At 58.9% G+C, this 113,321-nt stretch carries 108 protein-coding genes and 2 tRNA genes (2 of these 110 cut by a window edge); 68 read left to right on the top strand and 42 right to left on the bottom strand.

Annotated features, from left to right (window positions below):
* From CHC01_RS27655 to CHC01_RS32785, 7 genes are all read left to right on the top strand, one after another.
* A protein-coding gene (locus CHC01_RS27655) for a sensor histidine kinase (protein ID WP_089267549.1) crosses the window boundary here: on the top strand, positions 1-1,211 show its 3' portion. Its footprint begins 235 nt before the window's first position; 1,211 of the gene's 1,446 nt are visible here — the last part of the coding sequence; its start codon lies off the left edge, out of view; the stop codon is at positions 1,209-1,211.
* A 91-nt stretch (positions 1,212-1,302) separates the two neighbouring features.
* Entirely contained in the window at positions 1,303-1,647 is a 345-nt protein-coding gene (locus CHC01_RS27650) for a hypothetical protein (protein ID WP_141137184.1), read from the top strand.
* A 72-nt stretch (positions 1,648-1,719) separates the two neighbouring features.
* A complete protein-coding gene (locus CHC01_RS27645) occupies positions 1,720-4,902 on the top strand; it encodes an efflux RND transporter permease subunit (protein WP_089267547.1) in 3,183 nt (1,060 codons plus the stop codon).
* Positions 4,899-6,152 (top strand): efflux RND transporter periplasmic adaptor subunit, encoded by a 1,254-nt coding sequence (locus CHC01_RS27640; RefSeq protein ID WP_089267546.1) that lies wholly within the window; start codon positions 4,899-4,901, stop codon positions 6,150-6,152. Before CHC01_RS27645 ends, CHC01_RS27640 begins: the two co-directional genes overlap by 4 nt.
* Positions 6,153-6,172: 20 nt before the next feature.
* Positions 6,173-6,820: a hypothetical protein gene (locus tag CHC01_RS27635; protein ID WP_089267545.1), complete on the top strand. Its 648-nt coding sequence runs from the start codon at positions 6,173-6,175 to the stop codon at positions 6,818-6,820.
* Positions 6,821-7,331: 511 nt separating this feature from the next.
* Positions 7,332-8,072: a Crp/Fnr family transcriptional regulator gene (locus CHC01_RS27630; protein WP_089267544.1), complete on the top strand. Its 741-nt coding sequence runs from the start codon at positions 7,332-7,334 to the stop codon at positions 8,070-8,072.
* Positions 8,073-8,136: 64 nt separating this feature from the next.
* Positions 8,137-8,274 carry a hypothetical protein gene (locus tag CHC01_RS32785; protein WP_176454725.1) on the top strand — a complete coding sequence of 46 codons (138 nt, stop codon included), beginning with the start codon at positions 8,137-8,139 and terminating at the stop codon, positions 8,272-8,274.
* Positions 8,275-8,391: 117 nt separating this feature from the next.
* Here CHC01_RS32785 and CHC01_RS27620 read toward each other — a convergent pair whose 3' ends face one another.
* Complete coding sequence (locus CHC01_RS27620) at positions 8,392-8,664, bottom strand: hypothetical protein (RefSeq protein WP_141137183.1); 273 nt, start codon at positions 8,662-8,664, stop codon at positions 8,392-8,394.
* Between the two features lie 458 nt (positions 8,665-9,122).
* On the opposite strand from CHC01_RS27620, the gene CHC01_RS27615 reads away from it, so the two are divergent.
* The 3 genes from CHC01_RS27615 (at position 9,123) to CHC01_RS27605 (ending at position 14,110) form a co-directional block, all read left to right on the top strand.
* The gene (locus CHC01_RS27615; protein ID WP_176454724.1) at positions 9,123-10,457 is read left to right on the top strand and encodes a cytochrome P450; all 1,335 of its coding nucleotides are present in this window, start codon (positions 9,123-9,125) and stop codon (positions 10,455-10,457) included.
* A gap of 317 nt (positions 10,458-10,774) precedes the next feature.
* Complete coding sequence (locus CHC01_RS27610; RefSeq protein ID WP_210421717.1) at positions 10,775-12,520, top strand: hypothetical protein; 1,746 nt, start codon at positions 10,775-10,777, stop codon at positions 12,518-12,520.
* Between the two features lie 6 nt (positions 12,521-12,526).
* Complete coding sequence (locus CHC01_RS27605) at positions 12,527-14,110, top strand: Dyp-type peroxidase (protein WP_089267539.1); 1,584 nt, start codon at positions 12,527-12,529, stop codon at positions 14,108-14,110.
* A gap of 20 nt (positions 14,111-14,130) precedes the next feature.
* On the opposite strand, the gene CHC01_RS27600 is transcribed toward CHC01_RS27605, so the two are convergent.
* Positions 14,131-17,325 carry an ATP-binding protein gene (locus CHC01_RS27600; RefSeq protein WP_244558539.1) on the bottom strand — a complete coding sequence of 1,065 codons (3,195 nt, stop codon included), beginning with the start codon at positions 17,323-17,325 and terminating at the stop codon, positions 14,131-14,133.
* Positions 17,326-18,011: 686 nt separating this feature from the next.
* Positions 18,012-18,836 carry an enoyl-CoA hydratase-related protein gene (locus CHC01_RS27595; protein WP_089267537.1) on the bottom strand — a complete coding sequence of 275 codons (825 nt, stop codon included), beginning with the start codon at positions 18,834-18,836 and terminating at the stop codon, positions 18,012-18,014.
* Positions 18,837-19,129: 293 nt separating this feature from the next.
* Here CHC01_RS27595 and CHC01_RS27590 point away from each other — a divergent pair, with 293 nt between their 5' ends.
* The 6 genes from CHC01_RS27590 to CHC01_RS27565 all read left to right on the top strand — a co-directional run bounded on the left by CHC01_RS27590 (position 19,130) and on the right by CHC01_RS27565 (position 25,574).
* Positions 19,130-19,996, top strand: a complete 867-nt coding sequence (locus CHC01_RS27590) for a helix-turn-helix domain-containing protein (RefSeq protein WP_176454723.1) — start codon at positions 19,130-19,132, stop codon at positions 19,994-19,996.
* A 126-nt stretch (positions 19,997-20,122) separates the two neighbouring features.
* On the top strand, positions 20,123-21,331 hold the full coding sequence (locus CHC01_RS27585; RefSeq protein ID WP_089267593.1) for a CaiB/BaiF CoA transferase family protein: 1,209 nt from the start codon (positions 20,123-20,125) through the stop codon (positions 21,329-21,331).
* Position 21,332: 1 nt separating this feature from the next.
* On the top strand, positions 21,333-22,073 hold the full coding sequence (locus CHC01_RS27580) for an SDR family NAD(P)-dependent oxidoreductase (protein ID WP_089267535.1): 741 nt from the start codon (positions 21,333-21,335) through the stop codon (positions 22,071-22,073).
* Positions 22,073-22,717: a glutathione S-transferase family protein gene (locus tag CHC01_RS27575; protein ID WP_176454722.1), complete on the top strand. Its 645-nt coding sequence runs from the start codon at positions 22,073-22,075 to the stop codon at positions 22,715-22,717. The genes CHC01_RS27580 and CHC01_RS27575 overlap by 1 nt, the downstream gene beginning before the upstream one ends.
* Before the next feature lie 159 nt (positions 22,718-22,876).
* Positions 22,877-23,860 (top strand): Bug family tripartite tricarboxylate transporter substrate binding protein, encoded by a 984-nt coding sequence (locus tag CHC01_RS27570; RefSeq protein WP_089267534.1) that lies wholly within the window; start codon positions 22,877-22,879, stop codon positions 23,858-23,860.
* A gap of 514 nt (positions 23,861-24,374) precedes the next feature.
* Positions 24,375-25,574, top strand: a complete 1,200-nt coding sequence (locus tag CHC01_RS27565; protein ID WP_089267533.1) for an ABC transporter substrate-binding protein — start codon at positions 24,375-24,377, stop codon at positions 25,572-25,574.
* A 45-nt stretch (positions 25,575-25,619) separates the two neighbouring features.
* Here the strand turns inward: CHC01_RS27565 and CHC01_RS27560 are convergent, their stop codons facing one another.
* Positions 25,620-26,159: a winged helix-turn-helix transcriptional regulator gene (locus CHC01_RS27560; protein ID WP_089267532.1), complete on the bottom strand. Its 540-nt coding sequence runs from the start codon at positions 26,157-26,159 to the stop codon at positions 25,620-25,622.
* 181 nt (positions 26,160-26,340) lie between these two features.
* Here CHC01_RS27560 and CHC01_RS27555 point away from each other — a divergent pair, with 181 nt between their 5' ends.
* The 8 genes from CHC01_RS27555 to CHC01_RS27520 are packed head-to-tail and all read left to right on the top strand — an operon-like array spanning position 26,341 to position 34,780.
* On the top strand, positions 26,341-26,979 hold the full coding sequence (locus CHC01_RS27555; protein ID WP_089267591.1) for a 2-hydroxychromene-2-carboxylate isomerase: 639 nt from the start codon (positions 26,341-26,343) through the stop codon (positions 26,977-26,979).
* Positions 26,980-27,039: 60 nt separating this feature from the next.
* Complete coding sequence (locus CHC01_RS27550) at positions 27,040-28,593, top strand: class I adenylate-forming enzyme family protein (protein ID WP_089267590.1); 1,554 nt, start codon at positions 27,040-27,042, stop codon at positions 28,591-28,593.
* Between the two features lie 51 nt (positions 28,594-28,644).
* Entirely contained in the window at positions 28,645-29,388 is a 744-nt protein-coding gene (locus CHC01_RS27545) for an SDR family NAD(P)-dependent oxidoreductase (protein ID WP_089267531.1), read from the top strand.
* A gap of 6 nt (positions 29,389-29,394) precedes the next feature.
* The gene (locus CHC01_RS27540; protein WP_089267530.1) at positions 29,395-30,576 is read left to right on the top strand and encodes an acyl-CoA dehydrogenase family protein; all 1,182 of its coding nucleotides are present in this window, start codon (positions 29,395-29,397) and stop codon (positions 30,574-30,576) included.
* Positions 30,577-30,597: 21 nt separating this feature from the next.
* On the top strand, positions 30,598-31,728 hold the full coding sequence (locus CHC01_RS27535) for an acyl-CoA dehydrogenase family protein (RefSeq protein WP_089267529.1): 1,131 nt from the start codon (positions 30,598-30,600) through the stop codon (positions 31,726-31,728).
* A 41-nt stretch (positions 31,729-31,769) separates the two neighbouring features.
* Positions 31,770-32,957, top strand: coding sequence for an acetyl-CoA C-acyltransferase (locus CHC01_RS27530; protein ID WP_089267528.1), 1,188 nt, complete (start codon positions 31,770-31,772; stop codon positions 32,955-32,957).
* A gap of 37 nt (positions 32,958-32,994) precedes the next feature.
* Entirely contained in the window at positions 32,995-34,002 is a 1,008-nt protein-coding gene (locus CHC01_RS27525) for an NAD(P)H-dependent flavin oxidoreductase (RefSeq protein WP_089267527.1), read from the top strand.
* Between the two features lie 10 nt (positions 34,003-34,012).
* Positions 34,013-34,780 carry an enoyl-CoA hydratase gene (locus CHC01_RS27520; RefSeq protein WP_089267526.1) on the top strand — a complete coding sequence of 256 codons (768 nt, stop codon included), beginning with the start codon at positions 34,013-34,015 and terminating at the stop codon, positions 34,778-34,780.
* Between the two features lie 140 nt (positions 34,781-34,920).
* Here CHC01_RS27520 and CHC01_RS27515 read toward each other — a convergent pair.
* From CHC01_RS27515 to CHC01_RS27505, 3 genes are all read right to left on the bottom strand, one after another.
* A tRNA-Val gene (locus tag CHC01_RS27515) sits at positions 34,921-34,995 on the bottom strand.
* A 170-nt stretch (positions 34,996-35,165) separates the two neighbouring features.
* Complete coding sequence (locus CHC01_RS27510; protein WP_089267525.1) at positions 35,166-36,428, bottom strand: coiled-coil domain-containing protein; 1,263 nt, start codon at positions 36,426-36,428, stop codon at positions 35,166-35,168.
* 134 nt (positions 36,429-36,562) lie between these two features.
* On the bottom strand, positions 36,563-37,147 hold the full coding sequence (locus CHC01_RS27505; RefSeq protein WP_089267524.1) for a DUF1134 domain-containing protein: 585 nt from the start codon (positions 37,145-37,147) through the stop codon (positions 36,563-36,565).
* A 113-nt stretch (positions 37,148-37,260) separates the two neighbouring features.
* Here CHC01_RS27505 and CHC01_RS27500 point away from each other — a divergent pair, with 113 nt between their 5' ends.
* Positions 37,261-37,755, top strand: coding sequence for a YHS domain-containing (seleno)protein (locus CHC01_RS27500; RefSeq protein WP_176454721.1), 495 nt, complete (start codon positions 37,261-37,263; stop codon positions 37,753-37,755).
* 7 nt (positions 37,756-37,762) lie between these two features.
* Here the strand turns inward: CHC01_RS27500 and cysQ are convergent, their stop codons facing one another.
* The gene (gene cysQ, locus CHC01_RS27495) at positions 37,763-38,599 is read right to left on the bottom strand and encodes a 3'(2'),5'-bisphosphate nucleotidase CysQ (RefSeq protein WP_089267523.1); all 837 of its coding nucleotides are present in this window, start codon (positions 38,597-38,599) and stop codon (positions 37,763-37,765) included.
* Positions 38,600-38,769: 170 nt separating this feature from the next.
* Between cysQ and chpT the strand changes: the two genes are divergently transcribed.
* From chpT to CHC01_RS27465, 6 genes are all read left to right on the top strand, one after another.
* Positions 38,770-39,417 carry a histidine phosphotransferase ChpT gene (gene chpT, locus CHC01_RS27490; RefSeq protein ID WP_068737134.1) on the top strand — a complete coding sequence of 216 codons (648 nt, stop codon included), beginning with the start codon at positions 38,770-38,772 and terminating at the stop codon, positions 39,415-39,417.
* A gap of 200 nt (positions 39,418-39,617) precedes the next feature.
* Positions 39,618-42,350 (top strand): hybrid sensor histidine kinase/response regulator, encoded by a 2,733-nt coding sequence (locus CHC01_RS27485; RefSeq protein WP_089267522.1) that lies wholly within the window; start codon positions 39,618-39,620, stop codon positions 42,348-42,350.
* A gap of 11 nt (positions 42,351-42,361) precedes the next feature.
* Complete coding sequence (locus CHC01_RS27480) at positions 42,362-42,859, top strand: chemotaxis protein CheW (protein WP_089267521.1); 498 nt, start codon at positions 42,362-42,364, stop codon at positions 42,857-42,859.
* 45 nt (positions 42,860-42,904) lie between these two features.
* Positions 42,905-43,270, top strand: a complete 366-nt coding sequence (locus CHC01_RS27475) for a response regulator (protein ID WP_068737128.1) — start codon at positions 42,905-42,907, stop codon at positions 43,268-43,270.
* A 103-nt stretch (positions 43,271-43,373) separates the two neighbouring features.
* The gene (locus CHC01_RS27470) at positions 43,374-44,540 is read left to right on the top strand and encodes a protein-glutamate methylesterase/protein-glutamine glutaminase (RefSeq protein ID WP_089267520.1); all 1,167 of its coding nucleotides are present in this window, start codon (positions 43,374-43,376) and stop codon (positions 44,538-44,540) included.
* Entirely contained in the window at positions 44,537-45,418 is an 882-nt protein-coding gene (locus CHC01_RS27465; RefSeq protein ID WP_089267519.1) for a CheR family methyltransferase, read from the top strand. Before CHC01_RS27470 ends, CHC01_RS27465 begins: the two co-directional genes overlap by 4 nt.
* Positions 45,419-45,424: 6 nt before the next feature.
* On the opposite strand, the gene CHC01_RS27460 is transcribed toward CHC01_RS27465, so the two are convergent.
* The 4 genes from CHC01_RS27460 to ctrA all read right to left on the bottom strand — a co-directional run bounded on the left by CHC01_RS27460 (position 45,425) and on the right by ctrA (position 48,256).
* The gene (locus tag CHC01_RS27460) at positions 45,425-46,582 is read right to left on the bottom strand and encodes a glutathionylspermidine synthase family protein (RefSeq protein WP_089267518.1); all 1,158 of its coding nucleotides are present in this window, start codon (positions 46,580-46,582) and stop codon (positions 45,425-45,427) included.
* Between the two features lie 6 nt (positions 46,583-46,588).
* Entirely contained in the window at positions 46,589-46,987 is a 399-nt protein-coding gene (locus CHC01_RS27455) for a hypothetical protein (RefSeq protein WP_089267517.1), read from the bottom strand.
* On the bottom strand, positions 46,984-47,394 hold the full coding sequence (locus CHC01_RS27450; RefSeq protein ID WP_089267516.1) for a DUF350 domain-containing protein: 411 nt from the start codon (positions 47,392-47,394) through the stop codon (positions 46,984-46,986). The genes CHC01_RS27455 and CHC01_RS27450 overlap by 4 nt, the downstream gene beginning before the upstream one ends.
* A gap of 160 nt (positions 47,395-47,554) precedes the next feature.
* Positions 47,555-48,256, bottom strand: coding sequence for a response regulator transcription factor CtrA (gene ctrA, locus CHC01_RS27445; RefSeq protein ID WP_068737116.1), 702 nt, complete (start codon positions 48,254-48,256; stop codon positions 47,555-47,557).
* Positions 48,257-48,628: 372 nt separating this feature from the next.
* On the opposite strand from ctrA, the gene fliI reads away from it, so the two are divergent.
* From fliI to CHC01_RS27425, 4 genes are all read left to right on the top strand, one after another.
* The gene (gene fliI, locus CHC01_RS27440; protein ID WP_089267515.1) at positions 48,629-49,954 is read left to right on the top strand and encodes a flagellar protein export ATPase FliI; all 1,326 of its coding nucleotides are present in this window, start codon (positions 48,629-48,631) and stop codon (positions 49,952-49,954) included.
* Positions 49,955-50,063: 109 nt separating this feature from the next.
* On the top strand, positions 50,064-50,483 hold the full coding sequence (fliJ, locus tag CHC01_RS27435) for a flagellar export protein FliJ (RefSeq protein ID WP_068737112.1): 420 nt from the start codon (positions 50,064-50,066) through the stop codon (positions 50,481-50,483).
* Positions 50,484-50,682: 199 nt separating this feature from the next.
* Positions 50,683-51,231 (top strand): sigma-70 family RNA polymerase sigma factor, encoded by a 549-nt coding sequence (locus CHC01_RS27430; RefSeq protein ID WP_089267514.1) that lies wholly within the window; start codon positions 50,683-50,685, stop codon positions 51,229-51,231.
* On the top strand, positions 51,231-52,112 hold the full coding sequence (locus tag CHC01_RS27425; RefSeq protein WP_089267588.1) for an anti-sigma factor: 882 nt from the start codon (positions 51,231-51,233) through the stop codon (positions 52,110-52,112). Before CHC01_RS27430 ends, CHC01_RS27425 begins: the two co-directional genes overlap by 1 nt.
* Positions 52,113-52,257: 145 nt before the next feature.
* Here the strand turns inward: CHC01_RS27425 and CHC01_RS27420 are convergent, their stop codons facing one another.
* From CHC01_RS27420 to flhA, 3 genes are all read right to left on the bottom strand, one after another.
* Complete coding sequence (locus tag CHC01_RS27420; protein WP_089267513.1) at positions 52,258-52,545, bottom strand: GIY-YIG nuclease family protein; 288 nt, start codon at positions 52,543-52,545, stop codon at positions 52,258-52,260.
* A gap of 925 nt (positions 52,546-53,470) precedes the next feature.
* Positions 53,471-53,677, bottom strand: a complete 207-nt coding sequence (locus tag CHC01_RS27415) for a hypothetical protein (RefSeq protein WP_068737106.1) — start codon at positions 53,675-53,677, stop codon at positions 53,471-53,473.
* A 329-nt stretch (positions 53,678-54,006) separates the two neighbouring features.
* The gene (flhA, locus tag CHC01_RS27410; RefSeq protein WP_089267512.1) at positions 54,007-56,244 is read right to left on the bottom strand and encodes a flagellar biosynthesis protein FlhA; all 2,238 of its coding nucleotides are present in this window, start codon (positions 56,242-56,244) and stop codon (positions 54,007-54,009) included.
* Positions 56,245-56,486: 242 nt separating this feature from the next.
* Between flhA and CHC01_RS27405 the strand changes: the two genes are divergently transcribed.
* Positions 56,487-57,707, top strand: a complete 1,221-nt coding sequence (locus tag CHC01_RS27405) for an MFS transporter (protein WP_089267511.1) — start codon at positions 56,487-56,489, stop codon at positions 57,705-57,707.
* Here the strand turns inward: CHC01_RS27405 and CHC01_RS27400 are convergent.
* The 4 genes from CHC01_RS27400 to CHC01_RS27385 all read right to left on the bottom strand — a co-directional run bounded on the left by CHC01_RS27400 (position 57,704) and on the right by CHC01_RS27385 (position 60,390).
* On the bottom strand, positions 57,704-58,081 hold the full coding sequence (locus CHC01_RS27400) for a hypothetical protein (RefSeq protein WP_141137182.1): 378 nt from the start codon (positions 58,079-58,081) through the stop codon (positions 57,704-57,706). The two genes, CHC01_RS27405 and CHC01_RS27400, sit on opposite strands and share 4 nt — an antisense overlap.
* Positions 58,082-58,251: 170 nt before the next feature.
* Positions 58,252-58,659 carry a DUF4864 domain-containing protein gene (locus CHC01_RS27395; RefSeq protein ID WP_089267509.1) on the bottom strand — a complete coding sequence of 136 codons (408 nt, stop codon included), beginning with the start codon at positions 58,657-58,659 and terminating at the stop codon, positions 58,252-58,254.
* A 4-nt stretch (positions 58,660-58,663) separates the two neighbouring features.
* Positions 58,664-59,992, bottom strand: a complete 1,329-nt coding sequence (locus CHC01_RS27390; RefSeq protein WP_089267508.1) for a metal-dependent hydrolase family protein — start codon at positions 59,990-59,992, stop codon at positions 58,664-58,666.
* A 95-nt stretch (positions 59,993-60,087) separates the two neighbouring features.
* Positions 60,088-60,390, bottom strand: a complete 303-nt coding sequence (locus CHC01_RS27385) for a hypothetical protein (RefSeq protein ID WP_089267507.1) — start codon at positions 60,388-60,390, stop codon at positions 60,088-60,090.
* 900 nt (positions 60,391-61,290) lie between these two features.
* Here CHC01_RS27385 and CHC01_RS27380 point away from each other — a divergent pair.
* From CHC01_RS27380 to CHC01_RS27360, 5 genes are all read left to right on the top strand, one after another.
* Positions 61,291-62,322 (top strand): SIR2 family protein, encoded by a 1,032-nt coding sequence (locus CHC01_RS27380; RefSeq protein ID WP_089267506.1) that lies wholly within the window; start codon positions 61,291-61,293, stop codon positions 62,320-62,322.
* Between the two features lie 10 nt (positions 62,323-62,332).
* The gene (locus CHC01_RS27375) at positions 62,333-64,084 is read left to right on the top strand and encodes an ATP-binding protein (RefSeq protein WP_089267505.1); all 1,752 of its coding nucleotides are present in this window, start codon (positions 62,333-62,335) and stop codon (positions 64,082-64,084) included.
* Positions 64,085-64,189: 105 nt separating this feature from the next.
* The gene (locus tag CHC01_RS27370; RefSeq protein WP_089267504.1) at positions 64,190-65,761 is read left to right on the top strand and encodes an AAA family ATPase; all 1,572 of its coding nucleotides are present in this window, start codon (positions 64,190-64,192) and stop codon (positions 65,759-65,761) included.
* Positions 65,762-66,604: an HNH endonuclease gene (locus tag CHC01_RS27365; RefSeq protein ID WP_089267503.1), complete on the top strand. Its 843-nt coding sequence runs from the start codon at positions 65,762-65,764 to the stop codon at positions 66,602-66,604. It begins immediately after the preceding gene.
* A 34-nt stretch (positions 66,605-66,638) separates the two neighbouring features.
* The gene (locus tag CHC01_RS27360) at positions 66,639-67,256 is read left to right on the top strand and encodes a hypothetical protein (RefSeq protein WP_141137181.1); all 618 of its coding nucleotides are present in this window, start codon (positions 66,639-66,641) and stop codon (positions 67,254-67,256) included.
* 147 nt (positions 67,257-67,403) lie between these two features.
* Here the strand turns inward: CHC01_RS27360 and CHC01_RS27355 are convergent, their stop codons facing one another.
* Together CHC01_RS27355 and CHC01_RS27350 are read right to left on the bottom strand one after the other, a co-directional pair.
* The gene (locus tag CHC01_RS27355) at positions 67,404-68,627 is read right to left on the bottom strand and encodes a hypothetical protein (RefSeq protein WP_089267501.1); all 1,224 of its coding nucleotides are present in this window, start codon (positions 68,625-68,627) and stop codon (positions 67,404-67,406) included.
* 258 nt (positions 68,628-68,885) lie between these two features.
* The gene (locus CHC01_RS27350; protein ID WP_141137180.1) at positions 68,886-69,440 is read right to left on the bottom strand and encodes a hypothetical protein; all 555 of its coding nucleotides are present in this window, start codon (positions 69,438-69,440) and stop codon (positions 68,886-68,888) included.
* Positions 69,441-69,867: 427 nt separating this feature from the next.
* Between CHC01_RS27350 and CHC01_RS27345 the strand changes: the two genes are divergently transcribed.
* Entirely contained in the window at positions 69,868-70,467 is a 600-nt protein-coding gene (locus CHC01_RS27345) for a recombinase family protein (RefSeq protein WP_089267499.1), read from the top strand.
* Positions 70,468-70,749: 282 nt separating this feature from the next.
* On the opposite strand, the gene CHC01_RS27340 is transcribed toward CHC01_RS27345, so the two are convergent.
* Both CHC01_RS27340 and CHC01_RS27335 read right to left on the bottom strand, forming a co-directional pair.
* Complete coding sequence (locus tag CHC01_RS27340; RefSeq protein WP_089267498.1) at positions 70,750-71,019, bottom strand: hypothetical protein; 270 nt, start codon at positions 71,017-71,019, stop codon at positions 70,750-70,752.
* A 167-nt stretch (positions 71,020-71,186) separates the two neighbouring features.
* On the bottom strand, positions 71,187-74,369 hold the full coding sequence (locus CHC01_RS27335) for a tetratricopeptide repeat protein (protein WP_141137179.1): 3,183 nt from the start codon (positions 74,367-74,369) through the stop codon (positions 71,187-71,189).
* A gap of 541 nt (positions 74,370-74,910) precedes the next feature.
* Between CHC01_RS27335 and CHC01_RS27330 the strand changes: the two genes are divergently transcribed.
* From CHC01_RS27330 to CHC01_RS27310, 4 genes are all read left to right on the top strand, one after another.
* Positions 74,911-76,341, top strand: coding sequence for an SNIPE associated domain-containing protein (locus CHC01_RS27330; RefSeq protein WP_089267496.1), 1,431 nt, complete (start codon positions 74,911-74,913; stop codon positions 76,339-76,341).
* 389 nt (positions 76,342-76,730) lie between these two features.
* On the top strand, positions 76,731-77,165 hold the full coding sequence (locus CHC01_RS27320; RefSeq protein ID WP_141137178.1) for a hypothetical protein: 435 nt from the start codon (positions 76,731-76,733) through the stop codon (positions 77,163-77,165).
* 131 nt (positions 77,166-77,296) lie between these two features.
* On the top strand, positions 77,297-78,256 hold the full coding sequence (locus tag CHC01_RS27315; protein WP_089267493.1) for a tetratricopeptide repeat protein: 960 nt from the start codon (positions 77,297-77,299) through the stop codon (positions 78,254-78,256).
* Between the two features lie 197 nt (positions 78,257-78,453).
* A complete protein-coding gene (locus tag CHC01_RS27310) occupies positions 78,454-78,750 on the top strand; it encodes a hypothetical protein (protein ID WP_089267492.1) in 297 nt (98 codons plus the stop codon).
* Between the two features lie 77 nt (positions 78,751-78,827).
* Here the strand turns inward: CHC01_RS27310 and CHC01_RS32070 are convergent, their stop codons facing one another.
* On the bottom strand, positions 78,828-79,094 hold the full coding sequence (locus CHC01_RS32070; RefSeq protein WP_141137177.1) for a hypothetical protein: 267 nt from the start codon (positions 79,092-79,094) through the stop codon (positions 78,828-78,830).
* A 220-nt stretch (positions 79,095-79,314) separates the two neighbouring features.
* Between CHC01_RS32070 and CHC01_RS27305 the strand changes: the two genes are divergently transcribed.
* The 3 genes from CHC01_RS27305 (at position 79,315) to CHC01_RS27300 (ending at position 80,109) form a co-directional block, all read left to right on the top strand.
* Positions 79,315-79,548, top strand: a complete 234-nt coding sequence (locus tag CHC01_RS27305) for a ribbon-helix-helix domain-containing protein (protein ID WP_349636633.1) — start codon at positions 79,315-79,317, stop codon at positions 79,546-79,548.
* A 134-nt stretch (positions 79,549-79,682) separates the two neighbouring features.
* The gene (locus tag CHC01_RS32065; protein ID WP_141137176.1) at positions 79,683-79,883 is read left to right on the top strand and encodes a hypothetical protein; all 201 of its coding nucleotides are present in this window, start codon (positions 79,683-79,685) and stop codon (positions 79,881-79,883) included.
* Positions 79,884-79,908: 25 nt separating this feature from the next.
* On the top strand, positions 79,909-80,109 hold the full coding sequence (locus CHC01_RS27300; RefSeq protein WP_089267491.1) for a hypothetical protein: 201 nt from the start codon (positions 79,909-79,911) through the stop codon (positions 80,107-80,109).
* A gap of 1,225 nt (positions 80,110-81,334) precedes the next feature.
* On the opposite strand, the gene CHC01_RS27290 is transcribed toward CHC01_RS27300, so the two are convergent.
* From CHC01_RS27290 to CHC01_RS27280, 3 genes are all read right to left on the bottom strand, one after another.
* Positions 81,335-82,141 (bottom strand): hypothetical protein, encoded by an 807-nt coding sequence (locus CHC01_RS27290; RefSeq protein ID WP_141137175.1) that lies wholly within the window; start codon positions 82,139-82,141, stop codon positions 81,335-81,337.
* A 64-nt stretch (positions 82,142-82,205) separates the two neighbouring features.
* Positions 82,206-82,703 carry a hypothetical protein gene (locus CHC01_RS27285; protein WP_089267488.1) on the bottom strand — a complete coding sequence of 166 codons (498 nt, stop codon included), beginning with the start codon at positions 82,701-82,703 and terminating at the stop codon, positions 82,206-82,208.
* 9 nt (positions 82,704-82,712) lie between these two features.
* Complete coding sequence (locus CHC01_RS27280) at positions 82,713-83,093, bottom strand: hypothetical protein (protein WP_089267487.1); 381 nt, start codon at positions 83,091-83,093, stop codon at positions 82,713-82,715.
* 130 nt (positions 83,094-83,223) lie between these two features.
* Here CHC01_RS27280 and CHC01_RS27275 point away from each other — a divergent pair, with 130 nt between their 5' ends.
* A complete protein-coding gene (locus tag CHC01_RS27275; RefSeq protein WP_089267486.1) occupies positions 83,224-83,601 on the top strand; it encodes a helix-turn-helix domain-containing protein in 378 nt (125 codons plus the stop codon).
* A gap of 3 nt (positions 83,602-83,604) precedes the next feature.
* Here the strand turns inward: CHC01_RS27275 and CHC01_RS27270 are convergent, their stop codons facing one another.
* Both CHC01_RS27270 and CHC01_RS27265 read right to left on the bottom strand, forming a co-directional pair.
* Positions 83,605-83,997: a DUF3768 domain-containing protein gene (locus CHC01_RS27270; protein WP_089267485.1), complete on the bottom strand. Its 393-nt coding sequence runs from the start codon at positions 83,995-83,997 to the stop codon at positions 83,605-83,607.
* On the bottom strand, positions 83,991-84,581 hold the full coding sequence (locus CHC01_RS27265; protein WP_089267484.1) for a hypothetical protein: 591 nt from the start codon (positions 84,579-84,581) through the stop codon (positions 83,991-83,993). The genes CHC01_RS27270 and CHC01_RS27265 overlap by 7 nt, the downstream gene beginning before the upstream one ends.
* A gap of 345 nt (positions 84,582-84,926) precedes the next feature.
* Here CHC01_RS27265 and CHC01_RS33535 point away from each other — a divergent pair, with 345 nt between their 5' ends.
* The 4 genes from CHC01_RS33535 (at position 84,927) to CHC01_RS32780 (ending at position 87,171) form a co-directional block, all read left to right on the top strand.
* Positions 84,927-85,331 carry a hypothetical protein gene (locus CHC01_RS33535; RefSeq protein ID WP_089267483.1) on the top strand — a complete coding sequence of 135 codons (405 nt, stop codon included), beginning with the start codon at positions 84,927-84,929 and terminating at the stop codon, positions 85,329-85,331.
* 44 nt (positions 85,332-85,375) lie between these two features.
* Positions 85,376-85,825, top strand: a complete 450-nt coding sequence (locus tag CHC01_RS33205) for a hypothetical protein (RefSeq protein ID WP_089267482.1) — start codon at positions 85,376-85,378, stop codon at positions 85,823-85,825.
* 4 nt (positions 85,826-85,829) lie between these two features.
* On the top strand, positions 85,830-86,573 hold the full coding sequence (locus tag CHC01_RS27250; protein ID WP_089267481.1) for an SOS response-associated peptidase: 744 nt from the start codon (positions 85,830-85,832) through the stop codon (positions 86,571-86,573).
* A gap of 424 nt (positions 86,574-86,997) precedes the next feature.
* Positions 86,998-87,171, top strand: coding sequence for a hypothetical protein (locus CHC01_RS32780; protein WP_176454720.1), 174 nt, complete (start codon positions 86,998-87,000; stop codon positions 87,169-87,171).
* Between the two features lie 58 nt (positions 87,172-87,229).
* Here the strand turns inward: CHC01_RS32780 and CHC01_RS27240 are convergent, their stop codons facing one another.
* The 3 genes from CHC01_RS27240 to CHC01_RS27225 form a co-directional block, all read right to left on the bottom strand.
* The gene (locus CHC01_RS27240) at positions 87,230-87,721 is read right to left on the bottom strand and encodes a hypothetical protein (protein ID WP_089267479.1); all 492 of its coding nucleotides are present in this window, start codon (positions 87,719-87,721) and stop codon (positions 87,230-87,232) included.
* A gap of 208 nt (positions 87,722-87,929) precedes the next feature.
* A complete protein-coding gene (locus tag CHC01_RS27235) occupies positions 87,930-89,675 on the bottom strand; it encodes a DUF927 domain-containing protein (protein WP_176454719.1) in 1,746 nt (581 codons plus the stop codon).
* Positions 89,676-90,833: 1,158 nt separating this feature from the next.
* Positions 90,834-91,502 (bottom strand): hypothetical protein, encoded by a 669-nt coding sequence (locus CHC01_RS27225; RefSeq protein ID WP_141137174.1) that lies wholly within the window; start codon positions 91,500-91,502, stop codon positions 90,834-90,836.
* A 258-nt stretch (positions 91,503-91,760) separates the two neighbouring features.
* Here CHC01_RS27225 and CHC01_RS27220 point away from each other — a divergent pair, with 258 nt between their 5' ends.
* On the top strand, positions 91,761-92,669 hold the full coding sequence (locus CHC01_RS27220; protein ID WP_089267475.1) for a hypothetical protein: 909 nt from the start codon (positions 91,761-91,763) through the stop codon (positions 92,667-92,669).
* Between the two features lie 91 nt (positions 92,670-92,760).
* Complete coding sequence (locus CHC01_RS33200; protein ID WP_244558538.1) at positions 92,761-93,123, top strand: excisionase; 363 nt, start codon at positions 92,761-92,763, stop codon at positions 93,121-93,123.
* 1,060 nt (positions 93,124-94,183) lie between these two features.
* Here the strand turns inward: CHC01_RS33200 and CHC01_RS27205 are convergent.
* A tRNA-Ile gene (locus CHC01_RS27205) sits at positions 94,184-94,259 on the bottom strand.
* A gap of 151 nt (positions 94,260-94,410) precedes the next feature.
* On the opposite strand from CHC01_RS27205, the gene CHC01_RS27200 reads away from it, so the two are divergent.
* A complete protein-coding gene (locus CHC01_RS27200; RefSeq protein WP_089267474.1) occupies positions 94,411-94,623 on the top strand; it encodes a DUF1328 family protein in 213 nt (70 codons plus the stop codon).
* Positions 94,624-94,640: 17 nt separating this feature from the next.
* Here the strand turns inward: CHC01_RS27200 and CHC01_RS27195 are convergent, their stop codons facing one another.
* The gene (locus tag CHC01_RS27195; RefSeq protein ID WP_089267473.1) at positions 94,641-95,618 is read right to left on the bottom strand and encodes a Bug family tripartite tricarboxylate transporter substrate binding protein; all 978 of its coding nucleotides are present in this window, start codon (positions 95,616-95,618) and stop codon (positions 94,641-94,643) included.
* A gap of 148 nt (positions 95,619-95,766) precedes the next feature.
* Between CHC01_RS27195 and CHC01_RS27190 the strand changes: the two genes are divergently transcribed.
* Entirely contained in the window at positions 95,767-96,738 is a 972-nt protein-coding gene (locus CHC01_RS27190) for a TAXI family TRAP transporter solute-binding subunit (protein ID WP_089267472.1), read from the top strand.
* A 208-nt stretch (positions 96,739-96,946) separates the two neighbouring features.
* Here the strand turns inward: CHC01_RS27190 and CHC01_RS27185 are convergent, their stop codons facing one another.
* Entirely contained in the window at positions 96,947-98,170 is a 1,224-nt protein-coding gene (locus CHC01_RS27185; RefSeq protein ID WP_089267471.1) for an ABC transporter substrate-binding protein, read from the bottom strand.
* A gap of 404 nt (positions 98,171-98,574) precedes the next feature.
* On the opposite strand from CHC01_RS27185, the gene CHC01_RS27180 reads away from it, so the two are divergent.
* Both CHC01_RS27180 and CHC01_RS27175 read left to right on the top strand, forming a co-directional pair.
* Positions 98,575-99,534, top strand: coding sequence for an AraC family transcriptional regulator (locus CHC01_RS27180; protein ID WP_089267470.1), 960 nt, complete (start codon positions 98,575-98,577; stop codon positions 99,532-99,534).
* Positions 99,535-100,037: 503 nt separating this feature from the next.
* Entirely contained in the window at positions 100,038-102,383 is a 2,346-nt protein-coding gene (locus tag CHC01_RS27175; protein ID WP_176454718.1) for an autotransporter outer membrane beta-barrel domain-containing protein, read from the top strand.
* Between the two features lie 74 nt (positions 102,384-102,457).
* Here the strand turns inward: CHC01_RS27175 and mobA are convergent, their stop codons facing one another.
* On the bottom strand, positions 102,458-103,087 hold the full coding sequence (gene mobA / locus CHC01_RS27170; RefSeq protein ID WP_089267586.1) for a molybdenum cofactor guanylyltransferase MobA: 630 nt from the start codon (positions 103,085-103,087) through the stop codon (positions 102,458-102,460).
* Positions 103,088-103,157: 70 nt separating this feature from the next.
* On the opposite strand from mobA, the gene CHC01_RS27165 reads away from it, so the two are divergent.
* The 5 genes from CHC01_RS27165 to CHC01_RS27145 all read left to right on the top strand — a co-directional run bounded on the left by CHC01_RS27165 (position 103,158) and on the right by CHC01_RS27145 (position 106,313).
* On the top strand, positions 103,158-103,406 hold the full coding sequence (locus tag CHC01_RS27165) for a sulfurtransferase TusA family protein (RefSeq protein WP_089267468.1): 249 nt from the start codon (positions 103,158-103,160) through the stop codon (positions 103,404-103,406).
* Positions 103,407-103,606: 200 nt separating this feature from the next.
* Positions 103,607-105,265 (top strand): OFA family MFS transporter, encoded by a 1,659-nt coding sequence (locus CHC01_RS27160; RefSeq protein WP_089267467.1) that lies wholly within the window; start codon positions 103,607-103,609, stop codon positions 105,263-105,265.
* An 87-nt stretch (positions 105,266-105,352) separates the two neighbouring features.
* Positions 105,353-105,616, top strand: a complete 264-nt coding sequence (locus CHC01_RS27155; protein WP_089267466.1) for a hypothetical protein — start codon at positions 105,353-105,355, stop codon at positions 105,614-105,616.
* A 215-nt stretch (positions 105,617-105,831) separates the two neighbouring features.
* Complete coding sequence (locus CHC01_RS27150; RefSeq protein ID WP_176454717.1) at positions 105,832-106,128, top strand: hypothetical protein; 297 nt, start codon at positions 105,832-105,834, stop codon at positions 106,126-106,128.
* A complete protein-coding gene (locus CHC01_RS27145) occupies positions 106,125-106,313 on the top strand; it encodes a hypothetical protein (RefSeq protein WP_089267465.1) in 189 nt (62 codons plus the stop codon). Before CHC01_RS27150 ends, CHC01_RS27145 begins: the two co-directional genes overlap by 4 nt.
* On the opposite strand, the gene dapA is transcribed toward CHC01_RS27145, so the two are convergent.
* Together dapA and CHC01_RS27135 are read right to left on the bottom strand one after the other, a co-directional pair.
* Positions 106,310-107,284 (bottom strand): 4-hydroxy-tetrahydrodipicolinate synthase, encoded by a 975-nt coding sequence (gene dapA / locus CHC01_RS27140; protein ID WP_089267464.1) that lies wholly within the window; start codon positions 107,282-107,284, stop codon positions 106,310-106,312. The two genes, CHC01_RS27145 and dapA, sit on opposite strands and share 4 nt — an antisense overlap.
* Positions 107,285-107,294: 10 nt before the next feature.
* On the bottom strand, positions 107,295-107,564 hold the full coding sequence (locus CHC01_RS27135; RefSeq protein WP_244558537.1) for a hypothetical protein: 270 nt from the start codon (positions 107,562-107,564) through the stop codon (positions 107,295-107,297).
* A 184-nt stretch (positions 107,565-107,748) separates the two neighbouring features.
* On the opposite strand from CHC01_RS27135, the gene CHC01_RS27130 reads away from it, so the two are divergent.
* The gene (locus tag CHC01_RS27130; protein WP_089267463.1) at positions 107,749-108,000 is read left to right on the top strand and encodes a DUF6496 domain-containing protein; all 252 of its coding nucleotides are present in this window, start codon (positions 107,749-107,751) and stop codon (positions 107,998-108,000) included.
* Positions 108,001-108,148: 148 nt separating this feature from the next.
* On the opposite strand, the gene CHC01_RS27125 is transcribed toward CHC01_RS27130, so the two are convergent.
* Both CHC01_RS27125 and ku read right to left on the bottom strand, forming a co-directional pair.
* A complete protein-coding gene (locus CHC01_RS27125) occupies positions 108,149-108,400 on the bottom strand; it encodes a hypothetical protein (RefSeq protein ID WP_089267462.1) in 252 nt (83 codons plus the stop codon).
* Between the two features lie 4 nt (positions 108,401-108,404).
* On the bottom strand, positions 108,405-109,292 hold the full coding sequence (ku, locus tag CHC01_RS27120) for a non-homologous end joining protein Ku (RefSeq protein WP_089267461.1): 888 nt from the start codon (positions 109,290-109,292) through the stop codon (positions 108,405-108,407).
* Between the two features lie 143 nt (positions 109,293-109,435).
* Between ku and ligD the strand changes: the two genes are divergently transcribed.
* Positions 109,436-112,156 carry a DNA ligase D gene (gene ligD / locus CHC01_RS27115; RefSeq protein WP_089267460.1) on the top strand — a complete coding sequence of 907 codons (2,721 nt, stop codon included), beginning with the start codon at positions 109,436-109,438 and terminating at the stop codon, positions 112,154-112,156.
* Positions 112,157-112,340: 184 nt separating this feature from the next.
* Here ligD and CHC01_RS27110 read toward each other — a convergent pair whose 3' ends face one another.
* A complete protein-coding gene (locus tag CHC01_RS27110) occupies positions 112,341-112,505 on the bottom strand; it encodes a DUF3309 family protein (protein ID WP_081422059.1) in 165 nt (54 codons plus the stop codon).
* A gap of 154 nt (positions 112,506-112,659) precedes the next feature.
* Between CHC01_RS27110 and CHC01_RS27105 the strand changes: the two genes are divergently transcribed.
* Positions 112,660-112,971, top strand: a complete 312-nt coding sequence (locus tag CHC01_RS27105; RefSeq protein WP_089267459.1) for a polyhydroxyalkanoic acid system family protein — start codon at positions 112,660-112,662, stop codon at positions 112,969-112,971.
* Positions 112,972-113,292: 321 nt separating this feature from the next.
* On the opposite strand, the gene treY is transcribed toward CHC01_RS27105, so the two are convergent.
* On the bottom strand, positions 113,293-113,321 hold the 3' portion of the coding sequence (gene treY / locus CHC01_RS27100; protein WP_089267458.1) for a malto-oligosyltrehalose synthase. 2,764 nt of this gene lie beyond the right edge of the window; only the last 29 of its 2,793 coding nucleotides appear in the window; its start codon lies off the right edge, out of view; the stop codon is at positions 113,293-113,295.

Genomic DNA, 113,321 nt, shown 5'->3' with positions numbered 1-113,321 from the left:
CGGTAGCGGCATTGTCGAATGAACGCAGGCTCGACGCGCTTCATCTTCAACTCAGCGAGGATTCGCGCGACGTGCATTTCGTCGGCCTGTTCCGGGCAGATGGAAGCCGGGTCGCCGGCAATCTTGAGCGCCCGCCGGCGATGCTGCGGCTGGACGCCACGGTGCAGACCGTCGAGATCATAAGGCCGCGCCCCGCTGGCCCGGAGCAACTAACCGTTCAGGCCATCGGCCAGCAGTTGCCGGACGGCGAAATATTGGTGATCGGCCGCTATGTCGATGAAGCGATTCAGCTGTCGATGGTTGTCAGCCAGGCTCTGGCTCTCGGTCTGATCCCGGCTCTGCTGCTATGCCTCGCGCTGGGCGCACTGCTCAGTCTGCGTGCCGAACGTCGGATCGCCGGAGTTAATGAGCGCATTCAGCGCATCGTGGCGGGTAGTCTGCATGAACGGCTCCCGGTTGATCGCGGCCGCGATCCGTTCACTCAGCTCGCCGCCATGGTCAACAGCATGCTGGACGAGATCGAAACGTTGATCCACACGATTGCCGGAGTCGGCAATGACATCGCGCACGACCTGCGGACCCCGTTGACCCGGGCACGCCTGGCCCTGGAGCGCGGCCGGAACAACGCCAGGACGCTGCCCGAACTGCGATCTGTGGTCGACAAGGCCATCTTGAGCATGGACCAGTCGCTGGCGATTGCCGCAGCACTGCTAAGGCTGGCCGAGATCGAGAACAGCCGTCGCTCCACCGGATTCGGCAAGGTCGCACTGGAGGAACTGCTGCACGAGGTCCGCGATCTCTATGCGCCGATCGCCGAAGACAAGGGCATCACGCTGCGCACCGATATCGCTCATACCCCGATCGTCGAGGGAGATCGTGACCTGCTGATGGAGGCGATCGCCAATCTGGTCGATAACGCCGTCAAGTTCACGCCGCGGGGTGGGCAGGTCCAGATCACGACCGTGTCCGGCGACGGCGAGAGTATCCTGCGCATCACGGACACCGGCGCGGGGATAAGCGAAGACGAGCGCAGTGCGGTGCTGCGGCGGTTCTACCGCTCCGATGCGTTTCGCAAGACACCAGGTCTTGGGCTTGGCCTCACTCTTGTTGCCACGATTGCCAAATTGCACGGCTTTCGGTTGACGATCTTTTCGGGGGCGGGGTGCGTGATCGAAATTGGATTCCCTGACGCTTCCGAGACAAAAGTCTAGATCGCGATCACATCGCGGCGAGATCGCTGTCCGTTGTTCGGTGCGCCGTTTCCTAAATCGTTATTTAGTTGGCCCTCCGCATCGCATCATTATGTCTTCCGAAGACCCAACTGTCGCGCGCCGCTGGATTGCCAATCCGGTCGGGCGTCAAGGAAGGAATGATCCAATGCGCTCAAATCTCATGCCAGTAGTGTCGGCAGTCTTCATCGCGTTGATCGCCATCGCAGCAGCTCCGAATGCCGCGATGGCCCGTGAACCCATCGTTGCATCGAAACCCCTGCCGGCTCCGGTGGGGCATGCCCAGCCGACCCCGAATGGCTTTCTGTCAGACGAAGATGCGAACGCGGACGAACAGCAGCGACTTTCGAAGTTCGATGCGCAGCAGCATTTGCTGGACGAGCAGCTCGACAAGTCGCTGAACATCTGCCGGTGCTGATGTTCTGCCTTCACACGGCGCTTCGGGGCAGTCGCAGAATTATTCCACGTACGGACAATCTTGGAGCGAGCAATGGGCATCGTGCGGTTTGCACTGAGATTTCCGTATACCTATTACGTGGTGGCGGTGCTGATTCTGTTTCTCGGCGGCGTTGCCATCCGCTCGATGCCGACCGACATCTTTCCAGAGATCCGAATTCCCGTCGTAACGGTGATCTGGAGCTATACGGGTCTCTCGACACCTGAGATGGAAGATCGGGTCTCGACTTACAGTCAGTACTCCATCAGCGCGAACGTCAACGGCATCAAGAATATCGAAGCACAAACTCTGAACGGGCTCTCGATTCAGAAGATCTACTTCCAACCCGACGTCAATCTCGACCTCGCAATTTCGCAGATCGTTTCGGCTACAAATGCGATCCGTGCGCTGATGCCGCCTGGCATCCAGCCGCCAATCGTGGTGCAGTTCAATGCCTCCAGCGTTCCGGTGCTGCAGCTCAGCCTCAACTCCGATACGCTCAACGAACAGCAATTGTATGATTTCGGCATCTACAGAGTCCGGCAACAGCTGGCGCCGGTGCATGGCGTGACGCTACCTACCCCGGCTGGCGGCAAGTATCGCCAGATTATGGTTGATCTCGACCCTGACAAGCTACTGTCGCGCGGACTGACGCCGCTCGATGTCGTCAACGCGGTCAATACTCAGAACCTGACGCTGCCGACCGGAACCGCCAAGATCGGTGACAAGCAGTATACGATGCGTACAAACGCGACGCCCGCAAGCATCGCTGACCTCAACATGATCCCGGTCAAGTTTGTCAACGGCGCGACGATCTTTCTGAAGGACGTTGCCCAGGTTCGCGACGCGTCGGCAGTGCAGCAAAATATCGTGCGCCAGGACGGCCGGCGTTCGGTGCTGTTGAGTATCATCAAGAACGGCAACGCCTCGACGCTGACCGTGGTCAACGCAGTCAAGGACGTGCTTAAACAGGCGCGGGCAGCAGCGCCTGCCGGGTTAAAAATCAACGAATTGTTCGATCAGTCTGTATTCGTCAAGTCATCGGTGACGGGCGTGCTGCACGAAGGCGCGATCGCCGCCGGCCTGACGGCGCTGATGATCCTGCTCTTCCTGGGATCGTGGCGTTCAACACTTGTGGTGATGATCTCGATCCCGCTGGCGATCTTGTCGTCGCTCGTGGTGTTATATTTCCTCGGCGAGACGCTCAACACGATGACGCTCGGCGGCCTCGCGCTCGCGGTCGGCATTCTGGTCGATGATTCCACGGTGACGATCGAGAATACGCATCGGCTACTGACCGAGGAGCACATGACGCTGCCGGACGCGACCCTGCATGGCGCAGCCGGCATCGCGATCCCGACGCTGGTCTCGACGCTGGCTATAAGTTGCGTCTTCACCTCGGTAGTGTTCCTCGATGGCCCCGCGAAATATCTGTTCACGCCGCTTGGCCTGGCGGTCGTATTCGCCATGCTGGCATCCTACGGCCTGTCGCGGACGCTCACCCCGATTACTATCGGGCTGCTGCTGCGGTACGAAAAGCACGGCCCGGACGATGGCCATCCGAAGGGGCTGTTCGCGCGGCTGTCGGGTGCGTTCGAGCGCGGCTTCGAGCGGATGCGTACTGGCTACGTCGCGCTGCTGACCCAGTTGCTCAAGAACCGCGTCGCCGTGCCGGTGGCTGTAGTGCTGATCATCGGTCTCGGCGGCGTCATGCTGGTCTCGGTCGGCCGCGATTTCTTCCCGTTGATCGACGGCGGCGAGATCCAGCTCCACGTTCGTGCCCCCGCCGGCACGCGGATCGACGCCACCGAAAAAATCTTTCAGCAGGTAGAGGACAAGATCCGCCAGATCGTTCCGGTGAGCGAGCGCAGTCTGATCGTCGACAATATTGGCCTGCCTGCCCGACCCTATAATCTTGCCTTTACCGACGGCTCAACCATCGCTGTCAATGACGGCATTATCCAGGTGGAGCTCAAAGAAGGTCACAAGCCGACCGCTGACTACGTTCGCAAGCTGCGCGAGGTGCTGCCTGCGGCATTCCCCGACGATGTGTTCTACTTCCAGGCTGCCGATATCGTAACGCAGATTTTGAATTTCGGGCTGCCGGCGCAGATCGACGTCCGAACCGTAGGCTACGATCCTGGTGACCTTGCTATCGCGCAGAAGCTGCGGGAGCGCATCGCGGCGATCCCCGGCATTGTCGATGCGCATCTTCAGCAGGAAACTGACGCGCCGTCATTTTATACCGAGATCGACCGTACCCGCGCGGCGCAGCTGGGACTCAATGCCAGTACGATTGCGACGAATATCAATGTCAGCCTGAGTTCCTCGTCGCAGGTGTCGCCGAACTTCTGGACCGATCCGACATCTGGCATTCCCTATTATCTCGCCGTGCAGACACCCGAATACCGAGTCAATTCGCTCAACGCCTACGGGAATACGCCGGTGTCGAGCACGCTGACCGTCGGCGGCCAGCCGGTGCCGGGAATGCTCAGCAACGTCGCGACCTTCAAGCGCGAGCCGCTGCCCACCAACCTGAACCAGGCCAACGTGCAGCCGGTTTACGACGTCTATGCCAGCGCACAGGGCCGCGATCTCGGGGCGATCTCCGCCGACATCAACAAGGTAACGGCCGATTTGCAGAAGGAGATGAAGCCCGGAAACAGCATTGTCGTACTGGGGCAGATCCAGAGCATGAACGATGCCTTCGTCAACCTCGGTATCGGTTTGCTGTTCGCGGCTGTGTTCGTCTACCTCCTGATGGTGGTGAACTACCAGAACTTCAGCGATCCCTTCGTCGTAATGTTGGCGTTGCCGGCGACCCTGGCCGGCATCGTCACCATGTTGTTCATCACAGGTACCACCCTGAACGTGCCGTCGATGATGGGCGCGATCATGGCGGTCGGCGTCGCGTCGGCGAATTCGATCCTGTTGGTTACCTTCGCGCGCGAGCAGCAACTCGCAGGCCATTCTGCGTTCGAGGCCGCAATCAGCGCTGGCCACACCCGGATCCGGCCGGTGCTGATGACCGCGGCGGCGATGATCGTCGGCATGATTCCGATGGCGATCGGCAGTGCCGGGGAGGAACAGAATGCAGCGCTCGCCCGTGCGGTGATCGGCGGATTACTGTTTGCGACGCCGACCACGCTTTTGATCGTGCCGTATTTGTTTTCGCTGTTGCGCAAACGCGTCGACGGCCAGCCGCAACACGGCGTCTTTGAGGAGGCAAGTTCATGACCGGGATTCAGAGGTTGCATGAGGCGCGGACGCAAGAAGAGCCATCCGTGGTAAATCGGCAGGCGGATCCGCCGCCGGTGCGGCCTCGTTCCAAGGCCCGACTGATGCTGGTTCTGGCGGTTCTGTTGTTACTCGGCAGTGGTCTCAGCTTCGGCTTCTGGCGGCATGAGCAGGCGCAGCAGGCCGTTGCGGACGCAGCAAAGGAACTCCGCGATCTGGTCCCGGACGTTAAGGTCGCGGTTATCAGCGACAGCACCGGCAGCAACGACATCTCACTGCCGGCCACCACCACGGCGTTCGAAGCGGCGAATATCTTTGCCCGAACCAGCGGCTATGTTGAAAAACGCTATGTAGACATTGGCGATCGGGTCAAGGCTGGCGACCTTTTGGCCGAGATCACCGCGCCGGAACTCGATCACCAGATCACTCAGGCTCAGGCCACGCTGAAACAGAACCAGGCTGCGTTGCAGCAGACCCAGGCCAGCCGCGATCTGGCGGACGCCACCAACGGCCGTGACAGCAGGCTCGTGAAACAGGGCTGGCTGACGCTGCAGCAGGGCGACAACGACCGGCTGACGCTGGCAGCCCAGCAGGCGGCGGTCGGAGTCGCGCAGTCCAACATCGCCGCGCAAGAGGCGCAAATTCGAATACTCACGCAGGAGAAGGCTTATCAGCGCGTGATCGCGCCGTTTGACGGCGTCATCACCCAGCGCAATATCGATAACGGCAGCCTAGTTCAGTCCGGATCCACGTTTATGTATACGCTGATGCACAGCAATGTCATCCGCGTTCAGCTATTCGTGCCGCAGGACGCGGCGTTCGGTGTGACTCCCGGCGTGAAAGCGAGCGTCCACGTCCCGGAAATTCCCAATCAGGTGTTTGACGGCACGGTCACGCGGATCGCTTCTGCGTTGCAGCCCGGCAGCCGGACGTTGTTGACCGAAGTCGACATCCCCAACCCGGACGGGGCGCTCAGCCCGGGCGTCTATTGCACCGTGGATCTGCATGTTCCTCGCAAGACGTCTGCTTTTATCGTGCCCGCAGATGCTGTGATCTTCAACGCCGATGGCACGCAAGTGGCCGTTGTGGAGAATGGCATCGTCCATATGCACAAGATCACCATCGCGCGCGACTTCGGCACCTCCGTCGAAGTACGCAATGGCATCAAGGCCGGCGACCAGGTGGTGCTGAATCCCATGGTGAATCTGGCCGAAGGTCAGAAGGTGAAGGCCCACAAGCAGGCGGCGTGAGCAAGAAAGGAAACGTAGCCATGGTGCGACTGCTGGGCGTTTTGATCCTATCGCTGTTAGGCTGCGACGCGGTTCTGGCGCAGGTCTCGACCATGGGCTCGACGTCGATGGGGCTTCCGACCACTCCTGGTACGATGGTTTCCTCGCCGCTCAACGGCCCGAGTCCGTTCTCCGCGGCGACGCTTCCGGGGGCGGCAGATACCAGCTTGGCTCCGGTGCCGCTGGCGTCGGACCCAACAACGCCGGGCACCGTTATCAATTGCGCGCCAACCACAGCGCCAAGTGCAGCGACGCCCGCTGCCGCCCTGGGAACGATCTCGACGACGAATCTCGGTAGCGCGACCGGTACGGCCACCCCGACCACGCCGGTTGGTAGCCCGCTGGACTCCAGCAGCTGTGTTCTGAACGGGAATACCAGCCCAAGCGACCCCTCATCGTTGCCGCTCACGACTCCGCTGATTTCCAGCGTCCTACCCGGCACGCTTGAGGCGCCGACTGCCATCCTCGGCGACACCAGTATCGCCCCGTCGGCGACGATGCCTACACCGAACGCGACGGCCTGCAACGAGACCGTCTCGATGAACCTTGCCGCTCCCGGCATGATGGCGGCTGCCAATGCCACGGGTGCCACGGCGACGCCAGGGGTAACCGCGCTTTCGGGCTGCTGAGATATATTAGGATGCGATTTCGCAACGATATCGACAGTCTGGAAGCGTTGTTGGATCGCGTTTTTCGCTTTCGTGCTGTCTCGTTAGATCGAAGACGAAACGGCAGCGGCGCTCGGCCACGTGCCAAACTATGCCGATGGCTTCTCCTGCCGCAAAGCAGACATGCTTAGTGTGGTTCAAGACGCGAGATAGCGCGAAGCAGGTGAAAGTGGCCTTTTCCTAGCCTGTCCATTCGGTGGCGACCTTTGACGTAAACTGAACTGCTGCATAAGAAACAGACATTTTTTATACAGTTCGCCGGCTGACTTCGAATAGCAGCTTCTCGGCGCAAAGAAGTCATTGGCGTCAGTGCAAAAATTCTCGTCGTTTTCTTCCATCGCTCGCCATAAAATCCTGCGTTACTTCTTAAAGTCTTCATGGCAGGCTATGACTCTTGAGAGGGGGCTTCGTTTCACAATACCAGTGTGCCTAGCCTTGTTTTGAGTTTTTCTGGGATGGAGCAGCACTTGTGATGGCGCGAGGCGTTTCTCAGATCAACCCCCGATTGTCGATATTACGCAGTCATCCATTTTTCATTGATCTCGACGCTAAGGCATTGGATCAACTATGCCAGTATGTGAGCTTCCGAAAGTTCAAACGCGGCGCGACCGTCTTTGTGAGAGGAGATCCCGGCAATAGTCTCTTCGTCGTGGTGAGCGGCGCCGTCAAGATGAGCGTCGCCTCATCTGAGGGACGCAGCGCCATCCTCAATCTTGTGACGAAAGGTGAGGTATTCGGGGAGATCGCGTTGCTCGACGGGCTTGCGCGAACGGCCGATGCGATTGCTCACACCAATTGCGAGCTTATCGTGATCGACCGGCGAGATTTCTTTCCATTTATCGAATCCCAACCGATGCTGGCCATGAAGTTCATTCACTTGCTTTGCGCCCGTCTGCGCTGGACGAGTGAACAGGTCGAGCATGTCATTCTGCAGGACCTGCCTGCGCGGCTAGCGAACCTGCTGATCGGTTTGGCCTCGAAGCACGAGCCTTCCGACGTCGGCCGTCCTTTTATCGTCACTCAACAAGAGATCGGCGAGATGGTCGGAGTGACTAGAGAAAGCATCAACAAGCAACTTCGTGCCTGGTCCTTGAAAGGGTGGATCCGCCTTGAGCCCGGCAGCATCGCCATCCTCAAGCCGAAGGCGCTAGCGGCTGTTGCCGAAGCCGAGCCTGCAACCCTTGATGCGTCGGGGCGGCCGCTCAAGGTGTGATGTGGTTCACATGACTTCGTTGGTGTTTGGCCCATTAGTGGCCGGGTATCAGGAGGTATTCGGCATGGCATCCGTCGACGAATTGGAGCAAACCTATCGCCGCATTTACCGGCGCCTCACACTCGGGGTGTTTATCCTCTATGGCGTCGTTGTAGTGTTGGCTGTCACGGTGCTGCTCGGCAACCCGATAAAGAGCTTCTAGACGCCAGATCGGTGGGAGCCCCCATCCCGAATGGGCGGCTCGTCTGCGTGTGGCGACAGTGAGCTCGCTAACGCGAAGGGTTGGTTCCCCTTAAAGGTGAAAGGTGAGAGGCGTCCGCTATGGGCTCGATAGATCCGAGAAATCGTATGGGATGACGTTCACGCAGCGGACGGGCTGATTCAGCACGTGCTCGGCGGCCAAGGCAAAATCATCCGTGTGAACCGCTTCGATCTCCGCTGCGCAGGCTTCATTGGAGACAAAGACGTAGAGGACGTCCTCATCCATTCCTCCGACTTTCATACCCAGGCACAAGCGGTCGTAAACACGCGGCCCCAGCAGACTGTTGAGCATGGCTTCGATGGCAAGTTGTTGTGTTGCCGTTGGTCGCATTTGGCCTCCATAAGGCTACTATGCGAATGAATGGACGGCTGTCTGTGATCTAGTTCACTGACGCGGGGAAATGCGGCAGCTAACGTGTCGGCCATGATGGCGCTGGCCAGCGGCTGGTTATTGCGGCTTGCAAGTATGATAACAATCCTAGCTTTGGCGAGCTATCTTCGATGGAATATAGATAGTTCTACAACTACAAACGCTCTTGTTCTATTGCTGAGCACTCCAACCCAAGCCGAATAGGCGCACCGATGCATGGGATTCGCGAGACCAAGGATCTGGTGCTGTCGGCAGACGGCCAGGATCAACATTCATTGAAACTATTCCGGGATCAGGTGGCCGGCGACGATACGCCGGATCAGTCGGCAACTGGCACATCCGGCTCGAAGCTGACTGATCCCAATGGACTCGATCCAGGTGGCGCCAGCGCTGTGGATCGCTTCGGACGACGCCTGCGTATGTGGGGCGAGCTCGTCAAGTATCGGCTGTCCTGCCACGTGCTCTCCCATCTTCGGTTGTTCAAGGCGGTCTTCGCGGTGCTGCGCGTCGTGCGGCCCATCGCGATCGTCGGCAACGTCCTTGTGGCGACAAAGGCCAGCGATGTACGCGAGGTGCTCGAACGCTTCGACGACTTTGAACTGGGCGACACCATCGAGCCCGGAATGCCCTGGGGACCGTTTCTGATGACGGTCGATGGGCGAGAGCAGCATGCCCGCGAGAGGGAAATGCTGCAGAGCGTGGTCGAGAAGACTGATGCCCGGCTCATCCGGACGATCGCTTCCGAGAATTGCCAGTCCTGCATCGAGGCATTGAAGGACTCGGGCCAGATCGACGTTGTCGCCGATCTGGCGGAGCCGGTGATGGTTGCCGTCCTGGCCGAATACTTTGGCGTCCCTCCACTGAATGGAGACCGGCAGCGGATGGCAGGCGTCATGCGGAATCTGGCCGGCATCATTATGGTCAACCCGCCAGTTGGTTCGCTTCCGTGGAGCCGGTCTCGCGCCGATATCGCAGATCTGACCTGTCAACTGACGCAGCAGCTTGGATCCGGCGGCCCCACTACTGCCGCTGCATCGCACCCATCCATTCCCGCTCACAGCCTGCTGGCACGGTTGCAGCGCCGCCATGGTCAGCCGGGCAACCCGCCCTGGTTTGATGAGGAGTGGATTCGCTGCTATCTGACCGGGCTGGTCGCGACAGGTGGAGCCACTATCATCCGCGGTGTCACCCATGCCGTGGATCAACTGCTGGAGCAGACCGGGGCGCTGCCGCATGCCCAGGAGCTGTCCGCCGCACTCGAGCGTGCGATCCACCACGATCAGACATCGATCACTGCTGATGCGCCGAATGGCCAGCTCGCAGCGGCGCGGGAAGCGTTACGTGGCTGCATCTATGAAGCCATGCGGTTTCGTCCGATGCTGCCTTTGCTGGTGCGAACATGCCCGCGTGATACGATCATCGCCAACGGCACCCCGCGGGCCCGGCGGGTGCCTGCCGGGACGCTTGTCTTGGCACCGCCGCTGGCGGCCATGTTCGATTCCGAAGCATTTCCGGACCCGCTCACATTTCGCGATCGTCCCATCGAGAGTTACTTTCATTTCGGTTTCGGGCCGCGCCACTGTTTCGGCAAATACATTGCTGACGTGGTCATGCTGGAGATAGTGCGCGCGCTGATGCGCCTGCCGGGTCTGGCGCGCGCGCCCGGACAGGGCGGTCAGGTCGGCTACGACGGGCCAGCACCTTGCTCGCTGCGCGTGACGTTCAATGCGAATGGATCGGAGCCCGTCCATTGAATCCGAATTTCACAACGATCATCACGCCGATCGAACCGTCCAAAGTTGAATGGTGCAGGGGCTATCTTCGCGACAATGCCGACCCGCAGTTTGGCGGTGAGGCAGCGTTTCTTGAGTGCCGCCCATTGTTTCCATTCGACAAGATTGCAGGTCTGCATTTTTGTAGTTTTTTCATCCTGGACGCTGCCGACGGGGGCGGGCCTTGTCTCGTATTCGAGGCAACGTTCGATGGCCCGAGAGCGGGTTTTCTGGATGAGCTGTTAAAGTATGCACCAATTGGTTTCGACGAGGTCTACCGCCGGTGTGTCGGCTATCCCTTGTCAGGAACAACGACCCCAAATCTGGTCCGGGAGTATTGGGAGCGCCATGACGTCGGTGCGAATACGTTCTTTAGTGGCAGTCCCGGCCGCACGGTGGTGCAGGTCAAAGGCGAGAACAGCGTTCGGAAGGGAATCGTGTCGTTTCTTTCGGCGCGATTTCTCGTCGATGCGATCTTGCCCGGTCGCCCGGCGGGGTTGCTCGATCTCGTGACACGAGAGTGCATTCGCGGCAGTGCCGACAATCGCTGGGCAGAGCAGCCGGCGCAATTGCCATGGCAGATGACGCTTCGAACCCAGATCGCTGTTGCGGCTGGTATCGTCGTTGCGCTGCTGGCATGCGCTCTGGGCGCACTCGTGTGCTGGGCTTTGGGCTATCGACCATCAGCGCTCTACGCGGTGTTGCCGCTATGGCTTGAGACGGTCGGTCACGCAACGCAGCATCTCGATACAAAGGTATCGGCATTGCCGTGGGTCTCACAGCTCACCGAAGTCATACAGCCGGCAACGCTGACCGGCTTGATGCTATTGAGCGTGATGTGGCTGGTGGTCCGGGCGGCAGAACTTCTTCTCCGGAGTGCGAGCAAAAATACCCGCGACCAGCATCTGTTCTGGCGCTTTCCGCTACAATTGGCGGTCGTTACACGATACGCGCTGCTCGGTGTGCTCATCGGTGTTGTCACGCTCGCGGTCATCTCCGGCGTTGACAGATCACCGACATGGGCCGGGATATTGGTGGATGGTCCGAGTGGGATCCTGATGTCGCTGGGTGCGGTGCTGGTGGTTATGTTCCAGCTTGTCTGTATTGGGGGGCTGTTGCTCGTCGGCTGGTATTGCACGACATCGCTGCAGTTGATGGTCGAGCTTCAGCCTCTCAGCAAGACGCGCGAGAATCTGCGGCGTATGGCATTGGATGTCATCCAGTTCGCCATGTTCCTTCTGGTCTCGGTCGGCGTCCTGCTCGTTGCAGCGCTGCTGCCGGAAACGGTCATCAGCAACGTGGCTGGAATGGCCAGATCGCTCACTTACGGCTGGCTTCTGATGGTTCTGTTGGGATGGAGCGGCGTGATGGCCGGCTATCTCGTCGGACTGCTGGCTCTGTGCGTGGCTGGGGCACTCGAGTATCGCGACAGGACGACGTTTGAACATCCCGCAGGTCTTTTGATCCGGGCTCGCGACAACGCGCGCAAATATGCGCGCGAGGAAGCCGGAATTAACCGGTACCAGAATCATCTGGCCAGCATCACCTGTGTAAAGCCGGGTGTCCTTCGATACTGGATCCTTCGACTGGTCCTGTTCGCCGTCAATGTTCTCGCGAAATTCTGGTTCAACAAGGGTGAGCTTGGCGGCATCCCAACCATCCTCTCGGCGCGCTGGGTGCTGATCGATGGTGGCCGGCGTCTGCTATTTCTCGACAATTTCGGCGGTGCCTGGGAGAGCTACCTCAACGAGTTCATCGATCTGGCCGCCGTGAAGGGGCTGAATGCGATCTGGACCAATACGTTCGTGAACGCGGCAGGGAAACGCTACGGTTTTCCGCCCACGCGTTTTCTGTTCTGGCAAGGCGCGCAGGATGCAAGGCCGTTCAAGGCCTATGTGCGGCAGAGCCAAGTGGAAACCATCGTCTGGTACGGCGCCTATCCTATGCTCGGTGTTGTCGGCATCAATGCGAACACCGATACCAGACAAGATCTGTTCGCTCCGTTGAGTTCGCCGGCTATCGATCGATTCCTCCAACGTCTTTGAAAAACCATGAACACGGAAAAAATCGAATGGCATGATGTGCAGGGGCTGCTGTTAAGCGGCTATCCGCAATTGCCGTACTCCGCCTATGTGGCCTGGCACTTTCTTCCAGGCCAGCGGGATGCTGCCAAGCGCTGGCTGCGCGATCTGGCCGAGCGATTGATGCGCGCGGACAGGATTGAGGGGGAAGATGACGGCGCGACGGATCTGCAGTTACCGCCGACGAACATCCGGGCACTTAAGGCCATGCGTGTTGGCGATCGGACGGCGATCAATCTGGCCATCACTGCCAGCGGCCTCCAGGAGCTAGATCTCGACGAGCATCAGCTGTCGGACTTCTCCGTGGAATTTCTCGAAGGCATGGCGCCGAAGCCGACGTCTGGCAGAGGGATGCCCCGACGCTCCGGCCTTCTCGGCGACGCGGGAGAAAGCTCACCGTGCCGATGGGAGTGGGGTGGATGGGGGCCGTCCGCCGAGGTGCACGGCATGCTGTTGCTTTATGCATCCGAAGAACATGTGTTGCAGGCCCTAGTCCAGGCGGAGCAGCGCGCGATGAACGGCGTTGCTGACGTTGTTGTGACTGGTGACCAAGGCAACGGCCGGCCCGTCATCGTCCATGGCCGCCTCTATGACGATGCCAAGGAGCATTTCGGCTTCGTCGACGGCATCTCGCAGCCGATCATCGAGGGGTCGCCCCTGGCTATCCGAAGCGAGGAAAACGCCAAGAACGAGAAAAAAGCCAAGTCTTGTCACACCCCCGCGGGCAGTGGCGAAAGAGACAAGGTCCTGAGCGCAAAAGACCGCCGCATCTCCCTGGTCAAGCCAGGCGAATTTGTGCTCGGCTATCGCAATGAACGTCGGGAGCGCATCAGCAGCCAATCCGTGAAGCCCGGCTCCAATCTGCGCGATCTGCTGCGTAACGGAACCTACCTGGTGTTCCGGCAACTGGAGCAGGACGTGGACGCCTTCGAGAAATTTGTTGCCAGCATCGCTACCCGAATGCATGGCAAAGCCGATGTCGAGGCGGCAGAGGAGGTTGCGGCACGGCTGATCGGCCGGTACCGCAACGGTGCGCCGCTGGTGCGTGCCGGCGCCGATTCACCGTCGGCACCCGAACGCAATGATTTTCTTTACGCCTACGAAGACGAGTCAGGGATGGCCTGTCCGATTGGCGCGCATATTCGCCGTGCCAATCCGCGCGATGCCATTGGCTCCGACCCTGATGTCGCACTGAAGCTGTCCAAGATGCATCGCATTATCAGGCGCGGCCGGCCGTATGGAGCCAGGCGCGGCGAGCAGGACGAGACAACCGGCAAGGGTTCTCGGCGCGGGACGGCGTTCATCGCGTTGAACGCCGATATCGCTGGCCAGTTCGAGATGATCCAGCATTCGTGGCTGAACAATCCTCAGTTCGGAGGACTGCCCGTCGGGACCGATCCGATTAGCCATGTTGCCCATGACGGAGATGAACTCGTCATTCAGCAGAGACCGTTCAATCTCCATATCGAAAAACCTCGCCCCTTTGTCACGGTGCGCGGTGGGGCGTACTTTTTCTTGCCGGGCATCAATGCCATCCGCGCCCTGGCCGATTGAGCTCGCAGCCAGGATCTGATTCAGGCAACCAAGGTGGCAAGCGCATCATTGCAGAGCGTCGTGTAAGGCTGCATGGAGCACTGTTCGGCGAGACCGAGCGCTTCGCGATAGTATCGTTCTGCGGTGGTCGTGTTGCTCGTATCGAGAATATGGGCAATGTCGCCCAGAAGCTTCTTGGCGTAGACTTGCTGCGGCAATTCTCCGCGCTCTTCCGCCAGTGCTAGCGCTCTTTCAGCTACGGCTTTGGCTTCCTTGCTGCGGCCGGCGGCAAGGAAAGCACGACCTTGAGCGATGAAGAGAAAGCGCCAGCCGAATGCGTGTTCAGCGAGCGGAATATCCAGCTTTTCAGGCACTGCGAGGATGTTGAGTGCAGATTCGACATCGCCCAATGCGAGATAGGCTTCGCCCATCCGGGACGCGAAGACCGGGTACATCTGTTTCATCTCAAGATCGAGGCATGTCTGCCAGCTCTCATTCAGCAGCGCGAGCGCTTCGACAGGGCGCCCTTGCGCGATCCGGAGCCGACCAAAAACATGATTAATGTTGGCGCGTGAATACGAGTGGTTCGCCGCCACCGCCAACAGCCTTGCCTCTTTTGCAAGAGCCTCTGCGCGAGAGAAGTCACCGAGATCGATCAGTGAATCGGCCATGAAAGTCCGAAGCATCACGCTGGGAAGCGCGGCCCATCCAGCGCGCTTCTCGTCGATCTCTGGCGTTTCGATCGCGAGACATTTTTCGTGATACGCAAGCGATTGCGTGAAGTCGCCGGTTTCATGGTGGATGATGCCCACATTGTGGAGAGCGGCAAAGGTTAGGACGGGTTGGCCGATCTTCTCTGCGATCGACTGTGCCGTTTGGGCAGCGGTCATGGCTTCGACGTGATAGCCAAGTCTCCAGAGTGCGACTGTCAACTGACAATTCACCGCCGCAATCCGCCATGGTTCCCGGGATTCTTCGGCCAGCCGGCGCGCCTCACGCAAGACGTCGGCAATACGTTGATGCATGCCGATTGGTTCGAGCGCCGTAATCACCGTCAGATGCAGATCTATTTCAGAGATGGTTTTCTTCGATGACGGCGGCCAATGCGCCAGCGTTTGGCGACCACGCTCGTAAATGGCGATCGCATCCTGATTGGCGCCACGCTTGATTGCTCGACGGCAGCTCCGTAACTGATACGGAACTGCCTTTTGCCATAGCTCAGCGAGAAACGCATGGTCGGCAAGTCGGTCGATATGTTCGTCGAGACGGTCGGCGAATCGAAGCTCGATAATTTCGATCGCCTTGGCGTGGAGATAGCGACGGACGCTGAGTAGCATCATGCCGTAGGCCACTTCTCTCGTGAGCTCATGTTTGAACGAATATTCGACGGTGCCGGAGGCAGTGGCCTTTCTGAGAAAATCCCCCGACTCCAGCGCCAGAAGACGAGGAGCCAGTTCGTCGGGATCAGTTCCAACCATGCCGGACAGCAGGATCAATGAGATGTCTTTGCCGATCACGGCGGACATTTGCAAAAGCGATTTCGTCGCTTGATCGAGTAGGTCGATACGCGATGCCAGAACGGAATGAATGGTCTCGGGGATTTTGATATTAGACGATCCATCGCTGACTTTGTAGCGGCCCGGATCGCCGACTAGCACCTTCGTATCTTTGAGTGCCTGGGCCAGTTCCTCCACGAAGAGTGGATTGCCTTGCGCTTTCGCGAGGACACGTCGTCTGATGTAGCCCAGACTTCCGTCATCGCCCAACAGCGATACAAGCAGTTGATCACCGTCCGGTTCGCTGAGCGGCGCGATGTCCAGGCGTTCAACCGCTCGGCCGGACCAGATGCGTTCCGGGCGTTGCGTGACGACCACGAGGACCCGGGCGCTATCGAGCATCCCCATGATGCTGTTCAGAATGAGCTGGGTTTCGGCATCGACCCAGTGGATGTCCTCGATCAGGATGAGCAAGGGCGTCAACCGTTCCTGCGAGAAGACGAGCGTCTTCATGGCGTCGATGACCTTATTGCGTCTTTCGGATGGCTCAAGCTTTTTCCAGTCTTCGTCCTCGCTGTTGAGATCCAGGAGCGAGAGGATGGCCGGAAGATGTGGGGGCAGATTTGGATCGAGGCGGGCAACACGGGTGCTGGTCCGGCTGGCAGCTGAGGCGGGGCTATCCTCGGCGCGTACGCCGAAGAGCTCACGTATCAACGTGCTGACGGGATAGTAGCTGGAGTTCGCGCGTTGAGAAGCGCAGGTCGTCTGCAGGACGAGCCATTCTTCTGGAACGCTGGCGATGAACTCATGGACCAGACGCGATTTGCCGATCCCGGCAGGGCCGACAATGGTCACCGCGCGTCCGTGTCCCGCAGCGGCGTTATCCAGCAGTTTCTTGAGGAAATCTAATTCTGTCCGACGTCCGATCAGCGGACTGAGGCCGCCGGATGAGCGAGCCTGCCAGCGGGTGCGCGGCCGCATCGACACCAGTTCATAGGTCTCCACCGGCTCGGCGACCCCTTTGGCTTGTTCGGGCCCGAGCTGCAATGCGCTGATGAAGCCCTTCGCGAGTTGGAAGGTGTCGGACGACAACTTGATCGAGCCAGGGGAGGCAAGCGCTTCCATTCTGGCGGCGAGGTGAACCGTTTTTCCAACGGCGTCATAGTTCATCGCCAGATTGTTGCCGATCGAATGAATGATGACCTGTCCGGAATTCAGGCCAATTCTGATGCTGATCGAGCGCTGATGCAGACGATTGAATTCGATGATTGCATTTCTCGCAGCCAGTGCTGCGCGGCAGGCCTGGACGGCGTGGTCTTCGCTCGCAATGGGGGCGCCGAAGAGCGCCATAATGCCGTCACCGCGCGTCTGATTGACCAACCCATCGTGCTCATGCACGGCGTCCATCAGCCGCTTGAGCACTGGGCCAATAACTTCCAGCGCTTCTTCTGGATCCAATTGGTCGATGAGTTCGGTCGACCGCTGGATATCGGCAAACAGGACAGTGACACGTTTGCGCTCGCCCAGCATGGATGTGCCGGACCGCATGATACGCTCAGCGAGTTCTGGCGGGATTTGCGATTGCAGGAATGAGAGTGCATGAACGCCAAGCGCAGTTGGAGCAGCCCTTGGCCGCCCGCAGCCACCGCAAAAGCGTGCATCCAATTGCATCGTGAACCCGCAATACGCGCATTGGTTCGCGGAATCGTCCAATAGGTTGTGCCCTTCTTTGGATGCCACCTTTCACCCTTTCCGGCGGAGCAAGCAATCTATCCAATTGCGCGATCATGGCAATGTCGGGAGCTATGTCTCAGGCCAGGGTGAGCGTGGTGTGATCTGGAAAGCATCGGCCGGTTGCGCCTAATACCAAATCGGACGGTTCGCGCGATCCGGATGGGGACAGCGCAATAGGCGCGTCATGCTGCAAGCGTCGACGAACATATGAGTGACAGCAATCGGCGCAAAGCGGACATCGTTGACCCACGAAATCTCCCTCGTAGCATCGTTGCCGCTCGGATGGCCGCACAGCATCAACACGTTGGTTTCAACTAGCGATAGCCTGCCGTGCGATTAATTCTTGGCGATTGTAAGCTGGACCCATACTTCATTGCTCGCGACGTCGGTCGCGGCTCTGGTGTAGGTCTACATCGTCGCACATCCTCGGTATCAGTGTCGAACTCGCGGTGGTGTACAGTTAGATGTGGAAGAGCGGTGAACAGGTGAACGAAAAGTGGTCGGCGTCAAATGACGTAGTGCACGCCGTGCCAGTTATGAGCGTCGTCGAGTTTTGCGGTCTCGACGTGAATATACGTGCAGATCTTGCATAGGTAGACTCTCACCTCGACCCCGTCGTCGTATTTGCAGTGTCGATCTAAAGACATCTGGAAACGGCATCTCAGGCAACGCGTATTGTCTGCCATCTGTGCTCACCGAAACACCGCTGGACGCTTCTCGACGAACGCTCTGACGGCTTCGCGATGCTCCTCGGTCTGCGCGGAGCGGACCAGCCGCTCGGCCTCCTTGTCTAGCGATGCGGCAAAGCCGACGTTTTGCACCTCGTCCAGGTTGTCTTTCATGGCGCTGTAGGCCTTCGTGGGTCCATTCGCCAATTTCAACGCGATCATGAACGCCTCCTCGGCAAGCCTGTCGGCCGCTACGATCCGATTGAATAATCCCATAGTTTCGCAGCGTTGTGCATCGACTCTGTCGGACAACAACATCAGTTCTCTTGCGCGGGCGGCTCCCACCGTTCGCGTGAGTAGCCAGGCGATGCCGTAGTCGCCGCTCAGCCCGATTCTGGCATAGGCCGTACTGACGAATGCTTGCTCAGCTGCGATGCGGATATCGCAGGCCAATGCGAGCGAGAGGCCTGCGCCTGCAGCCGCACCGGGAAGGGCCGCGACCGTCGGCTTCCGCATCTCGAAGAGCGCGCCGGTCAAAGTGCGTTGACGTTCGATCAGACGCGTTACTTTCTGACCAAAGGTTAGTTCGTCTGTGCTGCTGCGGTCGCCCATGCCTTTCACATCGCCACCCGCGCAGAAAGCCTCGCCGGCGCCGGTGATCAGCACCGCGCGTACGCCATTGTCGGTCGAGCAGTATGCGATCATCCGGCGCAGGGCGGGTGTGAGTTTGTCCGACAGCGCATTGCGGGCCGCCGGGCGATTGAGCGTGATCACGGCGACCCGACGGTCGATATGACAAAGCAATTCGTCCGTTCCCGTTTCGACCGAAACCGGCGTCAAGGTCGTCATGAAGAGTCTCCCCGTCGTGCACTGTTTGAAAATTGACAGTTCTAAAATAGAACTATAGTCTTCGAGCAAGAGGCTGCAAGGCAGGATCGTCTCCGCTTGAGCCGATTGTCAAAGACGGTCAGCTGAATGACCGTCGGGAGGAAATAGATGCGCGGTCTGTCCGTGAAGTCCGATGGACTTCCGACGGAGCGATGTTGTGCCCGGTCGCGTGGAAACAGCATCCTCATCTCGAGCCATCCAGGCGTTGCGGTTGCCGAGCGAGTTGTGCATCGACGCGCAGGGGAGATAGTCGCATGAGCAATGTATCCGAGAATGGAGAATTCATCAGGATCGTCGGCGGTCGCGTGCTGTCTAACACCGTCGTCCGCACGCCCGTAATCCGGATTGAAAGCTTCCGCAGGGACGTGTCGAAGCAGGTTCAATGGCATTTCAAGCAGCCAGAACTAGCGCTCTTCTTCTATAGGAGGGGTGCGCGGAAGCTGCGCGGCAAGATGGATGGTAAGTCGTTCGACCAGCAACTTGCCGGCAACTTGGCCGTCTATCCGGCTGGCTTGGAGATCGATGGCGAATTCACCGTCACATCGGCAAGGTCGGATTATACAGTCGTGTTCTTCGACCAGACGTTCATATCGGAACGACTTCCGAGCTTTGCGGCAGCGCCGAGACTGGGCTTCGATAACCCGGCAATCGCCTTCGGACTGGAAGAACTGTGCAGCGAGCCGCATCATGACGACGATGTCTATGCGATGATGGCAGAGGGGTGGGCAACCCAGACACTCGCTGTTCTAAAGCGGATGAGCGGCACCAAGACGCCGCTTGGCAACCGAGGCGGTCTCACCCACTGCAATCTTAAAAGGATCTCCGAGTTCGTCGAGGAAAACCTCGGTCGGTCGATCGGATTGATGGAGATGGCTTCGCTGGTCGGATTGAGCACTCGACATTTCATTAGGGCATTTTCCGAAAGTACCGGCGATACCCCGCATCAGTATGTCATCGGTCGGCGCATTGAGCGCGCCAAATACCTTCTTATTAGTGAGAAGTGTTCGCTGACGGAAGTTGGCCTTGCAGTTGGCTTCAGCCATTCGCAACATTTCACGACGAAATTCAAACAGCACACTGGTCTTTGTCCGTCGGGCTTTCGCGCCGCGGTGCGGCATTAGCAAAGTCGGAAAGCAATGTCGCTTTCACGTAGATCCGGCACTATCTGGCAAGCCTGGTCGCCCGCGTTCTTCTAACAGATCCACTCAACGGTGCGTCGTGCGCCGAATGCAGTGGGAATGGAACGCATGCCAGGGCCTCTTTTGGGAGTTCGCGTACTTGATCTGACCAGCGTCGTGTCGGGTCCATTTGCAACCATGTTCTTGGCGGACCAGGGCGCTGAGGTCATCAAGATCGAGCCGCTGGGCGGTGACATCACGCGCCGCAGCCGGGCCGCCATCGACAAGGCCGGGCAGTTCTCGGCGCTGTTCATCTCGTCGAACCGAGGCAAGCGCTCGATCTCGCTCGATATCAAAAGCGAAGCCGGTGCGCGGATCGTCAAGAAGCTCGTCGCCCAGTCCGATGTCCTCGTGCAGAACTTTCGCCCGGGGACGATGGAGCGTCTTGGGTTGGGAGCCGACGAACTCCGGGCCCAATTTCCGCGCCTCATCTACGTATCGATCAGCGGGGTCGGTGAAACCGGGCCATACGCCAAGAAACGCGTCTACGATCCGATCGTCCAGGGGCTGTCGGGTTTCGCCGACATCCAGTCGCAGGCCGGCACCAACCGACCTCAGATGATACGGACCATCGTCGCAGACAAGACGACGGCTGTGCTGACGGCACAGGCCGTGTCCTCGGCGCTCTATGCGCGCGAGAAGACTGGACGCGGCGATCACATTCGGGTCGCGATGCTGGACGCCATGCTGTCGTTCCTGTGGCCTGAAGGCATGATGCAACACACCGTCGTCGGCGCGGAGGCCTCGTCGCCGGATCCTAATGATCGCCCCGATCTGATCTTCAAGACCGTGGACGGCTATATCACCGCAGGCACGATCTCGGATTCCGAGTGGCAGGGCTTCTGCCGCGCCACCGACGACCCTGAGCTCGTCAAGGACGAGAGGTTCGCGACGCCTGCGGGGCGCTCGGTCAATGCCACCGCGCGCATCAACAAGATGCAGGAATACATCGCCACCCGGACCACGGCCGAATGGCTTGCCAGGCTGGACGCCGCGGACGTGCCATGTGCACCGGTGCTGCGCCGTAGCGAGATCGTCGCCAACGAGCAGGTGGTGGCGCGCGGCATCATCCAAGAGTTGGAGCAGCCGTCCGTCGGCCGCGTCCGTCAGCCGAAACCGGCGGCCCGGTTCGAAGAGCGCCCGGCGGCCATCGGCGGGCCGGCACCACGCATTGGCGAGCATAGTCGGGAGATCCTGCGAGATCTTGGTTTCGACGATGCGGCAATCACCGAGATGACCCTGTCGAAGGTCGTCCGAATTGAAGGCGAGGGACGTTGACATGACTGACAAGAAGCAAGTGGCGCTCCTGGTGGGAGCGGGGGATGCAATTGGTGCGGCCGTCGCGCGGCGATTTGCACAGGGGGGATACGCGATCTGTATCGCGCGGCGCGATGCTGAAAAGTCTGCGGGCCTGGTCGAGGAGCTGCGCGCGCAGGGCCACGATGTCCACGCCAGATCGATCGACGCCCGAAACGAGGAGGAGGTGCAGCGGCTGTTCCAGACGGTGGAAGATGAGATGGGCCCCATCGCGGTGTGCCTGTTCAATGCCGGATCCAATGTGCAGAAGCCACTGCTCGAAACGACCGGGAAGCTGTTCTTCAAGGCCTGGGAACTAGCCTGCTATGCCGGCTTCCTGGTGGGACGTGAGGCAGCGAAGCATATGGTGCCGCGCGGCGCCGGCACGATGCTGTTCACCGGCGCGACGGCCAGCATGCGCGGCGGCAGCGGCTTTGCCGCTTTCTCGGCAGCGAAATTCGGTCTGCGGGCCGTTGCGCAGGCCATGGCGCGAGAGCTCGGACCGAAGAACATCCACGTCGTGCACCTGCTGATCGATGCCGGCGTCGACAGTGAGGCGATCCATGAGCGGATGAGGAGCCGTGGCCTGGATCCTGCCGCCCGTCAGCCCGACAGCCTCACCACGACGGCGTCGATTGCGGAAGCCTATTGGTTCGCCCATGCGCAGAAGCGAGACGGATGGACGCATGAGCTCGATCTTCGGCCGGCTGCGGAGAAATGGTGATGAACCCGGAACTCGTGTTGTGGGGCGTTGGCACCAGCCGGACCATCCGACCTCACTGGGCGCTTCATGAATTGAAGCTTCCCTATACCCGAAAGCCGATCCTGCCGCGGACGGGGGAGACCGAAACGCCGGAATATACGGCCCTCAATCCCCGGCAAAAGGTGCCGCTGTTGCAGGACCACACGCTCGTCATCGGCGAGAGCGCTGCGATCATCGCCTATCTAGCCAAGACCTATCCCGACCAGGCCGCCTCCCTCATTCCGAAAGACTCCGAGACTTACGCGAAGTGGCTCGAATGGTGTTTCTTCATCGTCACCGAGCTGGATTCCACGAGCCTGTACGTCATGAGGCGGCATGGGCAGATCAAGGGACTGTCTCACATCTATGGTGATGCACCGGGCGTTGTCGCCCAGGCTGCGGAGTATTTCAGGAAGCAGTTGAAGCACGTCGATGCGGCGCTGTCCGACGGGCGGGAATATCTCCTGGGTGAACAGTTCACCACCGCAGACATCCTGCTGACCACGTGTCTGACCTGGGCCATCGATTATCAGGTAGCGATCTGCGACAGCGCGACGCCCTATCTCGACCGTGTGCTGAATCGCCCCGCCTATCGGGATGCCTCGGCGGCCAACAAGCCGGGCTGATCGCTCCGACAAGACCGGGCGGCGTTGCAGCCGTAACACCGGCGACGCTGGCCGCGCGTAAGCGAAATTGCGCCGGTCTCAAGACGACGATCCGCAGCCGAACAGGCCTCAATGACGCGGACGGAAAAATGACGACGCCTATCAGAGGGAGGATGAAGAATGAAAATAACGCGCCGGTCTTTCTTGGCCGCAACGGCGTCCACGGTTGCAGTCCCGTCGATCGCACGATCGGCGGCGGACACCTGGCCGCAGCGACCGATCAGGATCGTCGTCGGCTTCGCCCCGGGCGGACAGACCGACGTCTATGCGCGGATGTATGCCGAGTTCATCGGAAGCCAGACCGGCGTGCCAGTGATCGTCGAGAACAAGACCGGCGCGCTCGGTTCGATTGCCGGGGCCGAGGTCAAGCGGGCAGTGCCGGACGGCTATACCATCCTGTTCAATACGTCTGGCGCGATGACCGTGAACCGCGTGCTGGTCAAAGATCTTGCCTACGACACGGATAAGGATTTTCAGCTGGTTTCGGCGATGCCGACGGGTGGACTGCCGCTCATCATGCGCAAGCAGCTGGGCATCACCGACCTCGACGGCGTCGTTCGTCATGCACGCGCGACGGGGCGCATGACGCTCGGAACGTTCGGGGTCGGCTCACCTCCGCACCTCACGATCCTCGCGCTCAACAAGCAATATGGCCTGAACATCGAGCCGATCCACTACCGTGGTGAGGCACCGATGTTCACCGATATGCTGGCACAGACGGTCGACGGCGGTGTCGGTACGATCGTCGGCGCGCAGCCGGTCCTGCAGAGCGGGTCGGGTGCAGTCGTCGCTGTGCCGCGCAAGCGGCTCACGACCTTTCCGGAAGTCAGGACGTTTGCCGAGCAGGGGGCGGATTCGCCGCTATTCGGTCTGCTGACCTATCAATGCTGCGCGGTGCCCACCGGTACGCCAACGGCCATTGTCGAACGCCTGTCGGATCTCATCATGCGGGCGGCGCAGACCGAAAAGGTCAGGACGATGTTCCAGACGTTTGGAATCGATGAAGGACCGATGTCGATGCAGGCGACGCGCGAGCTCTATGCGCGGGAAGCGCCAGTCTGGATCGAGCTTGCAAGGCAAGCGATTGCAGATCGAAAAACCTAGCGGCGACGTCGCGTCAGCTCGCCACTTGCGCGGCGGTCATTTTGCGATTGACAAGTTCTTTAAAAGAACTGACCTTGATCACCAAGGTCGCTGACCAATAATTGCGATCAAATGATTGCATGCCGCCGCGATCATTGCGGCGAGCCAGGGGAGGATATGATGCGCCGGATCACGACTGCGTTGATGGTTTGCGATCCCAACGGCGGTGCATGCCGCGCGCGGCACCACGTGGCGCGCTGATCGGTGCCGGTGGGATCGCGTGTCATCGGCCCATCGATCGATAGCCAAACTCATTTCGAGGGCTGCCGGGTTTGAACGACGCAGCAGCGCCGGGCTTGGCTGGCCTCTGCCCTGACGAGCCACGGCACCCCGGGGATGGCCGATCCGGGCGCTTGTCGCTGTCACCGATGGGTCATGTGCAGGGCTGTTTCGCTCGGCGACGTTGGCGAGAGCTCTTCATTCGAGAATTTTAAATGGCAGGCAGTCAAGCTTGCGGCACTGGAGGGAGCGGACAATGATGAGAAGAATGTTTGTTGGCGTTGCAATGGCAGCGACACTGTTCGGACTGCAGGCGCGAGCCGAGACAGTCGGCGTCACGGATACCGAAATCAAAATCGGTGCGACCTTTCCGTTCAGCGGACCTGCGTCGCCCTTGAGCAATACCGGCAAGGGGCTCATTGCCTATGTCAACTCGATCAACGATCGCGGCGGCATCGGCGGCAAAAAGATCAATCTCATTACCTATGACGACGCCTATAGCCCGCCGAAAACGGTCGAACAAACGCGCAAGCTGGTTGAGAGCGACGAGGTTGCGTTCCTGTTCGGCCCGCAGGGCACGCCTGGAATTGGAGCGACGATCAAATACGTCAACGCGAAGAAGGTCCCGCACCTGTTCGTGGTGAGCGGCGTCAACAAGTTCACGAACTTCAAAGAATTCCCGATGACGACGACGGGCCTGCCCAGCTACGACACCGAGGGAAAGATCTACGCCAAATATATCTCGAAGGTGCTGCCGGATGCGAAGATCGCGCTATTGTATCAGAACGACGATCTCGGCAAGGACTTCCTCGCGGCGTTTAAGGCGTATTTCAAGGACGCTTTCGACAAGAAGGTCGTGGCATCCGCATATGAACTGAGTGAGCCCACCATCGACTCCCATGTGGTGAATCTGAAAGCCTCGGGCGCGGCAGCGTTCCTGGTTGCCGGCACGCCGAAATTCGCCGCGCAGGCGATCAAGAAAGCGTCCGAAATAGGCTGGAAGCCGCTGTTCCTGATCAACTACGTCTCAAGCTCGGTCTCGTCGACAATCGTGCCGGCAGGACCCGACAAGGCGATCGGTATCGTTGCGGCGACCATCGCAAAGGATCCGAGCGACAGCAAATGGGCGGATGACCCCGGGGTCCAGTGGTACAAAGCCCACTTCGCGAAATATCTGCCCGGTGCCGACATTGGCGATGCGAACTATGTGTATGGCACGGAGCAGGGCCAGATCCTGGAGCAGGTTCTGAAGCAATGCGCTGGCGATTATTCCCGCGAGAATATCGTGAAGCAGGCACGCAATATTCGGGGCCTGTCCCTGCCGACGTTGATGCCGGGAATTACTATCAATACCGGACCGCAGAACAGCATGGCCTATACCCAGCTTCAGCTGCAGCGCTGGAACGGGCATTCCTGGGACCAGTTCGGCGGTCTTCTGGACGCGAGCTCGGAGTAACGCAGTCGTCGCCAAGTCCGGCTTGTTCTTCGTCCGGACTTGGCCTCAGGCGCGTTTTGCCCTGGAAGCGGTGGCTTTCGGCGCCTGCACTTTAACCTGTGTCTTGGCAATCTGCGTCCTCGGCATTGCCGTTTCGCGAGCGCCAGGCCCCGGATGGACGTGGACTTCCTTCGCAAGCACCGGCTCGCCGCATTCTGAGCAGATCATGAGCGGATCGAAGTGCTTGCCGCATGACTTGTGCTCGTGAAGCATCGGTCGCCCCCGCGCGTCGACCATGTGGATGTTACCCCAATGAACGACCGACATGATGATCGGGTAAAGGTCCAGTCCCTTCTGAGTCAAAATATACTCGTATCGCTTGGGTGCATCCATATAGGGAATGCGCCGGAGCACACCGAATCGAACCAGCTTCTTGAGGCGGTCGGCGAGCAGGTGCCGTGTAATTCCCAGCGATGTCTGGAAAGCGTCGAAGCGACGCTTGCGCAGGAAGCATTCGCGCAAAATCATAAGCGTCCAGCGGTCGCCAATCACCGCGACGGTGCGGGCCAGCGAACACGGCTCTTCCTCAAGCGAATCCCATTTCATCCCACGTCTCCGGCATTCCCATTCCGCGCATTCTATTTTGGCATGGACCTCAAAACAATACCGTTGTCGCCGTTCCAGTTTCAAAGCAGGTTTCGCCGTTGACAGTTCTAAAATAGAACTTTAGCGTCCACGTCGCGGCGGAAGTTTGATCCCGCCCGCCAAGATCAAAGAGGAGGCGCCGTTGACCGATCGACCACAGCCGGAATTCCATTTCGATTTCGGCAGCCCGAACGCATATCTCGCGGAAGCTGCCCTTTCGGGAATCGAGCAGCGCACCGGCGTCAAATTCGAATATATCCCGGTGTTGTTGGGTGGGATCTACAAAGCCACCGGCAACATGTCGCCAGCCGAGTCGTTGCGCGGGATCAAGAACAAACCTGAATATCAGAGGCTCGAATCCGAGCGCTTCATCCGGCGGCACGGCATTACGAAGTTCAAGAACAATCCGTTCTTCCCGGTCAACACGCTCATGCTCATGCGCGGCGCCGTTGCGGCAAAGTTCGAAGGTCTGTTCGATCCGTATTTCAGGGCTGCCTATCGTCACATGTGGGAAGAGCCGAAGAAGATGGACGATCCGGCGGTATTCGTGGCGGCTTTCAAGGAGTCGGGCATCGACATCGACAGGCTGATCGCGCGTGCGCAGCAGGACGACGTCAAGCAGAAACTGATCAAGGACACGAATGACGCGGTAGCCCGCGGATCGTTCGGGTCGCCGACCTTCTTCGTCGGCAACGAGATGTTCTTTGGCAAGGACAGTCTCAGGGATGTGGAAGAGGCGATCGTGGAGCAGGCTTCTGTCCTGAAAACGAGGACGGCCTAGGTTACCCGACCATACGATCTAGAAGCTGCGATGAAGCAGCTCATTTCCGGGAGGACGAAGATGTTGAAGACGGTGGAAACCGATGAGGCAGCGCGCATACTTTCCGCGTTGCCGCGCCGCATCGACCAGGTCATTGATTGCCATGCTGTCGAAACACCCGATCGGATAGCGTTGATCGACGACGGGGACAGCATGACCTATGGTCAGTTGCATAAGGCCGTCGCGGATATTGCCTTTGACCTCACCAAGCTCGGCATCAGGCCCGGCGACCGCCTGATGATCGTCAGCGAAAACAGCATTCCGCTCGCAGGTCTGCTGCTCGCGGCAAGTCGCCTCGATGTCTGGGCGATCGTCGTCAATCCACGGCTGTCCGCTCGTGAGCTGGATCAGATCAGGGATCACAGCGGCGCACGCCGTGTGCTTCTGACGGTCGGCGTGTCCAAGGAAGCTGCGAGCCATGCCGCGCGGTATGAAGCCCAAACGCATCGGATCGGCCCGCTATCGGAGGTGGCCGTTACCGCTCTCAACGAGGGCACGTCACCCGAGCGAGTGGAGGACAGCCCGAAAGATCAGGTGGCCGTTCTCATTTATACGTCGGGTACGACCGGCACGCCCAAAGGCGTGATGCTGACGCACGAGAATCTGCTGTTCAGCGCCAAGACCACGGCCGACATCCGTCGCATGACGCCAGACGACAAGCAGTACATCGTTCTCCCGATCTCGCACATCGTCGGCATTTCGTTGCTGGTGATGACCTTGATGACGGGTGCGCCCGTCCGGTTGGCAAGCAAGTATGATCCGGCCGCACTGGCAAAGGCGATCTCGGACGAAGGCATCACGATCCTGAATGGCGTGCCGGCGACCTATCAGCGATTGCTGGAATACAAATCGGTTACCGGTTTGAGCAAGCTCGATCGAGGCTCCTTGCGTCTTATTGCGGTCGCAGGTGCGCCGCTCGACCTGGACCTGAAGTCGCGCGTCGAGCGCGAACTCGGGCTCTCACTGTTGAACGGCTATGGCATCACCGAGTGCTCACCCGGATTATCCGGCGTGCGTATTGATGCGCCGCGCGACGATCAGGCGGTTGGCCCGCTGCTGCCTGGTGTCGAGGCCAGGATTGTGGGGCTCGACGGATCGCACAAGACTGCCGGCGAGGTCGGCGAGCTCCATGTCCGCGGGCGGAATGTGATGCGCGGCTATTATCGGGCCCCGGATCTGACCGCGAAGGCGATCGATCCGGATGGCTGGTTCAACACCGGCGATCTGGCCCGCTTCGAGGGGGATTGTCTCTTCATTGTCGGCCGCACCAAGGAAATGATCATTCGCTCGGGCTTCAACGTCTACCCCGCCGAGATCGAAGCGGTGTTGAGTACGCATGCCTCGGTCGTGCAGTGTGCGGTCGTGGGGCGCCCGGTGGACGGTAACGAAGAGGTCGTCGCCTTTGTGCAGCTTCTTCAGGGGACCGAGACAACGGCCTCCGATCTGATGGCGCATGTCAGCCCTCAGCTCACATCCTACAAGCGCCCGTCGGAGATCATCGTGCTGCCGGCGCTGCCGGCCACATCCACGGGCAAGATTCTGAAGCACAAGCTGGCGGAATCGCTGCGCAGCTAAGCAGATTGCGGTGGCGTTCGCCGCCGCGTACTCGCATCCGGGAGAACTCAGTTGAAAAAACGCAATGCAACAGTAGCCGTCGTTGGCGCAGGTGACTTCATCGGCGGCGAGATCGCCAAGAAATTCGCTGCGGAAGGTTTCACGGTCTTCGTGGGGCGCCGCCAGGGCGAGAAGCTCGAGCCGCTGATCAAGGAGATCGAGGCCGCGGGGGGCACCGTATTTGGGCGTGCTCTCGATGCGCGCAAGGAAGAGGAGATGGTGAAATTCATCGCTGACGCCGACGCCCATGCGCCGTTGGAGATCTGTGTTTTCAACATCGGTGCTAACGTCAACTTTCCGATCGTGGAGACGACCGAACGTGTGTTCCGCAAGGTCTGGGAGATGGCGTGTTACTCCGGCTTCCTGGCCGGCCGCGAGGCGGCGCGGGCGATGCTGGCGCGCGGAAAGGGCAACATCTTCTTCACGGGCGCGACGGCAAGCCTGCGGGGCGGCAACGGTTTCGCCGCTTTTGCCAGCGCCAAGTTCGGTCTCCGAGCCGTCGCGCAATCGATGGCCAGGGAGCTCGGCCCAAAGAACATTCACGTCGCGCACCTGATCATCGACTCGAGCGTGGATACGGAATGGGTGCGGCAGCTGATCACCAGCCGCGAAGGGCCGAAGGCGATGGAAAACCTCGATCCGAACCGTTTGATGCGGCCGGCTGCTGTCGCCGAGGCTTACTGGGCACTTTACCAGCAGCCGCGTGACGCATGGACGTTCGAGCACGAGATTCGTCCATTCGGCGAGAAATGGTAGCTCGCCATGGAGCTCAACCTTTCGGCCGAAGATGCGGCATTCCGTAACGAGGCTCGGTCCTTCATCTCGGAAAACTACCCGAAGGAAATGCGTGTCGCGAATCCCGAGACGGATCTCGCAAAAGAGCAATCGCTCCTTTGGCACAGGATCCTCTATCAGAAGGGCTGGATCGCGCCGCTCTGGCCGAAGGAATATGGCGGCCCCGGTTGGTCGCTGACCCAGCGCTTCATCTGGGAGCAGGAGACCTCGCGTGCGGGAACGCTTCCGCCGCTCGCCTTCAGCGTGACCATGGTCGGCCCGGTCATCTACACCTTCGGGACGGAGGCGCAGAAGGCGAGGTTCCTGCCGCGCATATTGTCGGGCGAGGACTGGTGGTGCCAGGGTTACTCGGAGCCGGGTTCGGGGTCGGATCTAGCTTCCGTCAGGACCAAGGCGGTTCGCGACGGCGATCACTACGTCGTCAACGGGCACAAGACATGGACTACTCTCGCGCAGCACGCGGACTGGATCTTCTGTCTCGTCCGCACCGATCCGTCCGCAAAGCCCCAGGCGGGCATCTCCTTCCTGTTGATCGACATGAAGACGCCCGGCGTCACCGTGCGCCCGATCATCACCATCGACGGCTCGCACGAGGTCAACGACGTCTTCCTTGAGGACGTGCGGGTGCCGATCGAGAATCTGATCGGCGAGGAGAACAAGGGCTGGACCTATGCAAAATTCCTCCTCGGCAACGAACGCACCAGTATGGCGGGTATCGGTCGTTCGACCCGGTACCTGCGGCGACTCAAGGACATCGTTAGGGCTGAAATTCCCGAGGACGATCCGAGTTTCGCGGAGTTCATCCGTGAGATCGCCCGTGTCGAATTGGATGTGCTGGCCCTCGAAGCGACGGAATTGAGGGTCGTCGCGCAGATGTCGCGCGGTATCGATCCCGGCCCGGCCGCATCGCTCTTCAAGATCAGAGGCACCGAGATATTCCAGCGCATTACCGACCTCACGCACCGCGCGATGGGCAACTACGGCGTCGCTCTTCGGGAGCATCCCGTCAGCGGTAACCGTTTCATGCCCGGGCCTGACTATGGGCATACGTCGGCGGAAAAATACCTCAACTCGCGCAAGCTCAGCATCTACGGCGGATCCAACGAGATTCAACGCAACATCATCGCGAAAGCCGTGCTCGGTCTTTGACCCGCACCAGGAGAGGCGCCCATGGACATCGAACTGACCGGAGACCAGGAATTGCTCCGCAACAGCGTGCAACGTTTCCTGCAGGATGAATACGGCTTCGATGACCGAGCGAAGATCGTCGCGGGCGAAGATGGTTGGAGTCGCGCGGTGTGGGCAAAGTTCGCCGACCTCGGTCTTCTGGCGGCACCGTTCGCGGAGGAATATGGCGGCCTCGGGAACGGCCCGCTGACGACCATGATCGTTATGCAGGAGTTCGGCCGCAGCCTCGTCGTCGAGCCATATTTCGAGACGGTCGTGCTGGCGGGAGGGCTAATCGAGGCATTGGGGACCGACGACCAACGCGGGGAATTGCTCGCCGAGATCGCAGCGGGCGAGGCGACGTGGGCGTTGGCCTGGGCCGAGCCGGGATCTCGGTACAACCTCAACAAGGTATCGGTGTCTGCGGACCGAAGTGGTGATGACTACGTCCTGTCGGGAACGAAAGCCGCCGTGATCGGTGCTCCGTGGGCCGACCGGCTGATCGTCTCCGCGAGAACGTCCGGCCGAGATGGCGATCGTGACGGCGTGTCCCTGTTCATCGTCGACAGCCGGGCGGCCGGTCTACACATGCAAAGCTACCGGACGGTCGACGGCAGGCGCGCCGCCGAGGTCACGCTGAAGGATGTTCGCATCCCGGCGGTCAACCTGCTCGGACGCGAAGGCCAGGGAGTCGTCGCGCTCGAGAGCTGTCGCGACCGCGGCATCGGCGGACTGTGTGCCGAGGCTATAGGCGCAATGACCGAGCTGAATGCGGCGACGCTAGACTACAGCAAGACCCGCAAGCAATTCGGCGTGACCCTCGGATCGTTTCAGGTGCTGCAGCACAGAATGGTCGACATGTTTATCGCGCTGCAGGAAGCCGTCTCGTTGATGCAGCATCTGACCCTGACGCTGGCGTCCAACGACGCCCATGTCACGAAGCTCGCCTCCGGTGCGAAGACAAAGGTCGGATATGCTGCGCGCTTCATCGGCGAACAGGCGATCCAACTGCACGGTGGCATGGGCATGAGCGACGAGCTCAAGGTCGGTCACTATTTCAAACGTATCGGCGCCATCGACATCCAGTTCGGCGACCCCGCTTTCCATCTGATGCGATTCGCCCACGCCGCATGACGCGCGGTCACGCCCGTCCCATCCAGCCAAGGAAATAATAAATGACCGAAGCCGTAATCGTATCGACCGCCCGCACCCCGATAGGAAAGGCCTATAAGGGCGCGCTCAACAATACCGAAGGTGCGACCATGATGGGACACGCCATTTCGGCGGCGCTCACCCGCGCGAACATCATAGGCGGAGAGGTGGAGGACGTGGTGATGGGGTGCGCCATGCAGCAGGGCACGACGGGATCGAACATCGCCCGCAAGGCTCTGCTTCGCGCCGGTCTTCCTGTCACGGTCGCCGGCACCACCATCGACAGACAGTGTGCGTCGGGGCTCCAGGCGATCGCGCTTGCCGCCCGGTCGGTGATCTTCGACGGCGTAGAGGTCGCGGTCGGCGGAGGCGGTGAATCCATTAGCCTCGTCCAGAACGAACATATGAACCAGTGGCACGCGGTTGACCCAGAGCTGCTGGCGATCAAAGGCGACGCTTACATCGCAATGCTGGATACGGCCGAAAACGTCGCAAAACGCTACAACATCTCTCGGGACGCGCAGGACGAATACAGTCTCGAAAGTCAGCGCCGCACCGCAGCCGCGCAGCAAGCCGGCCGCTTCAATGACGAACTGGCGCCGATCAAGACGACGATGGTCGTGACTAACAAGGAGACCGGCGCCATCTCCTACAACGAGATCACGCTCTCGGCGGACGAGGGCCCGCGTCCTGACACGACCGCCGAGGGACTGGCCAAAGTCAAGCCGGCGAAAGGGCCGGGCTACTCCATCACTGGCGGCAACGCGAGCCAGCTATCGGACGGTGCCAGCGCCACCGTTATCATGAGCGACAAGCTCGCCGCCCAAAAGGGCCTAAAGCCGCTTGGCATCTTCCGCGGCTTTGTGTCGGCGGGCTGCGAGCCCGACGAGATGGGAATCGGCCCGATCTTCGCAGTGCCTCGCCTTCTCAAGCGCCATGGTCTCACGATCGACGACATCGACCTTTGGGAATTGAACGAGGCATTCGCGGTCCAGGTTATCTACTGCCGCGACACGCTCGGCATTGATCCCGAGAAGCTCAACGTCAACGGCGGCTCCATCGCTGTCGGTCACCCCTATGGCATGACCGGCGCGCGGCTGACGGGTCATGCGCTGATCGAGGGGCGTCGTCGCAAGGCGAAGTACGCGGTGGTCACGATGTGCGTAGGCGGCGGCATGGGTGCGGCCGGCCTGCTCGAAATCGTTCACTGATAATCAGAAACCTAAACAGCGAGATTCGGAGACGATCATGAGAACCGCCATCACAGACCTCTTCGAGATCGAACATCCCATTATTCAGGGGGGCATGCACTATGTAGGCTTTGCCGAACTCGCCGCGGCCGTCTCGAATGCCGGTGGCCTGGGCATCATCACCGGATTGACTCAAAGAACGCCCGAGAACCTCGCGAAGGAAATCGCGCGCTGTCACGACATGACCGACAAGCCGTTCGGCGTGAACCTCACATTTCTGCCGACGTTCGACGCCCCGCCATATCCGGAATACATCGCCGCGATCAAGGAAGGTGGCATCAAGGCCGTCGAAACCGCTGGCCGAAGTCCTGAGCAGTACATGCCGGCCCTGAAGGAGGCGGGCATCAAAGTCATCCACAAATGCACATCCGTCCGCCATTCGTTGAAGGCGGAGAAGATCGGTTGCGACGCCGTCAGCGTCGACGGATTCGAATGCGGTGGTCATCCCGGCGAAGACGACATGCCAAACATGATTCTGCTGCCGCGCGCTGCCGAAGAACTGAAGATCCCGTTCGTTGCATCGGGAGGGATGGCCGACGCGCGTAGTCTGGTTGCGGCGCTCGCGATGGGCGCTGCGGGCATGAACATGGGCACCCGGTTCGTGGCAACCAAAGAGGCGCCCGTCCATCAGAACGTCAAGGATGCGATCGTCAAGGCGTCGGAACTCGATACGCGTCTAGTGATGCGCTCGCTGAGGAATACCGAGCGCGTTCTCAATAACGCCGGAGTCGAGCGGCTGATCGCAACCGAACAAGCTAAGGGCGACTCATTGGTCATCGGCGACATCATCAATGAAGTGGCGGGCGTGTATCCGAAAGTCATGGTCGACGGTGACATGGACGCCGGCGCCTGGAGCTGCGGCATGGTTGCGGGCCTCATCAACGACATCCCGACCGTCAAGGAACTGATCGATCGCATCATGGCGGACGCCGAAAGCATCATCCGCCAGCGCTTGACCGGTTTTCTTAACGCCTCTGCCTGCGAACCCCTGCGCGCCGCAAGCTGAGGACGATGGCATGACGGATCATTTGAAGACGGATGTCGTCGATGGCGTGATGACGCTCACGATCTCGCGTCCCGAGAAGAAGAACGCGCTGACCGGAGCGATGTACGACGCGATGTCGGAAGGCCTCGAACGCGCCGAAAGGGATCCTGCCGTCAAGGTCGTTCTGTTTCAGGGCGACGGCGACAGCTTCACCTCCGGCAACGACTTGGCGGACTTTGCCGCCCAGTCCACGGCAAACGAAACCACTGACAGTCCCGCGTTTCGCTTTATCGGCAATTTAGCAAAGGCGACCAAGCCGCTCGTCGCGGCCGTCCAGGGAAACGCCGTTGGTGTCGGAACCACGATGCTCCTGCATTGCGATCTGGTCTACCTGGCGGAGAATGCGCGCCTGATCACGCCTTTCGTCAACCTGGCGCTGGTGCCCGAAGCCGCGTCGAGTTGGTTGCTCCCTTCGCGGATCGGGCACGTGAGGGCGTATGCCATGTTCGCGTTGGGAGAGCCGATGGATGCGGTAACCGCACTTCAATGCGGACTTGCCAATGCCGTTGTCCCTATCGGCGATGTTCGTGCGAGGGCGGCGACCGCCGCCCTGACTTTGACGCAGCGTCCGACAGGCGCACTTCGCCATACAAAGCTTTTGATGCGGGAGCAGCAGGAAATGGTTGAAAGGATCGCTGAAGAGAGCGCTCTTTTCAAAGAGCGGCTTCAGAGCGCGGAAGCTCGCGAGGCCTTCTCTGCCTTTGCAGAGAAGCGAAAGCCCGATTTCACGAAAGTCTAACTTGGCGGCTAGAGAGCTGCGCCGGCCAATCCATGACGATGATCAAGCGCCGAAACGAGTGTGCCCCTGCTGTGCCCCAGCTTTTCCGGGGCACACTTCGAGGGAATAAGGCCGCTAAGTACTTGAATGTGCTGGAATAATGGTGGGCGCACAAGGGATCGAACCTTGGACCTCTCCCGTGTGAAGGGAACGCTCTCCCGCTGAGCTATGCGCCCGGGATGCCGTACAGACCAAAAGGCCGGGCCGTAATGGCCCGGCGGGGACTGACGTCAGTGGCGCGATTTAGGGAATAGGGGGCGGGGGTGTCAAGCAAACCCTGCCGCAAGTCAGCACAATAAGTCTCCCCATCCGGCCGGGCGGGCCATTTGGGTTCCTGGCCCGCGATTTAGCCCGGCTGCGTGGCGCGGGAGGCATGGGACTGCAGCGCCCGGATCCGGTCGGCAAGGGTGCTGTTGGGGGCGAAACCTGCGTCATTGGCCGGGCGCGGCTGGGCCGCGGGCGCTGGTGCGGCGGCCAGGATCGCCTCGATGGGCGAATTCGGCCCTTCCAGTGTCATCGCCATTTTGGCCACTTCGGCGGCGATGTCGTTGATGCGCTCGCGCAGCAGGGCGTTTTCCATGCGCTCGGTGGCCCATGCGCTCTCGGCCTGCTGATGGACGCCGTTGAGGTCGCGCTGCAGCTTTGCACGCTCTTCGCGGGCGGCGGCGAGCTCGGTCTCCACGGCGGCCTTCTCGGCGCGCAGCTTCTCGATGATGGGCGATCCCTTGGCGCCGTTCATGGCGGCGAGCTCGACGCGCAGGTCGCGCGCGATCTGTTCGGCGGCCTCATTGGCCTGACGCAACTGGCTGTTCTCGAAATCGCGCTCGGCCAGGATCTTGGTCTGGGTCGAGAGCTGGCTCTCGAGATCGGTGACGCGGGCGCCGAGCTGTTCGGCTTCGCGGACCTGAATGGTGAGCTGCTGATCGAGATCAGTTACGCGCTGGCTGAGATTCTCGACGCGGGCGCGCGCCTCGGTGAGTTCGCGCGTCGCGGTGTCGGATTCGCCGCGCTGCAGCTCCAGCCTGTGCTGCGTATTGGCGAATTCCTTTTCGGCATCGCCGACGCGGCCCTTCAATTCCTCGACCTGCGCGCGCACGGCGATGAGCTCGACCTGGCGGGTGTCGGCCACCATGGAGCGATCCGAGAGGTCGTGGTTCAGCTTGGCGAGTTCGGCCTGCTTGTTGCTCAATGCCTGTTCGGCGGCGCGCAACGCTTCCGTCTTGCTGGTGAAGTCGGCCTCGGTGAGGCCGAGCTTTTCCTTCACAGCGGCTTCACGGGCTTCCAGCGCGAAGATCGTGGCGTTCTTCTCGCCGAGCTCAAGCTTCATGCGGTTGATGGCGTCGGACTTCTTGCCGAGTTCGGCGAGCTGGCTGGTGGTCTTGTTCTTGAGCTGGTCGACGCTCATTTCCAGTCGGCGTGCTGCCATCGCGAATTCTGCGCGCAGCTGGTCCTTGTCGGCCTGGATTTCCGCCATCGACAGCGGCGTCGCGGCTTCGAGCCGGCGGGTGGTGAGGCGGACGGCGCGGTTATGCACCAGCGGCATGATCATCAGGCCGCAGAGCATCGAGATCAGAAAACCGATCGCCAGATACATGATCGGTTCAACCATGACGAATGCTCCCACGCTCTCAAAATGCAGCGGTTACCATGCCATGGCACCGCCGGCAAAGACAGCGTAACGCCTCGTTAACCTTTATTCAGCCGTTCAGAAGCGCTTGATCGCAGGACCGCGCGATCGAGGGCTTAGAACGGGTTCCAGGTCGCGCTGGGGGTATATTTGAGATAGCCGATATTGGCGCCGAGCCGCAGGCCGAGACCCGAACGGATCGGCACCAGGACGACGTTGTTGGCAGTCAGTGCCGTCATGCCGAAGCCGCCGATGATGTAGGCGGAGCCGTCGATACCGGCGAAGCGCTGATAGATCGCCTGGGTGGCCGGCAGGTTATAGACCAGCGTCATGGTACGGGCGCCGTCGCCGCCCCAGTCGAAGCCGACCGAGGGACCTTGCCAGTAGACGCGCAGATCGCCGGCATTCTTCGTATAGAGCGTACCTTCGCCGTAACGGAGGCCTGCCACGATCGCGCCGCTGCCTTCCTCGCCCAGAATATAACCGTTCGGCAGCCCCCACTGGCTGACAGCCTTCTCGATCACCGAGGCGAGGCCGCGCGAGACATTGCCGAAAAACCGGTGTCCGGCCGTCATGAGTTCTTCGGACCGGTAGGTGTCCGGTGCGGCCTGGCCGCGCGGTGGTTGCTGCGCAGAGGCCGGCGAGAAGGCGAGCGTGAACGTGGCTAGCGCGACCGCTGCCAGGCGTGATGCGAAGGTCATGAAAAGAACCCCTGGTATTTCAAATTTGCGACCGCGGCTTTAACCGGATGCTGAGAAGCACGGTTTAACTCTGCAGTCATTGTCCCCGACTCCCTATACTATCGGTATCAACTATGACGGCACAACGGCGGGAATTGTCAGGCTGGAGCCGTGGAATTGCCTTGATTCTGCTGCTGGCGGCCGCTCTGGTCCCGGCGGGCGCGCAGGCTGCGACCAGTGAGCGCGTGGTCACTGACCGATACACGGGTCTCGCAATCAGCGGTTTCGATCCGGTGGCCTATTTCACCGAAGGCCGCCCGACGCTGGGGCAGCCGGACTTCGAAATGTCGGAAGAGGGCACGGTCTGGCGCTTCCGCAACGAGGGCAATCGCGCCTCTTTCGCGGCGCATCCGGACATCTACGGTCCGCAATTCGGTGGCTATGATCCCGTCGACGTCGCGCGCGGCGTCGCCTTCGCCGGCAATCCGCGTTTGTGGCTCATTACGGGCGAACGCCTTTACCTGTTCGGCCGGGAGGAAACCCGCGACGCTTTTGCTGCGGCACCGGCCAAATATCTGCCCGGCGCGCGCAAGCGCTGGCCGGGCGTGCAGGATATCCTGGCGAAATAATGCGGGTTCAGCCGCGCGCGCTCACGGTGCTGTCACCCCAGGCGATGAATTCCGGCACGATGAAGTCTTCCCGGTTGCCGCCGAAGCGAACCGCCTTGCCAAAGGTGTCGGTCACCTTGCCGCCTGCAGCCACCACCACGGCATGGCCCGCAGCCACATCCCATTCGCAGGTCGGCGCCAGCCGCGGATAGATGTCAGCCTGGCCCTCGGCCACGCGGCAGAATTTCAGCGCCGAGCCGAACTCCTGTCTGACAGCACCGGGGCGACTGGCGATGAAAGCCTCGGTTCGCTGGTCGCCATGGGAGCGGCTGACCGCTGCGGTCCATGTCGCGCCCGGAGCAGGCGCCGTGCGGGTCTGGATCGGTGTGACCTTGCGGATGGACAGGTCTGGTGCGAGTTCGACACGTTCGGCGCCGCGCCCGACCAGCCCGCGCCAGATCAGCCCGAGGGCAGGGGCACCGACAATACCCAGCAGCGGAGTGCCATCGACGATCAATGCGATATTGACGGTGAACTCTTGGCGGCCGGCGACGAATTCCTTGGTGCCGTCGAGCGGGTCGATCAGGAACAGTGTGCCGGCATAGGGGGGCGTGGCGAGATGGAGGCGCTCTTCGGACAGCGACGGGATTCCCGGAAACAGCCGGGCCAGTCCTTCGCCGATGACCTGGTCGGCCGCGAGATCGGCTTCGGTCACGGGCGAGCCGTCCGCCTTGCCATCCACGGTCATGACAGTGCGGTTGACCTTGAGGATAGCAGCGCCGGCCTGTGCGGCGAGCTCGGTCAGCGGCGCCATCAGGCTGACAGCCCGCGCGGCATCCATGCGAGGTCGCGAATCATCCGTCATCGGGAAGCCTTGATCCTCTGCATGTCATCCCCGTTCATTTCTACGCTTGGGCGCTGCGCCGGTGGACTTTGCCAGCCCTGGTGTGGTCGCGCCACCATCTGCGGTGTATCTAACCGTAAAGCAAATGCTTGATTCGCCGTTCATTCTGTGTGGCCCCAGGAGCGCATTTCATGTCCGACACTCCCACGCCAGGTCCGGCCCCCGATGCCCTTGAACTCGCGGCATTGCTCTGCTCGCGGGTCTGCCACGACCTGATCAGCCCCGTGGGCGCCATCGTCAACGGGCTCGAAGTGCTCGATGACAATCCCAAGCCGGAAGACAAGGAATTCGCGCTCGATCTGATCCGGAAGAGCGCCAAGACCGCATCGGCCCGCCTGCAGTTCTGCCGGCTCGCCTTCGGTGCCGCCGGTTCGGCGGGCGCGCAGATCGATCTCGGCGACGCGCAGACCATGTCGCGCGGTCATCTTGAAGACGCCAAGACCAAGATCGAATGGAATTTGCCGCGGCTTCTGCTGCCGAAGAACAAGGTCAAGCTGCTGCTCAACATGCTGGTAATCGCGCAGCAGACGATTCCGCGCGGCGGCGTGCTCAAGATCGATGGCATCGGCGAAGGTGAGCCGCAGGGTTTCAAGATCACGGCCGCAGGCCTCAACGCGCGCCTGCCGCAGGCCATCGTCGATATGCTGGCCTCGGAACAAGTTGGCAGCATCGATGCCCATGCCGTGCAGCCTTACTACACGCGGCTGCTGGCGCAGGCTTGCGGCCTCAAGGTGACCTTGGTGCCCGAAGGCGACGCCATCGTCGTCACCGCGATCTGATCGCAAACTCATTCAACTCTTAATGAACTCTTTACGAGTCCGCCGTTTGGCGGGCTCGTACGTGTGCGAGCATATAGCTAAATGTCGCATTCATTGTTTTTGGGAATGCTCAACTAATATTAAACGCTTTGCGGGGAAAGTAGCCAGACTTCGAAAGGCGTAGCGAAAGTCGCGAGCCTGGAGTGTGAAGGCCTATTTTCATGGATGATCTTCTCCGCGAGTTTTTGACGGAAACCAACGAGAGCCTGGATACGGTTGACAATCAGCTGGTCCGCTTCGAACAGGACCCGAATAACGCGAAAATTCTCGATAATATTTTTCGCCTGGTTCACACCATCAAAGGCACGTGCGGATTTCTCGGACTGCCCCGTCTCGAAGCCCTGGCCCATGCCGCCGAGACATTGATGGGCAAATTCCGCGATGGAATGCCGGTTACCGGAGAGGCGGTTACGCTCATCCTGACCACGATCGATCGCATCAAGGAAATACTCAGTCAGCTCGAAGCCACGGAAGTGGAGCCGGAAGGCGTCGACGAAGATCTGATTGGCGAACTGCATCACATGGTCGAAAAAGGCATGGAATCGATGACTGAGTCCGCACCTCCGATCGCACCGGAAGCGCCTGTCGCGGCCGAGTCGGCCCCGTTGGTCGTTCCGACCCTGGAGCGTGAGCTGCGTCCCGGCGAAGTCTCGCTCGAAGAGCTTGAGCGCGCCTTCCAGGAAACCGCCATCGAAGTTGCGCCGCCCGTAGCAGCTGCTGCGCCTGCGCCTGCAGCGCCCGTCGCGCCGCCGGCTCCGGTTGCTGAAAAGCCCGCCGCGCCGAAGGCGGCTGCTCCGAAGCCTGCCGCCAAGAAGACCGCAGTCGAGGTCGACCAGCCAGAAGCTGACAAGGTCGCGAACCAGTCAATCCGCGTGAACGTCGACACGCTCGAACATCTGATGACCATGGTCTCGGAGCTGGTGCTGACCCGCAACCAGCTGCTGGAAATCAGCCGTCGTCATGAAGACACCGAATTCAAGGTGCCGCTGCAGCGCCTGTCCACCGTGACCGCCGAACTGCAGGACGGTGTCATGAAGACGCGCATGCAGCCGATCGGCAATGCCTGGCAGAAGCTGCCGCGTATCGTGCGCGATCTGGCCGGCGAACTCGGCAAGCAGATCGAACTCGAGATGCACGGCGCCGATACCGAACTCGATCGCCAGGTGCTCGACCTTATCAAGGATCCGCTCACCCACATGGTGCGCAACTCGGCGGATCACGGCCTCGAAACGCCGGCTGAGCGCGCTGCCGAAGGCAAGCCGGAGCAGGGCACCATCCGTCTGTCCGCCTATCACGAAGGCGGCCACATCCTGATCTGCATCGCCGACAACGGCCGCGGTCTCAACACCGAGCGGATCAAGGCGAAGGCGATTTCGAACGGTCTGGCCACCGAAGCCGATATCGAGAAGATGTCGGAAGCCCAGATTCACAAGTTCATCTTCGCACCGGGCTTCTCGACTGCAGCTGCAGTTACCAGCGTCTCCGGCCGCGGCGTCGGCATGGACGTGGTGCGCACCAATATCGATCAGATCGGCGGCACCATCGACATCAAGTCGGTCGCCGGCGAGGGCTCCAGCGTCACCATCAAGATCCCGCTCACGCTGGCCATCGTGTCCGCGCTGATCGTCGAAGCCGGTGGTGATCGCTTCGCGATCCCGCAGCTCGCGGTCGTCGAACTGGTGCGTGCGCGCGCCAACTCCGAACATCGTATCGAGCGCATCAAGGACACACCGGTGCTCCGCCTGCGCAACAAGTTGCTGCCGCTGATGCATCTGAAGAAGCTGCTGCAGATCGATGACGGCTCGTCGGCCGATCCGGAGAACGGCTTCATCGTCGTGACCCAGGTTGGCAACCAGACCTTCGGCATCGTCGTCGATGGCGTCTTCCACACCGAAGAAATCGTCGTCAAGCCGATGTCCACCAAGCTTCGTCACATCGGCATGTTCTCCGGCAACACCATCCTGGGCGATGGCGCGGTGATCATGATCGTCGATCCGAACGGCATCGCGCAGGAGCTTGGTGCTCTGGCATCCAACGCTCACGAGATCGCCGACGAGAACGCCGCAATGCGCGCGATGAATGCAGAACAGCTGACGTCGCTGCTGGTGTTCCGCGCCGGCTCCGCACAGCCCAAGGCAGTGCCGCTCGGTCTCGTCACGCGTCTCGAAGAAGTGGGCGTTGACAAGGTCGAATTGTCGAACGGCCGCTATATGGTCCAGTACCGCGATCAGCTGATGCCGCTGGTGCAGATGGAAGGCGTGACCGTCCGTACGTCGGGTACCCAGCCAATCCTCGTTTTCGCAGACGACGGTCGCTCGATGGGTCTTGTCGTCGACGAAATCGTCGATATCGTCGAAGAGCGCCTGCATATCGAAGTGGCCAGCGGTCGCGAGGGGATCCTGGGCTCCGCTGTCATCAAGGGTCTCGCGACCGAAGTGATCGACGTCGGTCACTTCCTGCCGATGGCTTTCGCCGATTGGTTCTCGCGTAAGGAAATGCGTGTCTCGGCAACCGCCCAATCGGTGCTGCTGGTCGACGACTCCGCGTTCTTCCGCAACATGCTCTCGCCCGTGCTCAAGGCTGCCGGCTACAAGGTACGCGTCGCCACCAACGCCCAGGAAGGTTTGTCATTCCTGCGCTCGGGTCAGGAGGTCGACGTAATCCTCACCGACATCGAAATGCCGGATATGAACGGCTTCGAATTCGCCGAGACCATCCGTGCGGATCAGAAACTCAGCCACACGCCGATCATTGCTCTCTCGGCGATGATCTCGCCGGCTGCCATCGAGCGCGGTCGCCTCGCAGGTTTCCATGACTACGTCGCCAAGTTCGATCGCCCCGGCCTGATTGCGGCGCTCAAAGAACAGACCACTGAAGTTCGCCAGGCTGCGTGAGGGAAATCGCAATGACCACCACCACTACGACCACCACCACCACCACCAAGGCTCCGAGCGCTGACGGCGCGATTACCGAATACGTGACCACCATGATCGGTGGACAACTGTTCGGCATGCCGATCTCGCGCGTGCAGGACGTGTTCATGCCCGAGCGCCTGACCCGCGTGCCGCTGTCCTCCAGCGACGTCGCCGGCGTGCTCAATCTGCGCGGTCGAATTGTGACCGCGATCGACATGCGTTCGCGCCTTGGCCTGCCGAAGAACGATGACGGCAAGCCGCCGATGGCTGTGGGCGTCGATCTCCGCGGTGAATCTTATGGCCTGCTGATCGATTCGATCGGTGAAGTCCTGAAGCTCGCCGATGAGAGCCGTGAGGTGAATCCAGTCAATCTGGATCCGCGCATGGCCAAGATGGCCGATGGCGTCCATCGTCTCGATGGGCAACTGATGGTCGTACTCGACGTTGATCGCATCCTTGAAATCTCGCCTGACAAGCTGGCCGCCTAAGACCAGCACTTGGACAATTTTGTCCGCGGTGAAAATGAGGCTCACATGAAGACATGTCTGGTTGTCGATGACTCCAGTGTCATCCGTAAGGTCGCCCGTCGGATTCTCGAAGGTCTCGATTTCGAGATTACCGAAGCTGAAGACGGTGAGAAAGCGCTCGAAATCTGCAAGCAGAACCTGCCGGACGCTGTTCTGCTCGATTGGAATATGCCGGTGATGGATGGCTACGAGTTCCTGCGTAACCTGCGCCGCATGCCGGGCGGTGACGTTCCGAAGGTCGTGTTCTGTACGACGGAGAACGACGTGGCCCACATCGCGCGCGCTCTGCATGCCGGCGCGAACGAATACATCATGAAACCGTTCGACAAGGAAATCGTGTCGGCGAAGTTTCAGGAAGTCGGCCTGATCTAAGTTCTACGCCGGAATTGCGTATTACACTTCCGGCGCCCGCCTTTTTGTTTGTGCATTTGTTTTGTCAGTGCATTTGTCGCGTTGTGTTGCGTCCGGTGAGTTCATGAGTGTTGATGTGATAAGTCCTCCTGTTGTCGATTCGCGGTATGAGCCACTGCGAGTCATGGTGGTGGACGACTCCGTCGTCATTCGCGGCCTGATCTCGCGCTGGATCGAGGCCGAGCCTGACATGGCCGTCGCGGCGTCGCTTCGTACTGGTCTCGATGCCGTCAACCAGATCGAGCGCATCAATCCCGACGTTGCAATTCTCGATATTGAAATGCCGGAGCTCGATGGCATTTCGGCGCTGCCGCAGCTGCTGGCGAAGAAGCGGAATCTCATTATCATCATGGCGTCGACGCTGACCCGCCGCAACGCGGAGATCAGCTTCAAGGCGATGTCGCTCGGCGCCGCCGACTACATTCCGAAACCGGAGAGCACCCGGGAGATTTCCGCAGCCGACATCTTCAAGCACGACCTGTTGCAGAAGATCCGTCATCTTGGCGCGAAGGTTCGCCGCCTGAAGTCGGCGACGACGCCGTCGATCGTGCCAGCTCCCGCGGCGCGTGAGACTGCACCGTCTTTCAAGTCCGTGACATCAGTCGCCGCGCAGGCGCAGCTCGTGAAGCGTCCTTTCAGCGCCACGATGCCACGCGCGCTGCTGATCGGTTCGTCCACTGGTGGTCCGCAGGCCCTGATGACGCTGGTTGCCGAAATCGGCGCCGTGATCGACAAGGTGCCGGTGCTGATCACGCAGCATATGCCGCCGACCTTTACGACCATTCTTGCCGAACATCTCGCCCGGGCCAGCAAGCGTCCGGCTCGCGAAGGTGTCGATGGCGAAATCGTCAAGGCCGGTCAGATCTACCTTGCGCCGGGCGGCAAGCATATGCGCGCCGTCAAGCAGGGTGCCAACATCGCCATCGCGCTCGATGACGGTCCGCCGGTGAATTTCTGCAAGCCTGCTGTCGATCCGCTGTTCACGTCTGCCATCGATGTCTGGCACGGCGCCATTCTCGCCGTCGTGTTGACAGGCATGGGTTCGGACGGCATGCGCGGCGGCAAGGATATCGTCGCGGCTGGCGGCAATGTCATCGCGCAGGACGAAGCATCGAGCGTGGTGTGGGGTATGCCCGGCGCTGCCGCCAATGCGGGCATCTGCTCGGCTATCCTGCCGCTCAATCAAATCGGTTCGAAAGTGGTTCGTCTTTTCTCGGGAGATCGGTCATGACACCGGCAGACTATGATTTCCTGCGCAAGTTTCTGAAGGAGCGCTCGGGTCTCGATCTGTCTGCTGACAAGCAGTATCTGGTCGAAAGCCGGCTGATGCCGCTCGCGCGCAAGGCCAACCTGTCGGGCATTGAAGAGCTGGTCCAGAAGATCAAGAACGGCTCGTCCACGGTTGCGTCCGACGTGGTCGAGGCGATGACCACCAACGAGACCTTCTTCTTCCGCGACAAGCTTCCATTCGACCATCTGCGCGACGTCGTACTGCCGGAGATGATCCAGGCACGTGCCGCCCGCAAGAGCCTGCGGATCTGGTGTGCGGCTGCGTCCACCGGTCAGGAGCCGTATTCGATCGCGATGACCATCAAGGAAATGAGCGCCCAGCTCGCCGGATGGCGGATCGAGATCATCGGCACAGATATCTCGCAGCAGGTGCTCGAGAAGTCGAAGTCGGGCATCTACACCCAGTTCGAAGTCCAGCGCGGATTGCCGATCCAGCTGCTGGTGAAATACTTCAAGCAGACCGGCGAGATGTGGCAGATCAATCCGGAGATCCGGTCGATGATCCAGTACAAGCCGCTCAATCTGCTGCAGGACTTCTCCAGCATGGGCAAGTTCGACATCATCTTCTGCCGCAATGTGCTGATCTATTTCGATCAGGAGATGAAGACGCAGATCTTTGGCCGCCTTGCCAAGTGCACGGAGCCCGATGGCTTCCTGGCGCTGGGCGCCGCAGAGACCGTTGTCGGTCTGACCGACGCGTTCAAGCCGCATGCCGACAAGCGTGGCCTGTACCGTCCGAACGTCGTCCGTGCCGCACCGTCGATCGTGCCGAGCATGACGCCTGTGGGTCTGAAGGCCGCTGCGTCGCCGGCACGCTGAGCGCCGTCACAGGATCGCGTGCGGAATGAAGCGTGACATGTTGCCGGTGATCGGATTCTCATCCTCGCGGATCGACAGCCCGCATGGCATCTCATCGACCAGCCAGCTGCCCAGCACCGGATACTGATCCGCAAAGTTCGGCAGCGGCATCAGCATCTGCCGGATGAAGCCTTCTTCGCCATAGGGACCGGGCTGCGCATCGATGGCGCTGCCGCCGCTCACCAGCGTGACATTGGCGCCTTCGCGCGAATAGAGCGGCTTGCGCACATAGGATGTGCCGAGCTCAGCGGCTGCAGCATCATCGTCGAAATAGGCCGGCAGCAGGTTCGGGTGGTTCGGAAACATCGCCCATAGCAGCGGCAGGATGCCCTTGTTGGACAGAATGGCCTTCCACGGCGGTTCGATCCAGCGCGTCGATGCGCCTTTCAGACGGCCGCCGAATGCCTCGCGGAACATCCACTCCCACGGATAAAGCTTGAACATCAGGTCGATCGGCTGGTCCTCGAGATCGACGAAGTGCCCGGTGTCGGCATAACCGATGTCCTTGATGTCGATCAGCGCCGGTGTGAGGCCGCCTTGCTGCGCGACATCGGCGAGATACTGCACTGTGCCGCGGTCCTCGGCATTGTCCATGGCGGCTGCGAGATGAATGGCTTTGTCGGCGCCGATCTTGCGCCAGGCCTCGATGAGCCGCTCATGCAGCGAGTTGTATTGATCGGCCCGCTTCGGGACGATCTGGCGTTCGATCGCCTGTTCGAGCCAGGTCCATTGAAACACCGCGGCCTCGAACAGTGAGGTTGGCGTGTCCGCATTGTATTCGAGCAGCTTTGCCGGACCTTTGCCGTCGAACTGGAAATCGAAACGGCCGTAGAGACTGGGATCGCTCCGTTGCCAGCTTGCGGCGATGAAGGTCCAATAAGCCTGCGGAATCTTCAGCAGCCGCAGATAGCGCTCATCCCTGACCGCACGGCTCACCAGCTCGCGGCACATCGCGTTGAGTTCGGCAGTCGGAGCCTCGATCTGACGCTCGATCTCATCCAGCGTGAAGGCGTAGTAGGCGCGCTCGTCCCAATAGCGGTCGCCGGCCTCGGTATGAAATACGAAGCCCGTCGCGGCCGCTGTAGCCTGCCAATCGTCGCGCTCGGAACATGCGATGCGTTGCATGAGAAACTAGCCGCCGCCGGAGAAATGCGAGGCGAAGGAGCCGAAGCCACCATGGGTGACGTGGCTGCTGCTGGATGACGAGCTGTCATATCCGCCGCTGGATGATGATCCGGTGCTGGCGAAGTTGTTGCGTCCCGAAGAACTGCTGCCGCCCCCTGAATAGCCATGGCCGCCGGAGGATGACGATGAACTGCGCTGCTGACACTCCTGCTGCTGGCCGGCGATGGCCGCGCGGTTCGGGTCGCAATGTTCGCTCGGCATCAGCGCATAAGCGCCGCCGCCCAAGGCCATGGTGCCCATGAGCAAGAGCGCCACGTGGTTGGAGCGTTTGCGCGACGGGGCTTCCTCATGCATTGGCTGCACGGGTTGGCGCTTGCCGAAGTTCTTTGCGGGCTCGCTGGTCATGGCGAATACACCATGGAGGCCGCGTTCAGCACGCCGGCGGCAAGGGAGGCGAGGCCGAGCCAGAGGGCCGGGGCCATCTCGCCATTGGCTATGCGATCCGACAATTGCGGCACCGGAATGCGGAGAATGAAATAGACGGCGATCTGCACGATCAGCGCGATGATCGCCCAGATCAGACAATCGATGACATTGGCGGAGTGGACGATCGCGCTGGCCACCGGCAGCACGAAGCCGAGCAGGCTGAGCCCGAGTGCGATCGCAGCTGGCGCGCAATCCTTGCGGATCAGTGCGAACTCGTCATGTGCGGTGACGCGCAGATAGACGAAGAGATACAGCATCACGGCGACGATGCCGGTGCAGAAATAGACCAGAAAGGCCGGCAGCCCGACCAGAGATTGCAGAACCATTCCGCCCCCGAAATGTGCGCCAAACATGATCGCTTGGTATTCGCCTATGGCATTCGTCGCTGTAAGCAAAGGGTGGGTTCATCCACGCAAACAAAAACCCCGCCTTTCGGCGGGGTTTCGTGAGAACTTTCGGGGAGTGACGCTTATGCCGGCTTGAAACTCAAGCCGGGATGCGGATCTCTTCTTCGTGCGGCTCGCGGAGCACATAGCCACGGCCCCAGACGGTTTCGATGAAGTTGCGGCCTTCGGAAGCATTCGCCAGCTTCTTGCGCAGCTTGCAGATGAAAACGTCGATGATTTTCAGTTCGGGCTCGTCCATACCGCCATAGAGGTGGTTGAGGAACATTTCCTTGGTGAGGGTGGTGCCCTTGCGGAGCGAGAGCAGCTCCAGCATCTGGTATTCCTTGCCCGTCAGATGAACGCGCTGACCGCCGACTTCCACCGTCTTGGTATCGAGATTGACCACCAGGTCGCCGGTCTGGATGACCGACTGGGCGTGGCCCTTGGAGCGGCGCACGATCGCATGAATGCGGGCAACCAGCTCGTCCTTGTGGAAGGGCTTGGTCATGTAGTCGTCGGCGCCGACGCCGAGACCCTTGACCTTGTCCTCGATGCCGGCGAGGCCCGAGAGAATGAGGATCGGGGTCTTGATCTTGGACACCCGCAGCTGCTTGAGCACATCGTAACCGGACATGTCCGGCAGATTGAGATCGAGCAGGATAATATCGTAGTCGTAGAGCTTGCCGAGATCGACGCCCTCTTCTCCGAGATCCGTCGTATAGACGTTGAAACTCTCGGATTTGAGCATCAGCTCAATCGACTGCGCAACGGCGCTATCATCTTCAATTAGCAAAACGCGCATGCCAGTCCCCTTTAGTCGCCGCTCCGGGCGTCAGGTCGGCCGCCATACTTGCGGCACCAAAAAACGCCTACGAACAACTGATTCGGATCCTGACTGGATATGGTTAACAAAACCTGATTCTTCAGCGCAAGCTCTAATCGTGCAATTTTTGTCGAATCGCCATAAGATGTTGCACCAAAGACTCTTTTTGTACCCGTACCCGCTCAAGCTCCACATTAAGAGCCGGACCTAACCGACTCCATCGACTCGCCCCTTCATTCTGATGGCGCGAATGCTCTCAGTCATCCAAGACAGTGACGTAATGATTAACGATGCGGGTAAACACGGGGTTAAGGCCGAGCCGGCAATGAAGCGAAACTTAAGGGTTTTGCAATGAAAGCCCTTGCGGAACAGATTACTGACCTCGATGGCGTCAATATTTACGGCCGGGTGGTCGGTGTTCGCGGGTTAATGGTTGAGGTCGCCGGGCCGATCCACGCGATGTCGGTCGGTGCCCGCATTACCATCGAGACCGGCACCAGCCGTTCCATCCCTGCCGAGGTGATTGGTTTCAGTGGCGACAACGCCGTGGTGATGCCTTTTGCCGGACTGGAAGGCGTACGTCGCGGCTGCCGGGCGGTGATCGCCAATGCCGCCAGCCAGGTGCGGCCCTCGATCGCCTGGCTCGGCCGCGTCGTGAATGCGATGGGCGAGCCGATCGACGGCAAGGGGCCGTTGCTGCAGGGGCCGGCACCGATGCCGTATCGCGCGTCTCCGCCGCCCGCCCATTCTCGCAAACGCGTCGGCGCGCCGCTCGATCTCGGGGTGCGCTCGCTCAATACTTTTCTGACCTGCTGCCGCGGCCAGCGCATGGGCATCTTTGCGGGCTCCGGCGTCGGCAAGTCGGTCTTGCTGTCCATGCTGGCACGCAATGTCGATGCCGACGTGTCGGTCATCGGCCTGATCGGCGAACGTGGCCGTGAAGTGCAGGAGTTCTTGCAGGAGGACTTGGGCGAAGAAGGTCTCGCACGCGCCGTCGTAGTCGTGGCGACTTCGGACGAGCCTGCACTGATGCGGCGCCAAGCGGCCTATCTGACGCTGTCGATCTCGGAGTTCTTCCGCGATGAGGGCAAGGACGTCATGTGTATGATGGACTCCGTCACGCGTTTCGCCATGGCGCAGCGTGAGATCGGTCTGTCCGTCGGCGAGCCGCCGACCGCGAAAGGCTATACGCCGACGGTGTTCACCGAACTGCCGAAACTGCTGGAGCGGGCAGGGCCGGGCACCGATGAAGGCTCGATCACCGGTATCTTCACGGTGCTGGTCGACGGCGACGATCACAACGAACCCGTTGCGGACGCCGTGCGCGGCATTCTCGATGGCCATATCGTGATGCAACGCGGTATCGCCGAGCGCGGCCGCTATCCTGCTATCAATATTCTGAAGTCGGTTTCGCGAACCATGCCGCGGTCCTGCGATCCAGCCTATTTGCCGACGATCACGCGGGCCCGGCAGATCATGGCGACCTATTCGGATATGGAAGAACTGATCCGGCTTGGTGCCTATCGCGCCGGTTCCAGTCCGGAAGTGGACGAGGCGATCCGGCTCCATGAGCCGCTTGAGGCATTCCTGCGGCAACGCAAGGACGAAGTCTGCGGACTGGCCCAAGGCTATCAGCAACTGCAACAAATCGTTGGTGGTTTGGAAACGGAACGCTAACTTTGTCAGGCCATCATGACCCTCAGAGAAGAATTTCGGCCGGTCAGCCCCTTGCGGTTGTCCGGTTGTGTCCCGCGTTGAGACTGGGACTTCTGGGGAGTATGAGTCGATGAAGTCACGTGACACCCTGATCCGCCTGAAGAAGTTCCAGGTCGATGAGAAGCGCCGCCGGGTCAATCAGATCGAAGGCATGATCGCGGATTTCCAGCGCATGTCGGTCGATCTCGAGCGCGAGATCCAGACCGAACAGGATCGCGCCGGTATTCAGGATCCCACTCACTTTGCCTATCCCACCTATGCGAAGGCTGCGATTCAACGTCGCGAGAACCTGACACGTTCGGCCGATGAGCTGCGCGTGCAGCTCGAAGACGCGAAGGCATTGCTGAGTGAAGCTTTCGAAGAACTCAAGAAGGTCGAACTGCTCGACGAGCGCGACCAGGCCCGTGCACGCGACGAAGAGAACGCACGCGAACAGGCCGACCTCGACAGCATTGGCCTGATGCGTGCCCGCATCGGCGCAGTGGCCTGATCCGCAGAAGCGGCGAGCCAACGAGCCTCAAAGATTGAAGTCATCAAGCCCGGGCCGCGAGGTCCGGGTTTGCTGTTTGTGGTCTATCCACAGCATAAACAGCGACATGGCCCGCTTGCTATAATCTATGTTACGACAGGTGATACCGCCGGGCGGCACCTCCGTAAGGCGAAAGGTATATTGAGGTTGGGGAGACGTAATGCTGACGCCGGCTGAACTGGTCTGGCTTCTTGCCGCAGTTGCCAAAGGGGATGAAGCCGCCTTCGAGCGACTCTATGCAGCGACGCGCGCGAAACTCTTTGGCGTCGTGATCCGTATCTTGCGCAGACAGGATCTCGCCGAGGAAGTCATCCAGGAGGCCTATGTCAAGATCTGGAACAGCGCCGGGCAATTCAATCCCGGTGTTGCCTCGCCGATCACGTGGATGGCGTCGATCGCTCGTAACCGGGCTATTGATGTCGTTCGCAAGAGAAGCGAAACGTCTATCGAGGAAGAGCCGGCTGCAATGGAAGTGGCAGCCGATACACCTGACCCGCTCGCGCGACAGGAAATGACCGAAGAATTGAAGCGCTTGTTGGAGTGCGTGGGCCGGCTTGAGCCGGACCGGCAGAAACTGGTGCTGCTTGCTTACTACAATGGTTGGAGCCGCGAACAACTCGCGACGAAGTTCGAAGCGCCGGTCAATACAGTGAAGACGTGGCTGCGCCGCAGTATGATGGACATCCGGGAGTGTCTGGGACTGACATGATGGCCTATAGCGAAGACCATATCGCGCTTGCCGCGGAATATGCGCTTGGCACGCTCAGTGCCGAAGAGCGCGTGCAGGTCGAGACCATGATGTCCGTTGACAAGGATTTTGCCGCTGTGGTCGAGGCGTGGGAGCGCAAGCTTGGCGTTTTGAATCAGATGGTCGGCCTTGTCGAGCCGCGTCCTGAAGTCTGGGAGAAAATCCGCGTTGCGATCGGTCTGGCCGGTACGCAAGAAGCGATCGTGCATCCGGAAGCGCCGCAGCCGGTCGCTGCAGCGGCGGTCGTTGCTGAACCATCTGTCGTTGATGATTCGACGCCTGATCGGTCGAACGTGATTGATTTCTCGGTCCAGGCAAAACGCTGGCGCGGTGTCGCCACCGGCATGACCGCGATTGCCGCCATGCTTGTTGCGCTGATTGCCGTACAGGCCTATCGCCCCGAATTGCTGCCGGCGGGTTTACGCCCGAAGGCAGCGCAACAGGTGGTGCAGGCGCCAGCGCCGGTCGCGCCGCCCGCAGCAGCTCAGTCGCAATACGTCGCCTTGCTGCAGACCGACGCTGCGTCACCCGCATTCATCCTCACTGTCGATGCGGCGACCAAAAACTTTACAGTGCGCAAGGTTGGCGCCGAACCGCAGGCCGGCAAAAGCTACGAGCTCTGGATTGTGTCCGACAAGCTGCAACGCCCGCGTTCGCTCGGCGTGATCGGCAGCAACGACTTCACATCGCGCGCTGCACTCGCTGCCTATGATCCCGATGTCGTCAATCAGGCCACCTATGCCGTGACCGTCGAGCCGGAAGGCGGTTCGCCGACCGGTGCAGCCACGGGCCCGATCGTTTTCACCGGCAAGCTGATCGAAACGGTGCCGCCGGCACGGTGATCGTTTGGCTCTCTCGTCATCCGGCATCGGTCCCACAGTCGTCATTCCGGGGCGCATGGAAGCGGCGCAGTCGCTGTAATGCAAACCTCTCAATTGTCATTCCGGGACGCGCTCTTGCGCGGGCCCGGAATCCATAAACTCCACGTCAGCCGGAAAGCACCGGATACAAATCCATCCAGTTTGGATTTTGCTCTTCGATCAATCGGATCTTCCAGTCGCGGCGCCATTTCTTGAGTTCTTTCTCACGCGCAATGGCCGACAGGACGTCATCGTAGACCTCAAACCAAACGAGCTTGTCGACGTCATAACGTCGCGTGAAGCCGTCAACCTCCTTGCTACGATGCTCGTAGACTCGCCGTATAAGGTCGTTCGTCACGCCGATGTATAGCGTGCCGTATTTTCGGCTGGCCAGCAGATAGAAGTAATACGTCATTGCGATCACCGTGATTATCGGTGTTGGACTTCGGTGAGGAAAGTGTAGTTCGCGCAAAGCTAGGTGCAACGCGATTTTGAGCTCACTGGCTGTCATTCCGGGACGCGCCCGACAGGCGTAGCCGGCTGGGGGTAGGTCCGGAATCCATACGCGCGATCGTGGTTATGGCTTCCGGGCTCGCGCAAGAGCGCGCCCCGGAATGACAATCGAGAGAATAGGGCTTAAACATTTTTTCCTATTTTATCTTGACAGTATCCCCAACAGGATTATCCTCCGTTCATCCGGTTCGCGAGGGGCGCTTCATGAGGCGTCTTGAAGTGGAACAGGGATGCGGCGCCTGCGGGTGTGGGATGACGTACCCCGCGCACTCGGGAGGCCTTGGGTCACCGTCCGACCCCACTACGGGGGTCTGCCACTCATGCTGGCTGGACGTGGCATTGGTGAACGGCGGGAAACCGTCGGGATCAGCGGAGTGCGGAGCTCTGCGCCTTTGCCCGGAAGAACGGTCCCGGGGACAGAAATCGCCGCGGTGGCGCGCCGTGAGGCGTTGCGCGGTTGCAGCTTGCCGGCGTTCCGGTGGAGCGGATCGCGACAGAAACCACCCCTTGCGCCTCACGGCGCGCTGCCACCCCTCATCGTTTGAGGGGGACTGCTCACACCTCGGACGCGCAAGCGCCGCGAGACTGCGAGAGCGTGGCTGTTTGAAATTTGAATCTGTGATGTGGCGCGCTGGCGCGCAGAGTATCCCTCCCACTGCGCAGCTGCGCTGCTTGAGGGAGGGGGAAGCAAGAAAGCACCCCACAAAAGAAAAACGCCCGTGGGGAGCGGGCGTTTTCCATTCAGAAGTCCACTCGGGGGGAAGTGGAGCTTCTATGTATTCACCTGACGACCTTGGGGGACATCGCCACGCGAATTCCTGAATTCCTTAGCGGACCATGCTGGCGTTCGAAGTGGTGACAGCAACCGGCTGGCCTGCTTTGATCACACGAGCGCTGGCGGTCTGGCTGTAGCCTTCATCAGCATTCATGCGGGCCGAGATTCCGAAGCCTGCCACGAAGATACCGGCGACCAGAGCAACGATCACCACCTTGAGGTGGGTCATGCGATCCGCGCTGTAAATCGAGTGGTTCATTGGAAACGCTCCCTGCCGTCTTACTCTGCCTACGACCGTTTGTGTCGTGTCCGCGTCGGCAGGTTCAACTCATCACGCATAGGAAACGTGGTGTTGGGTCGTTCCGTTCCAAATAGTCGATCACAAGGCAGTGATAAGACGTGATCCGGCGCGATTGAGGCACCCGGCTTGGCCCTGAAATTCATAAATTATTATTTATTATCAGAGCGTTGAGAGTGATTCGCGCCGTCGCCCCGAAATGGCCTCGGGATGCGACATTCTGGCAAATCTCTTGTCTGTGACGAATTTACATCGGTTTCGGGCAAGGTTGCTAGCCTCTTGCCGCCGAATCAGACGCTTCCGACGGTCTTCAGGCGCGCACGGGGGTGGATTTCCGCCTGGGACAGCACGGTGGTTTGTGCGCGGAACCGTTCCACCAGCGAGCGCACGAACGGCCGGATCGAGGCCGAGGTGACCAGCACCGGCGCTTCGCCTTCGCGCGCGGCCTGTTCGAAACGATCGCGCACGGTGGTCATGAACTCCGACAGCTTCGATGGCTGCATCGCGAGGCTGCGTTCTTCGCCGGTGCCGATGATCGATTCCGCGAAGGCCTGCTCCCACTGCGCCGATAGTGCGATGAGCGGCAGGTAGCCGTTGTAGGACGTGTTCTGCGCGCAGATCTGTCGCGCGAGGCGCGCACGTACATGCTCGACGATGGTCGATGGGTTGCGCGAGAAGGCGAGGGCGTCGGCAATGCCTTCGAGGATGGTCGAGAGATCGCGCACCGAAATACGTTCGGTAAGCAGCAACTGCAGCACGCGCTGGATGCCCGACACGGTGATGAGCGACGGGACGATATCCTTGACCAGTTCGCCTTGTTCCTTCGGCAGGTCCTTCAGCAGCTTCTGCACTTCGCCGTAGGACAAGAGGTCCGACATATTGCCCTTCAGCAGCTCTGTCAGATGCGTCGACAAGACCGTGGCGGCGTCGACCACGGTGTAGCCCTTGAGCGAGGCTTCTTCCTTCAGGCCGGCATCGACCCAGGTCGCGGGCAGGCCGAAGGTCGGCTCGGTGGTGTGAATGCCCGGTACGTTGACCTGGTTGCCGCCGGGATCCATGACCATGAACTGGTTCGGCCAGATGCGGCCGGTGCCGGCGTCCACTTCCTTGATCTTGATGATGTAGGTGTTGGCTTCGAGCTGAACGTTGTCCAGAATTCGGACCGACGGCATCACGAAACCCATTTCGACGGCGAGCGATTTGCGCAGCGCCTTGATCTGCTCGGTGAGGCGATCGGTGCCGTCCGGCCCGTTGACCAGTGGCAGCAGCGCGTAGCCGAGTTCGATCTTGAGATCGTCGATCTTCAGCGATGCGGAGATCGGCTCGTCCGCGGCGGCAGCTTGTGCTGCTGCGGCGGCGGCGGGCGCTGCAGCCTGATGCGCGACTTCGGCACGCGCAACCTTGTTGCGCTTGTTGGCGGTGACGGCGAGATAGGCTGCGCCGCCGCCGAGTGCGAGGAACGGCAGCATCGGAATGCCCGGCAGCAGCGCCAGCGTCAGCATGACGCCGGCCGACATGCCCAGCGCCTGCGGATAGCCGGAGAATTGCTTGATCAGCGTCTTGTCGGCGGCGCCGGTAATGCCCGCCTTCGAGACGAGCAGGCCTGCGGCGGTGGAGACAATCAGCGCCGGAACCTGGGTGACCAGGCCGTCGCCGACGGTCAGCAGCGTATACGTGCGGCCGGCTTCCGAGAACGATAGGCCCTGCTGCGCGACACCGATGATGATCCCGCCGATGACGTTGATGGCGGTGATGAGCAGGCCGGCAATGGCATCGCCGCGGACGAACTTGGAAGCACCGTCCATGGCGCCGAAGAAGCCACTTTCGTCTTCGAGATCCTTGCGGCGCGCCTTGGCGGTGGCCTCGTCGATCAGGCCAGCCGACAGATCGGCGTCGATCGCCATCTGCTTGCCGGGCATCGAGTCGAGCTGGAAGCGCGCCGCGACTTCGGCGATACGGCCCGAACCCTTGGTGATGACGATGAAGTTCACGATCACGAGGATCGCGAACACGACGATGCCGATGACGAAATTGCCACCCATCACGAAATTGCCGAACGCCTCGATGACGTGGCCGGCCGCGGCGGTGCCTTCGTGGCCATGCGACAGGATCAGGCGGGTCGAGGCCAGGTTCAGCGACAGCCGCAACATGGTCGAGATCAGCAGCACGGTGGGGAATGACGAGAATTCCAGCGGCGTCTGGGTGAACAGCGCCGTCATCAGGATCAACACCGACATGGTGATGGAGATCGCGAGGAACAGATCCATCACGATGGCTGGCAGCGGCATGATCAACACGACAAGGATGATCAGAACGCCGAAGGCGAGGCCGATATCGCCGCGCAAGACGTTCGTCCTGATGCTGGCGAAGTCGAAACCGCCGCTCTTGGGTGCGCCCAGACCCTGACCCGCGATCAAATCCGTCATCGATGCCGCTTCCCCGCGCGAATGTCGCTCGCGACTGCCGAACGTCTGCGCGGCGGCCGAAGGGCCGCCGATCCGCAAGTGAGGCACCGCACTGGCATCCACGGGCATTCCCCCGGTCAGCTGACGAGACGCGACTCCACTCGGCAATTTTTGCCGTGTGTATGGTTAGCAAAGGGTTAACGAGGCGTTACTGGGCGGCTGTGCCACAAGCCCGGAGCCAGTTTTGGCCGAACGGGTCTGTTGCGCTGCTTCTGCATGCCTAATCCTTCGGCATATCGCTTGACCCGTGGGCACACGCCGAGGATGTTGCCGCCGTGACCATCGCGACCCCCACTTCAGATTCGATGCCGTTCCTGCCTGACTCCCGTCAGGCCTGGATCCGGCTGTCGCTTGCCTTGATCATCGGTTCGCTCGGGTCAGTCGGCATGTGGTCGGTGGTGGTGGCGCTCCCGGCCGTGCAGGCCGATTTCGCCGCCAGTCGCGGCGCGGCGTCGCTGGCCTTTACCCTGACCATGGTCGGTTTCGGCCTCGGTGGCGTGGTCGCCGGCAAGCTGACCGACCGGTTCGGCATCGTGGCCACCATTGCGCTTGCGACGGTGCTGATGGGCGCCGGTTATCTTCTCGCGTCGCAGTCCAGGGCGCTCTGGCAGTTCAATCTTATTCACGTGGTGATCGGCGCAGGGTCGTCGGCGACCTTCGGGCCGCTGATGGCGGAAGCGTCGCACTGGTTCGAACGCCGGCGCGGCATCGCGGTGACTGTCGCCGCGACCGGCAGCTATATCGGCGGCACGCTCTGGCCGCCCATTGTCAGCTGGGGCATTCTGACTTTTGGCTGGCGCTCGACGCATATCAGTGTCGGGATCGTTACAACCGTCCTGATGCTCCTGATGCTCGCGGTTCTGCGCGCGCAGATGGGCACGGTCACACGACGTAGTCACGTCAATGCGCCGCCGCCCAAGGTCGATCTCCAGCTCAGCAACAACACGCTGACGACGCTTCTCTTCGTGGCCGGCATTGGTTGCTGTGTCGCCATGGCGATGCCGCAGGTCCATATCGTCGCTTATTGCGGAGATCTCGGCTACGGCGTGACGCGCGGCGCCGAGATGTTGTCGCTGATGCTGGCCTGCGGGATTGTCAGCCGTGTCGGCTCGGGTTTTCTGGCCGATCGTATCGGTGGCATTCGCACACTGCTGATTGGCTCGTTGCTGCAGGGATTCGCACTGCTGTTCTATTTGTTCTTCGACAGCCTGGCTTCGCTTTACATCATCTCGGCGATGTTCGGCCTGTTCCAGGGCGGTCTGGTGCCGGCCTATGCCATCATCATCCGCGAGGCGATGCCCGCATCGCAGGCCGCGACCCGTGTCGGCATTGTCATATTGGGCACGGTAGGAGGCATGTCACTTGGCGGTTGGATGTCGGGCGTCATCTTCGACGCTACGGGCTCCTACGCGGCAGCGTTCATGAACGGCCTCGCTTGGAATGCACTCAACGTCACCATCATCACGGCGCTGATGCTGCGGGCGCGCCGCAGGTTGATTTTCTCCTCGGGCGCATCGGTCGCCTAAGGCGTCAGATCCTGCACCGGTGGCATCGCCGGAAATCCATCGATCGGTACGTTTTCGAGCGCGCGTTTGGCCGGGCCGCTACCGAACATGCAATCCAGCGTCGGCTCGGCAATCGCCGTCATGGTCCGCGGGATCAAGCTTCGTTTGTCCGGCGGCAGCCAGTTCTCGTTCAGCGTGGGGACGCCGCGCTCGGTGACCCCGTAGAGGATAGCGTCGAGGATGTCGCGATCGCCGACCTCGCTGATCAGCGCGGTGCGGACGCAGTCGCAGATCGCTTCGGGATGCGCATAGCGCGACACCATGAAGGGCGCGCAGAGCCGAATGAACTCGCCGCGCGGATCGGGCATCAGGGATAGGCGACGCGTGTCAGTCATCGCGATGGTCGACACCCCGCACGCCAACAGGCTGCCCAGGACAATGGGAGACAGTGTGCTGAGGGACAGGTACCGCAACAAATTCACCCGGGAAGCAACCGTAGGACGAGAGACGTGCAGGACCTATTATAGATGATGTGAGGTGCGAATGTGAATGCCGCTGTGAGGTGTCACACAGCCTGGCCGACCTTCAGCAACATGCAGCCGCTGATCTTCAGGCTGCCATCCGGCTGCGGCTCCAGCGTGTAGAGCGCATCCCACGGCACGCCATCGGCATCGACGATATGGACTTTCTGCTCGATGGTGCCACCGGACGTATTGTTCTCGGTGAATTCGAAGCTGCGATGACGATAGATGGGCGCATAGGCGTTGCGCACCATGTCCATGAAACTGTCGGGATCGGTGAAAATGCTCTGGATGCCGGGGGCCGCGAACCCATAGGCAGTCACAGCATCGTCGCGCGCCAGCGCATCGGCTTGGGAGCTGATGATCTTTTGCGCCACCGCGACATCATCCGCAGCACGGACAGGCGATGCGAGGCCGATCATTATGACGGCAAGAAAGAGGAGGCTGCGCATAGGCTCACTTGCTCAAAGTGTTCTTGTAGATGACGCCGTCCTTCATGATGATTTTGAAGTTATTCGCGGGATCGGCAATCAAGTTGATGTTGTCCAGCGGATTGCCGTCGACAAGCAGTAAATCCGCGAGCGCGCCCTGTTCCACGACGCCGAGCTTGCCGGGATAGGGATTGCGCTTGCCGGACAGCGCCAGCAGCTCGGCGTTTGTGGATGTCGCCATGACCAGCGCTTCGGCGGGCGTGTACCAGCGCGTGAGCGAGGCCAGAATTGCCCCCTGTTGCTGCGCGAGCGCGCGCGAGAACAGCACGTCGGTGCCCCACGCCGTCTTGATCTTGTACTTCCTTGCAAACTCGTAGGACCTGGCTATGCCGGGCCAGACCTCATCCGCCTTGGCTCGCTGGACGGACCCCTCCGGAAAGCCAAGCCTCAAGCCCTCGGGGAGGGGCTGCAAGCTCAACCAGATGTCCTTGTCGGCAAGCAGCCTGGCGGTCGCCTCGTCCATCAGCATGCCGTGTTCGATGCACTTCACGCCCGCGGCAACGGCTCTCTGGATCGCAGCCGGAGTAAAGGCGTGCGCGGCGACATATGTGCCCCAGTTCTCGGCCGCTTCAACGGCGGCGCGTAGTTCGGCCTCGGTGAAAGTGGTCACGTCGACCGGACTGAAGGGTGACGACACGCCGCCGCCCGCCGTCAACTTGACCTGGGAGGCGCCCTGCATGAGTTGTTCGCGCGCGCGCACACGCACCTCGTCAGGGCTGTCGGCGACGATCGCGCCACCGACCTGCTCCATGCGGGTGAGCATGCCGCCGATCGTGCGTGGCAGATCGGTCAGCTGCCGGAAATCCCCATGCCCGCTCGTGATAGTGATCATGGCGCCGGACGGATAGATGCGTGGGCCCTTGACGATGCCCTCGTCGATGGCACGCTTGAGGCCGAACACCGGCCCGCCAACATCGCGAACGGTTGTGAATCCGCGCATCAGAGTGTCAGTCGCTTCGTTGCCGGCCAGCAGATTGTTGTAGCCGACGTCACCGAAAGCCTGTGCCGGCGTCACCCGTATCAACATCGCATGCCAATGATTGTCGATCAGGCCAGGCATCAGCGTATGCCCGTTTCCTGCGACACGCTGAGCGTCTGCGACTGCTATCGGTGCCGTGGAAATACGCTCGATGACGTTGCCCTTGACGAGCACATGTGACGGAGCAGAAAGAGTGGCGCTTCTTCCGTCGAAGATTCGAACATTTTCGAAGAGCACATCGCCGGCGCTCGCGCTGGTGCAAAATGTCAGCGCAAGAATCGCTGCGAGCCATCGACTACCGACAGGGAACAACATGAGCGTTCTCCGAGCAGTAAAGCCTGCACTATGACAGATACCGGCGTCCACTTGAAGGTGGCGCCGCCACCGGTGGATCTGCGATATCGGCTGATCTACGGGGAATCCGCTCGGCCAGATGTGAATATATCTGGTTGCTCAAGCTCGTCTGGCATCGCCCATCCTTCAGCCATCAAAGCGACATGGAGCGCGGTTCGAACCTCGGGCGGCTCAATTTTCCCGAGCGTCGCCTCATTCAGAACAGCGATCAGTTTCGCCCACCGCGGCGTTGTCTTGGCTTCGCTGTCAACGTAACGCTGCACCCATCTGACCGCCGCCAGGAGAGAAAAGATCGTGCGGTTCTTCGCCGGGGTTTGCCCGGGCGCCTCAGGCATCAATCGAATTGGTTCAAAGATCATTTGCACACAAACCGACTGCTGAAATTTGCTTTATCGTGCCACAGAGCCGGCAATACGCAATGGGTGCCGGTATGCCCCGCAGCAACTGCACGCTGCCTTGAAGGCTGTGATCAAGCGCGATCATCGTCCTGGATGCGCTGGCCGACTCTGAGATGCGATTACGGTCCGGTTCATCTCGACCGGCCGCGAGATTGCGGGCGCAAAGTCTTTGCACGTCGACCCAACCCTCTTCCCTACTGACGAAAATCCCCCCGAATTAAGATCGCCAAAGTGTCCGCCGTCGACGACGATTGTCTCACCGGGCTCGAGGCCCGGCTCATGCGGGCAATCAGCAACGCTTCAGAGGACAGAACGCGTACCGAATGGCTTGGCTGCAAAAAGCAGACCCTCACAGACTGGCTCTAAATCGTTGGTGGGCCCGGCAGGACTCGAACCTGCAACCAGACCGTTATGAGCGGCGAAGAGAAGCCACGAATTCGAATAAAAGCGTGGAAAAACAACAATCGAGGCGCGCCTTGACTGCGTTCGCGAAGCATCGGTTCGCCGTTATCGTTGGTTTAAAGTTGGTTTGTCGGCTCGCGCCTCAGATCTGCGACGCAACGCGAGTTCTTCAATGAAAAGTGCTTAATTCGAGCGGGAAGTCTAACCCGGTCGACACTCTCTCCGCCGGTCATGGGATAAAAGGCAGCGAATTCAGTTAGCTGTGTTTACTGTCTGCTTCCCCTCCAGTTCATCCTGCATTTTTCTCGGACTTGGGCGGCTCTTCCCGCTCGAAATTCGGCTAGCTACACCCGCATATGCAGAGGCGTCCATGATCGTGGATGAGGACGCAATTAGCGTGGCAAAAGTTCCTGCAAACGGTTAGCGTTCAATTAGACTCATCCACCACCAGAAGTATTCATGACAGAAGCAAGCTCGATTGAGGCGACGGCGAAGCTTGCCCAGAGGTGCTTTGCAAGCAATCCAGTGGTGATTTTAGGGAGTGGAGCGTCCCTTCATCACGGACTGCCGGGAATGACAGATCTCCAAGAGGCACTGGCTGCAGATATCCAAGCTGACGCTGGTGCAGAAGCCGACGCTTGGCACCAAGTTCAAGCGGCGCTCTCAAGTGGCAATCATTTAGAGCAAGCCCTTGGAGCCACAGCGCTACCAGCATCTCTGACGGCGAAAATCATTTCTGCTACATGGAATTGCATTAGCAAAAAAGACCGCGAGGTCTATCTACGTGCCGTAGTTGGCTCGGAAAACTTTCCAATCAGTGACCTGCTTCAGAGACTGTTCCAAAGCACCAACACCTCGATCAACATTGTTACAACAAACTATGATCGTCTGGCGGAATACGCGAGCGACGCAGCCGGGATTGCGTTCGCTACGGGCTTTTTGCCCGGCTACATTCAAGCGAGAGAGGGCAGTGATCGCATAACCATCTCTCGCGGGGGCAAAGCGGCTAGAACGGCCCGCATTTGGAAAGTGCACGGATCGTTGGATTGGTTTCAACGCAGCGATGGTACGGTCGTCTCTGCGGCACTATTCGAGCTTCCTGCCGCGTTGCTTCCTCTTATTGTATCACCCGGCGTAAGCAAGTTCGAACGAACGCACGACGAACCTTTCCGTTCTGCAATTCAGGGCGCTGATCGCGCGTTGGAGCACGCCCTCGGCTATCTGTGCATCGGTTTTGGATTTAGAGATACTCACATTGAGCCAAAGCTTGTGGAGCGCTGCCGCAATACCAACGTGCCTATAGTCGTCCTTGCGCGCTCTCTCACTGAAGAAGCTAAGGCCTTCCTCAAATCGAAAGCTGGCAGCAGCTATCTTGCTTTAGAAGAGAGCTGTGGCGGCACTCGCGCGTACTCTCACCAGCATCCAGACGGGATTGATCTCCCGGGCGATGACTTCTGGTCGCTTAACGGGTTCATGCGCTTAGTTACTTAAAGGGGTAGCCATGTCGATATTCGATTATAAAGATAATGATGCGCTTGGTGCGGTGATTTCTGTTGATACGGCGACGGTCACGGTCCGCGTTGACGATATCGAACGCCTTCGGCGCGTGCAGGTAAACCGGCTCGCTGTGCTACAAAGTAGCAAGGCTGGCCAACATCTTCTTGGGGTGGTCACTCGCATCACGCGCAAGGCTGACGACCGAGCCAGCACGGATATTGATGAACCGACACCCGAGACATCGCTCCCTGAAAACAATCTAGTTAAAATAACAATGATAGGAACTCTGTTGGACAGGGTTGGAATGACAGATAATGTTTTTAGGAGAACGTTGGAGACAGTGCCTGAAATTGACGCGAATTGCTTCGCTCTTGAAGGCGCGAGACTGACTAGGTTTATGCAGGTTATCTCCAACGTCTCTGGTGATGGTTCGCGCCTCTCACTTGGGACGTATACCTTGGACGAGGATGCAGAAGCATTTCTGAACGGCAACAAGCTGTTTCAGCGACATGCAGTTGTCGTAGGCAGCACCGGGTCCGGTAAATCATGGACAACAGCGCGCCTACTGGATCAGATCGCTCAGTTGCCGCAAGCAAACGCCGTTCTGTTTGACATTCACGGCGAATACAAATCGCTCGACGGTGATGAGTTCAGGCATCTACGAATCGCCGGATCAGTCGACATCGAGAAGAAAACCGGCTTGAAAGATGGCGTCCTGCACCTTCCTTATTGGTTGCTTGGATATGAGGCGCTCGTCTCTCTATTTGTAGATCGAAGCGATCAGAACGCGCCAAATCAGTCCATGATCATGACGCGGAGCATAACTGCGGCCAAGCAAAAAACTCTCGTGGAGCCTGTATACAAAGAGATACTAGCCAACTTCACCATTGATAGCCCAGTACCCTTCGATATGAAGTCCGTTTTTTCAGACCTTGAGCAAGCTAACTCAGAGATGGTCGCGGGTGCAAAAGCCGGAACAGAAAAGCAGGGGCCGTATTTCGACAAGCTGACCCGTTTAATTGCTCGTTTGGAGTCCAAGAGACAGGATCGGCGATTAGGCTTTCTTTTTCAGCCTCCAGAGGAGTGTATGAAGATGGAGTGGCTCCCCGCCATGGTCCATTTGCTGATTGGAGGACGGGGCTCACAGAAGGACAAACGAGGTGGGATCAAGATAATCGACTTTTCAGAAGTTCCCTCTGATGTGCTTCCCCTGATGGTCAGCTTGCTCGCCCGGCTCATCTTTACGACCAATCAATGGACGCTGAGCGAAAAGCGCCATCCGATAGCGCTTCTCTGCGATGAGGCGCATTTATACATTCCCGAACGCAGCGCTGCAGACAGCGGCGATGCTGTTTCAGTTCAGATTTTCGAGCGAATAGCGAAAGAAGGTCGAAAGTACGGTGTTGGATTGGTAGTCATCAGCCAGCGTCCTGCCGAGGTGAACCGTACCGTACTCAGTCAGTGCAATAACGTCATCGCAATGCGCCTCACCAATGGCGATGATCAAGCGGTGATTACGCGTCTCCTTCCAGACAGCCTTGCAAGCTTTGGCGATCTGCTGCCAATACTAGACACCGGCGAGGCGCTGGTTGTGGGCGACGCTAGCTTACTGCCTACAAGAATCCGAGTGGCCGAGCCGCGCAAAAAGCCAAATAGTCACACGGTAGACTTCTGGGATCGTTGGAGCGAGGCGACTGCGAAGTCGGATACCGAGCGCGCCGTTACGGCGTGGAGACTGCAAAGCTTTCAAGGGTAGCCGCAGCGCGGACGTGCTCGAGCGCATGCCCTTTGGTCGGTCGTGACGTAAACGACTCACTGAGCACGATTCACGTCCTTTCGGCAGACAATTGGAATATCACGAATGAGATTTCGCCTAGTTAGCCAAGGAAGTGCCGCCAGCTCAGGAAATGAAGTTCTCCTGATTCCGGATAACTGGAACGATTGGTTCGTCTGGGTCACGCAATTTTACGCGGTTGTCGTGTACCCGGACGGGACACGCGTGGACATTGGCCAAGTTAAAATCGCGTCAGCCGGAATGACGCCCAATTCCGGTAAGACATTGTTGCCTCCAGATTTCCCCGCGCTAGGCGAAGAGTACTTTAGCATCGGGCAAGCGGAAAATTACTACGAAACTCTCAACGAGCTCGGTCCCGGGTACAGAAAGTGGTTCTTGGCCGCATTGCGCGACTGCGCAAGCGATCTGACTATCCTCAGCAAGAATGAGCAGGAGCCGGTCCTGCAGCAGTCCCTTTTGAGGGATATCAATTCAGATCGAGTGCGTGACCGTCTGCATAGACTGGCAAATGGGGATGCAGCGCTCTCGGAATACGCATTTCGGTATGTTTTCCCGCAGTCCACCGAAGACGTCGAGCCAGCTCTTGTTTTACCCTTTGAGGTAATACCCAATTCCTTACCGCCGACAAACGTTCACGTTCTTATCGGTCGGAACGGTGTAGGAAAAAGCCGGTGCTTCGATTTGCTGAGCCGAACGTTCTTAAGCCTGCAATCTCCAGAAGGAGCCCCTGCAGGAGAACTCCAATCAATCAACATAAATCCCTTCACCTCGTCTCCCGGCGCACATGGCTTTGCCGGTCTGGTCACTGTTTCGTTCAGTGCGTTTGACCAATATGGCCCGCTAACGATCACTAAAAGCGACAGCAAGGTGCGGTATTCTTACATTGGACTCTTAAAGGACATCGCAACCGAGGCTCCGTCCACGACGCAGTCGTCCATGGTTAAAACTCGTGCTGAGTTGACCGAAGATTTTGTTTATAGCGTGGGAACGTGTCGAGTTGGGGCAAGGAGAGAAAGGTGGGCATCCGCGCTGCGAAAATTGGAAGCAGATCCTCTGTTTGAGGAAGCGAACGTCTCAGCTATCGCCGATGAGAAGATCGAAAACTGGGCCGACCTTGCGCGTCGCACGTTCGCTCGAATGAGCTCCGGCCATGCAGTTGTGCTCCTTACGGTAACACGATTGGTTGAGCTAGTTGAGGAGCGGTCATTAGTGCTTATCGACGAGCCGGAGGGACATCTGCACCCGCCGCTTCTCTCCGCATTTGTCCGCGCTCTATCTGCACTACTGATCAATCGTAACGGTGTTGCGATTATTGCAACTCACTCGCCTGTCGTACTGCAAGAAGTGCCGAAAGATTGTGTGTGGATACTCAACCGTTCAGGTCGACAAACACGCGCGGACAGGCCCGAACTCGAAACCTTCGGGGAGAATGTTGGAATTCTGACGAGGGAGGTCTTTTCGCTTGAGGTCGTACAAACTGGCTTCCATCAGATGATCTCGGACGCAGTGCATGGAGCGTCATACGAACAAGTTCTGCAGAAATTTCATCACAAGCTTGGAGCCGAAGCTAGGGCACTCGCGAGAGCTCTCACTTTAATCTCGAAGGATGAAGCGGGCTCAGGTGAGGGGGATGAATAGATGCGTTCGCTCCCCCCTCCATTGATTAGCACTGCTCAAGTTCTCGCATCGTGTTTGACGGGTACCGATGACGCAGATCTCAAGCGTCGGATTGGGAGCATCGCTGGTGAGCTCGACATTGTGGGAAACGACTATGATGCGTGCGGTAAGCAGCAGATGTTGCACCTCATTGCACGCGTTACTTCAGTTGGATCTGTCACCAAACAAGAGCTGGAGAATCTGTATTCTAACCACCTGAGTGCCTCGGGTGGAGCAGCGCGATACGTATACGACGCCATACGAAATGCGGTGCCGAATAAGAGATGCCCACTTTGTGGGGTGGGGACGGTAGCGGTTTTGGATCACCATCTACCCAAGTCGAAATATCCGAACCTGTCGATAACTCCTGCCAATTTGGTACCGGCCTGCCATTTTTGTAACAACACAAAGAGAGCTCGGTTTCCCAAGGGCGCGGGCGAACAGACATTGCATCCGTATTATGATGGGTACCTAATCGATCAATGGGTTTGGGCTAAGCTAGACCAACTGTCTCCGCTTGTAGTTTTGTATTTCGCTCAGGGACCGGATCATTGGTCTGATGTGGATAGAAGCCGAGTCTTGCGGCACTTTAAGATCTGTGGGCTTGCAACAACGTTTATGTCGAACGGCAATGACGAGCTGTCGGTGCTCAAGGGGTACTTGGAGGAGCTTTATCTAAAGGGCGGATTCATCGAAGTCGCCGCATATTTGAGCGAGCAAGCTTATATCCATGCGGTGCGACCTAACAGTTGGCAGTTTGCCATGTACCAGTTGCTTTCAACGGATAATTGGTTCGTGAATGGCGGTTTCAGAAACATTTCATAAGTTGTTGCGTTTGGCTCGAATTGGGATCGGTCTCATGAGCCTGTCGCTCGTCGGGTGCTTCGGCTCTCCGCAGCTAAGCAAGGAGGAGGAGCAGCTTCTTGACGCGATGATGTTCCTATTCACGGGCATTGAGGACAATGCCCGTGATGAAGTCGGATTGACTTCGTGGCGGCGAGACCGGAGTAGGCGCGCGCTAGAGTTTGCGAAGGTCGGGCGCAATCGCGTTTTCGGCTCCGATGAAGCGTTCAATCAAGCGGTCCAGAACAGCCGATACCTTAGAGTGGTGGAACGCATTACTCTCATAGAGCCATGTGTGTTTTCTTTCGAGGAGATAACACAGTACTCGCTCGGTGAAAGTCAGGATGATTTCAGCGTCGCCTCATCGAAAAATGCGTTGAATACATATGCCGTCGATCTAACAAGGGCTCATGTGTTCAACTTGAACACTGAGGACGCGGATCGGTCCAAGGCCATTATCGAACTTGCTGGTCCGAGAGTGATCTGTTTTGAGTTAGGAGCATGCGAGAACGCATGGAATAGTTTTTTCGCTGGCCACGATCTGGGGCGATTCAGAGGCGGGGCTGACGAGAATCAACGGCGTCAACGTGCCGTTGGATTGATAAAGAAATCGTGTCCGGGAAAGGCATTCTAGAGCCGTGCCGTCAAAGTGGTGCGCTCTGCCGGGAATAGTATGGGAGTAGTCCCAAGGATTGGCCTGCGTCGTGGGCAACGTAAGGCGGGCGTCGTACTGGAGCGTTCACCTGCGTTCAGGAAAGCGAGAGAGATTGCCGTTTTGTGATCATCGGGGTTTCCCGTAAAGCTCCAACTCCTTCTTCACAATATCCGCTGCAGTTTTGAGCCATTGCATTTCAGGCAGCCGCCCAGCTATGGGTCCGATTGATGTTGCTCCCGAAAGTGCGATTGCCAATAGTGTCGCGACAATAACTTTCGATGCCGTGCTGGAAGCCGCATCGAGAGTTTTCGAAGCTGTCTTCTGCGCGAACTCGACCCCAAACCCAAATATAACGCTGATTAAGTTTTCCGCGCTACGTAAGACCGCGAATGCAGCTTTCTTTGTCGCCTTAACGGGATTCGCCAAGAGCTCGTTCAGAAAGGCCAGTGTTCTCGGAACCTCTGGATCGACATACTCTGAGTGATGCGAGAGGGACTCAACCAGCTCCGACGTTGCTCGCTGAAGCGAGTAAATGTCGCCGCTATCGAAGTTCGTAGCTGCAGCGTTTTCTAAAAAATTGTTCCACTCCGGAAATTGACCAACGAAAAGCTGAACGCCTCGTGTGTATGCGTTGAGCATAGAGAACACCGCCGATGGAAGCTCCTGTTCCAAAGCGGAGCACATCATCTCACAGCTTAAAGTCGCCAGTCCTATCCGGACTGCGTCAATACGGCCGGTCAATTGGAAATTAAGGTGCTGCATTCGGTCCAAGAGGCGTCGGTCACAGTTCGAGAGCTCCAATTCTTGAATTATCTCCTTTCCTGTCTGTAGCAACTCGTCTCTAGCGGACTTTATGATCCGGCGACGATTGGCGGGTGGTGCGCTCACAGTCTCTTTGATCGAGACTTTATTGCCTCGGATCTCAAACTGAACGGGCGCTATTTTCTGGGCCGGAATTAAAACTTTCAGTCGGAGTAGAGCTTCCGACGCCACTGGAACCCCAATCACCTCAAGTTGGATATTTATTCGGTTGATCAGGCGCTCGATTGCCATCAAGGCGGTATCGTCGTATCCGCCGCTATGGTCGGCGTTCTTCGAAATTCGGAGTGAGCGTAAATTCGGCAAATAGTCAGGATTTCCTGTGATGCCAACAAGTACTTCTAACAATTCGACGAGATGCTTCTCATTCGTGCCAGCTTGACGGCGGGCTGACAAACTGCCGCCCTTCAGCGGCGAAATGCAAAGGCGAGCAGCCTCGATGTCACGAAACATCTCTCGATAGATCGCAATACTCGCTTGATCCCGTTGGCGAACGAGCGCGTCGTACGGCACCTCTAGCGTTTGCTTCAAGGCGTGGATTGTAGAGTGAGCTAAAGTAATTAGGTCGCGATTGCTATCACTGTCTGACAATGATCACCTATGAATCGTACTCAATTTTCTCTCGATTTGTGCCAGACTTCGGACGTTGTGTCATTAAGTTACGATTACAAGGGAGGCGAGCGTCGGTGAAGTATATTCTTCACGGATGTTGCGTGCCACCGGCCCCGCGTGCTGTCGGGATACCGTGAGCATCAAGGATCGTGGCGCTTTCTCAAAGATCGATCTTGTTCATTTCCTAGGCTCATAAGATAGCGAATATTCGAACGGGGGAATGGCTCGCGGAGAGTCGGGGTGAGTTGTGACGTACGTAAAATCTCCCAGCTTAATCAAAATCTCATCGCCTATAACTTTAATAGCGCTCCACGCCAGTTTGCTCTGAGCGCGAAGGTCCTCAGGCTCAAGCGGAATCCGAGCTTCGCCTAGAACAGTGTCTCCGTCAGGCGACCCTTGACCCAGCATCCATTTTTGCGTTGGGCCATGCAGGGCAATGGCATCGTGCGTCAATCTATTTCTAAATGACATTATATCGTGGATCGCGCCGAGGGCCTTGTTCAAACCTGAGGCCTTCAAATCGATGCCTTTGGCCTTCGCAGCTTCCTTCAACAATTGAATTTTTGCTCCGCCCGCTGTCTTATTGAGGAGGAAGTGTGCCTGCGTTTGAGGAACGCCCGTTAAGACGGCAAGAGCTTGGATCATGGTGTTCTCGATCATTCCTAGGTCGAGTATGAAATGGCCAACCGCCTGCTCCACGGCCCGCCTTTCTTTATCGTCTGAGTAGTTCATTGTGTGGCACTCCATACATTGCGGTAAGACGTGACTTGCGTACTCAAAAAACGGCCAACAAGAGATCCATCATGCTATCGAGTATGGCTTAACTGATGTACCGGAATTAGTGGTCGGCGAGCGTGAGGCTCAAACGTTATCTGGATTGCTTCCGGTTCTGCTGGGCCCGCATGACTGCACATGGAATGAACTACTGCTTTTTGGTCGATTTCTAGAAAGCAGCTTCGACGCCAACTTGCTTGCACAGTGCTGAGTGCGTCTCGAGAATGGGCAGGTTTGAGCGGAACGCCCCGTTTAGGGCAGCTGTACCGAAAACCCCCTTGACCGACGGGCTTTGATCCATTGGAAAAGCTTATAAAAACAGCCGCTTGAGACGCATACGGAAACCATGTATTATCCGTACAAGTCGGTAGGAGGCGGCTGATGGATGATGCGGCACAAGCGGGTTGCCCTTTATCTGCGGGTATCAACGCAGGACCAACGAACCGATAATCAGTTGCGCGAACTAACGGCGGTTGCTGAGCGGGCAAACTGGCAGGTGGTCGGGACTTTCACCGACACCGGCATATCTGGCGCGAAAGGCCGCAAGGATCGTCCGGCTTTCGATAAGCTACTTAAGGCGGTCACGCGTCGGGAAGTTGATTTAGTTGCCGCATGGTCGGTCGACCGGCTAGGTCGCTCACTAACCGACCTACTGTCCTTTCTTGGCGAACTTCATGCCAATGCCTGCGACCTGTACCTTCATCAACAGGGCCTCGACACCAGCACCCCCGCTGGACGGGCGATGTTCCAGATGATGGGTGTGTTCGCTGAGTTCGAGCGAGCGATAATTCGGGAACGAGTTGTCGCTGGGCTCGCCCGGGCAAAAGCAGAGGGTAGGAGACTCGGCCGCCCGACGGTCGGCAATGCCGTTGAAGATGCGATCAGACAAATGCGCGGCGGCGGACTTGGAATTCAGAAAATTGCAAGGACACTTGGCGTTGGAGTATCAGTGGTCCAGCGGGTGATAGGAGCACCAGTAGAATAGCGCAATAGGAATTGGGCAGCGAGGTGGGTTTGCGCGTGACGCGTTCGCTCGCCTCTAATTCGAAGCTAGGTCATTTATCGACATCGCGGCGTGAGACAACCAAGCCATATGACCGAGGTAAGACTCGAGGGCGCGGTGAACCTCAGTCATAGGCGCTGGAAGCGCACATCACACGAGGCGACATTCGACAGTCCGCAGTGTCGCATTTGCGGCCGATTCGTATTTAACATGGCATCGCCGCACGCTTATTAATTGCTTGTTGGCGTCCACGCTGGGAGCATGTCAACGTGCAATCTGCTTCCATTTTCCGTCTCGGATCGCGAGCATCATTTTGGCGACCGGCGCGGACACCCGATCTGCAGGCCCTTCGGCCGTTGCTTCAACTGTACGCCAGTCGATGGAAACTGTGCCGTCCGCCGCCACCTCGTAGAGTCCGGCACCCACCGGTGTGCCCATGATCTTCTCTGTCTTCACGGGGCGCTGAGCAATGTCTTGTGCTGATGCCGCGACGGGCAGCAGGGCGGCGATTGCGGCAATCAATGTAGTTCGCATCGCTTGTTTTCTCCCTTTTTACTTGAGCCACGATCCTGAACAATCCTTCCAGAGGAGGACGCTTACGCCCTCGCGCTTCCTCCCACGGGCATTCATCCAGATGTCGATCTCCTCGGGCTCAGTCAGTACAACAGCGTGGTCAAATCGACCGTGCGTTCTGTCTCTTGTTATTCTGCAACTTTGTTCAATATCTGCATTGCATCCTTGAAAAGTCGAACGGCATCGGTGGCATCGTCTGATTTGCTAAGTGAATCGATGGTTGAACGGTAGGCCTCGGCGAGATTAATAGCTTGGTCCTTCGTTAGGGTGCTCACTTGAAGTAACTTTTGTAATTCATTTGCTGAATCCGCCGCGATTACTCTTGCCTGCTCATTCTGCTTTTCTCCACCTAAACCACGCGCAAGCAACAGAAGAGAATTCTGATAGCCGATCCTCCAGCCCACATTGTTGGGCTCCATAGATATCAACTGTCGGGACGCTTTTACATCTCGAAGCGAGTGGCTGTTGGCTGCACTATACTCCCCATTTCTTTGATAAGCTTCAGCGAGGCGGTAGTGAATAAGGGATAGTGAATCGATCCAAGAAATTGATAGTTCATTTGCAAATCGTTCTGCAACAGATGCTGCTCTCGAAAGAACGTCAATCGCGTCGGAGGTCCTCTGCTCCTTCATGTAAAACTGCGCTGCTTGCTTCCAAGCGTTGAAAGCCGCGCGACAAACCGATTGATTGTTCGGATGTGTATCAACGCCAATACGAGCACTTGACACGGCGTTCTCAAACGCCCGACTGGCAGCGTTTTTATCGTCAGTTGTATCGTTTGGAAGCGAGCCAACGTCTGTCCATATGGAAATCCGTTCTTCGGCTTGGACGACGTGACGAGGTTCCAAAGCGAGCAGCTGTTCGATAGCCAGTGCTGCAGCCGAGTATCTAGTTCGGGCCGCCGAAAAATCGCGATGATCCTTGGCTAGGTCCCCCATCTTTAGTTGCGCACGAGCGACTTCGCGAAGGCCAGAAGAATATCGTGGATACCGGCGCTTTAGAAGCTCCGCGATTCCTAGCGCCTCGTTTAGCATTGCTTGAGCGGTCTCTTGTTGCTCGCTGTTTGTGTATGAGCCAGATCCTCTCGACAAGGCGAGCGCGAGCCGAGCCTGATAATCTGCATTGTCGGGGTCCACCGCCACCGCTCGACGCGCCAGCGCGATGGATTTTTCTACCCCTTCTCGAGCTTCCTTCGTGTTGCCTTGCGCAGCTTGGAAAATCGCAAATTCCATCACAATGCCCGAGTAATCGCGAATGACATCTATGGATGAATCGTCCACGGCGCGAAGTTTGTCCAGTATTCCAATTGACTCAGAGAAGAGAGCCTTTGCCAGATCTAGGTTCCCCGCATCAAACTCAGTTTGAGCCTGCGTTGATTTTAGGACGGCAAGGCATTTCTGACACCTATACGCGGTCGGATCGATTTCGGCCGCTCTATCGCCGTACTCCCGAGCCAGATTGCCAGCGATTCTAGCGCCGTCCGCATCACCGACTAAGTCTAAGTAGGTCGATAAATTGTAGTATCTCGATAGCATGCCGGTTAAGTGTGAGTGAGTGGGAGAGTCTCGGGCAATTGGCTCGGAAATCGATATTGCAATCCTGATAGCGTCGATTGCCTTACTGGTAAGGTCTTGAGCTTCGTAGAGCTCAGTATGAATTGCGTGTAGTGCCGATATCTGCTCAGCGTTTCGGGCGGGCGAATCGGGCGGAAGTGCTTTTGCAACACGGAAGGCCTTTTCAAAGAATGCTTCAGACGCTTCGATGTCTCCGCGGAACGCCAATCGGTAAGCTCTCGAGGTTAGAGTTTCTAATAGATCATTCCTCGCACTACCGTCGGTAGACTCGAGTAGCTTGATAGCTCGATCTTGGAAGCCGATCCCCGTTGCAAACTTTCCTTGCGAAATGAGCGAACTGGCTAGTCGCGATAGGCTTACAGCAACCGTTTTCCTGTCTGAGTTGGCAACGAGCGCCTCGTAGCGGCGAAAGCTTTTCTCCGCGAGGGCCAAGCGACCTGCATCATCGGCAGCGTCGCCTAGTCCCAGCCATCCGTCTGGATTCGAAGGGTCCAACTCGGTTGCAGTGCTATACCATTGAATAGCCTTCTCTGCGTTCTCTAAGGCGACGCTTGCTCCTATGTTTCGAGCCGCCTCGGCTTGAGCTGCTTGCGACTTGCTAACGCTTTTCTTCTCCTCTTCATACTTTTGCATCCAAATAGCCTGCGCTACTAGAGTGCGTCCCTGTTTTGCTTGATCGATGGCCATATTAATATTTGGTGTCGCTGATGCTTTCTCAAGCGCTGCGATGAACGCATGAATTTGTTCTCGTGTTGGAGGAGGTGCTTTTGCAAGAAAAGCTGAAATGATTTGATCGGAAGTGGCTGCATCAATGGTCGGGCCGCCGACGAGCCTCAGAGCTCCTTGCACAATGAGAATCAGTATAGCCGCGATAACTGCTAGGCGGATTAGAAACGGCACCCAATTGCGGCTTCGTTGGGGAGGAAGGGTTAATCTCGGTTCAATATATGTTGTCGCCCTTTTGCAGGCATTTGGAGGTAGCACCTCCTCAATAAGGAAGTCGCGTAAGCCACAGTACATATCGTCGCCGCGGCTTAGAGGTTTACAGATGTTCACGTGATCGGCTTCGACAGGAACCGGGCCGACGCCCACAAGACCAGCATCAGCGCTACTGGCATCGACGATCAGACCCACGCTTGTCGCACGGGTTTCAAAGAAGGTCTTCTGTTTGAGATTGGTCGACCATGCGCGATACCACTGATTTAGCTCGCGCAGGTGTGAATCGTTCTTGAGCAAGTCCATTGCGGCGGTCGATGGCCATGCGATTAGCCTTAACGTGTCCAAGATTGTTGCGTGGGCCGCACCAGAGTGAGGTGTTCCTAAAAAAACAACAGCGCGGACACTCTCAAGTAGTCGCATTACCGGTTGGCGATAATCTTTCTGATCATTCGCGGCACGAAGTACTTGTTTAACAACTAATCCACCTAGGCTATGACAGACGAACGTAATAGGAGCTTTGGAAAGCGCCTTCTCACGAAGAAGCCGTTCAAGAACTGTCGTCGCCCGGTCTTGAAGAGGGAGTGAGTTGCCGATCCAGTTGGTAACCGGGGCGTCATAATACAGCGTCCAAACGTCTACATCAGGCACGTCTTGGGCCAGCCAGACTGGCCAAAAGCTGTCTGACGATTTGGAAGATTGCCATGTAGAATAGGGGTGTCCGCCTAGGCCATGCACGAAAATAACATGGCCGCGAGGCATCCCGCCTTGCACACTGGCGACTTTAATCAGCGTCGTCATAGATGACTCCGGATAGTAGCTCGGCTGCTTCCATCGTCTGCTACCTGAGCGGTTGCAGTTGAAAGAGCTAACGATAACGTTGCTTTGATAACAACTGCAATGAGTAACCGTGAGGCGGATCTGCTGACGGATAGCAAGTCCGCTTGTCGCTGGCACGATCCTTCGGAAAGGGGGCGGCGATTCGTATGTTCGGGGATTTTGAGCGTTTCCCAACCTTGCGATCCGTCTGCGACCGGCCCCGCGCTTCCCCTCGGGGCACCGGTCCGCAGGATGGACGGTGACGCGACTTGCCGTGCCTTTGGCATTTCGGCTTCATCAACCATTGTCGGCTCACACCATTCGTTCACTACTCCCGTTAGCATTCTACTTGGCGGCTCGTGCCAAAGTGAACCCGTGATCGAGAAAACTCGACAGGGGAGCGTCAAAATGGCTCTAATCATCATGCCGTTCATATCTGCGGCCGCCGCTGTGCTAGTCGCCGGCCTCCTTACTAGTAAAAGTGGCGAACGCCCGGGGGCGTCGACGCAATTAAAGGCCTGACATGGTCGATCAAGAAGATACGTCAAATACCGGAAATGTGCCGTGGTGGGGCGCACGCAGATACGCGCGGGCGTTGCTTGGTGAGGTAAGCAAGCTCGCTCACGAGATCGCAGCCGAGAAGGTAAAGACCCATAGATTGGGCGAGATAGCCCAGAATCTGCTCTCCGACGCAAAGGAGATCAAGTCGGAGAACGAGGAGCTCAAAGTTCGAATGCAGCAGCTTGGCATGCTGTCTGTGGTCGAACTGGAAGCTCGGAAGGCGGAACTGGGGCGAGATGCCGAAACCCTGAGGCGCGAGATTGTAGCAGGGCGCGATTCCATCGAGGCAGAGCGGGCGCAGATAAAGCAACAGCATGCTGACGCTCGTCAGTCTATCATTGAAATCAACGAAATTGCGCTGCTTCAAGAGGCAGGAATTTATGAATACCGTCACCCTCTGAAGGATGTCGTCGCATATGAAAGTGCGCTGAAGCGTCTCGAAGACAGTATCAAAGCTGCCATCAAGCGGGATGGTCATGCGGTTCAGGCCGATACAAATTGGACAGTCAACGGTTCCAAAGCTGAGGGGCTGAAGATGACCCGGGATATGTCCAAGCTGATGTTGAGAGCCTTCAATGCCGAAGCTGACGCGATCATCCGGGGCCTAAAGCCCTACAAACGTGACAATGCAATTCAGCGGCTCCAGAAGGTTGGAGAAACGATCCAGCGTCTAGGCCAAGGCATGCAGATCCAGATTTCGCCAGCGTATCTGCAGTTGCGCATCGATGAAATTGAGTTGACCTCGGACTATTTGCAGAAGCAAGCCGAGCAGAAGGAACTGGAGCGTCAAGAACGCGAACGGCTGCGGGAGGAGAGGAAGGTACTCCAAGAGATCGAACGGGAACGGGCCAAACTTGAGAAGGAGCGTCAACATTTCTCAAATGCACTGCAAGCATTGGAGGAGAAGGGTGACGTCGAAGCCGCCGAGCGGGTGAGGGAGCAACTCAATGAGGTTGCAAAATCCATCGAAGATGTCGACTTTCGCGCTACCCATACCCGAGCCGGTCACGTCTATGTCATCTCGAACGTTGGCTCGTTCGGTGAGAACATCGTGAAAGTTGGCATGACCCGTCGCCTCGATCCCCGGGATCGCATCCGCGAACTCAGCGATGCGTCGGTGCCCTTCAACTTTGACGTTCATGCGCTTTTCTTCTCTAGGGATGCAATCGGCATTGAGTCCGCGATGCATGACCGGTTAGCGGCTTTCCGCGTCAACGGCGTGAACCTACGCCGAGAGTTTTTCCGCGTCTCGGTTGCTGAAGCCAAAACACATTTAAGCGAGTTGGCTGGCGAACTGCTTGAGTTCAATGAATTTGCGGAAGCTGAGGAATTCCGGCAGACGCTTCAGTTGACCAAGCCGACGATTGGATCATCGTTGCCGTTGGCCGTCTAAGCCAAGACGGCGGCGGTTGGGATGACGCATGCTACGATGATTGTTGCGCGGCGCCGAGACGTTGCTGCATATGTGGCGCGTCGTCTTCGAAGATGAGAAGAATTGATCAGCGAGGGACGAATGCAATTGCGCAACGTGAATTATGCGGTCGTAGGAACCCTATTCTCAGTCGCTGTCTTCAGCGTTTATCCTGTCATCACCGGAAAATGGATGTTCGCTTTTTTTAGCATCCCGTTTGGGAGCCTGTTAGGTTTTGGTGGCTGCTTTCGGTTCCTGCGAAAGTACAATCTTCCCGTGACTGCTACGTGTGGGGAGGTGGAGGATCGTATGAAAAAAGAAGCCATCTCCAAGGACTGATATGTTTTTTCCGGATTCGGGGCAGGAATCGCATGAAAACGATCACATCTCAGCAGAGTCTCTCTCCATCTCCTATCAGAGGATGGTTTGCTGGCTGCGTCGCGGCAACTATTGCTCTTTTCCTGCACGGGCTAGTTACAGCTTCGATGGAAAAGAACGAACTTAGCGTCAAACTACTATTCATGGGCTTGTTACTGTCTATTACTCACTTCGTATTCATTGCCATCTTCACGGCTATTCCGGCCATCATATTCCTGTGGTTGGCCTATAAACTTCGGCTCGAATATCTCATACTTTTTGCGAGTTTTGGGGGCGCGCTTGGGTGGCTTGGCATTAAGATACTCGATCCCTTTTCGAGGGACAGGATTCTCTGGGAATTCGTTGTGGCCGGTGCAATCGCAGGTGTTGCAGCTTGGTACTTCAAGAAAGTGCCGAACCTGCACAATGTGCAAGTGTCATCGCGGTGACATTCGAGCTAACGAAGAGCTGCCATGAGCGCTGCTAGCTGAAGTGGTTGTCGGTTTCGACGCTCGGATTGTCCATTCGTTAATCGTAAAGTCTTGCCCTCTGTTTACCAGCGGCGTCATAAGCTTCACGTATGACACGTGGCCGCTGGATCATAGCAATTGTTGCGAGTGTTTTCCTGATTGCGATGGCACAGCTCATTTTGCCCTCGATCATAAGGACTTGGCAGCAGCGGCAACTCGCGAATCTCTTAAACGGCCCTCCGCCGAGCTACGAGGTTCTCCCAACCGACACTCCGCTCAAAGCTCTCCATAAGCAGGCCCGGCAAGCCGAGCGGGCTCGTGACTATCAGCGCGCTGTTGACCTTTACACGCAAGGTCTAGGTGACGCATCCTACAATGCCGATGAGCGTCGTGACTTGCTGCGCCAGCGTGCCTTTGCGCACGAGGACTTAAAGCAATACGACCGGGCCGAGGCCGACTACAACGCGGCACTACAGATCGAGCCTTTAGACCCTGACTTTTATAAGAAGCGTGGCTTTTATTTTTCCCGTCGCGGTCGTTATGAAGAAGCGCTCGCAGATTTCCGCATGGGTCGTGAACTTGACCTGACCGACGGTGGTTTTGCCTTCGGCGAGGGCGAAGTCTATGGCAAGCTCGGCCAGCATGAAAAGGCAGTGGAAGCCTATAATGAGGCGATCCGGCGGGACGCAGGGGTTACGAGCTACTACCGTGAGCGTGGCAACGCTTACAACGCACTCGGCAAAGTCAAAGAAGCCAAGGTCGATTACGATAAAGCTCTCGCTATTGGGTACTATCCATTTCCGGCGCCACGTGAGACTGCCGATACGCATCTCGGACGCGGCTATGCCTTATATCATCTCGGTCGTTATCAAGACGCAATCAGCGATTTCGACGAGGTCTTGAAAATCATGCCAAAATCGAGCCGAACACTTGCGTGGCGGGGGACGGCTTACCAGAAGCTCGGCAAAGGTACTGAGGCAGCTGCGGACTACAGGGCTGCGTTGGCTATTGATCCAAAGAACCGGACCGCCATCGATAACCTGAAATCACTTGGGGTACAGCCGCCATAATTCCTCGTAAGCGTGGGGATCATAGGTCGCGGATAATCTTAGCATTGTTGCGAAACTTTCGCATTGTTCCTTCCGCACTTTATTCGTGACTGGTCAGGTCGCCGCGACACCACCATTGCGGAAATGAAGGACTTCTGAAGTTCCATCTAAAGCGCGTTACTATCTTTAAAAGCACGCGCGTCTAGTCGGAGTAGAGAATGGGTGCAGTGCAGTTTGAAAATTTATTGCTAATCCTATTCCCTATCATTTTTGGTTTCCTCCCGGCGTTTCTAGACGCGGTAGGTTTTAAGAATGGGCCGCCGAATCTGCTAACCGCGTTGGTGGCCGCCCTGCTGGTTGCCATCTCATCCTTGGCGTGGATGCCGACTAACCTCGATAATTTGGTTATTGTTTTTGGCCTGATAATGGTTCCGGCCATGCTCATTGCTTACTGCCTGAGCAGGCTAGCCATTTGGCTATTGTTGAGTCTCGTGAAGATGGCGGTCCGCCGCTGACTATTCGGAGTGCCAAAGCCCCTGCCAACGCTGCACGATAACGATCCCAATGGGGTTTGCGCTGCCATAGGACTGCGTCAATGAATCAATTCGTGGGGTTCTCCTTCAAACAGATGCCGTAGCTCACTAGGTGGCACCGGTGGGCAAGTCAGGACCCCGCGCTCAACCGCGTTCTCAGGAATTGGATCGAGCGAATTTGGAAAGTGGGCGATGAAATCGGACCGTCCCTGACGATACATGGCTGACGCATCTGCCGTCTCCTCGCGCTGGGGGCCTTTCAGACTGCCGCAGCGGATGAGCATGAGATAGTGATGCTCCACAGTGGAATGCTTCATTTTCTTCATTGAGGTATTATGCCTATGAGGGTCTACGTCGTTAGCCGCCAGTTATGCGATTTAGCAACGTCGCCGTAGATTTGATTCGAACTCCTAAATAGGGCGTCGGGTTTTGCGCCGCGTCATCCCTTGTGGGGAGCGTCAGCATTCTCGGACATGTTCAGTTGAGGCGACTTTGGCGGTTGACCATTTCGCTGCGGCGTGGAGAAGCAACGTAGAGGAGCAGATTGTGCAATCGTTGGGAAAGTCGCCGGTAGTGAAGCGTGGAGTTGTCGTGCGTGGGATAAGAACAAGCGCGACGTTAGAGCAGGCCTTTTGGGATGGTCTGAGAGAGATCGCCAATGAGCGAGGGGCCACCGTCACCGATCTTGTCGCTCACATAGAAGAGAATCGCGAGTGCCCAAACATGTCGTCGGCGATCCGGCTGTTCGTCCTCTCACATTTTCGGGATAGAACATCCTGATTGGAATTGTCCAATGGGCTTCCGCATCAGCCGAGCGCGCCGCGATTAACGACAACGATCAGAAGTCGGGGGCAGGCGTTGACCCTCGCTACGATGGCGTTTAGCTAGCACATCGCCCACGTACCGAGTTTATTATGAGTACCAAATATTTTGAGCTGCTCGCCGATGAAGTTTGGGAAGGTAACCCGGCCACAATCTCTTCAGTTCGCCATCTTGGTGACCGCGAACGGAATGCGCTTGAGGCAACGATTCTCAATAAGTACGGCAAGTCGCTGAGCCTCCGAGGAACGCCTGCACAAGTTCACGCAACCCTTGACGCGGCAAAGCGTTCCTAACAACACACGTTGGCAAGGAGCCTTGATGCCCTACGCTTTGTTTGACGATGACCAGCAGCTCAGTAAGCAATTTCCAACCAAGGACGACGCTTGGAAGCACGCTGACGAAGCCGGGCTTGTCGACGTCGTCGATGGGAAGACTGTATTGGAAGACGGTTACACGATTCAGCCGTGCCGCTTGGACGAGAATGGTGTGCCGGTGGCGATACCGCCTGCAGTCGAATAGCTTAGCTAGCACGAACTAACCATCAGTGCGTGTGAGCCTACTGAGCGGGTCCGCCCAGCGCGTTCGCTCGGCCGGGATGCTCAGGGAAGTCGCGCCTTGGGTGCCCCCGGGGCGGGCGGTAAAGCCCTAGGACGGGGGAACGGCGTGGCCCTAGCTGAGGCGGTGCAGGGGCGGCAGTTGGCAACCCACCGAGCCGAAGGGCCGTTTCCGGGCCGTAGGGGAGGTATTGGGAAAGGGGCGCACCGCCTTGCCACATCGACGCAGCTGCAAGGCGGATTGCGGTGCAATAATACCATAATCGCCGCAGGAAACTGGACACTGCGATGCGCGCTGAAGGTTCGGATTAACGCCGTTCCTGCGCCGTTGCGCGTCCTCCTTTGCCCGGCGAGGCGTCGAAGTTTAAATCTCTATCCAGTGCTGCCGATGCTCGCCTTAGCAGGACGACTTTGAGGGGTACGAACTGCTCCTCAGTCAAGTCGCCAGTGCTATCGAGTGGCACGCTCGCGTCCATCCCGACACCGACGTCGCCTTTCTGAAAATGAACGCCAGCTGCAAATGAGCTTCCTGCGTGCGATAGGGATGCGAGAAGAATTAAAACACGACAGAAATATTTAATTGCAGCTCAAGCGTGCTTGCACCATTGAAATGATTGCCGATCAAATGGCACTGGCTAGTTCCTCTTTCAGATGGTCATTTTCTAATTGGAAGTGCATTTAATCCAAAGCTCAGGCGAAAACCCCGGGTGCAATTCGATTAGGACTCTCTCTCCAGCGACATGAGTCAGCTTCCACGCCACCGTTTTTCGGCCGACGGTACCTTCATCATAACATTTCAAATCGGTAGTCAGCGATAGAGTGGTCTCCGCCCCAGCAGCCACGAAACTGTTCGTCTTCAATCGCTGCTGCCGAAGGATGTCGCACCTTACACTGCCTTGATAGTATTGAATCTCGCCAGCTGAGAACTTCATTTGAGGAGCAGGAGCGCCGGTAATTTCTGGAAGTCCCTCTTTCCATCCCTTTGCGCTGCATTGATTTCCCGCTGTCTGTTTACGGGCGACGACGTAGAAGCCGTCGAATTCTGCCGTTTGACTGCTTCTTGATTCTTCCGCGCAGCTGGGGTTTGGACTCAAAGCGTTGATTATCATCATCGAAACGATAGCGAATCGCCGTCGAACGCCCATTGACCCTTTTCCCTTCAATTACTTCTAAGCTCCTGTCGAGAATGATTAGCGCTTCCAGATTCCGAGGAGGATAAAATCGGATACCCGCTCCAAAACTGTGGCGAAGTGCCGTCCGCTGTCATTCGGGTCGAGCAATACAAATGAAGCCGCTGCGGGAAGGGCTCCAGCCAAGCTTTTGCATTGAAGGCGTTCAATCAAAAATGGACTGTCGTCGAGCGATTTATCGCAATCAGCGCCATTCATGTAGAGCAAAAAACTGTGCGGCTTATAGCGACCTGATCCGCCAAACTCACACGCCGGAGTCCAGCCCACACTCTGTTTGAGATCGACCAGATCTACGTTTCCTGAACAGAGTTCGATTGCTTGCCGCATCGAAATGTCCGCGAGCGTGCTTTCTCCCTGCCAGAGCAAGGGCATCGGAATGTACTTGGCGACTTTGGAGTCTAGGAGCTTCGCCACGACGGCGTACGCAAGTCTTTTCTTTAATTTAGGGTCGACTACAATCAGCAGCTCAGCATAAACCCCGCTGTAGACCGTTATTGAGAGCCTCTTTGCGGTCGCCTCCCTCGAAGGAGGCCCAAACGCCTGTTCTATCGAGCGGATTGAGGTGAATTCATCGATCTTCGATAAAGCGATAAACTGATCGTTGCATTTGTTGAGGCAATCGGACGGTGCCTCTATAGTTTTGGCCATCGTTAGTTCGGGAAAAAATAGTGCGAGAATTAAGGCGGCCGCTGTGATCCTTCCAAAAGTCTTGTGACCGGGACCAAAGAATACGCCTTCCGTGCCCGGCGTACCGTTGGCGTGGCCGGTGAGCGTTGAAATCGCGGCCTTAGTATTCCGCCGTTTCATTGGAGCTATCATTTGCCTTCTCGTTCGGCGCTATAAAAGCTGGAAAATATAGTAGGTCGATGGCTTACAATTTAGGGATAGGCACCCGAGAGCGCTGGAAGCGTTCCTCGTGGTCCTTTTTCGCTAGGGTGTCGTCATGAAGAATCACTCGGCGTTGGTTCAGCAAAAAGAGCAGGACCTTTCCGTCGCCCAAATCCCAGCTGTATTCTGCATTTGATGGCGTTGGCGTCGTCGCTGGCTTCGTTGAAAATTGATCCGACAGCGATTGTGCTATCTCTTCTACGCTGGCCGTTGTTCGCAGGTCCATGTTGAGCCCAATAAGCGGGGCACCATCGAGTACCGTGGAGAACCACAGCGTTAACCCCTCGCACATGATGCCGTAAGGGATGGCCTCGCGTGCAAAGTTATTGCAGGAATAACTTTTCTCTTTAACGACACGTCCGGCTTCAGCGAAGGACATGCCGGGCACAAGGCCGCGAATGTCCCGTTTGCCCTGCTGAGCCAAGCACGACGAACTCATCATGACGAGGGCGGCGATGATGATATTCTTTGCGGAGATCATCCGGGGCACTCACTTGAATTCGTAGGTCGATGACCCAGCAGTCGTGTCGATGGCGACACGGACAGCCCGGCAGAACGGGATAAGGCCGATGCCGCCACCAACTTCGAGGCTTATCGGCCATGGGTTCGCATCGGGGTTGCTGAGGTTGAGCATCGTGACAACCTTGCAGTTGGCTTGATCGTTGACGCGGACGCCCCGAACTTGGATTGCCTTTCGTCCGATGTTCTGGATTTGAATTTCGCCATTGCGGCTGAGTGTCACCTTCAGATCGGGTGATCCACCAAGTAGCGACAAAAGGAAGAGCCCGAGGGCAGCGGCCAAGGCGATGTGCCACCAGTGCCAGCGCTTTTTTGGTGCCACGTCGCGGACGTGATTCGGAACGTCAGTCATTTGATCCCCGTGTACGGCAAGCCGGGCGGCCCTCAACCCGGAGTTTAACGACGGGTCTCTGACTTAAGCAACAAATTTCCGTAGTTTTGCTCGGTGGCCGCAGATCGTGAGCCCGAGCAAAACTCCGGGTATGGCAAAGCCCGATCTCAAAGTTAAATTTGGCATGCGCATCCGAGGACTTCGGGAAGCGCTGGGCATGACGCAGGACGAGCTGGCTGAGAAAATCGGTCGCGGCGTCGACACCGTCAGCAATATCGAGCGGGGCGTCTACGGGACCCCCATCGACGTGGCAGGTCGGATTGCGGCGGCTTTGAAGGTCAACTTGTCCGAACTGTTCAGCTTCGATGATGAAGCGCAGCCAGCCGCAGGTCGGGAACATCGTCGTATCGTCCAAAGCCTGACGGCCATTTTGAATGGGTTGGACATGAAGAGTCTCTTGGCGATCAAGGAGGTGATCGAGGCCTCGGTAAAATTGGCTGGTCGTCGGAGTGGGCGTTCGCATCGCTAAACCTCAGTACTCAGACGCGAGCATGATCGTCATCACGCGGGTCGTGACGGACGGGTCAGTTGGGTCGGGCGAGCCGAACTGAATCCACTGATCGTAACAATCGATTTTCCAAAAGACTTTGGTGCCGTCCTGATCGATGGCTCCGAAGTCGTGTTCGCCATGGGGATCATTGTCGGGGCTGAAGTGGACGAAGCTTCGTACACTGAGGAGCAGCTGCGCGACCAGCGTGGCCCCCAGCGACGCGACACCGGCGGTCAGGTTTAGTCGATAGCCCTTGCTCGTGCGGGGCAGCTTGCGTCGAAACGCATCGTTGAGTTCACGAATTCTAAGCGTGCGTTGAGTTTCGACGTTCGCACTGGCCGCTCCTGATGTCGGGTGCTGTTCAGCGCTCAACATGGCTTCACCATCTTCGGATGCAGTAAGGCAACTTGGGTTATCTTTCGAGCGAACGTGCCGAGCTCAGGGTAGTCCTTCCAAAGCAAAGTTACCGTTTGGCTTTCGAGAACCACGTTTTGGACCTCGCAGTAAAACCAGCCCTGCGAAGGTTCGTCGGTGGCTAATACGAGCGTCCCTCGGACCAATGCACCCCAATCGTCTGATGCACCGGCCTTGGCACCAGCCGTAGGAGGCATAGCTTTTTTATCGACGTCGCCCGAAGGCGGCTTCGCCGGGGGCGGCGGCGGTGCGTCGATTCCGGCAACAGCGAGAAACTTGTTGTAAAGCGCGGGCCGGACAAGCGGCACCACCGCTGTGCCTTTTGCCGACACCGTGCCCTTGGGGAGCTTTGAGGCAACTTCGCGCTGGGCGTCGGTGACGATTCTGATTGTACGCATTCCCATGGCACGGGCGGCGTCCTGAGCAGCCTTCGCAGCGTCGGAGCCGAAGCGGGAGGCATGAAGTTTTTTTCGGCGATCCGGGCCGAACACCACCAACGCGATATCGGCCGGGATCTTCTGAGCGGTGTTTCGCTTGGTGCTCATGGCAGTGCCCTCGGAAAGCGAAAGGGCTCCAGATGAGGAGCCCTTTTTGCCAGACCAATCGGTTCGGGTTGCTGACTGCCCCCGGATGGGGGGTCCAAAAGCTGGAAGGCCGAAAAATCCATTTTTCCTCCAAATGGGCACCAAATCGCCCGTGCCTGACATTAGGGTATTATAACACCTCTGTCAAATATTTGTTTTAAATCAACGGGTTATGACTTTTTTCCTCCCTTTCGCATGGAAAGTGAGCCCGGCGCATCTGCCAAATCGGGTCCTGAAGCTGGCGGGGGTCTGCTGATTCAACCTCTGCGGACTCGACTTATGTTCTTGATATGTTCTAGTCGTCGCATGTCTAATAGACCTGCGAGCTGGCGAATGCCGACCCCAAAAGAAATGGAAAAGCTAGCCGCGACGCCGGATCAGGCAGCTGCGTCGGAGCCTCTTACGCCGGGACCCCCTGACGATCTCCCGGAGGCATACTGGGATTCCATTGTGCGGGACCCGAGAGGGCAGGTCCGCACCGGCATTCCCATCCAGCAACGGCGTCTGTCAGAGATTCCGCGCCATGTCTTGCGGGTGAGCTGCCGAAGGTGCGACCGCATTGTCGAGATTCAAACGGTGGACGCTGTACGCCTCTACGGTCAGCACGCGGTGTGGAAAGATGTTGGTATGAAGTTGCTCGACGATGGGTGCCAGCAACGCACCGGCAGCCGAGAAGACGATGGTTGTTGGCCGTCGTTCGAGACGCCGTAGCTGCAGGACAGTTCCTCCCGGTTTTGTGAGCTTGGACGCCCCGTATGGCTCCGAAATATCACCCCACGCCTCTCTCCGGCGGCGACCGAAAGGCTTTTATGAAAGAGCTCGGCAGGGCGCGGGCGGTGACACGTATTCTCGCGGCACAGTCCGACGAAATGCGTAATAAGGGCGAGGCTCTGATCAAGCAGGCCGACAATCTCCTCTGCCAAAGCTGGAATGAACGCATGTGGGCAGACGGCGAACCGATAGATCCTTCTCCAATGATCCTTCAGGCCATCAACGGTGGATTCCCGTGGCTGGAAATAGAGTGCTCGCGCTGCAAAACAGCGAATAGCATCGACCTCTGCGCACTACGTCGCCCGCCAACGACTTGCATTCACGACTTGGCAAGCTCTCTGCGATGCCGAAAATGTACCGTTTCGGGCAGGCGACCAATGGTGACATTGGTTCAGCTCGGAACTGGACCTCGGCATCGACCAGCGCCAGAATGATCCGATGTGCAATCTCTATTCAATGACGAAAAATCAGGCCGCTATTCGCAATCTGTTTCCGATTGTTCGGGACCTGACAGGCAATCTGCCGTCGATGCCCGGCATCTTTCCAGATTATCCGGCTCCAATTGTCCGAAACACGCCAGATGGTCCCGAACTGACGTTGGCGCGGTGGGGCATGCCATCTTCACAGTTTGCTCAAATGCAAGCTGCCAAGAAACGCGCCGCGAAACTTGAACAGAAGGGCAAGCAGTTTGACTTCAAGGAACTGCTTCGGATGGAGCCAGATAGCGGTACGACCAATATCCGCAATCTCGACAGCAAGCATTGGAAGCGCTGGCTTGGCCTAGAGAACCGCTGTCTCGTGCCATTCACGTCGTTTAGCGAATTCAACAAATTCGCTGGCGGCGATGTCTGGTTTGCATTGGATGAAACTCGGCCGCTCAACTTCTTTGCTGGCATCTGGACTAATTGGACTTCGGTGCGGAAGGTCCGCGAAGGCGAAACTACGAATGACGTCTATGGTTTCTTGACGACCGAACCGAATAACGAGGTCGGTGCGGTTCACCCCAAGGCGATGCCGGTCATCCTGACCAAGCCAGAAGAGTGGCGGACGTGGATGATCGCACCGACTGAGGAAGCGTTGAAACTCCAGCGTCCGCTACCTAACGGAGCGCTTACCGTCGTCGGGAAGGGCATCAAGATGGATGACGCCGCAGATGACGTTTCAAAAACGCTTTCCGACTAGCGGCGATGCATATCCACTGCGTTGGGCCAACTATCTCAAATATTTCCGTCGTTGCGGCCGGAGCGGGGACTGATGGCAAAACAGCGCATATCTGCAGACGAATTGGTCTGGGTGTTCAGGGAAGAGCTCAGCAAAACGGGGAAATTTCCTGCTGGGATCAGCGTTGCTATCGTGCGAGACCGGGCGGCGAACTTGACTGCGATCACTGGAGCTAGATATCGCGCGATGAGTCCGGATCTCGCAGGCGTTTCGCTCAAGTGCAGGGACGGCTTCGCGCGATTTACCAACTAGAGAGCGACTAGGTCGCAACTAGCGCATATCAGCTCTGACCACATTCGGGATGCATCGGTCGCCAATCTGAATTACTCGACCGTCTTCAAATCCACGTTGCTAAGCTGGGCGGTTCCCAAGCTGGGAGCCATTCATGTCTGACGTTTCGCGCCGTGCGCAATTGATTCTGCTCAAAAACGATTTGCACGTGTTGCGAGGTCGAGCCGAACGGTTGGATTTGCCGGAACTGGTCTCGCTTTTATCGGAAGCGATGGCGGTTATTTCCAGTCAGCCCGAATTACCGAAGTCCGAGCAACCGCCCGTTTGACGTTCTCCTCTTGGCGTGCAGTCGGGTATCAAGATCGAAGCCTAAGTGGCAGCTCGCTTTAGGCGTTACACCTCGACTTCAAGTTCAATGCGACCAGCAAGTCGACGAAGCTGTTGCTGGGTTGAATGCATGCCTTTTGTTCCGGTGCGGTTCGACTCCTAGCGACATTCTGCTTCAGCTTCTTAGTCGGTATCCTCGGTTTGGTTACAGATACCGGCTTCTTTGGTTCAGCCTTGATGCTCGACGTCTGCCGACTTCGCCCCTCTGTACTGATATCGGACGCGGTTGCGATTGGGGGAGCAAGCTCGGCATCCGCAGGAGCGTTGGAGAACGGAGCTGGGCGATCCTCAATAGCTTCCGGCACGTAGGCGACACTGAGCTTGTCAGTCTTCGTTAAGGTATCGACGACGGTAACGGCCTGCGAGGGGGCCGGCGTGGACTGTACGACGGGCGCTTCGACGAGCGGAGGGGACGTGCCTGTGCCGGCCTTGGTCGCAATCAGGCCGCCAACGCAGAGCAATGCGAAAAACGCCAACCAGACCGTTCGCACTACAGATCCCCCAGCTTGAACTTGAGGCTAACTCCAGCTCTATCAGGGTTGGTCCCGATTGCGGCGCAAGCGGGGCGACGCTGAAGCAGCGCCAAGGCGGCCCGGTTAACGTAACCAAGTCGTAAAGGAAGCGACGATCAGATCTATCAAACGGCAGACCCCTGTTCGTAAAGCTGCAAATGCGCCCGTGCCGAGGGCGGTCTCGTATTCATTCCATCTCTGCGGCAAGCAACTTTTCATAGTCTAGCAAGATGAAGCGCGGCTTCATCCAGCGGTTTGATCCAATGGTGAGATCCATCCGAATCTGAGTGCCCTTGCGTCCATCTCCGATGAGGATGCCGCTGCTCTTGAACCACGAATTAAGTGCATTGACCGTCGAGGGAGGAAATCGCGCCAACAGATCATCTCGGCGGATTCCAAGCGTCAGACGTTGCTTATAAGTAGTCTTTATGCCCCACCAGCTTGTGCTGCTTGCAATTCGCACGACGCCGTTGACCGTAAGGTCCCGCACCATCGGTCCATGCATGTTGTCGCGAATAACTTTCAGGGCGTCGATCAACGTCGCAGAAGGTCTACTTCGCAAATTCGCCGCACGACGGTGCATGGTTCTAACCGCGTTGCGAACGCGCATCGGGGCCCAAGTCAGCAAGCCCGCCGACTGTGCGATCATTCCGGCCGCGAAGCATAAACCGAACTTCTGAGCAATCCGCTCCTCGACGCTGGAGCCAATCTCACAATAGGTTAGGTAATCGGCAATATGGCGCGCAATTACACTATTGAGATCGAGCGTCATCAAATGTGCAATGTAACACGGCCAGAGCGTCCCGTAATTCTTATCCATCACAAGCGCGGTCTGCGCCACCAGCCGGGCGGTGTGCGCCCGGAGGTCGTCCCCAGATGTCACACGGTCGAAGATGCCGCCCATGTCAGCATCATTAATCGGAATGTCGATAAAACGAACTGCCTCCTGATCGTTCCAAGCCGCAGCAGCACCTGCCATCTCGCGTCCTGTGAAGTTGCTCGTGCTGAGAATAATGTTTTTCCAAGCAAGATTCGGCAGCGTGTCGTTTACAGAATTGGAACGCACCATTCCTTTGCCGTCCGGCAGCATATGGACGACGCGCGTCATAAACAGCCGTAGGTCGGCCTGCTTTAAACGCTCCGCCGCATCCATTATGAGCGGGCAGTCATTATGGAGCGCTGCCGCTTCTTCCAAAGCGCGGTCTTTGAAATCCCAGCTTTGGATTGAGGCAGGAGGCCCCAGAACGGTTTGCGCCAGCTTGGCGATGCTGCTCTTTCCAGCGCTGGACGGGCCGACAAAGTTAAAGACTGCGCTTTCCGTCAAATCCGCGAACCGGACGAGTGCCGCCGCCAATGCAGCGCAGATAGCAAACGCAACGGGATTCGACTGCTTGGCCAGCGGTGAGACTGCGGCGTTCCATGTTGCCAACGTGCCGCGTGTTTCGCCCAATCTTGAGGCGCTCTTTGATGGCCAGCGAAACTTGCAGTCCGCCGGTATTGTTTGGCGGGCCAATATGAATGCGTTGGGCATCGACCCTTCCCCAGACATGCCCTTCCAACCGGGAGTCCTGACCTTCGTGAAAACCGACACTCTCGCCTGACTAGTTAATTTGCGGACGGCGAGGGCCGCTGTTGCGGGGAATGTAGGCAAATCGCCGTATGCCCTAAGTTGCATGACCATCTGCGCCTCAGTCAGATGCATAGGGATTTCGCACGTCACGTCGTTACCAATCTCATCCGGCATTGTGAACTCGAATACCCGCGCCCCCGTAATTTCATCCCGGAGAACAACAGCTTTCCAGCCGACTAAATCTCGCAGATCGGTCGGCTGACTAGGAATGGTCGGGGCCTTTGGCGTCGACGGCGCGGACGCGCTGGCAGGGAGCGTGGCGGCGGTTTCAGTAGAACCTGCACGCTTGAGCGGACGCCTCACGACCGTTTTCGTCGACGCGGACTTACGTATTAAATGTTTCATTTATTACCGATCCTTACTGTTGTGACGAAAGTTTCTGGAAGAGCGGTGAGGCGGTGCGAAATCGCGCAGGCTATAAAACTAGGCCTAAGCGTGCGTGCCTCACAGGATCACTGCCTCACGGATAATTCGCATCGCGGTTGTTGCTGCCCGAACCTGCTGTGTGCATCCCCCATTCCCATAGCTCCCCCATGTTTGTGAGGCCGTGAGCCAGTGCATCGGACCGTTCGCTGATTGATCACATCGATTGGCTCACGCTGCTCGTGTCGTTCAGGTCGACGACACGGTCCGTCACGTTGAACCGGCCGAGCCAAATGAGCGACTCGATGAGCTGTGTTGACCGTAAAGCGGATTTGCGAGGCATTGCCTTCACCGACCTTGTGGCGAAAGACGACGAGCGCGCCGGGCGCGGCTTATATAGATATCGCTTTTGCTTATCGGAGGTGATCAACACGCCCACTACAGGACGAAGGACTGTAGTGGGCGTTCGCATGACCGATGAGAGTGCTGCCGTCAGTCCGACGGCGTCACGCTGCGGCGTCGCCAAATGCCAATGACGGGACCACTCGTTACGATCCGTCCGCGCTACAAGCCTGTGGCAAAGATCCTCAAATGCCAGTCCGCCTAGGTGCCCGTAGCCTGCCTTCGCCAGAAGGCAGCGGAGGTCGGCTCCGGTGGTAAGCAAGTTGCAGCGACCAAGATGTCCAAGCGGCACGGAGAAGTCCGACGGGATGATGGTGTAATGCATAAGAGGCGTGTGCGGCCATCGAGCTTTCAGTTCACCGAACGTCGCTCTCTGTAGTGCCGTGCCGCACAGATCGCAGGCCGCGTTGCCGCAGGGGCGGAATTGGCGGCAGTTATCCAGCACCTCTGCAAGGGCGAAGGCGTTATCGCGGCCTGTTCTGCGCAAAAGCTGCGCACACCGGGCGCTATGCTCGATCCGCTCGTCCCACGTGAGTTTATCACCGTCGGTGGGGTCGGCAGGCCCGTAGTATCGCGCCAAGTCGCAAATAAAGGGCATACGCATCCTGCTAGTCGGCATGGCTTCGCCCTCCGCTAGAGCTGACGGCCGAGCGATGCGAGGTGGGGTGAGTGTTTTTTACGGCGGCGTCGCTGAGATCAGGGTGCGCCAACCTTGGCAGCGTCATCCGGATCGGCCAGCAGTAGCGACGGCGAGGCGAGCCCCAGAGCTTCGCGCAAAAACTTGCGATAAGCGGCCAAAAATACGTCGTCTCGTACCTCCGCAATCGGAGTATCGTGGAAGGCTTCAGGGGCGGCGATCTTGCACACGGTTGAAGTGCCATCCGGACCGACGAAGACGGTGGCGAAATACGCCCGTTGGGGTGTGCCGTCGCAGCCGGGGGCGGCAGCTTCGGCAGGCACCGCCTTGGCCTTCTCGACAACCGGATTTGCGATACGCTTGGCTAAGCGGACGGCTTCTTTGCAAGCTCGGATCGTCGTTACCCGATACTCGCGTTCGAAGTCGCACGCCAGAACTCCGCGCTCAGCAAGGGCATTCAGCGCATAGGCTTCTTCGCAGCAAGCGGCATAGTCGTCGTCATTCGCCGGCTTCAGCGCGATGATGACCGCGATTAGCGCTGTGTTGCCCTTGTTCGGGCGGCGCTTCCGATGCGAGAATGTATAGGTCGAAAGGAGACGCGCCGTACGGTCTGGATCGGCCCGCAGCAACAAATGCAGAGGGTAAGCACGGGCAAGGGCGAGGCAGCGCATCTCTTTTGTCTTGGGAAAGTAATTTTGTTCCGCGCCTTTCTGTTCGGCGTGTTCCACCGCTGCTGCGGTCCGATCAATATATGCAGGAGGGCTAGCGTCCCTTGAGCTAATTCGGGAATTTCCGAAATTAATTCCATCTGCGATATCGAAATCCGTTTGTGTGTGAGATCCCATTGCAGCCCCGATTCAGCAAGTCGCACGAGCACGACCATTTGAAAAAAACCTAGTCTGGTTTGCTGGATCGGTCAGGGGCGCTCATTGTCATTCGGAACGACATCAAATCAGGCTACCTAAGCAAGAATTGGAAGTTAAACTATGGAAGAAGAAGCGCTCCTACTTAAAATCGCGATCCCGGCATTCTCGTTTTCCGTCGACCGAGGAGAGAAATGGGAACTCAGCGCGTACGCGAGAGGTAAGCGCGGTGATACCAAGCTCAAATCCCGCAATGCCTTTGCGATTCATAAGAGTGACGGTCTTGAACCGCTGTTAATGCAAGAATCCATTCGGGTGGCGAGATTGACAGGGGGAGAAGCAACGGCCCTCCGCAAAGCCATCGGCGTGGAGTTCGGAAGATCGCAGAGAGATTCATTGGATCGTTGTATCAGCCAATTCGTCCACACGGTTGTGTTTAAGGACCGGCTGCCGACTTGGAAGCAAATTAGAACACGGGTCGTAAAGATTTTAAAGCACATGAAGGAGCTCGAAGACCTGCTGAGTTTTGGCGCGGGTGACGAATTTCTGAGATCTCCTGTAGTTAGTTTGGATGCGACCGTGCATCATTTCTTTTCTACGCGGAGCAAGACCGAATATTTGGAGAAGATCGCAAGTGCATTTGAAGCGGAATTGCCCCGACTTCAGCAGTTAGCATCTAAACGCGGAACCAAGAGATACGCAGATCTCGACGTCTTCCTTGAATTACTGTGGCAATGGGCTGAAGCTGTAGAAATTGAAGTAACGCTACCATCGGGCTCCACAAAGGAAAAAGGTACGCCCTATCGAGCCACTCGCTTTGGTGCTTTTGCATTCAAGGCTGTCGAAGTGGCGTGTAGGAAGGGGCGTTTAGCCTTGTCTTCGGGCAAGATTACCGAATCTGAAAGGCTTCTGGCGGAGGAAAGATTCACAATGTTTGGGTGCTCATCGGAGCACGCTATCGACGAAAGGCTCCGGGACGTTAAGCTGATGCGATCTAATCGCTTAGCTGGCTCAAAGGCGGAAGAATGTTGATTCTCGCCGAATTTCGGAAGCAATAAGCGCCCCTGCTAATTTGCGAATGCGCTGTTACCCATTGGCGAATGAGCTGGTTGGGTGGTGGCGAATGAACCGCAGAGAATTGGGCGATCCAAAGGTTGATCGTGATAGCCCATTGCGTTTGAAAGCGGCGGCGGCGTTGGCGTTTCCTGATGGCTCCATGACGGCATCAGGTTTACGGCGCGAAGCAATGCGTGGCCGCCTTGTTATCGAGCGGATTGCCGGTAAGGATTACACGACCCTCGAAAACATCAAGCTTATGAGAGAGAAATGTCGCGTCGAAGCAAAGGACCGCGCTTGTGGTGGCGCAAGGAGCGCCGTAAAGGCAGGCAGCTCCTTCAACAAGGTGCATGGTTCGTCATCGACCAAGGAAAGCATATCGCCACGGGATGCTTTGCTGGCGAAGATCAGCAAGCGCAACAATTCCTAGCGTCGTATATCGAGGGCAAGTATTCTCCGGACAGGGTTCTACGCGACATTAAGGATATCGATGTCGCCGACGTGCTGTCGATCTATGACGATGACTGCGGGGCCAATCAGGCGAACAGGGCCAAGCTTGACGAGCGCCTTGTTCGGCTTGGGAGGTGGTGGGGTGGCAAAACGCTTTCGGATGTTAACGGTGTCAATTGCCGGGCGTATGCGCAGCATCGCGGAAGTGATGGCGGCGCTCGCCGAGATCTAGAGGATCTCCGAGCAGCAATTAATCATCACGCGAAGGAAGGTTATCATCGCGGCATCGTGCGGGTCGTCCTGCCACCGAAAGGGCTCCCCCGAGAGCGATGGCTGACGCGGGACGAAGCTGCGCGCTTGCTGTGGGCGTGTTGGCGATATCGTGAGGAGCAGACTGTCCATCGGGGTCCCCAAAAGGGGATGACGGTGTTGACGGACAGGCGTCCGCTCCGCCACGTCGCCCGCTTCGTCCTGATAGGGCTGTACACCGGGACACGGGCTGGGGCCATTGCGAGTGCTGCGCCGTATCGCGCAGAAGGCCGGGCATTTGTCGATCTGGATCGCAAAATCTTTTACCGAAAGCCGATTGGCAAGAGAGCGACTTTAAAGCGCCAAACCCCCGTTCCAATTCCAGACCGGTTGCTGGTGCATATGCGACGCTGGGTTCGGCGTGGTTTAGTGCGGGACAACTTTATCGAATGGAATGGCCAGTCTGTCATGTCGGTCAAGACCGGATTCGCTTCAGGTGTCAGGCTAGCCGAGCTCGATCTGACGATGGGGAATGTAACTCCGCATACGCTCCGACATACGGCGGCGACGTGGCTCATGCAGCGCGCCGCGCCGATGTGGGAGGCTGCGGGATTCCTCGGCATGAGCGAGAAAACGCTGCGCGACACCTATGGACATCATCACCCCGATTTCTTGCAGAACGCAGCGAAAGCCATGGGCTCGCGTCCCGCTCAACCGCGCGAAAAGTTGGTTATTCCGTTGGTTATGCCTGATGAGGAAGACGTCGTGATGGTCCAACCCGTTGAAATCATTGGTGGGCCCGGCAGGACTCGAACCTGCAACCAGACCGTTATGAGCGGTCGGCTCTAACCATTGAGCTACAGGCCCCGCCGGCGTCCAGCGGGCGGGAGGACCGGGGACGGCGGTGCAGGCATTCCTTATATCGGCCATCGCCTGTCGGCAATGCCGCGTTCCCGGGGGCGGAACTTTGGTCGGGCGGTGGCGTTTGTCTGCGCAATTTCAACGTCGGGAGGCGCGGGTGTTTCGCTGGGCTGTCATCTGTCTGATCATTTCCCTGATTGCCGGCGGCCTCGGCCTCACCAACATCTCGGCTTTCGCCAAGAAGCTTTCGATCATCCTCTTTGCGCTGTTCTTCCTCGGCTTCCTGGCTTTGTTGGGCTTCGCCTATCTGGTCGCCGGGGCGGTCAGCAGTTCTGAGCTGCTGCCCGCCATGGTCGCGGTGAGCGTCTAGACGAAAGAGCGTCTAGCTCAGTCGACCGAGACGCCGGCGAATTCCACCACCTTGCGCCATTTCTCGGTTTCGGCGGCAACCAGTTTGCCGAATTCCTCAGGCGTCATCGGCTTCGGCACACCGCCGGTCTCGGCGAGCCGTGCGATCAGCTTCGGATCCTTCAGCGCTTCGCCCACAGCCTTGTTGAGGGTGGCAATCACCTCCGGCGGCGTGCCCTTCGGCGCGGAGATGCCGTAGAAGCCGATGGATTCGAAGCCTGGCACCGTTTCGGCAATGGCCGGGACATCCGGCACGATGGGCCAGCGTTGTGGCGAGGTGACGCCGAGCGCGCGCACTGTCCCGCCCCTCGACTGTTCGAGCGCCGTGGGCAGGTTGTCGAAGATCAACTGCACCTTGTTGGAGATGATGTCAGGAAAGGCGATCGCCGAGCCGCGATAGGGCACGTGGATCATGTCGCATTTGGTCATCGCCTTGAACAATTCGGCCGACATATGCACCGAGGTGCCATTGCCCGATGACGCATAGGAGATCTTGCCCGGATTGGCCTTGCAGTAGTCGATGAACTCCTGGACCGTTTTCACGGGCATGCCATTCGACACCACCAGCATATTGGTGAGCTGCATGATGCTGGCGACCGGCACGGTGTCGCGGATGAAATCATAAGGCAGCTTCTTGTAGAGCGAGGCCGAGATTGCGTTGTTCGGTGCGACGAACAGCAGCGTATAGCCGTCCGGCGCCGAGGTCACGGCCGCGGCGGCGGCCAGATTACCGCCCGATCCAGCGCGGTTTTCCACGACGAATTGCTGGCCGAAATGATCCGACAGCCACTGTGCCATGATGCGCGCCACGATATCGACAGGACCGCCGGCAGCGAAGCCGATCAGCCAGCGCACGGGGCGATCCGGATAGCCTGCGGCGGAGGCGGGGAGGGTCGTCGTGGTAAGGCTGGCGAAGCCGACGAGACACAGCACAGCGGCACGCAGAAAAGCGATCATAGTTCCTCCCAGACATGAAAATCGCAGCGCTGATGCGCGACGTCGTTCGATCGGGCTTGCCGCCCGTTACCTCCATGCTTTCATAGAATTCGGATTTTGCCTACAAGCTTGGTCGAACGATGCAGGCTGATCGACGTCGAGGTGCCCCATGAAAATGATGCCGCTTGTTTGCGCAGCATTCCTGACTGTCACGGCGGCCATTGCGCAGGAGGGAGCCAAGCCGATGTCGACCACCATGCCTCTCAGCCTGAGTCTCGGCACGGCGACGCCCGGCGGCGGCTTCCCGCTCTATGGCGACGCCTTTGCCGAGGTGATGAACAAGGCCGATCCGTCGCTGACGCTGGCCACGCGCAATACCAAAGGCTCGACCGAGAACATCCCGTTGCTCGAAGCCCGTCAGCTCGATCTCGCTTTGGTGGCCGGCGAGCCCGCTTATGAAGCGTTCAAGGGCATCGGCCGGGCGCCGACGAAGCTGAAGATCATCACGGCGCTGTATTCCAACCCCGGCATGTTCGTGGTCCGCGCCGACAGTCCCTACAAAACGATCCGCGATCTCGTAGGCAAGCCGATCGCCTTCGGTGCAAAAGGCTCCGGCCTCGTGTTCCTGTCGCGCTATGTGCTGGACGGGATCGGCCTCGATCAGGACAAGGATTTTCAGGCGGTCTATCTCGATCGCGCCGGCGACGGTCCGGCGATGGTGCAGGATGGCCGCGTTGCCGCATTGTGGGGCGCAGGCCTGGGCTGGCCCGGCTTCAAGGCCATGAGCGAAAGCCCCGGCGGCGCGCGCTTCATTGCGCCCGATGCGGCGGAGATCGCGCAGATCCGTGCCAAGCACGCCTTCCTCAGGCCGATGCTGGTGGGCGCCAACAGCTATCCGAACCAGCCGATGCCGATCGCGTCGGTGGGCTCGTGGAGCTACATCCTCGCACGCGAAACGCTGCCGGATGAGGTCGCCTATCGGCTGGCGAAGACACTGCACGACGCCGAAGCTACGCTCGGCGCTCGGCTTGCGCAGGCGAAGGAGACGACGGCGTCGAATACAGTGGCGTCAGCGCCTGATGTGGCGCTGATCCATCCCGGGGTGCTGAAGTATTTCAGAGAGATTGGGGTGGTGAAGTAGGGGGCTTTCTTCCCCTCTCCCCCAGCGGAGCAAAGCTCCGCGCCGCGGGAGAGGGTGGATGCGCGCCGAAGGCGCGCAGACGGGAGAGGGCGCCGCAACTCCGCGCTTTGTCGCTATCCCTCTCCCGCCTTCGCTACGCTCAGGCACCCTCTCCCGCGGCGCGCGGCGTTGCCGCGCTGGGGGAGAGGGGAAGGGGAGCGTCGCTTTCCTACTTCTTTCCCAACACACAAGCCGGGTCCGGCGGCCCGAATGCGTCCTCTCCGGAAATCTTCGCGAGGATCTTGTAGTAGTCCCACGGATACTTGGACTCTTCGGGCGACTTGACCTGTACCAGCATCAGGTCGTGGACCATCAAGCCATCCTCGCGCAGTTTGCCGTTGCGGGCGAAGAAATCCTCGATGGGCTTCTCGCGCATCTTGGCGGCGACTTTCAGCGGCTCGTCGGTGCCGGCTTCCTTGATGGCATTGAGATAGACCATGGTGGAGGAATAGACACCAGCCTGCCACATGGTGGGCATGCGCTTGGTCTTCTCGAAGAAGCGCTTCGACCAGGCGCGGGTCTTGTCGTCCATGTCCCAGTAGAAGGCGGTGGTCAGCAGCAGGCCCTGTGCGGTCTGCAGCCCCAGCGAGTCGATGTCGGTGATCAGCGCCAGCAGCGCGGCCATCTGCTGGCCACCCTTGAACACGCCGAATTCGCCGGCGGTCTTGATCTCGTTGATGTTGTTCGGCGGTCCACCGGCGATGCCGATGATTTTGGCTTTCGAGGCCTGCGCCTGCAGCACGAAAGACGACAGGTCCGACGCGCCGAAGGGCGGGCGCACGCTACCCAGCACCTTGCCGCCGGTTTTGGTCACCACCGCAGATGCATCGCGCTCCAGCGCATGGCCGAAGGCGAAATCGTCGGTGATGAAGAACCACGAGTCGCCGCCGCGCTTGACGACTTCCTGTGCGGTGCCGACGGCGAGCGCGCGGGTGTCGAACACCCATTGCATCGTATAGGGCGAACAGAATTTGCCGTGGAAGTCCGCGGCGCCGGTCGAATGGGTGATGAACAGGCGCTTGCGATCGTTGGCGACGTTCTGCACGGCGAGGCCGACGGCTGAGACCGGCACGTCGACGATGAGATCGACCTGATCGACATCGTACCAGCGCCGCGCCAGTGACGCGCCGACATCGGGCTTCAACTGATGATCGCCGATGATGATGCTGATCGGCTTGCCGAGCACGCTGCCGCCGAAATCGTCCACGGCCATTTGCGCGGCCGTCACCGAACCCTGGCCGGAGGGCGTCGAGGCCGGACCGTTCATGTCGGTGAGCACGCCGATCTTGACGACGTCGTCGGAGACCTGAGCGTTTGCGGATGTGGCGAGCAGCGCAAGCGCAAAAGCGCCGGCGAGTGAAAGTTGTGTGACGGTCAGTCTTTTCAAACGCATGAATATTGCCTCCCCGGTGCTTTAGCTGTGTGACGCGTCACATGCACGTCCCAGCTTTGGGCCGATCATGCAGCAGGTGTGAGGGCGCAACAAGTACGATAGCGCATGAAATCCAATGCTTGATATAGCAGGCGAGCGGAGCTCATCGCGACGCTTTGACATATTGTAGTTGTATGCTAGTTCCCGCGCGCTCTGGCCATGCAGCATCACGCGCTCGCCTTTCGATCAGGTCGGCATGCAAACTCTCTGCGCCTGGGTCGAACGACATGCGATCTCAAAACGACACATGCGAGCGCCTTGCCAGAGGCGCCAGACCAACACCTCGCCTGCTGACGGGGCGATGGAAGATGCCGGCAGGACGCCGACGCGATCATCCCAAAATCCTGATTACCGAAAGGCCGCCCATGCAAAAGACTGCGTTTTCGTCCAAGGACTTGCCGACTCATCTGGGCGAAAAGGCCAAGTTTGACCTGTGGCAAGATATTCACGTTGCGGAGATCTGGTCGGTCGAATACGCGGTGTCCGATAAACTGCCTTTCGAAGCTGTCATCGAGGCGACGAGTATCGGGCCGGTGGTTGTCGGCCAGATGGCCGGAACGATCAGGCAGGCGACGCGAAAGGAACGCAACATCGCCGATGATAGCAATGACAGCTATCTTCTGCTGATCAACAAGGCCGGCACTGAATTGACTGGCGGGCAGGTCGGTCGGGACTATGCTGTCGGCCGGGGAGAAGCGGCTCTCGTCACGGCATCCGAGCCCTTGAAAATGCTCGGCGCCGACGAGAATGTATGGATGAATGTGGTGATTCCGCGCGAAGTTCTGACGCAGGCATTTCCGCACATCGATAGCAGGCTGGCACTGAAAATCGGCGACGACAACGAAGCGCTCGCTCTCCTCAAACGTTACTGTCACCTTCTTGAAACCGGCTCCGCCTTCGTGGATCCGGGTCTCATTGCCCATGCGGCAACGACGATCGTCGACCTCATCGGTCTGGCGACGGGTGCAAAGGGCGACACCGCCGAACTGGCGGGCATGCGGGGTCTCCGTGCGGCCAGGCTGCAGGCCGTTCTGGGGAATATTGCCGACAATTACGCCAACCACGGCATTTCGGCGCAAGGCGTTGCGCGGGAGCTCAAGCTGTCGGCGCGTTACGTTCATGATCTCTTGCAGGAGACTGGCATCAGCTTTTCCGAACGCGTGCTCGAATTGCGGCTGCAGAAGACCTACAGGATGCTGCAGGACCGGCACAGCAGTGCGATGCGCGTCAGCGAGATCGCCATGATCTGCGGCTTCAACGATATCGCCTATTTCAATCGCTGTTTCCGCCGGCGCTTCGGATGCACGCCGAGCAGTGCGCGATAGTCACTAAACGATCACGCAGTTGCACGTGCGCGATGACGATTGGCGCTGTTAACCGATCGAGCGTTGCCTGACGGGCACACCGTTCGGGAAAGCAACGCGTCTCTCTCCAGGACAATTCCTCTGCATTCCAGCCCAAGACAGCGCCTCGCAGCAATGCGACTTCTGGTGCACGGCTACCGGTTCGCAAGAGGGAATATATGTCTCCACGTTCGACGACCAGCGCCATCGGAAGACCCCGGCGATATCTGACACATACAAGTCATCTGGCGCTTGCGATCGGCTGCGCGACGCTCCTGGCTGTTGTTCTGTCGACTGCTGCTCGGGCGAATGATTGGATAGGGACGATATCCACGGACTGGTACACAGCGGGAAATTGGGATCTCAATGCGATCCCGATATCGACGGATCCAGTATTTTTCAACACGACGACTGGGATTCCGTCGCTGATCAACGGCGGAATGGTGACCGTCAACGGCTTGTATATCGGCGTCGGGGATAAGGGCGTGCTGACGGTTGCGAACGGCGCCGTGCTGAACAGCAACCTTGCATATGTGGGCCAGATGGCCGGTTCGAGCGGCGCGGTGACCGTCACCGGTGTGGGGTCGATCTGGAACGCTCAAGGACTGGTCGTTGGCAACGATGGCGTGGGAACGCTGGCAATCTTGAACGGCGGCGCGGTCAACACCTCCGTCTATGAATTCTCCCTCGCAGATCAGTCTGGCAATGGAACGGCGATCGTCGATGGCGCCGGTTCGAAATTGACCGCCAGCGACTTTGTTGTCGGCAATGGCGGTACGGGCACGTTGACGGTTTCGAACGGCGGTGCAGTGATCGGCACCACATGGATCAGCACGATAGGGCATGATGTGGGCGCCGTCGGCACGGTCACGGTCACGGGCGCCGGATCGACCTTGTCCAATGTAGGCGATCTCTTTATCGGGCAAAACGGCTCAGGCACGCTGACAGTTGCCAATGGCGGCGGTGTTACGGTCGGTGGCAACATCGTTCTCGCCTATCAACCAGGTTCTACCGGTACGTTGAATATCGGCGGCGCGGCTGGCGCTGCTGCGGCGGCGCCCGGTACAGTCAACACCGCTAATATCGAATTTCGCGCCGGCACGGGTGCGATCAATTTCAACCACACAGGCGTTGGCTATGTTTTCGCACCCGCTATGAGCGGCTTCGGCACGATCAACCAGCTCTCCGGCGAAACGATCCTGACTGCGGATTCGAGTGCCTTTACTGGCGCAACCAGCGTGACTGGTGGCCGACTGGCCGTGAACGGCTCGCTCGCCGGATCAATCGTGACTGTGTCGGGCGGCGGCATCCTCGGCGGCACCGGTACAGTCGGCGGCATCGTCGCCAATAGCGGCGGCATCGTCGGGGCCGGCAATTCGATCGGTACGTTGAACGTCAACGGCAATGTCAGTTTTGCAGCGGGATCGATCTATCAGGTGGAGACCAACGCAGCGGGCCAGTCGGACAAAATTGCAGCAACAGGAAGCGCGACGCTGAACGGTGGCACGGTGGTCGCATCCGGCGCCGCGCTGATGGGCACGAAGTACACGATCCTGACGGCAGCCGGCGGCATCAATGGCACTTTCGCCAGCGCCAGCGGAGCGACGGTGACGCCGTTCCTAGCCTACGGCCTGACCTACGATGCGACCAACGTCTATCTTGGCGTCAGCCGCAGCAACGTCACCTTCGCCTCGGTCGGATCGACCCGTAATCAGATCGCGGCTGGTGGAGGAGCAGATAGTCTGCCGGTTGGCAGTCCATTGGTGGGCGCACTGGTGCAGCTCGATGTGGCGCAGGCCCGCGGGGCCTTCGACCAGATCTCTGGCGAGGTGCATGCCTCGGTCAAGGGCGTCATGATCGAGGATAGCCGCTTCCTGCGCGAGGCAGCGATCGATCGGCTGCGCGCTGCGTTTGACGGCGTCGGCGCGGCTGCCGCGCCGGTCACGACCTATGTCAACGGCCGCCCCGTGCTTGCACCAGCCGCCACCGACGGCATTGCGGTTTGGGGCCGCGGCTTCGGCTCCTGGGGGCAGTGGAACGGCGACGGCAATGCTGCAACCGTCAAGCGCGATATCGGCGGCTTCATGGTCGGTGCCGATGCGCCGTTCGTCGATGGATGGCGCGTCGGTGCAATCGGCGGCTACAGCCGATCGAGTTTCCGCGTTGGCGATCGTAATTCCTCCGGCGCCAGCGACAACTACCATGGCGGCCTCTATGGCGGCACGCAGTGGGGCGATCTCGCTTTCCGCTCCGGTCTTGCCTATACGCGGCACGATCTCTCGATCAATCGCTCGGTAGGGTTTCCGGGCGTCGCCGAGTTGCTGAGGAACAACTACAGCGCCGGCACCACGCAGACCTTTGGCGAGTTCGGCTATCGCATCAGGGCAGGGCGGACGCCGCTCGGCCATCTCGCTTTCGAGCCTTTCGCTAATCTCGCTTATGTGAATCTGTCGACCGATGGTTTCACCGAGAAGGGCGGCGCCGCCGCGCTCACCAGCCGGGGCGATACCACTGGCGTCACCTTCACCACGCTGGGGCTTCGGGCGTCGACAGGCTTTGATCTCGGCAACGGGATGACCGCGACGGCGCGTGGTATGCTCGGCTGGCGTCATGCCTTTGGTGATGTCACGCCGACCTCGACGATGGCTTTCGCCGGTGGATCGCCCTTCGCCATCGCCGGTGTACCGATCGCCAGGAATGGCGCCGTCGCTGACCTTGGCTTTGACGTCAACGTCACGCCAAACGCCATTCTTGGTCTCACCTATGGCGGGCAGTTTGGCTCCGGTGTCACCGACCAGACCTTGCGAGGCAATTTCGCTGTCAGGTTCTGACGCGATCGCATCATGTCGAGAGGCGGCCTGACGGCCGCTTCTCGGTCGATGTTATTCCAAACGGCGATATGTCGTTAGTTGTCATCCAGCTTTGCAAGCCGTTCGGCTTCGGCGATGTCGTCCATCGTATTGGCATTGAAGAACGGATCAATAGGATCAGTCGGCCATTCCACGGTTGCGAGTCTGTAGCGGGACGTCCAGCGGCCGACCTTGCGGATGTCCTCGTTGACGAGGGCGTGCCGTAACTCATGGCGCAGGGAGACATCCCACAAGCCGACGACGGGGTGCGACTGTCCGGCCGATGACGCGACGGCAAGCTGCGCATTCTCCGCAATGCGGGCCTGATGCAAGCGGGTGACGAGATCGCGCGGCAGGAACGGGCAATCGCCGGCGACGCTCAGCATCCATGTGACGTCAGGTCGGTTGGCAGCTGTCCATTCCAGACCTGCGAGAATGCCGGCGAGGGGGCCGGGAAAATCCGCGACGTCGTCGGCAATCACCGGCAGTCCGAAGGACGCAAATCGTGCGGGATCACCATTGGCGTTCAGCACCAGTCCGTCGCATTGCGGCGCGATGCGTGCGATCACGCGGGTCAGGATGCTGCGGCCACCAATCTCACGCATCGGCTTGTCGCCGCCGCCCATCCGGCGCGCGAGACCGCCCGCGAGAAGCACGCCCGGAGTGGTCGGATATGTGTTCGTCATCGCCATACCGCTGCATATGACATTTGATGCCAGCCCGATATAACGCAGTTGCACCAAGTGGAACCGCGCGATGCCTGTGACCAAGCTCGACCTGACCGGATTGAAATGCCCGTTGCCGGCGCTGATGACGCGCAAAGCGATGAAGGCACTGTCGGTGGGCGATCGACTTGAAGTCCACTGCACGGACCCCCTCGCAGTGATCGACATCCCTGCGTTGATCCAGCAGAGCGGTGATCAGATCGAGACCTCTGAACGCAGCGGCGATGTGATGATCTTCTTCATCGAAAAACGAAATGCTGCGATTGCAAATCGCGATTGAATTGCTGCGATGCAGTGGAAATCATTGAGAAATTTTCGCTCCTGATACCTTTGGACTATCGACTCCCGCAGTCGCTTCTGGCCCTGTTCTAAAGTGCGAGCGTGCGTGAATCTTTGTCCGCGCGCCGCAGGGGAATTGACGAAGCGACTTTTTCAAATCGCAGACCGGCTCAGAAGGGTTGGCTGCAGGGGAGAACTTTCATGACAAGTGTGGGCAACGCCGGAACACTGTCTGGCACCAAGCCAGGATTGCTGGAACGCGAACGCATCATTGCGACCGCCGGCTTCAACCGGTGGCTGGTTCCACCTGCTGCACTCTGTATTCATCTCTGTATCGGCATGGCCTATGGCTTCAGCGTGTTCTGGCTGCCGCTGTCGCAAGCGATTACGACACCTGCCTCGAAGGAAGTGTGCGAGGGCATGAGCCTCGCCACCGAGCTGTTCACCACCACCTGTAATTGGAAGGTCGCCAGCCTCGGCTGGATGTACACGCTGTTCTTCGTGCTGCTCGGCGTTTCCGCAGCCATCTGGGGCGGCTGGCTCGAGCGGGTCGGTCCGCGCAAGGCCGGCTTCGTCTCGGCGATGTGCTGGTGCGGCGGTCTCGTGCTCGGTTCGATCGGCGTCTACACGCATCAGCTCTGGCTGTTGTGGATCGGCTCCGGTGTGATCGGCGGCATCGGTCTCGGTCTCGGCTACATCTCGCCGGTGTCGACGCTGGTGAAGTGGTTCCCGGATCGTCGCGGCATGGCGACGGGCATGGCCATCATGGGCTTCGGCGGCGGTGCGATGATCGGCTCGCCGCTGGCTAACCTCTTGATGAATTATTTCAAGACCCCGACCGATGTCGGCGTCTGGCAGACCTTCCTAGCCATGGGCGTGATCTATTTTGTGTTCATGACCATTGGCGCGTTCTCCTATCGCATCACGCCACCGAACTGGAAGCCGGAAGGCTGGACCCCGCCGGCTACGGCGAATGCGATGATCACCACCGGCCACGTGCATCTCGACAATGCGCACAAGACCAAGCAGTTTTGGCTGATCTGGGGCGTGCTCTGCCTGAACGTGTCGGCGGGCATCGGCGTCATCGGCATGGCCTCGCCGATGCTGCAGGAAATCTTCGCGGGCAAGCTGATCGGCGCGCCGGATCTCTCCTTCAGCCAGCTCTCAGCAGCGCAGAAGACTGCGATTGCCGGCATCGCAGCCGGCTTCGCGGGTCTGATCTCGCTGTTCAACATCGGCGGCCGCTTCTTCTGGGCGTCTTTGTCGGACAAGCTCGGCCGCAAGAACACCTACTACACGTTCTTTATTCTCGGCATCGTGCTCTATGCACTGGTGCCGACCTTCGCGGCGATGGGCAGCAAGGTTCTGTTCGTGCTGGCCTTCGGCATCATCCTCTCGATGTATGGCGGCGGCTTCGCGACCATCCCGGCCTATCTCGCCGATATCTTCGGCACCCAGTTCGTGGGTGCGATCCACGGCCGGTTGCTGACGGCCTGGGCGACTGCGGGCATCGTCGGTCCGGTGGTGGTGAACTACATCCGTGAATTCCAGATCGCTGCCGGCGTGCCGCGGGCGCAGGTCTATGACTTCACGATGTATATCCTCGCCGGCATGCTGGTGCTGGGACTGATCTGCAACATGCTGGTGAAGCCACTGGCGCAGCACTGGTTTATGAAGCCGGAGGAAGTCGCGAAGTTGCAGGCCAAGGGCGCCGAGGCGGCGTCGGCCGGCGGAGGCTCCTATGGTATCGGCAAGGGCGGTTTCGACGGCGCCGCCATTGCCTTCTGGGCTTTCGTCGGTGTCCCGCTGTGCTGGGGTGTCTGGCTGACGCTGCAGAGCGCCGCGCGCATCTTCCAGTAAAACCTGCGCGGGACCGGCAGCGAAAGCTTCCGGTCCCATTTTACATCTGACGAACAATCTTCAAAACAAGCACATTCGGGGATAACGATGACACGCATCACTACGGGCCTCTTGGCCGCACTGTTCGTTGTGACTTCAATGGGCGTTGCTTCGGCACAGGCGCCTGCGACGCCGGCAACCCCTGCTGCGCCCGCCAAGATGAAGCTGAACAAGCAGAGTCTGAAGGACATGAAGGCGAAGTGGAGCGCCAACAAGGGCAAGCTCAAGGCCTGCCGCAAGGACGTCAAGGTCAAGGGTCTCGCCGGCGACGATCGCTGGTTCTACATCGAAGACTGCATGGCCAAGAGCTGAGCCGTAGCAAGAGCCGGGTCGTAGGATGGGTAGAGCGCAGGCGCGTAGTGCCGGAGCGAAACCCATCATACGGGCTTCGGGCCATCAGCCTGATCTTTATGCCGCGCCTATGAACAGGCACGGCTGCCCGTCTCGATTTCATATGGCGATGTCCGCATCTTCTCATCATCCCGACGCGCTCATGCGCCAGGGATTTGAGAAGACGGACAACGACCATGACGATGTTCTACAATCGCGATACGCAACTGCACGATTTCTCGGCCGACAGCGCCTATCGCTCCTATCTCATCAGTCGCAATCAGCCGCCGATCGTCCATCACTCGGGCGACATCCAATGGAAACGGCTTTGCGTAGCCATCAGGCTGACGCGTAACCACATCAAGGGCTTCTTCGCCGCCATCCACATGGCCCTGGTGGCCGACAAGATGCGCCGCGCGCGGCGTGAATTGGCGCGCGTCCGTGTGCGCGCCGCTGATACGCCGGTGCTTCAGGATCGCCGGAGCGAGCCATGAGTAAAGACCGTTCTGCTGCGCTGTTCGCGCGCATCGGCTCCTACGCGACCATCATGCCGGGCATCCTCGCCCGGCTATGGCGTTTTGTCATTGGACCTGCCGTCTATCGGCCGGCCGCGCATTATATGCGCGGACCCGGCCCGAAATGTCGCGAGAAGAACGAGCGCGCGCGCCCCCAATCCTAGCGGGCGCGGCGCAGGGGCGGCGCGTCGTCAGGCTGTGCCCAGATCGCCTCCATCGCGGTGTGTACCTGCTGCTGCTCGGCATCTGTAAGCTCGGTCAGCGGCAGGCGGACGGCGGCACTCCCCAGGCCCCGCAAGGTCAATGCATATTTCACTGCCGATATAACCTGGTCCGGCGGCAGAGCTGTGGCGAGCGGCGCCAGCATGTCGGAGATGGTCGTCGCATAGCGCGGGCATCCCTGGCGGGCCGCGTAATACATGCCGCGGCAGAGCTGCGGCGCTACATTGGCCATCGCAGAGACAACGCCGTCGCCGCCGAGCAGCAGGTAAGGCAGGGCTGCGGTGTCCTGTCCCGTCAGCATCCGGAAACCCGCTGGCAGCAGCGGCCGCAATCGCGCCAGTCGCCCGGCATCGCCGGTGTCGTCGCGCAGGCCTATCAATCGTGGCGAGGCGGCGAGACCGATGAGCGTGTCGTCGGTCAGCGCACGGGCACAACGCGACGGTGCGTCATGCACAATGACCGGCAGCAATGTCGCCTCCAGGATCGCACGGAAATGCGCTGCGATGCCACTTGCCGTCGGGCGGTTGTAATACGGCACGACCGACATGACGGCATCGGCACCGGCGGCCCAGGCCAGCCGCGTCGATTCAATGGCACGGCTGGTGCAGTTCGATCCCGCGCCGGCAATGACGTGGATGCGCCCGCGGGCGACGCCGGCGGCAGTCCGGATCAGCGTGGCGCGCTCGTTCGAGGTGAGCGTGTCGGCTTCGCCGGTGGTCGCGCCGACCACGATGGCACTGGCGCCGGCATAGACCTGTCGCTCGCACAACCGCGCGAAAGTGAGGAGATCGAGCGCGCCATGCGCGTCGAACGGCGTCGGCACGTCGGCGATGATGCCGTGCAGCCAGTCGTTGGCGTGATGGGAGGCATGAGCTTGCGGGAGGGCATGAGCCCGAAGAGCAACTGTGGACATGGCGGGAAGCTCAGGCGACGCGCCGTTGTTGTAACCGTTCGACAGAGGTTGCTGCCGTGAAAGGCAGGGCGTTCATATCGAGTTCGATGAGGCCCGCTATCTCGATGATGGATTCGGGGCGATGGCCGTTCTCGAACAGCGCGTAGCGCACGGCATTCGCGCGGCTGACAAACAATCCGCCGAATAGGCCGTTCTGCTCCTGCGCGACCCACTGGCCGCGGCCGTTCCTGCCGATGAAAACGAGGGATGAGCTACACGAGGGAGGTTCGATGGTGATCACTTGCAGTCTCCAGTTCATTCGCTTGAGCGAATGGCTGCAAGATGATCGGCTGCCCGTTTGAAAACGAGATGAGCGGCGGTGCCGCGTTATAGGGATTTCATAAGTGCGTTCGTTCGCACATCACCCACGCGGAACCATCACCGATGATGACGATTGATCGTTTCGATCACAACGGGAGCATGGAATGGCGAAATATTCCAAGAAGGCCGCCGCAAAGGTCGCGCGGGCCATGAAGAAGCGCAAGGCCGGCACGCTGAGAAGTGGTCGTTCGAAAACGAAGGTGACCAGCCGCAAACAAGCGATCGCCATCGGCCTGTCGGAAGCTCGCGCCGAGGGCAAGAAGGTGCCGAAGAAAAAGACGGTGAAGAAAGCCAGCAAGAAGACGGCGGGGAAAAAGAAAGCGGCAAAAAAATCCCGGAAGTCGACGAAGGCCTGAGGCTGCGCCGATGTACGTTGATCGACGCATATGAACCAATCTTCGTCATGCTCGGGCTTGTTCCGGGGATCCACGTCTTGGGGAGAGAAAAGACGTAGATGGCCGGGACAAGCCCGGCCATGACAGTTTCGACCGAAGCGTCATCGCCTCACTTCGTCTGCAGCGTCGCCTTCAGCAGGTGGTCCCTGCATTCATCGTCCTTGCCCTCCGCCATTGCTTCGCTGGCCAGACCGATCTCGTCGGAGGCGGTCTTCTTTTGCTTGCCTTCGGCCATCTTGGCGATGGCTTCGGCGACGAAGGCGATATTCGAGGCGTTGCATTCCCTTGTCTGTAGCTGCTGCGTCTGCGCTGCCACGGTCGGCATCAACGCGATGCCTATGATCGTTCCCAAAATTTTCATGCGCTTAGCTTGCCTTGCGGTGCCGCGCCGATGACCGCGCGGCCTTCTTGGCCGGACGTTTGCGTGCTACATGTGGTCGTGACGACGAAGCGCGTTTGGTCGACTTGCCCTTGCCGCCCTTGAGGCTCGCCTTCAGCGCATCCATCAGGTTGATGACGTTGTCCGGCTTCTCCTCCTTCTCGACGACCTTCACCGGCTTGCCCGCGGCCTTGCGCTTCACCAGCGTCTTCAGCGCGGTCTCATATTCATCCTTGAATTTGCTGGGATCGAAATGCGCGGCCTTGCTGTCGAGGATATGCACCGCAAGGTCGATCATGTCCCTGGAGATCTTCGGGCTCTTGATATCGTCGAAATAGTCCTCCTCGTCGCGCACCTCATAGGGGAAGCGCAGCGTGGTGCCGAGGAGGCCCTTGCCGAGCGGCTCGATGGCGATGATGTGCTCGCGATTGGTCAGCACGATCCGCGCCAGCGCCACACGGTCCTTGTCCTTCATGGCATCGCGGATCACGGCAAAGGCATCGGCACCGGCCTTGCCGTCGGGCGCGATGTAATAAGGATTGTTCAGATAGCGCCGATCGATCTCGTCGCGCGGCACGAAATTGTCGATATCGATGGTGTGATTGCTCTCGATCTGCACAGCCTCGAGCTCTTCCTTCTCGATCTCGACATATTCGCCCTTGCTGATCTCGTAGCCGCGGCCCTTCTGCTCCTTCTCCACGACGTCGCCGGTCTCGACATCCACCATCTGCTGTTTCAGCCGGTTGCCGGTCTCGCGGTTGATCATGTGGAATTTGGTTTTCTCGATCGAAGTCGCGGCCGGATACAGCACCACCGGACAGGTGACGAGCGACAGCTTGAGAGAGCCTTTCCAATAGGCGCGGGGCGGGGCCATACTCGTCCTCCAACTCGATCTACAAATGAAGCGCGCAGGCCGCAAAGTATTGCGCTGGCGTGGATTTCCAGGAACTTCAACGGCAGTTGCCGGTTTTGGTTCCGGGCCGGATCATGCGCCCAATGCGTTGAGTGGGGGACGGTGTGGCCGACAAGCAGCTTCAGATCTACCGCCGGAAACGCGATTTCGCGCAGACGAAAGAGCCCTCGGGCCAGATCGTAGTCGCGCCGGCGAAGCGGCCCCGTTTCGTGATCCAGAAACACGATGCCACGCGGCTGCATTACGACCTGCGGCTGGAAATGGACGGCGTCTTCAAGTCCTGGGCCGTTACCCGCGGCCCGTCGATGGATCCTGCGGACAAGCGGCTCGCTGTCGAGGTCGAGGACCATCCGCTCGATTACGGCGATTTCGAAGGCACCATTCCCAAGGGACAATATGGCGGCGGCACCGTGCAGCTCTGGGACCGCGGCTATTGGGAGAGCGACGATCCGGACAAGGGCCTCAAGAAGGGCGATCTCAAATTCACGCTGGATGGCGAGAAGCTACATGGCGGCTTCGTATTGGTGCGCATGCGTCATGACCGCAATGGCGGCAAGCGCACCAACTGGTTGCTGATCAAGCACCGCGACGAATTCGTGAAAGAGGGGAAGGCCAACACCGTCCTCGACGATGACAAGTCAGTAGCGTCCGGCCGCAGCATGAGCGCCATCGCCGCGGGCAAGGGCAAGGCGCCGAAACCGTTCATGATCGCCAAGACGGCGAAGATCAAACCCGATGCTATCTGGGATTCCAGCGAGGGCAGTGCTGCCGATGCGCGCGCTAATAAGGGCGTGAAGACCAAGGCGGATGTCGGCAGTCGTGCAGCGAAGAAAGAGGCGCCGGCGAAAAAGGCGACCGCGAAGAAAGCTGTCAAAAAATCCATCAAACCGACCAAGGCGGCGAAGATGCCTGGCTTCGTCGCGCCTCAACTTTGCACCGTTGTGGATCGGCCGCCCTCCGCGGATGGGTGGGTCCATGAGATCAAATTCGACGGCTATCGCGTGCAGCTCCGAGTCGAAGACGGCGAGGCTACGCTGAAGACACGCAAGGGGCTCGACTGGACCGACAAGTTTCAGGCCATCGCCAAGGAAGCCACTAGCCTGCCGGACGCTATCATCGATGGCGAGATTGTCGGCCGTGATGCCCATGGCGCGCCGGACTTCGCAGCGCTGCAGGCAGCGCTGTCGGATGGCGAGACCGATACGCTCATTTTTTTCGTGTTCGACCTTCTGTTTGCCGAAGGCGAAGACCTGCGGAAGCTGCCGCTCGGCGAGCGCAAGGAGCGATTGAAGGCGCTGCTCGACAAGGCCCGTGGCCGCCGCAAGGAAGGCCTGATCCGCTACGTCGATCATTTCGAGACGGGCGGCGACGCCATCCTGCAGTCGGCGTGCAAACTGTCACTGGAAGGCATCGTCTCCAAGAAGCTCTCGGCACCCTATGTCTCCGGCCGCTCGCAAAACTGGACCAAGGCCAAATGCCGCGCGGGCCACGAGGTTGTGATCGGTGCCTGGAAAAGCAATGCCGGAAAATTCCGTTCGCTGATGGTCGGCGTCAACAGAGGCGGTCATCTCGCTTATGTCGGCGTGGTCGGCACCGGCTTCGGCCAGGACAAGATCAAGCGCATTATGCCGGCATTGAAGAAAGCGGCGGCAAAGACCAGCCCGTTCGGCGGCGAGGAGACGCCACCGGGTGGCCGGGATGTGCACTGGCTCAAGCCCGAACTGGTGGCAGAGATCGAATTCGCAGGCTTCACCGGCGCCGGCATGGTGCGTCAGGCGTCGTTCAAGGGGCTGCGGCAGGACAAGCCCGCCGACGAGGTCGAGGCCGAGACACCCAAGAAGACCGACCTTGCCGAACCGAGACCGAAGCGCGGTGTGAAGAAGGCTGCGAAAAGCTTAGCGAAAAAAGCCGCGCCCGCTGCGGCAGGCAATGCCGTTGTCATGGGCGTATCGATCTCCAAGCCTGACAAGGAGCTGTGGCCGGATGCTGGCGATAGCGAGCCGGTCACCAAGCGCGATCTCGCGGCATATTTCGAAGCCGTCGGCGACTGGATGATGGATTATCTCAAGGGTCGCCCATGTTCGATCGTGCGCGCACCCGACGGCATCGACGGGCAGCAGTTCTTCCAACGCCACGCAATGCCGGGAACATCGAACTTGCTCGAACTCGTGAAAGTCTCCGGCGACCGCAAGCCTTATTTGCAGATCGATCGCGTCGAGGGTCTCGCGGCCGTCGCGCAGATCGGCGGGCTCGAACTGCATCCGTGGAATTGCGCGCCTGATGCGCCGGATACACCGGGACGTCTGGTGTTCGATCTCGATCCGGCGCCTGATGTGGAGTTCATTGCCGTCATGGATGCGGCGCGCGAGATGCGCGAACGGCTCTCGAGCCTCGGCATGGAGAGTTTCTGCAAGACGACCGGCGGCAAGGGCCTGCATGTGGTGGCGCCGCTGTTGCACGGTGCGAAGGACAAGGTCGACTGGAAGACGTCGAAGAGTTTTGCGCAGGCCGTGTGCCAGCAGATGGCCAGTGACGACCCCGAGCGCTATCTGCTCAACATGTCGAAGAAGCTGCGTGGTGGAAAGATTTTCCTCGATTATCTGCGCAACGACCGGATGTCGACCGCGGTGTCTGTGCTGTCGCCGCGGGCGCGAAAGGGTGCCACGGTGTCGATGCCGCTGACATGGGCGCAGGTGCGGAGCGATCTCGATCCCAAGCGGTTTACGGTGCGTAGCGTTCCGGCGCTGCTGGCAAAGAGCAAGGCGTGGGCGGGTTACGATGGTGTTGCATCGTCGATCAAGGCGGCCATCAAGAAGTTGAAATAACGCTCTCACTGTCATCGTCCGGCTTACGATCCAGTATACACGAATGTCGTTTGCTATCACAGACGCCGCCGAACACCGGATCGCCAGCTTTCGCGGGTGATGACATCTGAGTGTGATAATGCTGCACGCACGAAAAACGCGCGACCCCGGAAGAGATCGCGCGTCTTGAAATTAATCGTCGCTCTTAAAGTTTACCAAGCAGCAGGAGAATCAGCAGGATCACCACGATGAGGCCGAGACCGCCGCCGCCATAATAGCCGGTGCCATAGAACGGGCCGCCGCCGATACCGCTGAAACCGCCAAGCAAGGCGATGATCAGGATGATCAAAATAATTGTACCAATGGACATGAATCTCTCCTCAGCCTGGCAGACGGACAAGCCTGCTGCCTTCATGCGATAAAAACGCGCGGGCACGCCCAAGGTTCCATGGGTGAAACTTTGATTGCGACTACCGCCGGGCAAAATCGCGCTTACATCCGGTGAGCTAACAAAGGATCGTGTGATGTCTGCACCGCTCGTCGTCTCCATTCCGCACAGCCTCGGCCGCGAGGAAGCTGCGCGCCGGCTCAAGACAGGACTGACACGCGCAGCAACGAATGTACCAATGTTGAAAGTTGACGAGGAGCGCTGGGACGGCGACCGGATGATCTTCCGCGTCCGTGCCATGGGGCAGGCGGCGTCCGGTCATGTCGATGTTGCCGAGGATCATGTCACCGTCGAAGTGGTGCTGCCCTGGCTCCTGCAGCGCTTCGCCGAAGTGGCGCAGGCAGCGATCAAATCGCGCGGAAATCTGCTGCTCACGAAAGAGAGCTAGGCGACGCTCTTTCATTCGTCATTGCGAGGTCAGGGAAAGCCTTCGGCTTTCCCCTTGGCGAAGCGACGCGGCAATCCAGCGGTCGCGACGAAGGACTGGATTGCTTCGCTGCGCTCGCAATGACGCCTCAGCGGATGGTGCTTCGCAGCATAATAAGCAGCAATTGTGCGTGCGTTGCACACGCCGCATCCCGTAAACCACTCGCAAACAATTTGATGAAAAGCTTCGGCTGCGCGGAGAAAGGGAACCGACCTTTTTCGAGTCGGCACGACATCCGCCAGGCCGTCCGGCCGTTGATCCCGGGCGGCCTTGTCGTGTGTGCTATCGCAAACGCGTCGAACGAATGCGTT

Source organism: Tardiphaga sp. OK246, assembly GCF_900188215.1.
Taxonomy (GTDB): domain Bacteria; phylum Pseudomonadota; class Alphaproteobacteria; order Rhizobiales; family Xanthobacteraceae; genus Tardiphaga; species Tardiphaga robiniae.
The sequence above is the reverse complement of the archived record's forward strand: the minus strand, read 5'-3'. Positions and strand labels throughout refer to the sequence as shown.

Coding starts and splice junctions, on each gene's coding strand:
- cysQ (WP_089267523.1), bottom strand. CDS start 38,599: ATGACGGATGATTCGCGACCTCGCATGGATGCCGCGCGGGCTGTCAGC.
- CHC01_RS27195 (WP_089267473.1), bottom strand. CDS start 95,618: ATGATCGCTTTTCTGCGTGCCGCTGTGCTGTGTCTCGTCGGCTTCGCC.
- CHC01_RS27190 (WP_089267472.1), top strand. CDS start 95,767: ATGAAAATGATGCCGCTTGTTTGCGCAGCATTCCTGACTGTCACGGCG.
- CHC01_RS27540 (WP_089267530.1), top strand. CDS start 29,395: ATGGAGCTCAACCTTTCGGCCGAAGATGCGGCATTCCGTAACGAGGCT.
- CHC01_RS27280 (WP_089267487.1), bottom strand. CDS start 83,093: ATGACTGACGTTCCGAATCACGTCCGCGACGTGGCACCAAAAAAGCGC.
- CHC01_RS27285 (WP_089267488.1), bottom strand. CDS start 82,703: ATGATCTCCGCAAAGAATATCATCATCGCCGCCCTCGTCATGATGAGT.
- CHC01_RS27330 (WP_089267496.1), top strand. CDS start 74,911: ATGGTCGATCAAGAAGATACGTCAAATACCGGAAATGTGCCGTGGTGG.
- CHC01_RS27450 (WP_089267516.1), bottom strand. CDS start 47,394: ATGGTTCTGCAATCTCTGGTCGGGCTGCCGGCCTTTCTGGTCTATTTC.
- CHC01_RS27455 (WP_089267517.1), bottom strand. CDS start 46,987: ATGACCAGCGAGCCCGCAAAGAACTTCGGCAAGCGCCAACCCGTGCAG.
- CHC01_RS27575 (WP_176454722.1), top strand. CDS start 22,073: ATGAACCCGGAACTCGTGTTGTGGGGCGTTGGCACCAGCCGGACCATC.
- CHC01_RS27290 (WP_141137175.1), bottom strand. CDS start 82,141: ATGAAACGGCGGAATACTAAGGCCGCGATTTCAACGCTCACCGGCCAC.
- CHC01_RS27560 (WP_089267532.1), bottom strand. CDS start 26,159: ATGAAATGGGATTCGCTTGAGGAAGAGCCGTGTTCGCTGGCCCGCACC.
- CHC01_RS27615 (WP_176454724.1), top strand. CDS start 9,123: ATGTGGGGCGAGCTCGTCAAGTATCGGCTGTCCTGCCACGTGCTCTCC.
- CHC01_RS27620 (WP_141137183.1), bottom strand. CDS start 8,664: ATGCGACCAACGGCAACACAACAACTTGCCATCGAAGCCATGCTCAAC.
- CHC01_RS27320 (WP_141137178.1), top strand. CDS start 76,731: ATGAAAACGATCACATCTCAGCAGAGTCTCTCTCCATCTCCTATCAGA.
- CHC01_RS27180 (WP_089267470.1), top strand. CDS start 98,575: ATGCAAAAGACTGCGTTTTCGTCCAAGGACTTGCCGACTCATCTGGGC.
- CHC01_RS27585 (WP_089267593.1), top strand. CDS start 20,123: ATGCCAGGGCCTCTTTTGGGAGTTCGCGTACTTGATCTGACCAGCGTC.
- CHC01_RS27420 (WP_089267513.1), bottom strand. CDS start 52,545: ATGACGTATTACTTCTATCTGCTGGCCAGCCGAAAATACGGCACGCTA.
- CHC01_RS27525 (WP_089267527.1), top strand. CDS start 32,995: ATGAGAACCGCCATCACAGACCTCTTCGAGATCGAACATCCCATTATT.
- chpT (WP_068737134.1), top strand. CDS start 38,770: ATGTCCGACACTCCCACGCCAGGTCCGGCCCCCGATGCCCTTGAACTC.
- CHC01_RS27125 (WP_089267462.1), bottom strand. CDS start 108,400: ATGAAAATTTTGGGAACGATCATAGGCATCGCGTTGATGCCGACCGTG.
- CHC01_RS27550 (WP_089267590.1), top strand. CDS start 27,040: ATGTTGAAGACGGTGGAAACCGATGAGGCAGCGCGCATACTTTCCGCG.
- CHC01_RS27590 (WP_176454723.1), top strand. CDS start 19,130: ATGAGCAATGTATCCGAGAATGGAGAATTCATCAGGATCGTCGGCGGT.
- CHC01_RS27500 (WP_176454721.1), top strand. CDS start 37,261: ATGACGGCACAACGGCGGGAATTGTCAGGCTGGAGCCGTGGAATTGCC.
- fliJ (WP_068737112.1), top strand. CDS start 50,064: ATGAAGTCACGTGACACCCTGATCCGCCTGAAGAAGTTCCAGGTCGAT.
- CHC01_RS27425 (WP_089267588.1), top strand. CDS start 51,231: ATGGCCTATAGCGAAGACCATATCGCGCTTGCCGCGGAATATGCGCTT.
- CHC01_RS27370 (WP_089267504.1), top strand. CDS start 64,190: ATGAGATTTCGCCTAGTTAGCCAAGGAAGTGCCGCCAGCTCAGGAAAT.
- CHC01_RS27270 (WP_089267485.1), bottom strand. CDS start 83,997: ATGTTGAGCGCTGAACAGCACCCGACATCAGGAGCGGCCAGTGCGAAC.
- CHC01_RS27645 (WP_089267547.1), top strand. CDS start 1,720: ATGGGCATCGTGCGGTTTGCACTGAGATTTCCGTATACCTATTACGTG.
- CHC01_RS27630 (WP_089267544.1), top strand. CDS start 7,332: ATGGCGCGAGGCGTTTCTCAGATCAACCCCCGATTGTCGATATTACGC.
- CHC01_RS27400 (WP_141137182.1), bottom strand. CDS start 58,081: ATGACTGACACGCGTCGCCTATCCCTGATGCCCGATCCGCGCGGCGAG.
- CHC01_RS27145 (WP_089267465.1), top strand. CDS start 106,125: ATGAGTAAAGACCGTTCTGCTGCGCTGTTCGCGCGCATCGGCTCCTAC.
- CHC01_RS27465 (WP_089267519.1), top strand. CDS start 44,537: ATGACACCGGCAGACTATGATTTCCTGCGCAAGTTTCTGAAGGAGCGC.
- CHC01_RS27460 (WP_089267518.1), bottom strand. CDS start 46,582: ATGCAACGCATCGCATGTTCCGAGCGCGACGATTGGCAGGCTACAGCG.
- CHC01_RS27185 (WP_089267471.1), bottom strand. CDS start 98,170: ATGCGTTTGAAAAGACTGACCGTCACACAACTTTCACTCGCCGGCGCT.
- CHC01_RS27505 (WP_089267524.1), bottom strand. CDS start 37,147: ATGACCTTCGCATCACGCCTGGCAGCGGTCGCGCTAGCCACGTTCACG.
- CHC01_RS27310 (WP_089267492.1), top strand. CDS start 78,454: ATGGGTGCAGTGCAGTTTGAAAATTTATTGCTAATCCTATTCCCTATC.
- dapA (WP_089267464.1), bottom strand. CDS start 107,284: ATGTCCACAGTTGCTCTTCGGGCTCATGCCCTCCCGCAAGCTCATGCC.
- CHC01_RS27640 (WP_089267546.1), top strand. CDS start 4,899: ATGACCGGGATTCAGAGGTTGCATGAGGCGCGGACGCAAGAAGAGCCA.
- CHC01_RS27105 (WP_089267459.1), top strand. CDS start 112,660: ATGTCTGCACCGCTCGTCGTCTCCATTCCGCACAGCCTCGGCCGCGAG.
- CHC01_RS27155 (WP_089267466.1), top strand. CDS start 105,353: ATGACACGCATCACTACGGGCCTCTTGGCCGCACTGTTCGTTGTGACT.
- CHC01_RS27390 (WP_089267508.1), bottom strand. CDS start 59,992: ATGTTGTTCCCTGTCGGTAGTCGATGGCTCGCAGCGATTCTTGCGCTG.
- CHC01_RS27595 (WP_089267537.1), bottom strand. CDS start 18,836: ATGACGACCTTGACGCCGGTTTCGGTCGAAACGGGAACGGACGAATTG.
- CHC01_RS27130 (WP_089267463.1), top strand. CDS start 107,749: ATGGCGAAATATTCCAAGAAGGCCGCCGCAAAGGTCGCGCGGGCCATG.
- CHC01_RS27165 (WP_089267468.1), top strand. CDS start 103,158: ATGCCTGTGACCAAGCTCGACCTGACCGGATTGAAATGCCCGTTGCCG.
- CHC01_RS27565 (WP_089267533.1), top strand. CDS start 24,375: ATGATGAGAAGAATGTTTGTTGGCGTTGCAATGGCAGCGACACTGTTC.
- CHC01_RS27275 (WP_089267486.1), top strand. CDS start 83,224: ATGGCAAAGCCCGATCTCAAAGTTAAATTTGGCATGCGCATCCGAGGA.
- CHC01_RS27365 (WP_089267503.1), top strand. CDS start 65,762: ATGCGTTCGCTCCCCCCTCCATTGATTAGCACTGCTCAAGTTCTCGCA.
- CHC01_RS27350 (WP_141137180.1), bottom strand. CDS start 69,440: ATGAACTACTCAGACGATAAAGAAAGGCGGGCCGTGGAGCAGGCGGTT.
- CHC01_RS27530 (WP_089267528.1), top strand. CDS start 31,770: ATGACCGAAGCCGTAATCGTATCGACCGCCCGCACCCCGATAGGAAAG.
- CHC01_RS27380 (WP_089267506.1), top strand. CDS start 61,291: ATGACAGAAGCAAGCTCGATTGAGGCGACGGCGAAGCTTGCCCAGAGG.
- CHC01_RS27345 (WP_089267499.1), top strand. CDS start 69,868: ATGATGCGGCACAAGCGGGTTGCCCTTTATCTGCGGGTATCAACGCAG.
- CHC01_RS27300 (WP_089267491.1), top strand. CDS start 79,909: ATGCCCTACGCTTTGTTTGACGATGACCAGCAGCTCAGTAAGCAATTT.
- CHC01_RS32780 (WP_176454720.1), top strand. CDS start 86,998: ATGTCTGACGTTTCGCGCCGTGCGCAATTGATTCTGCTCAAAAACGAT.
- CHC01_RS27385 (WP_089267507.1), bottom strand. CDS start 60,390: ATGATCTTTGAACCAATTCGATTGATGCCTGAGGCGCCCGGGCAAACC.
- CHC01_RS27220 (WP_089267475.1), top strand. CDS start 91,761: ATGGAAGAAGAAGCGCTCCTACTTAAAATCGCGATCCCGGCATTCTCG.
- CHC01_RS27650 (WP_141137184.1), top strand. CDS start 1,303: ATGTCTTCCGAAGACCCAACTGTCGCGCGCCGCTGGATTGCCAATCCG.
- CHC01_RS27340 (WP_089267498.1), bottom strand. CDS start 71,019: ATGCGAACTACATTGATTGCCGCAATCGCCGCCCTGCTGCCCGTCGCG.
- CHC01_RS33200 (WP_244558538.1), top strand. CDS start 92,761: ATGAACCGCAGAGAATTGGGCGATCCAAAGGTTGATCGTGATAGCCCA.
- fliI (WP_089267515.1), top strand. CDS start 48,629: ATGAAAGCCCTTGCGGAACAGATTACTGACCTCGATGGCGTCAATATT.
- CHC01_RS27520 (WP_089267526.1), top strand. CDS start 34,013: ATGACGGATCATTTGAAGACGGATGTCGTCGATGGCGTGATGACGCTC.
- CHC01_RS33205 (WP_089267482.1), top strand. CDS start 85,376: ATGGCTCCGAAATATCACCCCACGCCTCTCTCCGGCGGCGACCGAAAG.
- CHC01_RS27485 (WP_089267522.1), top strand. CDS start 39,618: ATGGATGATCTTCTCCGCGAGTTTTTGACGGAAACCAACGAGAGCCTG.
- CHC01_RS27315 (WP_089267493.1), top strand. CDS start 77,297: ATGACACGTGGCCGCTGGATCATAGCAATTGTTGCGAGTGTTTTCCTG.
- CHC01_RS27395 (WP_089267509.1), bottom strand. CDS start 58,659: ATGCGCAGCCTCCTCTTTCTTGCCGTCATAATGATCGGCCTCGCATCG.
- CHC01_RS27510 (WP_089267525.1), bottom strand. CDS start 36,428: ATGGTTGAACCGATCATGTATCTGGCGATCGGTTTTCTGATCTCGATG.
- CHC01_RS27360 (WP_141137181.1), top strand. CDS start 66,639: ATGAGCCTGTCGCTCGTCGGGTGCTTCGGCTCTCCGCAGCTAAGCAAG.
- CHC01_RS27415 (WP_068737106.1), bottom strand. CDS start 53,677: ATGAACCACTCGATTTACAGCGCGGATCGCATGACCCACCTCAAGGTG.
- CHC01_RS27250 (WP_089267481.1), top strand. CDS start 85,830: ATGTGCAATCTCTATTCAATGACGAAAAATCAGGCCGCTATTCGCAAT.
- CHC01_RS27475 (WP_068737128.1), top strand. CDS start 42,905: ATGAAGACATGTCTGGTTGTCGATGACTCCAGTGTCATCCGTAAGGTC.
- CHC01_RS27160 (WP_089267467.1), top strand. CDS start 103,607: ATGACAAGTGTGGGCAACGCCGGAACACTGTCTGGCACCAAGCCAGGA.
- CHC01_RS27570 (WP_089267534.1), top strand. CDS start 22,877: ATGAAAATAACGCGCCGGTCTTTCTTGGCCGCAACGGCGTCCACGGTT.
- CHC01_RS27405 (WP_089267511.1), top strand. CDS start 56,487: ATGCCGTTCCTGCCTGACTCCCGTCAGGCCTGGATCCGGCTGTCGCTT.
- mobA (WP_089267586.1), bottom strand. CDS start 103,087: ATGACGAACACATATCCGACCACTCCGGGCGTGCTTCTCGCGGGCGGT.
- CHC01_RS32065 (WP_141137176.1), top strand. CDS start 79,683: ATGAGTACCAAATATTTTGAGCTGCTCGCCGATGAAGTTTGGGAAGGT.
- ku (WP_089267461.1), bottom strand. CDS start 109,292: ATGGCCCCGCCCCGCGCCTATTGGAAAGGCTCTCTCAAGCTGTCGCTC.
- CHC01_RS33535 (WP_089267483.1), top strand. CDS start 84,927: ATGTCTAATAGACCTGCGAGCTGGCGAATGCCGACCCCAAAAGAAATG.
- CHC01_RS27605 (WP_089267539.1), top strand. CDS start 12,527: ATGAACACGGAAAAAATCGAATGGCATGATGTGCAGGGGCTGCTGTTA.
- CHC01_RS27480 (WP_089267521.1), top strand. CDS start 42,362: ATGACCACCACCACTACGACCACCACCACCACCACCAAGGCTCCGAGC.
- CHC01_RS27430 (WP_089267514.1), top strand. CDS start 50,683: ATGCTGACGCCGGCTGAACTGGTCTGGCTTCTTGCCGCAGTTGCCAAA.
- CHC01_RS27375 (WP_089267505.1), top strand. CDS start 62,333: ATGTCGATATTCGATTATAAAGATAATGATGCGCTTGGTGCGGTGATT.
- CHC01_RS27110 (WP_081422059.1), bottom strand. CDS start 112,505: ATGTCCATTGGTACAATTATTTTGATCATCCTGATCATCGCCTTGCTT.
- CHC01_RS27150 (WP_176454717.1), top strand. CDS start 105,832: ATGACGATGTTCTACAATCGCGATACGCAACTGCACGATTTCTCGGCC.
- CHC01_RS32785 (WP_176454725.1), top strand. CDS start 8,137: ATGGCATCCGTCGACGAATTGGAGCAAACCTATCGCCGCATTTACCGG.
- ctrA (WP_068737116.1), bottom strand. CDS start 48,256: ATGCGCGTTTTGCTAATTGAAGATGATAGCGCCGTTGCGCAGTCGATT.
- CHC01_RS32070 (WP_141137177.1), bottom strand. CDS start 79,094: ATGAAGAAAATGAAGCATTCCACTGTGGAGCATCACTATCTCATGCTC.
- CHC01_RS27265 (WP_089267484.1), bottom strand. CDS start 84,581: ATGAGCACCAAGCGAAACACCGCTCAGAAGATCCCGGCCGATATCGCG.
- CHC01_RS27470 (WP_089267520.1), top strand. CDS start 43,374: ATGAGTGTTGATGTGATAAGTCCTCCTGTTGTCGATTCGCGGTATGAG.
- CHC01_RS27335 (WP_141137179.1), bottom strand. CDS start 74,369: ATGACGACGCTGATTAAAGTCGCCAGTGTGCAAGGCGGGATGCCTCGC.
- CHC01_RS27580 (WP_089267535.1), top strand. CDS start 21,333: ATGACTGACAAGAAGCAAGTGGCGCTCCTGGTGGGAGCGGGGGATGCA.
- CHC01_RS27535 (WP_089267529.1), top strand. CDS start 30,598: ATGGACATCGAACTGACCGGAGACCAGGAATTGCTCCGCAACAGCGTG.
- CHC01_RS27635 (WP_089267545.1), top strand. CDS start 6,173: ATGGTGCGACTGCTGGGCGTTTTGATCCTATCGCTGTTAGGCTGCGAC.